The organism is Streptomyces sp. NPDC002851, from assembly GCF_053591935.1.
Genome location: NZ_JBSFUT010000033.1, coordinates 1 through 97,504, shown reverse-complemented (window position 1 = coordinate 97,504; position 97,504 = coordinate 1). Strand labels below are relative to the sequence as shown.

Below are 97,504 nucleotides of genomic sequence, written 5' to 3'. Positions count from 1 at the left end.
ACCTCGGCCATGGCCCGCAGTGTGACCGGAATGAGATAGGGCGCGTTAGGCCGTCCGCGGTACGGCACCGCTGATCTTTCAGCCCGTCCGGCGTTTGAGGACGAGCGCGTTCAGCGCGATACCGGGTCCGGGGCGGAGCCCCGAAGCGCCGTCAGGCTTACGGGAAGGGGCGGGGCTGGGGAACAATCTCCCCCATGGGGACACCACGCGCGCAAGCCGTCCGGGACGCAGCCACCGTAGAGATCGCGTACGCGCTCCTGTCCGCGGCCGTCACCGCCGCCCTCGTCCTCGGCACCGTGGCCGGACCCACCGTGCTCTTCACACTGCCCGGCCCCGCCGCGACCGGGCTGCGCGTCACCGGCCTGGCCCTGGCCGCGGTCGTGTTCTTCGCCCGGGTGTGGTTCGTCCTGCGGCGGTTCCACAGGACCGTGGACTCTGAGGCGTACGACCGTCACAGCCGTCTCGACGGCGTTCGGGACCGGGCCCCGTACCACCGCCACGGTCAGCCCAGCCAGCCCGGGCGTACCAACCCCGACTCGTAGGCGAGAACGACCAGTTGGGCGCGGTCGCGGGCGCCCAGCTTGACCATGGTGCGGCTCACGTGGGTCTTCGCGGTGAGCGGGCTGACGACCAGGCGGCGGGCGATCTCCTCGTTGGAGAGGCCGATGCCGACCAGGGCCATCACCTCCCGCTCCCGCTCCGTCAGTTCGCTCAGAGTCTCGGCGACCGCGGGCTCCTTGGAGCGGGCGGCGAACTCGCCGATGAGCCGCCGGGTCACGCCCGGCGAGAGCAGCGCGTCCCCCTCCACCACCGCCCGTACGGCGCGCAGCAGTTCGTCCGGTTCCGTGTCCTTGACCAGGAAGCCGGAGGCGCCCGCGCGGATCGCCTCGAAGACGTACTCGTCGAGCTCGAAGGTGGTGAGCATGACCACCTTCACCTGCCCGAGGTCCGGGTCCCCGGTGACCTCGCGGGTCGCGGCGAGGCCGTCGAGCAGGGGCATGCGGATGTCCATCAGGACGACGTCGGGCCGCAGTTCGCGCACCATGCGCACCGCCTCTTCGCCGTCGGCCGCCTCCCCCCCGACCTCGATGTCCTTCTGGGCGTCGAGCAAGGCCCGGAACCCGGCCCGCACCAGGGACTGGTCGTCGGCGAGCAGTACGCGGATCACGTGTTCTTCTCCTTCGGCCGTTGCGGCAGTACGGCCCGTACCCGGAAGCCACCGTCCGGGCGCGGGCCCGCCTCGATCGTGCCACCCAGGGCGGCCGCGCGCTCACGCATTCCGGCAAGCCCGTTGCCGCTGCCACCCGCGTCGACCTGCGCCGCGGGCCCGTCGTCCTCGATGCTCAGCTCTACCGTTCCGGAGCCTGAACCACGCGCTCCGGACGCCGACTTGGGCTCTGGAGCCCCGTACCGCACCCGCACGCGCGCCTGCCGCGAGCCCGAGTGCCGTACGACATTGGTGAGCGCCTCCTGCACGATCCGGAACGCGGCGAGGTCCGCGCCCGGGGCGAGCGGCACCTCGCGTCCTTCCGTGGTCACGTCCACGGTGAGCCCGGCGCTCGCCGCCTGCTCCACCAGTTCGGGCAGCCGGCCGAGCCCGGGCGCCGGGGCGCGCGGCGCGTCGCCGGGGGTGCGGAGCGTGTCGAGCACCTGACGGACCTCGCCGAGCGCCTCCTTGCTGGCGGACTTGATGGTCGTGAGGGCGGTACGGGCCTGCTCCGGGTCGGAGTCGAGGAGCGCGAGGCCCACGCCCGCCTGGACGTTGATCACCGAGATGGAGTGGGCGAGTACGTCGTGGAGTTCGCGGGCGATACGAAGCCGCTCCTCGTCGGCGCGCCGCTTGGCGGCCTGGGCACGTTCGGCCCGTTCCTTGGCCCATTGCTCGCGGCGGTTGCGGGCGAGCTCGGCGACCGCGGCGATCGCCAGGACCCAGGCGGCGACGAGGAGTTCCTGCCCCCAGGACGCCGCGCTGTCGCCCGACGGCGGCAGATACGCGTACAGCCAGTGACCGATCAGGAGGTGACCGGCCCAGAGTATGAGGACGGCGCCCCAGGCCGCGTACCGCTGCCCGGCGACGAGCGCGGCGAAGACGGCCACCGCGACGGTGAAGAAGACCGGGCCGTACGGGTATCCGGCACCGAGGTAGACCAGGGTGGTCGCGGCCGCGCCGAACACCACGGGTGTGGGGTAGCGGTGCCGCAGGAGCAGCAGCAGCGAGCCCGCGAGCAGCAGCAGCCGGGCGAAGACGTCGAGCGGCGCCCGCTCCCCCACCTGTCCGTGCTCGGCCCAGGTGGACCCGAACTGCACGAAGGCGGCGAGGAACAGCGTCGAGAACCAGGGCAGTCTGCGGCGCCCCGCACCGTCCTCGAACCAGCGCAGGAACCCCGGCGGGCCCTGCCGCTCCATCGCCTCCCCGAACCGCTGCCAGGGCGGCCCGTCTCTGCGGGGGCCGTCGGGCGTGCGGGTGCGCTGCTCGTCCATGACCGTCACGCTAGACGGCGGCGAGGGTCCGGGCATCAGCCGTACGCGGTGATCACCTGTACTCCCCGGAGAGTACGGATCCCAGGTGAGAGGGGCGCGCGGCCCGGCTCACGCTCCGCCCCGTCCCGGCTCAGGGCTCCACCAGGCCCACGGAGTGGGCGAGGCGGCCCGCAGCGTGCGTGAAGAACGCCTCGCGGTCCTCGACGACGCGGTTGAACTGCCCGAAGACCTCGAAGGAGACCAGGCCGAACAGCTGCGCCCACGCCGCCGTGAGCGCGGCGACCGTCGCCGGTGGCAGGTCGGGGGCCACATCGGCGGCGAGCCGCGCCGCCTCGGGGCGTACCGGGTCCGGCAGTTCGGGCACGCGCAGGTGTCCGGCCTCGTGCGCTTCGCGGGCGAGGGAGATCAGGAGCAGACCGACGCGGGACGCCGGTCCGACGGTGTCGCGGGGCGCGGTGTAGCCGGGCACGGGCGAGCCGTAGATCAGGGCGTACTCGTGCGGATGGTCCAGGGCCCAGGCGCGTACGGCCCGGCAGACCGCGAGCCAGCGGGCGCCGGGCGCGCCCCGCTCCGTGGCCTGCGCTGCCGCCGCTGCCTCGGCGGCTTCTCCGAGTGAGTCGTACGCGTCGACGATCAGTGCCGTGAGGAGCTCGTCGCGGCTCGGGAAGTAGCGGTACAAGGCCGAGGAGACCATGCCGAGTTCGCGGGCGACGGCGCGCAGTGAGAGCTTGGCGGCGCCCTCCGCGGCGAGCCGACGGCGCGCCTCGTCCTTGATGGCCGCGGTGAGTTCGGCCCGGGCGCGGGCCCGGACGCCCTGCGCCCTGCCTCCCTGGGGTGTGCCTCCCTGGGGTGTGCCTCCCTGCGGCTGCTGTTCGGCGGAGTTCGTACGCGTCGTCATGAGGCCAGTGTGCCAGAGCACCGCTCCACCACAAGAGCGCTGCACTACTTCGAGAGCACTGCTCTTGCCTTACACACGGAGGCATGCCACGCTCGACTCATAACGACCGAGAGCACCGCTCACGTTTTGCCGCGACGCTCGATGCCGGGCAACTCGGCTCTCCGCGCGCGGCGCGCGGCGCTCGGCCCCACAGAACCGGAAACCGGAAGGTGACCTCAATGGCCTCCCAGTCCTCCACCCCCGCCCCCGCACACCCGTACTACCGACGGGCCGGTGCCCTCACCACCCGCTTCAATCGCTTCGTCGGCCTGCTCGCGCGGCACGGCATCAGCCTCCAGGGCTCGGCCGAACTCACCGTGCCGGGCCGCAAGAGCGGCAAGCCGCAGCGCGTCCCGGTCAACCCGCTCACGCACGAGGGCGCGCTCTACCTCGTCTCGGCGCGCGGCCACTCCCAGTGGGTGCGGAACATGCGCGCGGCGGGCGGCGGCGAGCTGCGCGTGGGCAGCAAGGTGCGCCGTTTCACCGCGGCCGAGATCCCCGACGACGCCACCAAGATGGCGGTCCTGCGCCGCTATCTGGAGCGCTGGGGCTGGGAGGTGAACGGCTACTTCAGGGGCGTCACGGCCACGTCCACGGACCCCGAGCTGCTCTCCGCGGCACCCGACCACCCGGTGTTCCGACTGACCATGCGGTCCTAGAAGACCCGCGAAGACCGGGGAGACGGGCCCTAGGGCGTATCCGGCGGATCTTCGCGCCTGCGGCGGGCCTTCCCCCTACCCGCCCCTCCCCACAACTGGGGCTCCGCCCCAGGCCCCTGGCGGCCCAGGGGGCAAGCCTCCGGCGGGGATTAGGGGCGAAGCCCGCGGTGGGGGTCAGGGGGCGTAGCCCCCAGTGGGGGTGGAGGCGCAGCCTCGGCGGGGGTCAGGGGGGCGAAGCCCCCAGTGGGGGGTGAAGGCGCAGCCTCGGCGGGGGACCTGGGAGCGAAGCCCCAGGCGGGGTCTGGGGGCGAAGCCCCCAGTGGGGGTCAGGGGGGCGAAGCCCCCAGTGGGGGTCAGGGGGGCGAAGCCCCCAGTGGGGGTCAGGGGGGCGAAGCCCCCAGTGGGGGGTGAAGGCGCAGCCCCGGCGGGGGACCTGGGAGCGAAGCCCCAGGCGGGGTCAGGGGGCGAAGCCCCGGCGGGGGCCTGGGGGCCGCAGGTCCCCAGTTTCGGGAAGGGGCGGGTATGGGGAGAGATCCGCCGGACCGGGCCTCGGCCTCAGGGCTTGTTCGGCTCGCTCTCCGTCTCCGGCCTCTCCGACTCCGGCCTTCCCGGCTCCTGCTCGGCCGCCGCCTCGGCCGGTGCCGTGTGGCCGAGGGCCGCGAGCGCGCGCTTCGCCATGGGGCGCGTCCGTACGATCTCGGCGAGCGTGGTGTAGCCCTGGGTGATCCGTGCGAACGCGAGCCACGCCGGGCGGAGCCCCGTGATCGCCGCGTGCAGCAGGCCCGGCTTGCGCTCGAAGACGCCGAGCATCTGCCGCCCGACGGCCATCTCCACGCCCAGGCCCGCGCGGATCGCGAAGGCGTAGTTCAGGGCCTGGCGGCGGGCGTCCACCGCGTCGTGCGCCTCGGCGATCCGGACCGCCCACTCCCCCGCGAGCCGCCCCGAGCGCAGGGCGTACGAGATGCCCTCGCGGGTCCACGGCTCGAGCAGGCCCGCCGCGTCGCCGCAGACCAGGACCCGGCCGCGGGAGAGCGGTGAGTCCTCGCTGCGGCAGCGGGTCAGGTGGCCGGAGGAGATGCTCGGCTCGAACCCGGCGAGGCCGAGGCGGCCGATGAAGTCCTCCAAGTACCGCTTGGTGGCGGCGCCTTCGCCGCGCGCGGAGATCACGCCGACGGTCAGCGTGTCCCCCTTCGGGAAGACCCAGCCGTAACTCCCGGGCATCGGGCCCCAGTCGATGAGCACCCGGCCCGCCCAGTCCTCGGCCACCGACGGCGGCACCGGGATCTCCGCCTCCAGGCCGAGGTCCACCTGGTCGAGCTTGACGCCGACATGCGCTCCTATCCGGCTCGCGCTGCCGTCCGCGCCGACCACCGCATGGGCCAGGACCGTCTCGCCGTCCGCGAGGAGCACGGCGACGGTACGCCGGTCGGGCACCGCCGGGCCGTGCTGCTCGACCCGCGAGACCGTGGCGCCGGTGCGCAGCTCAGCGCCCGCCTTCTGGGCCGCCTCGACCAGTTGCTGATCGAACTCGGGGCGGTTGATCAGGCCGAACAGCATGTGCCGGGCGCGTCGGGTGCGGGCGAACCGGCCGTTCCGGGTGAACGTGGCCGCGTACACCTTGTCGCGCAGCGGCAGTTCGAAGCCGGGCGGCAGCGCGTCCCGAGACGGGCCGATGATGCCGCCGCCGCACGTCTTGTACCGGGGCAGCTCGGCCTTCTCCAGGAGCAGCACGCGGCGGCCCGCGACCGCGGCCGCGTACGCCGCGGACGCCCCGGCCGGGCCCGCGCCGACGACGACCACGTCCCACACCGGCGGCACCGGGCCCGCGGGCGAACCGGCGGCGCCGGGTTCCGCGGCGGTGCCCGGGTGCTCGTCGGCGGTCGCGTGCTCCTCCGCGCTCCCGCCCGTGTGCTCGTTCGCGTTGTCGCTCGAGTTGTCGCTGCTCACGATGGGCTGCTGCTCCGATCCAGCTGTCTTCGGCCGCTGTCCACGGCATCCTACGGCGGGCCCTCCGGCGCTGCTCCTGTGGGAAGATCGGCACCGTGTACGCGGGCGCACCCCGCGCGCGTATGCCCCGGAGACACCACACATATGTCTCCACTACGTAACTACGTATGTCTCCACTACACCGAGACTCCCTATCCACAACGTCGCACCCACCAGGAGCGTGCCCATGCCGTCGCAGCAGATCGCCGAAACCGTCTCCTCGCTGATGCCCCGGGCCAAGGCCGAGCTGGCGGAACTCGTGGCGTTCAAGTCGGTGGCGGACTTCGCGCAGTTCCCGCGCAGCGAGAGCGAGGCGGCCGCGAACTGGGTGGCGGACGCGCTGCGCGCCGAGGGCTTCGAGGACGTGGCGCTGCTCGAAACGCCGGACGGCACGCAGTCGGTGTACGGCCGCCTGCAGGGCCCCGAGGGCGCCCCGACCGTGCTGCTCTACGCCCACTACGACGTACAGCCGCCGCTGGACGAATCGGCCTGGATCACGCCTCCGTTCGAGCTGACCGAGCGCGACGGCCGCTGGTACGGGCGCGGCGCCGCCGACTGCAAGGGCGGCGTGCTCATGCACCTGCTCGCGGTGCGTGCGCTCAAGGCGAACGGCGGCGTGCCGGTGACCGTGAAGTTCATCGCCGAGGGCTCCGAGGAGATGGGCACCGGCGGCCTGGAGCGGTACGCCGAGGCGCACCCGGAGCTTCTGAAGGCGGACACGGTCGTCATCGGGGACACCGGGAACGTCCGGGTCGGCGTGCCGACCGTGACGGCGACGCTGCGCGGCATGACCCTGGTCCGCGTCGAGGTGGACACCCTGGCGGGCAATCTGCACTCCGGGCAGTTCGGCGGCGCGGCCCCGGACGCCCTCAGTGCGCTGATCCGGACCCTGGACTCGCTGCGCGCCGAGGACGGTTCGACCACGGTCGACGGGCTCGACAACGGACAGACCTCGGACGCATTGACGTACGCCGAGGACGACTTCCGGCAGGACGCCAAGGTCCTGGACGGCGTGGAGCTGATCGGCTCCGGCTCGGTCGCCGACCGGCTCTGGGCGCGGCCCGCGGTCACCGTGCTCGGCATCGACTGCCCGCCGGTGGTCGGCGCGACGCCGTCGGTGCACGCGAGCGCCCGCGCGCTGGTGAGCCTGCGGGTGCCGCCGGGCGTCGACGCCGCCGACGCCACGAAGCTGCTCCGCGCGCACCTGGAGGCGCACACTCCGTGGGGCGCCCGGGTGCGGACCGAACAGGTCGGCCAGGGCCAGCCGTTCCGTGCGGACATCGACAGCCCGGCGTACGCGGCGATGGCCGAGGCGATGCGGGCCGCGTACCCCGGGCAGGAGATGCAGACGGTGGGGCAGGGCGGCTCGATCCCGCTGTGCAACACGCTGAACACGCTCTACCCCGAGGCGGAGATCCTGCTCATCGGCCTGAGCGAGCCCGCGGCGCAGATCCACGCGCCCAACGAGTCCGTGGCGCCCGAGGAGTTGGAGCGCCTGTCGGTCACGGAGGCGCTGTTCCTGCGGAATTACGCGGGCAGCTGAGCCGAGGACGCCAACGGTCCCTGACGGACGCCGCCCGCCCGGCCCGGGTGCCGGTGTCAGCCCACCGGTACCCCCGCCTCCAGATAGAGCACCCGGGCCTGCTCCCGGGCCCGCAGCGCCCAGCGCAGCCGCTCGAAGCGGACCGAGGGCAGCAGCACGGACGCCTCCTGTTCGGTGACGAAACGGCAGCCGCGCAGCTCGGGCCCGGGCAGGAGCAGGTGTTCGGCGGCGCCGCTGTCGAGTCGGCCGCCGTCGAAGAGGAGCCGCATCCCTCCGTGTCCGGGAGGCCGGGGCGGCTCCCAGTCGATGACCAACAGGTGGGGCACCCGGTCGAGTTGGAGCCCGGTCTCCTCGGCGACCTCGCGCACCCCGGCGTACGCGGGCGCCTCACCGGTCTCGACGACCCCGCCGGGAAACTCCCAGCCCGGCTTGTAGGTCGGGTCGACGAGCAGCACCCGGTCCCGCTCGTCGAAGAGCAGCACCCCGGCGGCGAGGGTCTGTGCGGTGGGCTCGGGGGTCTGCACGATGTCGCACACCCCGGCCGCGCCGCTGCGCACCGCCTCGGCGATCCGCTCGGCCGTCCCGTACGGAGTGAGGTGGCCGTTGTCGACGACGTGGGCGTCCGCGGTGAGCCAGTCGGCGAGGGCCGCCCGGTACGGCTCGATATGGTCGTACGCCCATTGCCGGACGCGCAGTTCGCCGTCCTCACCCGGCGCCTCACGACCGGCTATTCGCTCCCGAAGGATCGTTTCGGCAGGGGCGAGCAGCACATGCCGGACAGGTATCCGGCGGGAGGCGAGGCCCCCGAAGATCTCGTCCCGGTACTCCTGCCGCAGCAGGGTCATGGGGACCACGAGCACCCCACCGACCTCACTGAGGAGGGCGGCCACCGTGTCGACCACGAGCCGCCGCCAGATGGGCAGGTCCTGGAAGTCGCTCACCTCGTCGAGGCGCTTCTGCGGCAGCACGTACCGCAGTCCGGCGCCGATCAGCTCGGGGTCGAAGAGCGTGCTGTTCGGGATCAGTTCGATCAGTTCCCGTGCGGCGGACGTCTTCCCCGCACCGAACGCACCGTTGATCCAGACGATCACGATTCCCCCTCTTCTGTTGGCCCCCTGTGCCTTGCCCGCTTCCCCCCGCCGGGGAAACCAGCCCGGGCGCGGATCCGCCACGCCTACGGTGCAACACCCTGGCATCAGGCACCTCACCCGTCACGGCTTTCGCTTTTCCGGTGGCGGCGCGGGAGTTCGCCGGACGATCATGGAACGGTGAGACGCTGGCCACGAGTTGGGGAGTCGGGATGAGCGGTGCCGAGTCGGGGCGCGAGCGGGTGGTCGGGGCCCTGGACGGCGTGAGCGTACGCCGTGTCACGAACGGACAGGTCATCCTCGACGGCATCGACTGGACGGTCCGCGCGCGCGAGCACTGGGCGCTGCTCGGGGCCAACGGCGCGGGCAAGAGCACGATGCTGCGCCTGCTCGGCGCCCAGATGTTCCCGACCACCGGCACGGTCGAGGTGCTCGGGCACCGCCTCGGGCGCGTGGACGTACGGGAGTTGCGCGCCCGCATCGGCCTGGTGTCCGCGGCCCAGCGCGTGCCGCAGGACCTCAGCGCACACGGCGTCGTGCTCACCGGGCACAGCGGCACCGTGCAACCACTGTGGCGTACGTACGGTGCCGAGGTACGGGAGCGGGCGCACGCGCTCCTCGCCGAACTCCAGATCAAGGAGCTCGCCCACCGGCCGTACGGAGTGTGTTCGGGCGGGCAGCGGGCCCGCATCCTGATCGCCCGCGCCCTGATGTCCGACCCGGCGCTGCTGCTGCTCGACGAGCCGTTCAACGCCCTCGACCTGCCCTCGCGCGAGGACCTGATCGACACGATGCGGCGCCTGGCGGAGGACCGCTCCGAGCTGGCCACGGTGACGGTCACGCATCACCTGGAGGAGCTGTCACCCGCGATCGGGCATGCGCTGTTGCTGCGCGAGGGCCGGGTGCAGGCGGCGGGCCCGGTGGCCGAGGTGCTCACCGGGGAACGGATGACGGCGTGCTTCGGGCGGCCGATCGCGGTGTCCCGTCATGAGGGACGGTGGCTGGCTCGGTCGGGGAACTTGGGCAGCTGATGCGGTGATCACTCATCCGCGCCGTCAGTTCCGCTCGCGCAGCAGCAGGGCCGCCAGGGCCAGGGCCGCGCCGCGCGGGTCCGTGACGTCGAGGCCGGTCTGTTCGGCGGTACGGGACAGGCGGTTGTCGACCGTGTTGGGGTGCAGGCCGAGGGCGGCCGCGGTGGCGCGGCGCTCCTGGCGCAGGGCGAGGTGGGTGCGCAGGGTCTCGATGAGCTCCGGCCGGTCGGCCACCGGGTCGAGCAGCGCGGCGATCCGGCGGCCGCTCTCGCCGGGCCGTGTCAGGTGGTATTCGAGGAGTACGTCGTCGAGGACGTGCACCCCGGGCGGGCGCCCGCAGGCCCGCGCGACCCGCAGGATCTCCCCCGCGGTACGGGCCGCGCCGGGCAGGTCGCCGGGGCCGGTGGCGGGCACGGCGGCGATCCGGACGGAGCGCCCGCAGGCGCGGGCCAGTGCGCGGCCCAGGCCCTCTGGGGGCTCCCCTGCGCCGGGCACGACGGCGCGCCCGCGGTCCGCGTCGAGCAACAGCAACGCCCCCTCGGTGCCGAAGGCGCGGTCGAGGGCGGTCTGGACGCGGCGGAGGCGGCGGCGCAGCGCCACGGGGCCCGCGCCGTTGGCGGGTTCCTTTTCGCTCTTGTCGTCCTTGTCGCCGCTGTTGCCCTTGTCACCCCTGTTGCCCTTGTCGCCGCCGTAACCCTTCTCGCCGCTGTCGCCCTTGGCGTCGCTGAGGGCCGGGGCGTCGCCGTCGGCGCGTGTCAGTCCGAGGGCGAGCACCAACGCCGGTCCGTCCCGGTCCGTCCAGACCGAGTTGGGCGGTCACCGCGGCGTCGGGCGGACACGTGCCGTCGAGCAGCCCGCGGACAAGGGTGCGCCGCTCTTCCTGCTGTTCCGCCTCCAGGGCGGTGCGTTCATCGACGTACGTCTGCGCCACGGTCCCGACGACGTCGGGGCAGAAGCGGAGCATCAGGTCGGCGAGTTCGACGAGGGCGGCCTCCTCGCCGGGACCGGCGCTCTCCCGCAGCGCCCGCCACAGCACGTGCATGCCCAACGTGTGGACGCGGAGGAGCAGGTGCAGCGGCATGCCCTCATCGGCACGCTGGGCGGCGCGCTCCAGGAACAGCGCGTTGACCCCACCGGCAGGACCCCGCCCCCGACGGACCGCGCGCAGGAAGCCGCGGATGCCGTGGCGCGCGGTCGCCGCGATCTCCACGTCCTTCATGTCGATGGGGAGTTCGGCGTACCCCGGAAGGTGGGCGAAGGACTCTCGGCTCATCCGTCGGGCGAGCTCGTTGACCCGTGGCTCGCAGCGCGCGGCCAGCGCCCGCGCCGCCTCGGACACCGCGGCCTGGGCCTCGGGCCCGGTCTCCTTCGCCTCGGGCAACCTCATCGCCACCTCTCCCACCCGGCCTCGCCGATTGTGACCGGTCACAGTACCGGCGCTCCACGGATGTGACGCCACCGGCTGTCGCATATCACGTCAAGTGCCCAGACTCGGGTGGCGAAACGACCAGGCGTACGCGGCGTCAGGCGTACGCAGCGAAGGAGCCGCCACTATGAGCGAGCACAAGCCGCAGGACTACCTCGATTACGCCGACCGCGTCTGGCGGGGCGCGGAGACGTTGCTGCCGCATCTGTCCGGCGCGTACACGGGCGAGGAGCTGATCACCGTGCGGGACCGGGTGGGGTTCTTCCCGGCGTTCGCGAACGTCGCGGTCTTCGACAGCGGCGACGGGCTCGTCCTGGTGGACTCCGGTGACTTCCGTACGGCCGGTCAACTGCACGCGGCGGTACGGAGGTTCGCGGCAGCGCCGGTGCGGCACGTGGTCTACACGCACGGGCATGTCGACCACGTCTTCGGGGTCGCGCCGTTCGACGCGGAGGCCGCGCGGGCCGGGGAGGCACGGCCCGAGGTGGTGGCGCACGAAGCGGTCGCCGCGCGCTTCGACCGGTACCGGGACACGGCGGGCTACAACGCGTGGATCAATCGCCGCCAGTTCGGGGTGCCGTCCCTGGAGTGGCCCAACGAGTACCGCTACCCCGACACCACGTACCGCGACCGGCACACGCTGAGCCGCAGCGAGCTGACCTTCGAGCTGGTGCACGCGCGGGGCGAGACCGACGACCACACGTACGTGTGGGTGCCGGAGCTGAAGGTGCTGTGCACGGGCGACCTGTTCATCTGGAACTCGCCGAACGCCGGCAACCCGCAGAAGGCGCAGCGCTATCCGCAGGAGTGGGCGCGGGCGCTGCGCGCCATGCAGGAGCTCGGCGCGGAGGTGCTGCTGCCCGGGCACGGCGTCCCGATCGTCGGCGCGGACCGGGTGGCGCAGGCGCTGGGCGACGCGGCCCGGCTCCTGGAGACGCTGTGCGAGCAGACCCGTGCCCTGATGAACGCCGGGCACCGCCTGGACGGAGTGCTGCACGGCGTGCGCGTCCCGGAGGACCTGCTTGCCAAGCCGTACCTCCACCCGGCGTACGACGAGCCGGAGTTCGTCGTGCGGAATCTGTGGCGGCTGTGGGGCGGGTGGTACGACCAGAACCCGGCGCACCTCAAGCCTGCGCCCGAGGCGGAGGTGGCGGCCGAGTTCGCGGACGCGGCGGGCGGCGCGCTCGTGCTTGCCCGGCGGGCCGAACGGCTCGCGGACGAGGGCGAGTTCCGGCTGGCGGGGCACCTCGCGGAGACGGCGGCGCTCGCGGCCCCGGCGGACAGCGACGTGGCCCGGGTTCGGGCGACGGTGTACGCGCGGCGGGCCGAGCGCGAGACCTCCACGATGGCGCGGGGCATCTTCGCGTGGGCGGCGGCGGATTCGGCGGCCGTGGCCGCGGACACGGACGTCGCGACCGAGCTGACACGGAGCGCCGAGGGACGGCAGCGGGCGGCGGGCCGGATCAGCGTCGGCGCGGTCGACGAGGGCACAGCCGGGCGTGGCGTGGTCGGGGATTGCCCGACCGCCGACGACGGCTGCTGTTGAGGGGGCGGCGCAATGTCGCTGCGCGACCGGCTGCGCACGCCCTGGGGCACGACGTGGCTGCTGCTCGCCTTCATGCTGGTCAACTTCGCGGACAAGGCGGTGCTCGGGCTCGCGGGCCCGGAGACCATGCGGGAGTTCGGGCTCTCGCGCCAGGAGTTCGGCACCGCGCAGACGGCGTTCTTCTCGCTGTTCTCGCTCTCCGCGCTCGCGGTGTCGTATCTGACCCGCACGGTCCGCACCGCGGTACTGCTCGGCGCCATGGCGCTGCTGTGGTCGGCGGCGCAGCTGCCCATGCTGATCGGCGCCGCCGGGTTCACCACCCTGGTGGCCACCCGGGTGCTGCTCGGCGCTGCCGAGGGCCCGGCCGCACCGGTCGCCGTCCACCATGTGCACGGCTGGTTCGGGCAGCGCGAGCGGACCCTGCCGACGGCGGTCCTGATGGTGGGCGCGGCGGCGAGGGTGGCGGTGGCGGCGCCCGCCCTGACGCTGGTCATCGACGTCTTGGGGTGGCGCTGGGCGTTCGGCGCGGTCGGGCTCGTCGGTCTGGTGTGGGCGGCGCTGTGGGGCATGGGCGGGGCGGAGGGGCCGCTGGCGCCGCCGGTCGGAACCCGTGCGGAAGTACCGGACGACGGCCCCGATGTGCCGCTCGCGCGTATCTTCCGGTCCGGCACCTTCCTGACCGCGTGCCTCGGCGCGTTCGCCGCGTACTGGCTGATGAGTGCCAAACTCACCTGGACGCCGGACTACTTGGAGACGGTACGCGGATGGAGCGGCCGCACCACCGGGCTCGCCGTGGGCGCCATGGCCGTCGTCAACGGCGTCGTGCTCCTGGCGCACGGCCTGCTCGCCCGGCGCGCGGCCCGCCGCCCCGCGCCGCCCCGGCTGCCGGACGGTGCGGGCGCGGGGCTGCTTGTGCTGGGGTCGGCGGCCGCGGTGGCGGTGTTCGCCACCACCGGGGCCGCGTGGCTGAGTACGGCGCTGATGTTCGGGCCGATGGCGCTCGCGCTCGTCATGCTGACGGTCGCGCAGACGGCCTGCGCCCGCATCACGCCGCCGTCCCGGCGCGGGGTCGTACTCGGCGCTCTCGTGGCCGTGTTCGCGCTCGCCGGGGCCCTGGCGCCGCTGCTGCTCGGCCGGATCGTCGACGCCGCGGCCTCCCCCGCCGCCGGGTACGAACGCGCCTGGCTCGTCACGGCCGCGTTGCTCGCCGTCGCCGGTGCCCTGGCCACGGCGTTCCTGCGCCCCCAGCGCGACGCCGCGCGGCTCGGCCTACCGGAAGAGGCGGAGGGGACGGAAGGGGCGGAGGGGGCGGTGACGGTGGCGCACTGAGGTGACGAGTGCGCCGGGAGGCCGTAACTTCGGGCCATGGTCACCGCCGATGACGTACGAGCTTGCGCCCTGCGCCTGCCGGAGACGGAGGAAAAGGCCGCCTGGGGGCAGCCGACCTTCCGGGTGCGCGGGAAGATCTTCGCCGCCCTGTCGGACGACGACGCGTCGATGGGCGTCAAGTGTCCCCGGGACGAGCGGGCCGAACTCATCGCCGCGGAGCCCGAGAAGTTCTTCGTGCGGGCCGGGCACGACGACCGCTACGACTGGCTGCGGGTACGCCTTGCCGCCGTACCGGACGAGGCCGAGCTGAAGGACATCCTCGCGGACGCCTGGCACCAGGTAGCACCGCGCCGCCTGGCCGCGGACCACCCCGACCCGTGGCAGGTCACCGAGGGCTGAGGTCAGATCCGGCCGGGCAGGGTCTGGTTCACCCGCCAGCGGCGGCGCGGGAGTTCGCCCTCCTCGAAGGCGGGCACCTCGTCGAGGCGCCAGGCTCACGGTCGTCGCTCCGGTTCCGTCTCGCCGTCGTCCTCGCCGCGTCCCTCCGGTTGTCCCGCCGGTCGGGCGGCCCGGTCGGCGTACGTCTCCGCCGTTGACGGTGAGGCGGGCGGTGCCGCCGCGGTGCGCGGCAGCAGGAACGGGGTCGCCAGGAGCAGGGCGCCGGCGAGGCCGATCGCGGTACGGGGGCCGGTGAGCCCGGCGAGCAGTCCCCACAGCCCGGTCAGGGCGGCGATGGTGACCTTGCCGCTGACCGACCACGCGGACAGGGCGCGGGTGACGCGGTCCGTCGGGATCCGGTCGAGGCGGCGGGTGGCGAGCACCGGGTTGAACACGCCCACGCTGGTGATGAGCCCGAACTCGACCACCATCACCAGGACGAGCCCACCGGTTCCGGGCCCGATGAAGACGAGCCCGAGCGGCCAGCAGGCCCGCAGCGTCCCGGCGATGCGCAGCACCCGGTGCTCCCCGAACCGTGCGACGAGCGGGCGGGAGATTCGTGCGCCGATGAGGCCGCCGACGCACGGCACCGCGAACGCGAGCCCGTACTGCCAGGGCGCGAACCCCAGGTCGCCGAGCATCAGGACGGCGAGCGGCGGCGAGGTCGCCATGATCAGGCCGTTGACGAGGACCGCGTTACCGAACAGCGGGCGCAGGGCCGGGTCCCGCAGGATGAACCGCCAGCCGTCGAGCAGTTCACCGGCCGTCCGGAGCCGCGCCCTCGGCGGTGGCACCGCTGCCGCTGCCGCTGCCCGGGTGCGCGCGGGGCGTGGCTCCGTACCGCCGATCGCGCGCAGTCCCAGGGCCGACAGGAGATAGCTCACCGCGTCGGCGAGAACCGTCACCATCGGCCCGACGAGCCCGACGGCCGCCCCGCCGAGCGGCGGGCCGAGCACGGTCGCCGTCCACATCGTGGCCTCGAACCGGCCGTTCGCGACGAGCAGGTCCTCGCGGCGTACGAGCGACTTCACATACGCGCCACTCGCGGCGGTGAAGGTGATACCGGCCGCGGCGACGACCACCGAGACGACCAGGAGTTGGGCGAAGGTGAGCAGGCCGAGCGCGTACGCGGCGGGGATGCTCAGGAGCGCCGCGCACCGGATCAGATCGGCGCCGACGAGCACGGGCCGCTTACGGCGGAACTCCACCCAGGATCCGAGCGGCACCGCCACCAGCGCGCCCACGAACGTCCCCGCGGCGGCGAGCGTCGCCACCTCGGTCGGGCCCGCGTCGAGGACGAGGATCGCGATCAGCGGAAACGCGTCGAACGCCAGCCACGTCCCGAAGGCGCTGACCCCGTACGCCGCCCAGAGCCACCCGAACCGCCGCCCCAGGCGCGCCCCCGTGCCCCGCATCTCCAGCCCCCCGCCCTCCGGTCCCCGAACCAATCGCCCACCCTAAGTCCCAGGCGGGTCACGATATTTCGGTTGTCGAACGGCTCCTCGCGTCCCTAGGGTTCGATCGGGCGTACGACTCCCCGTCGCCCCTGTAGGGCCTCGAGGCCCTGTAGGACCTGCCGAAGGAGACACCGCCCCCGTGCCCGAGCGCGACGCACCCGCCAGCACAGCGGCGGAGCCCACCTGGCGGCTCCTGTTGGGCTACGTACGTCCGCATCGCTGGACCCTGCTCGCCGGGGCGCTGCTCGGCCTGATCACGGGGGCCACCGGGCTCGCTCTGCCCCTCGTGGCCCGGGCCCTCATCGACGACCTCGCGCACGACCGTGCCATAGCGGGGCCGCTGGTCGTGATGACCGTGCTCGTGGTCGCCAACGCGGGGCTCGGCGCGGTGAGTTCGTATGTGCTGCGGCGTACCGCCGAGTCCGTGGTGCTCGGCGCGCGGCGCGCCCTGTCGTCGTATCTGCTGCGGCTGCGCATCGCGTCCGTCGACCGCACCGAGCCCGGCGACCTGATGGCCCGGATCACCTCCGACACCACGCTGCTTCGCGAGGTGACCACCGACTCCCTGGTGGGCCTGGGCACGGGCGGTCTGACGCTGATCGCGACGCTGGTCCTGATGAGCCTGGTCGACCCGGTGCTGCTCGGCGTCACGCTCGCCGTGGTCCTGGGCGCGGGCACGGTGATCGGCGTGATCGTGCCCCGTATCAACAAGGCCGCCCGGCACGCGCAGGAAGCCGTCGGTGCGATGGGTGCGTCCCTCGAGCGGGTGCTCGGCGCGCTGCGCACCGTCAAGGCGTCCGGTGCCGAGCACCGCGAGGAGCAGGTGGTGCACGAGGCCGCCGAGCAGTCCTGGCGGCAGAGCGTGCGGGCCGCCAAGTGGTCGGCGCTCGCCGGGAACACGGCCGGGCTTTCGATCCAGATCGCGTTCATCACGGTGCTCGCGGTCGGGGGCGCGCGGGTGGCGACCGGGGCGATCGACATCGGCACGCTGGTGGCGTTCCTGCTTTACGTCTTCTATCTGATGTCGCCGATCCAGGAGCTCGTCGGGGCGATCACGCAGTACCAGACCGGCGCGGCCGCGCTCGTACGGATCCAGGAGGCGCTGAGCCTGCCCGCCGAACCGGCCGACGGGCCCGCGCCGCTGCCCGAGCCGGGCGCCGCACCCGCCGAACTCGCCTTCCAGGACGTGCACTTCCGGTACGCCGACGACCTGCCCGCCGTGCACCACGGCGTGAGCTTCACGGTCCCGGCGCGCGGCATGACCGCCTTCGTCGGCCCGTCCGGCGCGGGCAAGACGACGGTGTTCTCACTGATCGAGCGCTTCTACGACCCCACGGCGGGCCGTATCACGTTGGACGGCCGCGACCTCGCGGCCTGGGAGATACCGGTGCTCCGCTCCGCCATCGGCTACGTCGAGCAGGACGCGCCGGTGCTCTCCGGCTCGCTCCGCGACAACCTGCTGCTCGGCAACCCGGACGCCGACGGCTCCGAGCTCGACCGGGTCGTACGGACGACGCGCCTGGCCGACCTGGTCGCCCGGCTGCCGCAGGGCCTGGACACGCTCGTCGGGCACCGTGGCACCAAGCTCTCCGGCGGCGAGCGCCAACGCGTCGCCATCGCACGGGCGCTGCTCCGCCGCCCCCGGCTGCTGCTGCTCGACGAGGCCACCAGCCAGCTGGACGCCGTCAACGAGGCGGCGCTGCGCGACACCGTCGCCGATGTCGCCCGCACCACGACGGTCCTGGTCGTCGCGCACCGCCTCTCCACGGTCACGATGGCCGACCGCATCGTGGTGATGGACGCCGGAACGGTACGCGCGGTCGGCACTCACGCCGAGCTCGTCACCGGTGACCCGCTCTACGCGGAACTGGCGGCCACACAGTTCCTGGCGACGGCGACGGCGACTGCCACTGCGGCTGCTGCGACGGCGGCCGCGGGGAATGGGAAGGCCCCGGACGACGGCGCATGAGGGAGAATGGCACAGCGTGATCGGGAGCGCGGCGGCGAGCGGTGCTCGGCCCCGTACGAACCCCGGCACCGGCCCCCAGTACCAGGAGATCCCCACCGTGCCCACCGCCCCGCCCAGCGGGCCCGCAGAGTCCGCGGAGACCGCGGCATCCGCACCGTCCGCAGAGTCCCCAGCGGCCGCAGAGCCCGCAGAGGCGGCAGAGCTCGCCATCCCCCAGGCCTCCGGACGCCCCGAGCTCCGTGCCGACTGCGGCAGTTGCTTCGGGCTGTGCTGTGTCGCGCTGCCCTTCGCCGCCTCGGCGGACTTCGCGGTCGACAAGGCCGCGGGCACGCCCTGCGGCAACCTCCAGGACGACTTCCGGTGCGGCATTCACGCGCGGCTGCGCGAGCGCGGCTATCCCGGATGCACCGTCTTCGACTGTTTCGGGGCCGGGCAGAAGGTCTCCCAGGTGACCTTCGGCGGCCGCGACTGGCGGCGTGAACCCGGCACCGCACGGCAGATGTTCGCGGTGTTCCCGGTGATGCGGCAGCTGCACGAGCTGCTCTGGTACGTCAGCGAGGCCCTGGAGCTGCCCGGCTCCGGTCCGGTGCGCGGGGCGCTGCGCGAGGCCCTGGACCGCACGGACCGGCTCACCCGCGCCGCCGCCGACGAACTGGCCGCCGCAGACGTCCCGGCGCTGCGGGACGAGATCAACGCCCTGCTGCTGCGCTCCAGCGAGCTGGCCCGCGCCGACGTCCCGGGACGCAAGCGGAACCATCGCGGCGCCGACCTGATCGGCGCCCGCCTCAAGGGCGCGAACCTGCGCGGCGCCTCGCTGCGCGGGGCGCTCCTGATCGCCGCCGATCTCCGCGGCGCCGACCTCCGCCGTGCCGACGTCATCGGCGCCGACCTGCGGGACGCGCAGCTCGCCGGGGCCGATCTCACCGGCGCCCTGTTCCTCACCCAGGCCCAGCTGAACGCCGCACGGGGCGACGCGGCGACCCGGCTCCCGGAGTCCCTGTCCCGGCCGGGGCACTGGGGCTGACACCGGAGCAGGGGGACTGACACCGGGCCACGGGGGCTGACCCCAGGACACGGGACTGACTGCCGCCCCACCGCCCCGGGCTCACCCCGTGACCGTCACATCACCGCACCCGATCCGCTTGGCCTCCGCCCGCACATAGCCGGGCAGCAGCTCGCGGAACCAGTCGGAGTCGTACGAGCCCCGCAGGCGGCGGGCCACGAAGGCGACCGCGCCGGTCTGGCACTGGAGGCGGTACACGGCGAGGTCCGGGCCGATCGTGCCGTAGCCGTCGCCGCGCAGCTTCGCTCCGTCGAGCAGGGTGTACGGCACGAAGACCTCGGCCAGGTCGGGGTCCTCGATGGTCGAAAGGCGCAGCTCCGGGGTGCCCGCGCGATCGACCTCGCAGCTGCGCACGCCGCCGCTCTTGCCGGGCGTACGTTGCTCGCCGTAGCGGTCCGAGTAGTCCCCGTCGTCGTCCGTCGTGCCGTCCCCCTTGCCGTTCTCCCCGTTCTCCCTCTCACGCTCCACGCCGGGCAGCCGCAAGCCCTTGATGCCGCACAGGCCGTCGGGCCTGACGTCGTGGCGCTCGGCGAGCGGGGCGAGGTCGCCGTGGTCGGGGTAGCTGCCGTCGCAGCCGTACTTCCGTATCAGGCCGTTGACGATGTGGACGACGGTGCGGGCCTGCCCGGCGCGGATCTCCTCGTCCTCGTCCCGCTCGGAGTACGGCACGTCCGCGCCCGAGGTCAGCTCGACGACCGTCGGGGCGTGCGGCCGTCCCGACGTGCTGGTGCAGCCCTTGGGCAGCGCGGCCCAGGCCCGGCTCGGCGAGGCCATGCCCAGGATCTCGCCACCGAGCGGGGCCATCCGGGAGTTGAGGAACTCGTCGGGCCACTCGCGCACATCGCGGCCCTTGAGGTCGTCGAGGTCCCGCACCTTCACGACGATCTGCCACTTCTTCTCGCCGTCCTCGACGCGGGTGATCCGGCACTCGCCGCGCACCCGGTCCTCGTTGCCGTCGGCGCGCTCCAGGGGCAGTTCGTCCGCCTCCAGGTGGCCCTTGCGCGTGAACATGCCGAAGGCCGTGTCCTCGGACAGGGTGCCCCAGCACAGGTCCTTCGGGAGCAGCGGCAGCGTGTCCGTGCGCCAGGCCACGGTGCCCGCGCCGAGCAGCGCCCCGGCCACGGCGCCGACCAGGAGCAGTCCGGGCCTGCCGCGCAGGAAGCGGCGCGTTCGGCCACCGGGTGCGGGGGCAGGTTCGGGTTCGAGTGCGGGTGCGTGTGCGGGTGCAGGTGTGGCGGCGTCACGCGGGGTGTCGTTGTCGTTCTGGGGCATGTCAGACATGGCGCTGCTCCCGTGGTGTCGTCGGTGCCACGGCGGGGCAACCGATGCGTTCCGCAACGGAGTTGACGGTGCGGCCGAAGATCTGCCGGGTGTCCCCCGCCGCCCCGGCGAGGCCGCCGTCCGTCAGGCGCAGGAAGAACGCGGCCCGGCGGCCGGAACCGCACTCCGCCTCGACGAACTGGTAGTCCTCGCCGAGTCTTCCCACGCCGCGCCACCCGGCGCCGGGCGCCCGCTCCACCGGGAACCCGTCGAAGAGGGCCCGCAGCCGCGGCTCGGTCACCATCACGAACTGCCCCGCGAACCGGGGATTCCTGACGTCGTCGGTGTTGGTCAGGAAGCAGAGCTGTACGTTGTCGTCGACGGCGCCGGAGGCCGCGTCGTAGTGGTCGTCCTTGCCCGTACGGAAGGCGAAGCCGCGGATGCCGCAGGTGGTGTCGTCGACGCTGTCGCTCTCCAGTTCGCGGGCCGGGCCGACCGGCGAGGTGATCCGCAGCGGTTCGTCAGGGGCGCAACCCGCCTGCCGCATGCCGGTGTTGGCGGCGGCGAGGAGCAGCTGGGCCACCTCGTACTCGGTGCCGATCCGGCCGCCGACGTCGACCCGCCCCAGGTGCCCGTCGCCGTGCTCCTTCGCCTCGATCGTGACGGTGCCCGGGCGCCCGTCGACATCGCACCGCTCGGGCAGGACGAGCATGCCCTTGCGCTGGCTGACCAGGCCCGGGACGCCGTCGGGCAGGGGCGACACGGAGCCATCGAGGTAGTCGCCGTACCACTCGAGGCGGGCGGACCGGTTCTCGGGCGGGGAGTCGTAGGTCACGGTGACCGTCTTGGTGAAGTCGATGGTGTCGGAGCCGCTCCCCTCGTCGCCCCCGTGGTCGTCCGGAATGCTGGACGTCACCGTCAACGTGCAGGTGGCCCGGGGCTTTTGCCGGGTCGGGGCGGCCGACTCCCTAGCGGTACGGGTGCTGTTGGAGGCCTCAAGTTCGGAGTCGCCGAGCACCTTTGGACCGCTGTCCTGCTCCCAAGCACCCCAGCAGTAACGCTCCTTGGCGAACGGCCAGGTGTCGGTCGCCCAGGTGCCGGCGGCGGCCCCGGCGAGGGCGAGGAACGCCGCCGCGGCGACGGCGCCCCGGTGACGGCGCGGCCAGGACCGGCGCGGCCCGGATCCGCGTATGCCGTCCTCTCCCCCGGACGATGGTGCGGTGGTCTCCTCTGACATCAACGGCCCCCCGTTTCCCCGTGATCTCTGGCCAGGGATGCTACCCGTGGGGTAGGCGAGGCCGAGCGGGGGCCCGAGGGGCCGTGGTGCCTAAGGAGGCGGAAGGGTCGGACGGGGTGATCAGACGATCCCCCACAGACCGAAGGCGACGAGGAAGGCCGAGACGCCGAGGGTCGTCTCAAGCACCGTCCAGGTCTTCAGGGTGGTCTTCTCGTCCATCCCGAAGAACCGGCTGACCAGCCAGAAGCCGGAGTCGTTGACGTGCGAGAGCACCGTGGCACCGGCCGCGACGGCCACGACGAGCAGCGCGATCTGGACGTCCCCGAGCCCCGCGTCGGTGACGGCGGAGGCGATCAGGCCGGAGGCGGTGGTGAGCGCCACGGTCGCCGAGCCCTGCGCGACGCGAAGGAGCGTGGCGATCACGAAGGCCTGGACGATCAGCGGCATACCGAGGCCGGAGAGCGAGTCGCTCAGGGCCGCGCCGATGCCGCTGAGCTCCAGGACGCCGCCGAACATCCCGCCCGCGCCGGTGATCAGGATGATCGAGCAGATCGGGCCGAGGGAGCCGTCGAGGACCTTGCTGAGCTCGCCCATCGAGGAGACCCGGGGGCGGCCGAGCACGAAGATCGCGAGGACGACGGTGATCAGCAGGGCGACGGGGGTGATGCCGAGCAGGCTGAGGGACTCCGCCCACGCCTGGCCCTCGGCGATGACCTTCGCGGTCGTGAGGGTGCTGATGACGGTGTTGCACGCGATCAGGAACAGCGGCACGAGCAGCAGGAGCAGGACAAGCCCGAAGGACGGCGGGCGCCCGCCCAGACCGGACTTGCTCACCTCGCGCTCCGCCTCGGTCCGGCCGTCGCTGTCCCGCACCTCGCCGAACAGCACGTCCGGGATGGGCACATGGAAGCGGGCGCCCAGGAAGCGGGAGACCAGGAGGACACCGACGTACCAGGCGACGACCGCGATCGGCACGCCGACGAGCATGGTGACGCCGATGCTGCCGCCGAGCACCTCGGCCGCGGCCACCGGGCCCGGGTGCGGCGGGGTCATGGCGTGCATGGCCGCGAAGGCACCGGCCGCCGGAAGGGCGTACAGGAGCAGGGAGCCGCCGAAGCGCCGCGCCACGGTGAGGATGATCGGCAGGAAGACGACCAGACCGGCGTCGAAGAAGATCGGCAAACCGAAGAGGAGCGCGGCCACGCCGAGTGCGAGCGGTGCCCGCTTCTCACCGAACCGGCCGATCAGCGTGTCCGCGAGGACCTGGGCGCCGCCGGTCACCTCCAGGAGGCGGCCGAGCATCACGCCGAAGGCGACCAAGAGCGCCACCGAGCCGATGGTGTCCGAGAACCCGAACATGAGGACGTCGGGGATCTTCGCGAGCGGGAACCCGACGGCGATCGCCGTGACCACGCTGACCGCGACGAGCGACACGAAGGCGTGCAGCTTCACCTTCATGATCAGGAACAGCAGGAGGGCTACGGCACCCGCCGCGATCAGCAGCAGCGTGGCGGTGCCGTACGCCGGCTCAATTGCTTCCATGAGAACACTCCATTGAATTCTCCAGACCTTCGCTGGTCTCGGTGCGGGCGGTGCCCGCTGGGCGTACGGCGTCGGCCGCCTGTGCGGCGACGGACTCCGGGGCGGTCGTGACCGGTATCGCCGCGCCGTGCTCGTCCGCGGCGAGCGGTTCGAGCGTCGCGAACTGCGAGTCGAGCAGGGCCCCCGGCATGAAGTGGCCCTGACGCTCCGCGAGCCGCCCGGCGATCAGGGCGCGGTCGCCCATCAGATGGACGAAGAAGAGGCCGGGCGCGGCGGCCCGGAGCCGGTCGCGGTAGGCCCGCTTGAGCGCGGAGCAGCTGACGACGCCCCCGTGCCCGGCACGGCCCGCGGCCCAGGCGCCGATGGCGTCGAGCCAGGGCTCCCGGTCCTTGTCGTCCAGGGGGGTGCCGGAGCTCATCTTCGCGATGTTGGCCGGTGGGTGGAACGCGTCCGCCTCGGCGTACGGAACACCGAGTTCCGCGGCGAGCAGGGCGCCGACCGTGGACTTGCCCGTACCGGACACGCCCATCACGACCACGACGTGGGGGGTGGACATCTCACTCCTCGCTGTCTTCTTCGACCTCGATGCCGCGCCACACTCAAGCCGATATGTATGACGTATTCAAGAGCTCGCAATAAAAACGTCATACTTAATCTGTCGAGGCGCGGCCGCGTAGGCTGCTGACTGTCACGTGGGGGACAGACCAATCGCAGGCCGGAGCCGGACACAGGAGACCGATGACCACCGAGGGGCGGGGGCCGCAGACCAAGGGGCAGCACGCGGGGCTGCACGCGAAGGTGCTCGCGACCCTGGGGCCGGAGATCACGTCCGGCGCGTATCCGCCCGGCACGGTGCTGCGCACCGACGAGCTGGAGCAGCGCTTCGACGTGTCCCGGACGGTGGTGCGCGAGGCGATCCGGGTCCTTGAGTCCATGCACCTGGTGGAGTCCCGGCGCCGCGTCGGCGTGACGGTGCGGCCCACCGAGGAGTGGAACGTATACGACCCGCAGGTCATCCGCTGGCGCCTGGCAGGTGCCGACCGGCCGCGGCAGCTGCGCTCGCTGACCGTGCTGCGCTCGGCGGTCGAGCCGGTCGCGGCGCGGCTCGCGGCCCGGAACGCCACGGCGGAGCAGTGCGAGGAGCTGACCCGGCACGCCCTCGGCATGGTCGCCACCTCGCGGGGGCAGCAGCTGTCCGCGTATCTGGTGCACGACGTGGCGTTCCACCACGTGGTGCTTCGGGCCTCGGGGAACGAGATGTTCGCGAAACTGGGCGAGGTGGTCGCCGAGGTGCTCACCGGGCGCACCGAGCACCAGGTGATGTTCACCGACCCGGACCCGGCCGCGGTGACCCTGCACGTGCAGGTCGCGGAGGCGGTAAGGGCCCGGGACGAGGACCGCGCCGAGGAGCTGACCCGGGAGATCACGGTGGGTGCGATGGCGGAGCTGGACGTCCTGGCGCCGTAGCGGCTCTCGGGCGGTCGTCGATCGCAGCGACCCTCGGGTGATCTTCGGCCGCAGCGGCTCCGGCGGCGGCATGGGTCGATGCTGCTCCGAGGGTCAGTGTCAGTGCCGGGTGCCATGCTTGCGGCATGACTGGAACGGATCGCACGGGACCGGACCCGAAGGCGGACCTGCATCGCTATCTGCGGGCGGGCCGCGAGGCGTTGCTGTGGAAGCTCGAGGGGCTCGGGGAGTACGACATCCGTCGGCCGCTGACCCTGACGGGCACCAACCTCCTGGGCCTGGCCAAGCATCTGACGGGGTGTGAACTCGGCTACTTCGGCGACACGTTCGGCCGCCCGTTCACGCCGATACCGCCGTGGCTGGTGCCGGGGACCGGGGCCAGTGTGGACGAGGATCCCACGGTGGACATGTGGGCGACGCCGGACGAGTCGCGGGAGTACCTCGTCGGTCTGTACCGGCAGGCGTGCGCGCACGCGGACGAGACGATCGGGTCCCTGGCCCTGGACGCCACGGGCACGGTGCCGCACTGGCCCGCGGAGCGGAGCACGATCACGCTGCACCGTGCCCTGGTCCACATGATCGCCGAGACGCACCGGCACGCCGGACACGCCGATATCGTCCGTGAACTCGTCGACGGCGCCGTCGGGACGCAGCAGGGCAACGACAACCTGCCGCAGACGGACCCGACTTGGTGGCGGGAGTACCGCGACCGGGTGGAGCGTGCGGCCCGTCAGGCCTCCGGGTCCGAGTCCGAGCCCGAGCCCGGGTCCGCATAGGCGACGGCCCGCGGCGTGCGCCCCGCGGGGGTGCGGGGCGCACGCCGCGGGCCGAGGCCGTCGTCCGTGCGGCGGGTTACCAGGAGGTCAGGAGGTGGGGGTCCTCTCCGGAGTGTCCCCGCCCCCTCCCTCCAGGGCCTGCACTGTCTCCTCGACGAGCTTCTCCTCGCGGCGCCGCTCCATGGCCTGCTTGTAGGCCCGCTGGTCCCGGGCGAACGCCCGGAACGTGGCGAAGCACATCCCGATCATCACGATGCTGAACGGCAGCGCGATCAGGATGGCCGTCGTCTTCAGCGTATTGAGCGCCGACGCGGTCGCCAGGTCCGAGGCGAGCAGCAGCGCGGCGGCCACCGCGCCCTCCATCACGCCCCAGAAGACCCGGCTCCACTTCGGCGGTGTGAGCTCACCGCCGGAGGCCAGCATGTCCACGACGAACGACCCGGAGTCCGAGGAGGTCACGAAGAAGAGCACGATGAGCACGATCGCCCCGGCGCCGATCAGAGCACCGGCCGGCAGCACGTCGAGGAGCTGGAAGAGCGAGCTGTTGGTATCGATGGCCTTGGTGCCGTCGCCCTGGTCGACCAGGAAGTCGGTGTGCCCGCCCGCCTGGTTCCAGATGGCGGAGCCGCCCATCACGGCGAACCAGAAGAAGGTGAGGATCACCGGCACGACGAGCACGCCGCAGACGAACTCGCGCACCGTGCGGCCACGCGAGATCCGGGCGATGAAGACGCCGACGAACGGCGCCCAGGAGATCCACCAGCCCCAGTAGAACACCGTCCAGGCGGTCACGAAGCCGGTGCCCTCGGCACCCTGGGACGCGCCGGTGTCAAAGCTGAGCCGCAGCAGGTTCTGGAAGTAGCCGCCGATGTTCGTCGCGAAGCCGTTGAGGACGAACAAGGTCGGGCCCGTGATGAGGACGAAGAGCAGCAGCCCTCCGGCGAGCCACATATTGATGGTGGAGAGCCACTTGATGCCCTTGGAGATGCCGGTCACGACCGAGATCACGGCCAGAGCGGTGATCGACGCGATGATCAGCACCATGAACCCCTTGCTGCCCGAGCCGTCCTCCGTCCAGTTGAGGAAGTCCATGCCCCCGGCGATCTGCATCACGCCGAGACCGAGGGACGTGGCCACGCCGAAGAGGGTGCCGACGATGGCGATGATGTCGATGACATCGCCCCAGATGCCCTTCACCCGGTCGCCGAGCAGCGGTTCGAGGGCGTACCGGATGGACATGGGACGACCCCGGCGGAAGGTCGCGTACGCGACGGCGAGGCCCACGACGACGTAGATGGCCCACGGGTGGATGCCCCAGTGGAGATATGTCTGCACCATCGCCGCGTCCTGCGCCTGCGAGGTGTAGTCGGAGGCGTCGGCGCCCTCGGGCAGCACGCCCGGCCGCGGCGCGGTGAGGAAGGACAGCGGCTCGGCGGTGCCGAAGTACACCAGGCCGATGCCCATACCGGCCGCGAACAGCATCGAGAGCCAGGCGGCCGTGCTGTACTCGGGCTTTTCGCCGTCCTTGCCGAGCCGCAGTCGGCCGAAGCGGCCGAGGCCCACCCAGAGCACGAAGATGGCGAACAGCGAGACAAGGATGAGGTAGTACCAGGAGAGGTTCGCGCCGAGCTTCTCCTGGATGGTGGACATATCGCTGGCCGCGTCCTCCTGGCCGACGATCGCATAGAGCACGAAGGCCACGATGATCACCGCTGCCGTGATGAAGACACGCGGTGCCATGGAGCCCCGGGCGAGACCCTCAGGCTTGGGTACCTCTGGTTCCGGCTCGGACAGTGCCTCTGGCCTTCTCTCAGCGGACATGGTCCGTACCCCTCTTCGACTGTGAACTCTGCGCGTGAGTAGAGCACTGGTGGGCCACGGGCGCGGGGAACCCGCAGCACGTCGGCCCCTTGCCCCGCTGTGGACGTGTCATACATCACAATGCAGTCTCGAACGCATCCCTGCCTCACCGAACCGACCAACGGTTCCGGCGCGAGCTTTGACGAACTCCTAGCGATCACCCTCTGACCTGCGAAAACGCCCACCAGAAGAGGGTTTGGAGCGGCCATACGGACGCGAGGGGCGCTACGTGCCTGGCCCGTCAACGACGGGCTCATTAAGGTTGCGTAGGTTTTCCCTCCGGAAAGCATCAGGCACCCATCAGGAACAACGCACAGGCGAGGCAGGACAACGCAGTGACAGCACGGTGGGCGGCGATGCGCCTCGCCCTGTTCCGATCCCATCCGGCCAGACTGGTCGTCCTGGGGTTCGCCACGGTGATCGTGATCGGCACGACACTGCTCGCACTGCCCATCTCCGCGGACAGCGGCGATCCGACGCCGCTCATCTCGGCGCTGTTCACGGCGACCTCGGCGGTGTGCGTGACCGGCCTGGTCGTGGTGGACACGGGCGAGTACTGGAGCGCCTTCGGCGAGGGTGTCGTGCTCGCCCTCATCCAGATCGGCGGCTTCGGCATCATGACGATGGCCTCGCTGCTCGCCCTGCTCATCTCCGGCAAGCTACGCCTGCGGATGCAGCTGACGGCGCAGACCGAGACCAAGAGCCTGGACATCGGAGACGTACGCAGAGTGCTCCTCGGCGTCGCGCTGACCACCGTCGCCGTCGAGCTGACCGTCACCGCGGCGCTCGCCCTGCGGTTCCGCTACGGATACGACATGCCGATCCTGGACGCGCTGCACCAGGGCCTGTTCCACGCCGTCTCGGCCTTCAACAACGCCGGATTCGGACTGTTCCCGGACAGCCTGATGCAGTTCCAGGCCGACCCGTGGATCCTGCTGCCCATCGCGATCGCGGTCATCCTGGGCGGCCTCGGCTTCCCCGTACTCCTCGAAGTCCTGCGCCATCGGCGACGGCAGCGCATCACCGGGCGGCGCAACTGGTCGCTGCACACCAAGCTGACCCTGATCACCTCGGCGACACTGCTGCTGCTCGGCACCCTGGTGTACTGCGCCTTCGAGTGGCGCGACCCGAACACCCTCGGCGACATGAGCATCGCGGAGAAGCTGCTCAACGGCTTCTTCCAGTCGATGACCACCCGTACCGCGGGCTTCAACGCCATCGACACCGCGGAACTCGAGGACTCCTCGCTGATGGTGACCGCGATCCTGATGTTCATCGGCGGCGGCAGCGCGGGCACCGCGGGCGGCATCAAGGTCACCACCTTCGCGGTGCTCGCGGTCGCGATCCTCGCCGAGGTCCGCGGCGAGGCGCACTCCGGGGTGCTGCGCCGCAAGCTGGCCCCGCACGTACTGCGGCAGGCGCTGACCGTGGCGCTGCTCGGCGTGGGGCTCGTGGTCCTTGCCACGGTCGTGCTGCTCTCCCTCGTCGACCTACCCTTTGAAGTGGTGCTCTTCGAGGCGGTGTCCGCCTTCGGCACGGTCGGTCTGTCCGCGGGCGCCACATCCGAACTGGGCACCGCCGGCGAAGTCGTCGTCATTCTGCTGATGTTCGTCGGCCGGCTCGGGCCGGTCACGCTCGTCTCCGCTCTCGCGCTGCGCGAGCGCAAACGTCGTTACGATCTGCCTGAGGAGCGACCTGTCATTGGGTAACAACTATCTGCACTCGCTGCGCCAGCGCCGCCGCAAGCGCCCGGCGTCACCGGGCCGCGCCCCGGTCACCGACCAGCGGGTGGCCGTGATCGGCCTCGGCCGGTTCGGCAGCTCGCTCGCCGGGGAGCTGATGAAGCGCGGCTGGGACGTCCTCGGCATCGATACGGACCCCCGCCTGGTCCAGCAGTACAGCGACCACCTCACGCACTCCGCGGTCGCCGACTGCACCGACCCCGAGGTCCTTCGGCAGCTCGGGGTGCACGAATTCACCAGCGCGGTGGTCGGCATCGGCACCGATATCGAGGCATCCATCCTCGTCAGCTCGAACCTGCTGGACGCGGAGGTGCCCAATATCTGGGCCAAGGCCATCAGCCGCCAGCACGGCCAGATCCTGGAGCGCCTCGGCGTGCACCACGTGGTGCTTCCGGAGCACGAGATGGGCGAGCGCGTCGCCCACCTCGTGACCGGCCGGATGCTCGACTTCATCGAGTTCGACGACGACTACGCCCTGATCAAGACGGTCGCCCCGGAGCTGGCCACGGGCATCCCGCTGGGCGAGAGCGGGGTACGCACCCGGCACGGCGTGACGGTCGTCGGAATCAAGCGGCCCGGTGAGGACTTCACGTACGCCACGGCCGAGACCGTGGTGCACAAGGGGGACGTCATCGTCATCACCGGCAAGACGCAGGCCGTAGAGGCCTTCGCCGAGCTCAGCTGAGCGGACGTCGGGCCGGGTGAGCGGGGGCGTTAGGGAAGCGTCAATGCCGCGCAAGGGGGCGTATGGAAGCCGTCAACGGCGGACGGATTCGATCGGGACCGCGGTTTCCTCGATGTGTCCGTTCCCTCTCCTTCTTCGGGAGCTGCGATGACCGACGTGGCCTTCGTTGTCACCTCGCTCGTGGTGCTTGCTCTGGCGGCCCTTCTCGTCGTGAAGGTGGCGCGTCTCTGACCCCCGCCTCGGCCTCCGTCTCCGTGTCCGCTACGGTGACCGCCGCCGCCGGGCAGAAGCCCGCGGCCGCGCGTACGGCCCCGTGCAGCTCCGCCGGGGGCTCGGACGTCAGGATCACCACCTGCCCCGCGTCGTCGTCCTGATCGAATACGGCGGGCGCGGTGAGGGCGCACATTCCGGCGCCTATACAGCGTCCGCGGTCGGCCCGTACCCGCATCGTCACTCCCCGTCCCAGGTGACCGGCAGCTCGAGCACGCCGTAGACCGACATCGGGCCCCGCAGCGGCACCTGGTCGGCCGGGATGTCCAGGCGCAACGTCGGGAAGCGGGTGAACAGGGCGGGCAGCGCGACCTCCAGCTCGACCCGGGCGAGCTGCTGGCCCAGGCACTGGTGGGGCCCGTGCCCGAACGCGAGCTGGCCGCGGGCGTTCCGCCGCAGGTCCAGGGCGTCGGGATCCGGGAAGCGCTGCGGGTCCCGGTTGGCGGACCCGAGGGAGAAGGTGACGGACTCGCCCGCCCTGACCAACTGCCCGGCCACCTCCACGTCTTCGAGCGCCACCCGGATCCCGGTGTGCGCAATGGTCAGATAACGCAGCAGTTCCTCGACCGCCTGTGGCGCGAGCTCGGGGTTCTCGCGCAGCGCGGCGGCCTGCTCGGGGTGGGTGAGCAGGGCGTAGGTGCCGAGGCCGATCATGTTCGTGGTGGTGTCGAGCCCGGCCGCGAGCAGGAAGGCGGCGACTCCGGCCAGTTCCTCGTCGGTGAGGTCGCTGGTGGTCAGCTCGCTCAGGACGTCGTCGGTCGGGGCGGCCCGCTTCTGCGGGACCAGCTCCTGCGCGATGAAGGCGCCGAGCGCCTCGAACGCCTCAACGCGGACCTTCAGGTCGCTGGTCGGGTCGAACACCCGGGCCGCGCGCTGCGTGAAGACGTCCCGGCTCCCCTCGGGCACGCCGAGCAGCTCGCAGATCATCAGCGCCGGTACGGGATACGCGTACGCCGCGAGCAGCTCGGCCCCCGGACCGCTCCGCTCCATGGCGTCGAGGTGTGCGCGGGTGATCTCCTCGACGCGTTCGGTGAGGACCCGCATCCGCCGGACGGTGAACTTCCCGGCGAGCAGCCTGCGGTAGCGGGTGTGCTCGGGGGCGTCCAGGCCGCTGAGGTCGCCGACCGGGGCCGGCTGGGGCTCGAAGGGCTCGCCGTCCGGCCCGTCCACGAACGGGAGGTGCATGAGCTCGATCCGCGAGCTGAACCGGCGGTCCGCCACGATGGCGCGGATCGCCTCGTACCCGGTGGCGAGCCAGCCCAGGTGCCCGTCGGGATAGCGCATCCGCGCCAACGGCGCCTGCTCGCGCAGCTCCCCGAGGGCGGCGGGTGGGTCGAAGGGGCAGCCAGTGGGGCGCTCGAGGGCCAGCTCGGTGACGACGGGGGTTGTCCCGTGCTCTGTCTGATGCATGAAGGAACGTCCTTCTTCGAGATGTGGGCAGACGCGGAGATGTGGACAGACGCGCTCGGCGGGGCCGACCCCGCCTCTCGAGCACTGACACCACTATGGCGCCACTCATGGCACCACCACAAGCCACATCGACACACACATGTCACTTCAAGCCATGCCATCCATGCCGCTATAGCGCCAGCAAGGCGGCTCCCTGGCCCTCGACGGAGCGGCTCCCAGCGGGTCTGATGGAGAGGGCGGACGTCGAGGAGGTGGCCGGAATGAACCCCGGACAACCCGGCACTCCCGGCACTCCCGGAAAACTCGGCACTCCCGGAAAACCACGGCCGGACTCGACCCCGGGCATCCCCGCAACGATGCGGGCCTGGGTGACCGACGCGGACCGCCCCGGCACCCTCGAACTCACCGAGCTGCCCGTGCCGGTGCCCGCGCCGGACGAGTTCCTGGTGCGGGTGCACGCCTGCGGGGTGTGCCGTACGGATCTGCACGTACGGGACGGAGACCTGCCGCCGCACCAGGAGCACACGGTGCCGGGGCACGAGGCCGTGGGCGAGGTGGTCGCGGCGGGCGACGGCGTGACCGCGCCCCCGGACGGCACCCGGGTCGGCATTCCGTGGCTGCGCCGCACCTGCGGTACCTGCCGGTACTGCGCGCGGGGCCGCGAGAACCTGTGCCCCGCGTCCGCGTACACCGGCTGGGACGCGCACGGCGGTTACGCCCCGTACGCCACGGTTCCGGCGGCGTACGCGTACGAGCTGCCGCCCGGGTACGCCGACGAGGACCTGGCGCCCCTGCTGTGTGCCGGGATCATCGGCTACCGGGCGCTACGCCTGGCCGAACTGCCGGAGGGCGGCCGCCTCGGCATCTACGGCTTCGGCGCCTCGGCCCATCTGACCGCGCAGGTGGCGCTCGCCCAGGGGGCGACCGTGCACGTCCTGACCCGGTCCCCCGCCGCGCGGGAGCTGGCCCTGCGGCTCGGGGCCGCCTCGGCGCGGGACTCCGGGACCGGGCCGCCCGAACCGCTCGACGCGGCCGTCCTGTTCGCCCCGGTCGGCGACCTGGTGCCGACGGCTCTGGAGGCGCTGGACGCGGGCGGCACCCTGAGCATCGCCGGAATCCACCTGTCCGACGTGCCACGCCTCGACTACCGCAGACACCTCTTCCGCGAGCGCACGGTGCGCAGCGTCACCGCCAACACCCGTGCGGACGGGCGGGAGTTCCTCGCCGTGGCGGCCCGGCAGCGCCTCCGCGCGACCGTGATGCCGTACGCGTTCGAGGCGGCGGACCGGGCGTTGACGGACCTGGCGGAGGGTGGGGTCACGGGGGTGGCGGTGCTGCGGATGGGGGCGGGCTGACCGGGTCGGCCGCTCGTACGCACGTCGCCACTCGTACGCACGTCTCCGCCCGGCGTACGTCACCGCCCGGCGTACGTCACCTCCCGGCTACGACCGGCGCCGCGGCCTTCCCCGCTTGGCTCCCTTGGCCCGACCGGCGACACCGGCGCCACCGCCGCTACCGGTGCCTCGACGCTGAGAGGTCCCCGTCCCGGACTTGCCGCCCGCCCCGGGCCTTCCGGAACCGGCGGCCTTGCCGGCACCCCCGGCCTTCCCGGACCCTGTGGCCTTGCGTCGCGGTGCGCCCTTGGCCGACGGCTCCGCGGCGGGCTCCGTACGGCGTCCGCGCGTGCTGTTCACCGTCCGCCCGCGCACGATCCCGATGAAGTCCTCGACCTGATCGGTGGTCCGCTCCTCGACCCAGGACAGGGCGACGCGCGACGTGGGCGCGTCCACCACCGGCCGGTAGGTGAGATCCCTGCGGTGGTACAGGCGGGCGAGCGACTGCGGGACCACGAGGATCCCCACGCCCGCCGCCACCAGCTCGATGGCGTCCGCGGTCGTGGCGGGCCGCTCGAACGCGGGCTGCCCCGGCGGCCGCTCCCGCTCGCCCCAATCGAGGGTGTCGTCGAGCGGGTGCAGCACGATGTCATCGGCCAGGTCGTCCAGGGACACCTCGTCGGCGGCCGTCACGAGGTGGTCCTTGGGTACTACGACGACGGTCGTCTCGGTGTAGAGGGGGATGGCGCACAAGTCGTCGCCGACCCTTCCCTCGGCGGGCAGCCGTACGAGTCCCGCGTCCGCGCCCTCGTCCCGCAGCACACCGAAGGCCGCCGCGGCGGGCACCTGGTCGAGAATCAGCGGGGTTCCGGGCAGCCGCTGCTCCCAGATCCGCACCCACTTGGCGGGCGTCACACCGGGGACGTACGCGAGCCGGAACGAGACGCCGCTACCTACGGGAGAGCCGTCGTCACCGGCGAGCGAGCCGTCGTCACCTACGGGAGAACCCTCGTCTTCAGCGAGCGAGCGGTCGTCATCGGTGAGGTTGTCATCGGCGCCTGTCACTTCGCCAGGCTACCCCGGCCGTGGCAAGGGGCAGCCCGCGCGCTCGTTACCCTTGATCCCATGACGTCGCACCAGAGCACCCAGACCATGAAGCCCGCCACGGCGGCGAAGAAGCTGGGTGTGTACCTCGAGGCCACCCCCGCCGAGTTCCAGGAGGGCGTGGTCTCGCGCGCCGAGCTCAACGCGCTGCAGGCCGACCCGCCTCAGTGGCTGCAGGAGCTGCGGCGCAACGGCCCGCACCCCCGTCCCGTGGTCGCGGCGAAGCTCGGCATCTCCATCTCGGGCCTCGCCCGCGGCGGCGTCACCGAGCCGCTCACCACGGAGCAGATCGAGGACCTGAAGCGCGAAGAGCCGGAGTGGCTCCAGAAGGAGCGCGCCACCCAGGCCGAGGTCCGCGAGGAGGCCCGCCGCGTCAAGGAGCAGCGGGAGCAGAAGGCGAAGAAAGCGCAGCAGTGAAGTCCCAGCCGTAGAGGCTGTAGAAGAAGCACAGCCGCAGCGGCACGAAGCGGGGCTCCGCCCTCCCCCGGCCCGACCCGTCCGCGTACGGCGATGCGGTGCGGCGGCTACGAGACGAAGCCCCGGGTGATGTGGGTCCCCGAACCGACGTTCTCCGCCTGGTAGTTGGACTCGCCGACGCAGTCGCTGTACTCGTAGTTGGCCCGGGACGTGCCGCTCAGGCCGCCGCCGTCGGTGGACGTGGGCCCGCCGAAGACGACGTCGGACCTGGGCATTTCGGCGCAGCTGGGGATCCCCGCGTAGTACTCGACGAACCCGCCCTGGGTGCCACGCAGATTGCCGCTGCCCGTCGGCAGTGTCCAGGTTCCCAGGTGGGTCTCCTTGCCGCTGACCGTGTCTCGCGCGGTACCGGTCCAGGTGTCGTTGCCGGTTCGCTCGACCCGGATGTCGTACTGGTGGCCGTAGACCGCGTCGAAGTCGACCGCACAGGTCACACCGGGCCCGCCGTCGGCGCCCTCACGACAGAGCGGGTCGGACGTCGTCGTCCCCGCGACGAAGCTGGAGAAACGGGCGGAAAGGCGCTCGGTGCTGCCGTTGTTCTCCCGAGGCTGGAGGCCCGTATAGGCGACGTCTTCGGCGTTGGTGAAGCCGAACTGCTGGGCGAAGTAGATCCCGCTCTTATGGGCCGTCGCGGGGTTCACCGTGATGGGGAAGGTGATGTTGGAAAGGCCGGCGGACGGCGTCCCGGACATCTCCCAACTCACCGAGACGTTGCCGCCCCCGACGTCCGCGGACGCCACCTCCGGAGCGACCATCAACAGTCCCGCGGCCGCGCTGACGGCGACGCAGCGGCGTAAGTTCAGGATGGACATGTGCCGTTCCTCTCTTGTGGGGGATGGGCCGGTTGTACGCCCCCGTCAGAGGTGCCGCCATGGACGAATGCGCGACCGGGCTTGGACTCTTCACGCCCGCCGTCGGCACAGCTCCCGAACGCCCGGTGTCAGACCCTGCGCGCGGCCGCTCCTTTGGCCGGATCAAGTAACCCAACACAACCGCACGTTGGCGTGCCGTCACCCCCCGTTCTTACCGCACCCCTTCCAACAGACTCCAACACGCTCTACCGTGAGCGCGCGTCACCGAGTTCCCCCCGATCTTCGTGCGTACGGAGGAACGTCATGCTGCGTCACCACCCCCCACGCACCACCACCGGCCCGGGCGCCCGGCGAAGAGTCCTCACCGCGTTCGCCGCGGGTGTCCTGGCCACCGCCGGACTCACACTCACGGGCGCCACCCAGGCCAAGGGCCAGCCCCAAGGCCCGCCCCAGGCCCAGGCCCAGGCAGCCGCAACCGCAACCGCAACCGCAACCGAACTCCGCATACCTGACGATCAGGCGCTCACCCCGCCCATGGGGTTCAACAACTGGAACTCCACCCACTGCCGGGCCGAGTTCAACGAGGAGATGGTCAAGGGAATCGCCGACATCTTCGTCGAGAAGGGGCTCAAGGACGCCGGGTACGAGTACGTCAACCTGGACGACTGCTGGGCGCTGCCCGCGCGCGACGCCGACGGCAAGCTGGTGCCCGATCCCGTGCGGTTCCCCAACGGCATCAAGGCCGTCGCCGACTATGTGCACTCCAAGGGCCTGAAGTTCGGCATCTACACCAGCGCGGGCACCAAGACCTGCAACGAACTCGGCTTCCCCGGCGCGCTGGGCCACGAGGAGAGCGACGCCCGGCAGTTCGCCGCGTGGGGCGTCGACTACCTCAAGTACGACAACTGCAACAACCAGGGCGTGGACGCCAAGGAGCGCTATACGAAGATGCGCGACGCGCTCAAGGCAGCCTCCGCCGAGACCGGCCGCCCCATCGTCTACAGCATCTGCGAATGGGGCGAGAACAAGCCCTGGGAGTGGGCCGCCGACGTGGGCCACCTGTGGCGTACCACCGGCGACATCAGCGACAGCTGGGGCTCGATGCTCTCGATCATGAAGCAGAACCTGCCGCTCGCGCCGTACGCCGGTCCGGGCCACTGGAACGACCCGGACATGCTGGAGGTCGGCAACGGCGGCATGACGGACACCGAGTACCGCACCCACTTCTCCATGTGGTCGATCATGGCGGCGCCGCTGCTCATAGGCTCCGATCTACGGTCCGCCTCGCCCGAGACCTTCGAGATCCTCGGCAACGAGGAGGTCATCGCGGTCGACCAGGACCCGCTGGGCAAGCAGGGTGAGGTGCTCACGTCCGAGGGCGGACGCTGGGTCGTCACCAAGGAGATGGCGGACGGCAGCCGCGCCGTCGCCCTGTTCAACGAGACGGACACCGCCCAGCGCATCACGACCACCGCCACGGACGCCGGGCTTCCGGAGGCCGACGGCTACACGGTGCGCGACCTGTGGGAGCACAAGAGCTACAACACGGCGGGCGAGCTCGCGGCCACGGTGCCCGCGCACGGCACGGTCCTGCTCCGCGTCGCGGCCGACGACCAGTGGGCGGCGCACCCGCCCGCCGTCGAACTCGCCCTGGACGGGGCGCCGTTGGTGGAGCCGGGCAGCTCCGCGAAGGTCACGACGACCGTCACCAACCTGGGCGCGACCCCGGCCCACCGGGTCTCCGCGGCCCTCACCGGCCCGAACGGCTGGCGCGTCGAGCCCGCGTCGCCCGCCGCCTCCGAGAGCCTGGCCAGCGGCAAGGCGCTGCGCACCGACTGGACGGTGACGGCTCCGGGCGGCGCGAAGCCGGGCGCGTACGACTTCACGCTCACGGTGGCGTACGCCTCCCCGGACGGCACGCGCGCCAAGCGCACCCTGCCGGTGACCGGCCACGCGGCGGTGGCGCCACCGCGTGGCACCTCCCAACTCGGCGACCTGGACTGGCTGTCGGCCACCAACGGCTGGGGCCCGGTGGAGCGGAACACCAGCAACGGCGAGGACGCCGCGGGCGACGGCAACCCGCTCACCATCAACGGCCAGGCGTACGAAAAGGGCCTGGGCGCGCACGCGGAGAGCACCATCACGTACTACACCGCCGGGAACTGCTCGGCGGTGACGGCACAGGTGGGCGTGGACGACGAGAAGGACTCCAACGGCAGCGTCACGTTCGAGATCTGGGCGGACGAGGAGAGGGTGGCCAACACGGGGGTCCTGACGACGGCCGACCCGGCGCAGGAACTGTCTGCGGACCTAGCGGGAGCCCGGTCGGTGCGTCTGGTCGTCACGGACGGGGGCAATGGCGTCGACTCCGACCACGCGGACTGGGCGGAGGCGGAGCTGGAGTGCCACTGAAGCCCGTCCGGTACCTACTAGCCCGTCCAGTACCTACTAGCCCGTCCGGCGTTTGAGGACGAGCGCGTTCAGCGCGATATCTGCGGCGGGGGTCCGGGGGCGGCAGCCCCGAAGCCGCTGCAACCACGCGGCGTTAGCCGCATATCGACACAGTCGGGAAGGGGCGGGGCGGGGAGAACAACCCGGCAGGCAGCCTCACCCCGCCACCACCTCCCCCCGCCCCCGCGGAGCGCCCAGCGCGGCGGCCGCCGCCCCGATCAGCCCCGCCTCCGTGCCGAGCCGCGCCGGAGCCACCGTAAGACCCCGTACGAAAGAGAGCGTCGCGTACGACCGCAGCGCGCTCCGCAGCGGTGCGAAGAGAACCTCGCCCGCGCTCGCCACTCCCCCACCGACCACCGCGATCTCGATCTCCACGAGCGTCGCCGTCGCCGCGATCCCCGCCGCGAGCGCCTGCGCCGCCCGCTCGAAGGAGGCCCGCGCCACCGGGTCACCGGCCCGCGCCGCGGCGGCCACCGCGGCGGCCGAGGTGTCGCCGTCGGGCCCGGGCCGCCACCCGTCGGCCAGGGCGCGGCGCGCGATATTGGGGCCGCTCGCGATCCGTTCGACACAGCCGCGGGCACCGCAGGGGCAGGGGTCGCCGTCGAGGTCCACGCTGATGTGCCCGATGTGCCCGGCGTTGCCGGTCGGCCCCGGGTGTAGCCGTCCGCCGAGGACCAGGCCGCCGCCGACGCCGGTCGAGACGACCATGCACAGCGCGTTGTCGAAGCCCTGGGCCGCGCCCTGCCAGTGCTCGGCCGCGGTGATCGCGACGCCGTCGCCGATCAGCTCCACGGGCAGCCCGCCGCTCGCCGCGACGACCCGCTCGACCAGCGGAAAGTCCCGCCAGCCAGGGATGTTGACGGGGCTGACCACACCCCGGGACGCGTCGACCGGCCCGGCGCTGCCGATGCCGAGTGCGCGCGTCCCGGCCCACAGCGGCGAGCTCCGCAGCTCGGCCACGACCTCCGCGACGGCCCGCATCACCGTCGCACCGTCCTCCTGCGCGGGCGTCGGGCGCTGGGCGCGCAGCCGGATCCGGCCCCGCCCGTCCACCAGGGCTCCCGCGATCTTGGTGCCGCCGATGTCGAGGGCGGCGACGAGGTCGTTCTGCATCAGTCTCGGATCTCCCGGTGAGAGGGTCGCCCTCAGGTCCTTTCGGCACGACAGGACCTGGGCCGATGACAGTCTCTCCCGATACTGACAACGTTGTCTAGGCCCTCTATGCTCGACAGCAGAGGACCGAGCCAGGGGGACCCTACCGTGCCGGGTACGGGCCTTGACTAGGCTGCCCGTCACCGCAACTGCCGTATGCCACTTCGCCCTTCCACCCGACCGCTCCAGGAACAGGACAGGACCGCACACCGTGGCCGATATCGCCCGCCGTACCGTCGGCCGCCCCGAGCCCCGCTACGGCAACCGTCCCACGATGAAGGACGTCGCCGCGCGTGCGGGCGTCGGCCTGAAGACGGTGTCCCGGGTGGTGAACGGCGAGCCGGGCGTCACGCCCGACACCGAGCGCCGCGTCCAGGAGGCGATCGCCGCGCTCGGCTTCCGCCGCAACGACTCGGCCCGGGTCCTGCGCAAGGGCCGTACCGCCAGCATCGGCCTGGTCCTGGAGGATCTGGCCGACCCGTTCTACGGTCCGCTGAGCCGCGCCGTGGAGGAGGTCGCGCGGGCCCACGGGGCGCTGCTCATCAACGGGTCCAGTGCCGAGGACCCGGAGCGCGAGCAGGAGTTGGCGCTCGCGCTGTGCGCCCGCCGGGTGGACGGCCTGGTCATCATCCCGGCCGGTGACGACCACCGCTATCTGGAGCCGGAGATCAGGGCCGGGATCGCCACGGTCTTCGTGGACCGTCCGGCCGGGCGCATCGACGCCGACGTGGTGCTCTCGGACAACTTCGGCGGCGCCCGCGACGGCGTCGCCCACCTCATCGCGCAGGGCCACCGCCGGATCGGCTTCATCGGCGACCGGCCGCAGATCCACACCGCCGTGGAGCGGCTGCGCGGCTACCGTGCGGCGATGGAGGACGCGGGCCTGCCCGTGCACGACTCCTGGGTGTCCCTCGGCTCCACGGCACCGGAGCGGGTCCGCGCCGCGACGGAGGCGCTGCTCACCGGGCCCGCCCCGGTCACGGCGGTGTTCGCGGGGAACAACCGCGTGACGGTCACGGCGGTACGCGTCCTGGCCGAGCGGAGCCGCCCGGTCGCCCTCGTCGGCTTCGACGACTTCGAGCTCGCGGACCTGCTGCGGCCGGGCGTGACGGTGGTCGCCCAGGACGCGGCCCAACTCGGCCGCACGGCGGCGGAACGGCTCTTCCACCGACTGGACGGGGCACCGAGCGCCGGGGAACGTATCGAGCTGCCGACCCGCCTGATCACCCGGGGCTCGGGCGAGATCCCACCGACGGAGATCCCAGCGCCGGAGATCCCACCGGCTGACGCCTAGGCCACGTTCACTCAACTCACCACTCCATCCATCTCAACGCCGGGGTGGTTTCAGCCCGTTGAGCAGGGCGCGCAGGACCGCGAGCGGGCCGCAGGCGTCGCACGCGCCGGAGGAGTGAGTGGCGTCCCTCGTGCTGAGGGCCTTGCGGGTCGCATGGGCCGCGAGGACGCCGAGGATCAGCCGTACGAGAGCGCTGCTGACGGCGGCGGAGGCCAGGATCCACACGGCCACGCCCATGCTTGCGGAGAGCATCGTCGGTCACCCTTCTGACGTCGTGTCGGGAGCTCTCCGGTATAGCCCGGCCGGACGCGGGCCATCATCTGCGCAGCCGCGCGGATCCAGGGCCCGTCGCCCCGGGCTCCGCCGGGCCCGAACTACCGCGCAGCTGCGCGCTTCCAGCGGCCCGGGGCGAGACGGTATGCCTGGGCCATGATGAAGAAGAACCGGTCGCAGGACCGCGGCGACGGCTCCTGGAAGGCCCGCCTCCCCTACCCGTACGACCAGGACCTCTCCAAGGTGCTGCGGCACCTCAACCGCCGCACGCGCCGCGGCCGCACCCGCCTCGCGAACGACCCCGTCACGGCCTCGTACCTGAAGGCCGGGATGCGGATGCTCGAATTACGCCTCGGTCCCGGCGCTCAGCGGCGCGTCCTCGGTGAGCCGTTGCTCGGCTTTCTGTCGCAGCGCGCGGTCTCCGCCGCGGTCGGCGGGAACCCGGCACCGTTCAGCCAGCAGGGCACCGTGGCCTCGCTGCGGGACCGCTGGAAGGCACAGTCGGACTTCGTCGCCGACCTGATCAACTTCGCGGTGTGGCTGGAGAATTACCGCCCCGGCTACCGGGAGCAGCGCGCCGCCAACACCGAGAAGCTGGTGAGCGGCCCCGACTTCGTACGCGCCGTGCACGAGACCGCGTACCAGCACACCGCGGAGGGCGCCGCCATCCCCTCCGTGCGGCTCTCCCTCGCCCTCATGACGGAAGCCGAGGGCGACGAGGTGGTGGCGCGGGCGATCTCGGCCATGTACCGGGAGTATCTGGGCTCGTGGAAGGGCCTGTACGAGGCCGTGATGCGGGAGCGGCAGTTGCGGCTGCGCCCGGGGCTCACCCTCGACGACCTGACCAACGCGCTGTCCGCCGCCAACGACGGCATGATTCTGCGGGCCATCGGCGACCCTGGCTCCGGTGTCATCGACGAGTCGCGGCGCCGGTCCCTGATGGGGTCGGTGGCCCTGGCCGTGATCTACGCGTTCCTGGAACCGGCCGAGAAGGCGAGCGGGCTGACCCTCGAGGAGGCCGTCGCGGTGGAGTTCGACGGCCGCGCGCCCTGAACTGCCGTATGCCGCAAGGGGCTTCCCGCCCGCCCGGCTGCCCCTCAGCTCCCGGTCAGCGCGCCGTCTCAGCGCTCGCTCTCAGCACTCCGTCTCTGCATTCCGTTTCAGCACTCCGGGAGCCCGGGCAGCGGCTTGTCGTTGTCGCCGCCCTTGATGTAGACGTCGCTGATGAACACGTTCGTGTTCCCGCTGTCGTCGTCCGTCTTGGCCCACCACACGTTGGTCCACTCGCCGTACGTCTCGCGGCGGCCCAGGTTCTGCTGGCAGTAGAAATAGTTCGTGCCGGCGTTGAGCGTCCCGGCCCGCTCGCCGGACGCGGTGTATGTCGACGAGGTGCGCCAGACCTCGCAGTTGTACTTGCCGCCACCGACGGAGTGGCACACGGGCGCGGGCGCCCCGCCGCCGCCCGTCGCCCCCGAGCCACCCCCGGAGTCCCCGGAGCCGCCCGAATCCCCGCCCGTCGTACTGCCGTTGGCGGAGCCGCCCGACGTGGTGCCGCCGTCGGTGCCGCCCCCCGTGGTCGTACCGCCGTCGCTGCCGGAGCCTTCGGACGGGGTGCCGCTGGGCTTGTCGTCATCCTCGGACGGGGTGGCCGAGGCGTCCTCGGAGGGGGACGCGGACTCCGAGTCCTGCTCGGTCGGTTCGGGCTTCCCGGAGGGCTTCTCGCCGGAGCCGTCGGACGCGGACTCGCTCGCGCTGGGTGAGGCGTTGCTCCGGGCCTCGTTCTTCTTGCCGCCGTCCCCGCTCAGCAGGACGTACCCGCCGCCGCCCGCGGCGAGCACGGCGAGCACGGCCGCCACCGCGATCAGCACACGCCGCCCACGGCGCGGCTCCCGGCCCTCCGGGGACATCGGCGTGACCACCGGGGTGTCTCCGCGGTCCGGCCCCCCGTCTCCGGGGTTCAACGGGCCGACGCCGCCCACGCGGTGGGCCGAACCCGGCCCGGCCGTCGGCGCCGAGTGCCCCTGCTGGCCGAAAGCCCCGGTACCGGCTCCTCCGGGCCCGGCGGGCCCTCCCGCACCCGGACCTGCCGCACCCCGTCCCTCGGACCCTGGGCCGACGGGCAGCTGGCCAGGCACCCAGACACCAGCCGCGGCACCCGCAGCCCCCGCCGCGCCGACAGGCCCTGCCGCCCCACCCCCAGGCCGCAACGCCGTGGTCTCAGCATCCCCACCCGCCCCATCGGCCACGGCCCGCAGCAGCCCCGCGGCGGTCTCCGCATCCGGGCGGGCCTGCGGATCCTTGGCCATCAGCTGGGCCAGTACGGGCGTGAGCGGCCCGGCGTGCTGCGGCTCGGGCAGCGGCTCCGAGACGATCGCGCTGAGCGTCGACCACGTCCCCGAACGGCGGAACGGGGCGCAGCCCTCGACCGTGTAGTACAGCGTCGCGCCCAGGGCCCAGACGTCGGAGGCGGGGCCCGGGTCCTGGCCCTGGCAGCGCTCGGGTGCCAAGTAGTCGAGGGAGCCGACGAGTTCGCCGCTGCGGGTGAGGTTGGTGGCGGCGCCGTCGCCGGGGTCGTCGACCATGGCGATGCCGAAGTCGGTGAGGACGACCCGGCCGCCGCGCTCCAGGAGGATGTTCCCGGGCTTGACGTCGCGGTGCAGGACACCGGCGCGGTGGGCGGCGCCGAGGGCCTCCATGACCTTGGCGCCGATGGCGGCGGCCTCGCGCGGGGGCAGGGTGCCGCGCTCGCGCAGTACGTCGTCGAGGGAGGGGCCGTCGACCAGTTCCATCACGATCAGGGGGCGGCCGTCGACCTCCGCCACGTCGTGCACGGCGATGACGCCGGGGTGGCGCACCCGGGCCGCGGCGCGGGCCTCGCGCTGCATCCGGACGCGAAGCGCGGCGAGTTCGGCCGCGGCGGCGTCCGTGTACGTGCGCAGTTCTTTGACGGCCACTTCTCGGCCGAGCACCTCGTCGACGGCGCGCCACACCACGCCCATGCCGCCGCGGCCGAGCTGCTCCTGGACGCGATAACGCCCGGCGAGCAGGCGACCGACGCCGCCGCCGTCCTGTCCGTTCTCCCCCGATGCCACCGCTGCCCGCCTTGTCCTTCTTGTCCCTACGCGTGCTTGCCCTACGCGTCCTGCGCGTGGCCCCTGCGTCCTGCGCGTGGTCCCTGCGCCTCCCGGTCGCGTACAGACTAAGGGGCGGCGGTGACACTCGGAGAAGGTGTTTCGGAGAAGGTGTTACCGCACCGATGCCGTACGGGTATGGCCGTACGGCATCGGCCTTACGGAGTTGCTGCGGGCCTTACGGAGTTACTGCGCGGACGCGGTGAGGGCCGCGCGGCGGAGCGAGGAGAAGCCCTCCAGGTCGGCGCGGGTCATGCCGGTGAGCCGGGCGACCTCGGCGATGTCGAGGGCGCCGCAGTCCAGGCCGCGCAGCAGGTACCCGGAGAGCGCCTTGGCGGTGGCGGGCTCGTCCATGACGTCGCCGTCGACGTGGTTGGCGTAGGCGGCGAGGCGCTTGGCGGCGGCCTCGAAGCCCTCGCGGTAGTAGGCGAAGACGGCCGCGAAGCGGGTCGGGATGTGCGCGGGGTGCATGTCCCAGCCCTGGTAGTAGGCGCGGGCCAGGGCGCGCCGGGTGAGGTCGTAGTGCAGCTTCCAGGCGTCGTGGACGTGGGCGGTGGGGCCGACCGGCAGCACGTTCGTCGAGCCGTCGGAGACGCGTACGCCGGTGCCCGCGGCGGCGACCTGCATGACCGCCTTGGCGTGGTCGGCGGCGGGGTGGTCGCTGGCCTGGTAGGCGGCGGAGACGCCGAGGCAGGCGCTGTAGTCGAAGGTGCCGTAGTGCAGGCCGGTGGCGCGGCCCTGGGCGGCGTCGATCATGCGGGCGACGGTGGCGGTGCCGTCGGGGCCGAGGATGGACTGGCTGGTCTCGATCTGGATCTCGAAGCCGATCCGTCCGGCGGCGAGGCCGCGGGCCTTCTCGAACTCCTCGACGAGCTTGACCATGGCGGTGACCTGCTCGGTGTACGTCACCTTGGGCAGGGTCAGGACGAGGCCGTCGGGGAGGCCGCCGGCCTCCATGAGGCCGGTGAGGAAGATGTCGAGGGTGCGGATGCCGCGGTCGCGGACCGGTGCCTCCATGCACTTCATGCGGATGCCCATGTACGGCGCGGCCGTGCCGTTCTCGTAGGCCTCGGCGATCAGACGGGCGGCGCCGGCGGCGTCCGCGTCTTCGGCGGCCCCGCCGCTGCCCTTGTAGCCGTCCTCGAAGTCGACGCGGAGGTCTTCGATCGGCTCGTGCTGGAGCTTGGCGCGGACGCGGTCGTAGACGGCCTCGGCTAGGTCGTCGCTCAGGCCTACGGCCTTGGCGAAGGTGGCGGCGTCCGGGGCGTGCTCGTCGAGCGCGGCAAGGGCCTGATCGCCCCAGGTGCGGATGGTGTCGGCGGTGAAGACGTTGCCCGGTACGTAGACGGTGTGGACGGGCTGGCGGGTGCCCGGGTCGCCGGGGTAGCGGCGTTCGAGCTCCGCGTCCACCGGGGCGAGGGAGGCGCTGATGCCCTCGCTGACCGCGCCTGCGAGGCTCATCGCCACCTGCTCTTGCTGACCCATTACGGCACCCTCCGCGTCTCTCAAGCAGCTTGCGAAGCGGTTCTTGAAGCAGCCCTTAAAAGCCTTCAAGCTTTCCGCTTCACGGAATCAATAATCCGTATGGTGAAGCTATCCCTGCCCCTTCGTGCTGGTCAACACCCACCTCGGCGCAGGGCGGCCACCGTTCACGGCCCGGGTCCACCGCCGTATGTCGCCGGTCACTTCTGTCTCACACCGCACTCACACCCTGGGGAGCGCGCGCCTCATCCTGACCCCCGACGGAAGGAGCCCGCGTGCCCAGAGACCTCCGCCTGAGCCGCCGCACGGGCCTCAGAGCCGCCGTGACGGCGGCCGTGGCCACGCCCCTGCTGACCGGCCGCCTGGGCGGCACGGCCGATGCCGCCGAGCGCGGCGACGCCCGCCTGCGGACCATGTCGTTCAATTTACGCTTCGCCAGTGACACCCCGCCCAACAGCTGGCCCGAGCGCCGCCCGGTCACGCGCGAACTCCTGCGCCTCGAGCGCCCGCACGTCCTGGGCACCCAGGAAGGGCTCTACCAGCAGCTCCAGGACATCCACGCGGACCTCGGCCCGGCGTACGCCTGGATCGGCACCGGGCGTGCGGGCGGCAGCCGCGACGAGTTCATGACGATCTTCTACGACACCCGGCGCCTGGCCCCGCGCGAGTACGACCACTTCTGGCTCTCCGACACCCCGGACGTGATCGGCTCCAACACCTGGGGCGGCAGCTCGATCCGGATGGTCACCTGGGTGCGCTTCCACGACCGGGAGACCGGCGGCGAGTTCTTCTTCCTCAACACCCACCTGGACAACGCCAGTCAGTACGCACGCGCGCGTGCCGCCGATCTCATCGCGGACCGCATCGGCGACCTGGACCGCTCCCTGCCCCTCATCGTGACCGGTGACTTCAACGTCCCCGCCCACGGCAACCCGGTCTACGACACGATGCTCGGCGCGGGCCTCGTGGACTCCTGGGACACCGCGGCCGAGCGCAGCAAGCTCTACGCCACCTTCCACGGCTACAAGCCCCTGGTCCCGGACGGCGAACGCATCGACTGGATCCTCACCGCACCCGGCGTCACCACCCACTCCGCAGCGATCAACACCTTCAGCAAGGACGGCCAGTTCCCCAGCGACCACCTCCCGGTCCAGGCGACGGCCACACTGACCTGACCCACTCAAGGGCCCCCCGGGCCCCCGGGGGTGACCGGGGTGACCGGGGTGCCCGGGGGTGCCCGGGGTGCCCGGGAACGCCCGAAGGCCCCCGAATCGTTGTCGGCTCGGGGGCCCTTCGTTTTCCGTCGCTACAGAAGGGGCGACGAACCCGCTCAGCCCTTGCGGGTCTTGACCTCTTCGGTCAGCTGCGGGACGACCTCGAAGAGGTCGCCGACCACGCCGTAGTCGACCAGGTCGAAGATCGGGGCCTCGGCGTCCTTGTTGATGGCCACGATGGTCTTCGAGGTCTGCATACCGGCGCGGTGCTGGATCGCACCGGAGATGCCGGAGGCGATGTACAGCTGCGGCGAGACCGACTTACCGGTCTGGCCGACCTGGCTGGAGTGCGGGTACCAGCCCGCGTCGACCGCGGCGCGCGAGGCACCCACGGCGGCACCGAGCGAGTCGGCGAGCGCCTCGATGATCGCGAAGTTCTCGGCGCCGTTGACGCCACGGCCACCGGAGACGACGATCGCGGCCTCGGTCAGGTCGGGGCGGCCGGTCGACTCGCGCGGCGTGCGCGAGGTGACCTTGGTGCCGGTGGCCTGCTGGGAGAAGGACACCGACAGGGCCTCGACGGCACCCGCGGCCGGGGCGGCCTCGACCGGAGCCGAGTTGGGCTTGACGGTGATCACCGGGGTGCCGGTGGTGACCCGGGACTTGGTGGTGAACGCGGCGGCGAACACGGACTGCGTGGCCACCGGGCCCTCGTCGCCGGCCTCCAGGTCGACGGCGTCGGTGATGATGCCGGACTTGATACGGACCGCGAGGCGGGCCGCGATCTCCTTGCCCTCCGCGGAGGACGGGACCAGGACCGCGCTCGGCTGGACAGCGTCGTAGGCGGCCTGGAGCGCGTCCACCTTCGGGACGACCAGGTAGTCGGCGAACTCCGGGGCGTCGGCGGTCAGGACCTTGACGGCGCCGTGCTCGGCGAGCGTGGCGGCGGTGTCGGCCGCACCGTTGCCGACGGCGACGGCGACCGGCTCGCCGACACGGCGGGCGAGCGTCAGAAGCTCAAGGGTGGGCTTGCGGACGGCGCCGTCCACGTGGTCGACGTAGACGAGAACTTCAGCCATGGGACTCAATCTCCTGCTGCGAGTGCGAAGAATCTGGGGGCAGTTGGGGCTCTGCGCGAGCCTTAGATGCTGTGCTGGCCCGGGGGACAACCCCCGGACCCCCGGCACCTAGATGAACTTTTGGCTCGCGAGGAACTCGGCCAGCTGCTTGCCGCCCTCGCCCTCATCCTTGACGATCGTGCCGGCCGTACGGGCCGGACGCTCGGCGGCGGAGTCGACCTTGGTCCAGGCACCCTCGAGACCGACCTCCTCGGCCTCGATGTCCAGGTCGTCCAGGTCGAGGGACTCCACCGGCTTCTTCTTGGCGGCCATGATGCCCTTGAAGGACGGGTAACGGGCCTCGCCGGACTGGTCCGTGACGGACACGACGGCCGGAAGCGACGCCTCCAGCTGCTCGGTCGCGGTGTCACCGTCGCGGCGGCCCTTCACGGTGCCGTCCTCGACGCTGACCTCGGAGAGCAGCGTGACCTGCGGGACGCCCAGGCGCTCGGCCAGGATCGCCGGCAGCACACCCATGGTGCCGTCGGTCGACGCCATGCCGCAGACGACCAGGTCGTACCCGGTCTTCTCGATCGCCTTGGCCAGGACCAGGGACGTGCCCATGACGTCCGTGCCGTGCAGGTCGTCGTCCTCGACGTGCACGGCCTTGTCGGCGCCCATCGAGAGCGCCTTGCGCAGCGCGTCCTTGGCGTCCTCGGGGCCGACGGTCAGCACCGTGATCTCGGCGTCGTCCGCTTCATCGGCAATCTGCAGGGCCTGCTCGACCGCGTACTCGTCGAGCTCCGACAGCAGACCGTCCACGTCCTCACGGTCGACGGTCAGGTCATCAGTGAAGTGCCGGTCACCAGTGGCGTCGGGCACGTACTTCACACAGACAACGATCCTCAAGCTCACGCCGGCTCTCCTACTGCATCGTCATTTCTGGGCTGCTGCCTCTACGGGCAGCATAGGCGCCTGAAGAGGCGGATCCCGGTCGGGGCGACCCGCGCTCCGATCGAAATGTTACTAGCCAGTACAACCAGGTTATGCCCATTAAGCAAGCGCTCGTAACTGTGACCTTGCCAACGGTGCGTAACCGCGGCCGGTCAGTCCCGCAGCGCGGTGAAACGGCCCTGGTGGTAGAGGAGCGGCCGACCGCCCGTGGACGGGTCGCCGAGCGCCACCTCGGCGAGCAGCAGCCGGTGATCTCCGGCCGGTACCCGGGCCACGATCCGGCAGACCAGCCAGGCCACGACGCCGCCGAGGACGGGGACGCCGTGCGGGCCTCGGGACCAGCGGGTGGGCGGTGCGAAGCGGTCGGCGCCACTGCGGGCGAAGGTGGCGGCGAGGTCGTCCTGGTGCTCGCCGAGTATGTGGACGCCGACGTACTCGGCCTCGGCGAGCACCGGCCAGCTGGAGGAGCCGGTGCCGATACCGAAGGAGACGAGCGGCGGCTCGGCGGAGACGGAGGCGAGCGAGGTCGCGGTGAAGCCGACGGGTCCGGTGGCGCCGTGCGCGGTGATCACGGCGACGCCCGCGGCGTGCTGGCGGAAGACGGAGCGCAGCAGCTCGGGTCCGGCGACGCGGGCGGCGCCGAGGTCGGGCGTGGCCGTCATGGAGTGTTCCTTCTCCTGTAGTGCGAGGGCCGTTGCCGCTCGGCGCCCGTTGCGCAGAGGTCCTGAGGTGCGCAGAGGTCCTGAAGAGGGCATTCCGGTTCGGTGTCAGGCTGACGACAGCCGTGGGGTGGCGTCAAGTGCGCCCCGGGATCTGCGAGATGGCTCATACTGCCTCGCCGAGGGCGGCGATGACGTCGGCCTTGCGGGGCATTCCGCCCGCCCGGCGCACCTCGCGACCGCCCGCGTCGAGCACGAGGACGGTGGGGGTGCGCTGGACGCCGAGGTCACGGACGAGCTGGAGGCTCTGTTCGGCGTCGATCTCGATGTGCGCGACGCCGGGGACGAGCGCCGTCACCTCGGTGAGGATCCGGCGGGTGGCCCGGCAAGGCTGACAGAAGGCGCTGGAGAACTGCACCAGAGTCGCGCGGGCGCCGAGCGGTGCGCCCAACTCGCGCTCCCCGAGCATCGTGCCGCGGTGGGCCACTCTTCGCCTCCTACGTCTCGTAGACATCCCGTACGTCTCGTGCGTCTGCTACGTCCGCGTGGTCGTCCGTACTTCAGTAGCGCGGCACCGACTGCCGTCTGTTACTTCAATAGCGCACAAAGCGACGCCGACAGGCTGGATGCCGTACTTCAGTAGCGCGGGAAAAGCCCTCGTCATTCCCTCACGTGACGAGGATCTCCCAGTTCACAGCCCCCAGGACTGGCCACTCGGCCGCTCATGCGGCACGATCGGGCCAACACCCGTACCTACGGGCCCGTAACTTTCCGCCCTCGGGAGCCCCCTTCCCAGGCGTACAGAAGGGTCGACTTCCCCCATGGCAGAGCTCGTCTACCGTCCGGTCATCGGTGCCGCCGTGACGTTGTTCAAGGCGCTCGACCTGAAGCTGGACGTCAAGGGCGCGGAGCATGTGCCGAGTTCGGGCGGGGCGGTCCTGGTCAGCAACCACATCGGCTATCTGGACTTCGTCTTCGCCGGGCTCGCGGCCCGGCCGCAGAAGCGCCTGGTGCGCTTCATGGCGAAGGACTCGGTCTTCCGGAACAAGGTCTCCGGACCGCTGATGCGCGGCATGAAGCACATTCCGGTGGACCGCGCGAACGGCGAGGTGGCCTATGCGCACGCCCTGGACTCGCTGCGCTCGGGGGAGATCGTGGGGGTCTTCCCGGAGGCGACGATCTCGACGTCCTTCACGCTGAAGAGCTTCAAGTCGGGCGCGGTACGGATGGCCCAGGAGGCCGGGGTTCCGCTGATTCCGGTGGCGCTGTGGGGCACCCAGCGGCTGTGGACCAAGGGCCGCCCGCGCAACCTCAAGCGCCAGCACATCCCGGTGACGATCCGGGTGGGCGAGGCGATCCAGGCCTCCCGGGAGCAGTACGCGGGGGCTCTGACGCGGAAGGTGCGCGAGCGGGTCGGCGAGCTCCTCGAGGCGGCGCAGCGCGCGTATCCGGCCCGCCCGAAGGGCCCGGAGGACTCCTGGTGGCTCCCGGCCCACCTGGGCGGTACGGCCCCGGTGCCCGCGCAGGGACGCTAAGGCCCGTCTCCCCGCTCTTCGCAGGCCCTGGGAGGCCGGAGGGTTGGGGGCGGGGCACAGCCCCCAGGACCTCTCAGTCGCCCGACGGGCTGTGCATGACCACCCGCGCCCCCGGGCTGAACTTCTCCAGAAGTTCCACCAGTTCGGCGCCCGCCTGCTCCAGCTCGGCGACCGTCATCGGCGCGAAGGACTCGAGCAGGAAGATGCCGCTCGTGGTGGCCTCGGTGAGGCGCGTGCGCGGGCCCTGGCGCCAGTTCCAGCGGCGGCAGGTGACGCCCTCGTCGTCGCACCACACGACCTCACCCGGCTCCGGGTGCTCGGTCACCTGCTCCCCCGCGGCGACCGTCACGAAGTCCTCCGTACCGGTCGCGCGGATCAGGCGCATGCCGCCCTTGATCAGGTCCAGGTCCTCGCCGCCCACGGGGATCAGATGGGCCACGCTGATCGCGTTGTAGACGTCGACGAGGACGTTGATCCGGGGCAGCCCGGCGTCGCTGAGTGCCCGCTTGGCGAGCGCCTCCGCGGAGTTGCGGGTGCGGTTGGGCTTGGCGCCGAACGCGGTGTACGCGGCGCGCCAGGCGGCCATGTGCGGGTCCTCGTGCGGGGCGCGTCCGTCCAGGCGCTCGGCGAGCCGGCGGGCGTCGTCGTCGAGCAGGGCCGAACTCTCCTCCGTACTGGGCCCGTTGACGAGTCCGTGGGCCTCGATGGCGAGGTGGGTGAAGCCCGGCACGAGGGTGCGCACTTCGTCGGACACGGTCAGCGAGAGCGTCATGGTCTGCCTCGGGTCGTCGTCAGGGAACGTCCCACCATAGTGCAGTAGAGTGCACCGTGCAGTCCAATCAGGCTGACTCGCCTCTCGAGCCGTCCTGACTCGGTTATCGAGCCATCTCCTCCTTGAGGGCGAGGACGAAGCCGTCGACGTCCTCCTCCGTGGTGTCGAAGGAGCACATCCAGCGCACGTCCCCGGCGGCCTCGTTCCAGAAGTAGAAGCGGTAGCGCTGCTGCAGCCGCTCGCTGACGTCGTGCGGGAGGCGTGCGAAGACCGCGTTGGCCTGCACCGGGTGCAGGATCTCGACGCCGTGGACGCCGCGCACGCCCTCGGCGAGGCGCTGGGCCATCTCGTTGGCGTGCCGGGCGTTGCGCAGCCACAGGTCCTTGGCGAGCAGCGCCTCCAACTGCACCGATACGAAGCGCATCTTGGAGGCCAGCTGCATGGACAGCTTGCGCAGGTGCTTCATGTGCTTGACGGCGTCGGGGTTGAGCACGACCACGGCCTCGCCGAACAGCGCGCCGTTCTTCGTACCGCCGAAGGAAAGGATGTCCACGCCCGCGCGGTACGTGAACGTCCGCATCGGGGTGTTCAGGGACGCGGCGGCGTTGGCTATCCGGGCGCCGTCGAGGTGCACGAGCATGCCCCGCTCATGGGCGTGCTCGCAGATCGCCCGGACCTCCTCGGGCGTGTAGACGGTGCCCAGTTCGGTGTTCTGGGTGATCGAGACGACCTGCGGCATCGCGCGGTGCTCGTCGTCCCAGCCGTACGCCTCCCGGTCGATCAGCTCGGGCGTGAGCTTGCCGTCCGGCGTGGGTACCCCGAGCAGCTTCAGGCCGCCGACGCGCTCGGGCGCCCCGCACTCGTCCACGTTGATGTGGGCGGTGTCGGCGCAGATGACGGCGCCCCAGCGATCGGTGACGGCCTGAAGCGCGGTGACGTTGGCGCCGGTGCCGTTGAAGACCGGGAACGCCTCGGCGCTCGCGCCGAAGTGGCCGCGGATCACCTGTTGCAGATGCTCGGTGTACGCGTCCTCGCCGTAGGCGACCTGGTGGCCGCCGTTGGCGAGGGCGAGGGCCGCGAGGATCTCGGGGTGCGCCCCCGCGTAGTTGTCGCTCGCGAATCCGCGTACAGCGGGATCATGATGGCGTCGCGCGTCGGTCTTGGGCGGGTTCACGGCTTCTCGGTCAGCCACAGACGGGTTCCGTTCACTTCCGAGGCGGGCCTCTCCCAGAGTCCGGCGATGGCCTCGGCCAGCTCCTTCACATCCGTGAAGCCCGCGAACTTCGCATTGGGGCGCTCCGCGCGCATCGCGTCGTGCACCAGTGCCTTGACGACCAGGATCGCAGCCGCCGAGGTCGACGCCTCGTCGCCCCGGGCCTTGGCGGCCTTGCGGAAGGCGTCGCCGACGGCGAGCGTCCAGGCCTCCGCGGCCGCCTTCGCCGCGGCGTACGCGGCGTTCCCCGCGGTCGGCTTACTGGCACCGGCGGCGGTGGTCAGGATGTAGCGGCCGCGGTCGCTGCGGTCCAGGGCGTCGTAGAAGGCGAGCGAGGTGTGCTGCACGGTGCGGACGAGCAGCTTCTCCAGGAGGTCCCAGTCGGCCACGTCGGTCTCGGCGAAGGTGGCGCTGCCGCGCCAGCCGCCGACGAGATGCACCAGGCCGTCGACCCTGCCGAACTCCTTCTCGGTCCTGGCCGCCCACTCGCGGGTCGCGTCCAGGTCGAGCAGGTCGACGGTGTCACCGGTGACGGTGGCCCCGCCGTGCGCGTACCGCGCGGCGTCCACGGCCTCCGCGAGCCGGGCGGCGTCCGAGTCGCAGGAGACGACGACGGCCCCCGCCTCGGCAAGCCTGAGCAAGGTCGCGCGGCCCGCGGGGCCGCCGCCGCCCGCCACCGCGACCACCGCGCCGCTCAGGGCGCCATTGCCGTTTCCATTGCCGTTCGTCATGGTCCTCACCTCCGCGCCGGGGGCGCTCACGCGGCCGCCTGTCCAGTACTCGTGGCCGTGATGCCCTTGGTGGAGGCGATCACACCTTTGAGCTTCTTGGAGAGCGCCTCATAGAACATGCTCAGGGGAAATTCGTCGGGCAGCACCTCGTCCACGAGTTTCCGCGGCGGCAGCGAGGTGTCCAGGGCGTCCGGGCCCTTGGCCCAGCGGGACCCGGGGTGCGGCGCGAGATAGCGCGAGACCAGTTCGTACCCGGCGAACCAGTGCACCAGCTTCGGCCGGTCGATGCCGTCCCGGTAGAGCTTCTCGATCTCGGCGCAGAGCTGGTTGGTGACCTGCGGCGCCCGCTCCCAGTCGATCTTGAGGGTGTTGTCGGTCCAGCGGACCACGTCGTGCTTGTGCAGATACGCGAAGAGCAGCTGACCGCCGAGCCCGTCGTAGTTGCGGACCCGCTCGCCGGTGACCGGGAAGCGGAACATCCGGTCGAAGAGCACCGCGTACTGCACGTCCCGGCCCTGCGGGACGCCGTCGTCCGCCAGCTTCACGGCCTCCTTGAAGGCGGTGAGGTCGCAGCGGAGCTCCTCGAGGCCGTACATCCAGAACGGCTGCCGCTGCTTGATCATGAAGGGGTCGAAGGGCAGATCGCCGTGGCTGTGGGTGCGGTCGTGGACCATGTCCCACAGGACGAAGGCCTCCTGGCAGCGCTCCTGGTCGGCGATCATCGCGCGGATGTCGTCGGGCAGTTCGAGGCCGAGGATGTCGACGGCGGCCTCGGTGACCCGGCGGAAGCGGGCCGCCTCGCGGTCACAGAAGATGCCGCCCCAGCTGAACCGCTCGGGGGCCTCGCGCACGGCGATGGTCTCGGGGAACAGCACCGCGGAGTTGGTGTCGTACCCGGCGGTGAAGTCCTCGAAGGTGATGCCGCAGAACAACGGGTTGTCGTAGCGGGTGCGCTCCAAATCGGCCAGCCAGTCGGGCCAGACCATCTTCAAAACGACCGCCTCGAGGTTGCGGTCCGGGTTGCCGTTCTGCGTGTACATCGGGAAGACGACCAGGTGCTCAAGGCCGTCGGCGCGGTGCGCGGCGGGCTGGAAGGCGAGCAACGAGTCCAGGAAGTCCGGTACTTCGAAGCCTTCCTCGGCCCAGCGGCGCAGATCGGCGATGAGCGCACGGTGGTACTCGGCGTCGTGCGGCACCAGCGGCGAGAGCTGCTCGATGGCGGATACGACGCGCTCCACGGCGAGTTGGGCGTGGTCGCGGGCGGGCGCGCCCTCCGCCTCGAAGTCGATCGAGCCGTCCTTCGACTGCCAGGGCCGGATCTCTTCCACGGCCTTCTTGAGCAGGGGCCATGCCGGGTGCTCCACGACCCGCTCGGCAGAAGGAATTCGCCCTTCCGCAGTGGCCTGCACCAGCATTTCCGTCATGACACTTCCTCCACAGGAGAACCTCGCGTACGGACACGTTAGGCATGCGAGGTTCTCCGCCACAAGAGGGATCTTGGGAAATTATCCTGCGGCATCCCCACCTGCACCGGAGTTCTTCCCGTCAGACACCGACCTCGCGGCCGTATCGGGCGCGGTGGCCGCAATCGCCGCGGCAGCTTCCTGTACGGCGGTCCGGGCCTCGGGGATCAGCTCGGCGAACCCGAAGAAGCCGTGGAACATGGCCGGAAAGTGACCCTCGGTCACCGGCACCCCCGCGTGGCGTAGCCGCTCGGCGTAGGCCAGCCCCTCGTCGCAGAGCGGGTCGCAGCCCGCGGTCACCACATGGGCCGGCGGCAGTCCGCGCAAATCGCCGCGCAGGGGCGAGACCTGCGGATGGGTCCGCTCCGTGCCCGGCGCCAGGTACTGCTGCTCGAACCAGCGCATGTGGGCAATTGAGAGGAAATATCCGGTTCCGTTGCGGGTGTACGAGGGCCACTCCCGCCCCATGTCGGTCGCCGGATAGACCAGGACCTGGAGTGCGAGCGCGGGCCCGCCGCGATCCCGGGCGGTCTGCGCGAGGACGGCCGCGAGGTTGCCGCCCGCGCTGTCCCCCGCGACGACCAGGGCCCCCGGGTCCCCGCCGAGCTCGCCGACGTGTGCCGCCGTCCACTCCAGGGCCGCCCAGGCGTCCCGCAGCCCGGCCGGGAAGGGGTGCTCCGGGGCGAGCCGGTAGTCCACCGCGACGACGGCCGCGCCGGACTCGCGGCACAGGTGCCGGGCCGTGCCGTCGTGGCTGTCGAGCGAGCCGATGGCGAAGCCGCCGCCGTGCAGGAACACCACGGTGGGCCGGGGGCCCGGCGCCGCGGCGGGGTCCGGCAGATAGATACGTACGGGTATGTCCGGATCACCCTCGAGCCCGGGGATCGTCCGGTCCTCGACGGAGCCCACCTCGGGCGGGCCCCACGGCGGCTTCGGCAGCGTGGCGAGGATGCGGCGGGCCTCGGCCGCGTCCGTGACGGTGCCGCCGAGGTCGGGGAAGACGTCGGTGATCATGTCGACCAGGGCCCGTGTCTCGGGGGCGAGCCGGTCCTCGGCGGGACGGCCCTCCGCCGGACGTTCTTCAGTAGTGCCCATCGAGCAGCCTCCTGCTGTCGGTTGTCGTGTCGCGTACGCCGCACGCGTCCAGGTCTACGTACGGCCGTCGGGCAGGCCCCCGCCGCTACCCGCGGAAGTGCGGAATGACCTTCTCCCCCCACTGCCGGAGCGTCTCCAGGCAGGCCCCCTGCGGGACCGTACCCATCTGTATGAGGCACATGATTTCGTCGGCGCCCGCGTCCCTGAGCCGCTCTACGTAGGAGATGGCGTCGTCGGCCGTGCCATAGGCGTGGTCCGCGTTGAAGGTCGCCGTGGAGCTGGGGCGTACCGGAATTCGGTGCTCGTGCAGCCGGGCCACGACCTGTTCGGCGGCCCTGCGCATCTCCGCGGCCTCGTCCGCGCCCTCGACCACCGCCTCGTCGGGGATACCGGCGCCGCCGTACCAGTGCCCGATGGACTGGGCGAAGAACCGCTGCCCGCGGATGCCGATGCTCCGGGCCGTCTCGCGGTCGTCGAGCACGATGGTCGGGCAGAGCACCGAGAAGTGGTCGTTGACGACGGTAGAGACGAGACGGTCCGTTCCGCGCTTGCTGATGGCGGCGTCGTACGCCGTCCGCATCCCGGCGATCGACTCGGGCCCGGCGAACCCCATCACCAGGGCGCCGATGCCGAGTTCGGCGGCCTGCGTGAGCGTCTCCGTACGGCTACAGGCGAGGAAGAGCGGCGGGTGCGGGGTCTGCCGGGGGCGCGGCAGGATCGGGTGCGGGTCGATGTCGAGCAGCTCGCCGTGGTGTTCGAGCTCGTCGCGCTGCCACGCCTTGCCGATGATCCGCAGCGCCTCCTCGACCTCCTGCGTGGTGCGCTCCTTGTCGACGCCGCACAGCGAGGTCTCCTGTACGGTGCCGCCGCGCCCGGCGCCGAGGTCCAGGCGCCCGCCGGAGAGCAGGTCGAGCATCGCGGCCCGCTCGGCGACGCGCACCGGGTGGTTGAAGTTGAACGGCATGCACACCACGCCGTGGCCGATCCGGATCCGGCTCGTCCGCGCCGCGACCCAGGTGAGGAAGATCTCCGGGGCGCTCATATGCGCGTACCACTTGAGCGAGTGGTGCTCCACCGCCCAGATCCGGTCAAAACCCATCTCCTCTGCGAGTACGGCCTGTTCCACGCAGTCGCGGATCACCTGGTGCTCGCGCTCGACGGTCGGGTCGGCCAGCTGGGCCTCGAAGATCACGGAGAACTTCACGGTGCCTCCTGGGAGTTGAATGCCGTGCCCGTTCTTTCAATTAGCTATATGACTAGTCGTCAGATGCGGCGGTGGCAAGAGGTACGACGGCGGGAAGCCCGGACCCCAACACCCGGACCGGGCAAGGGGATTGCGCGGACCGCGGCGCTCCGCCTTCAATGCGGCCATGGGTGATCACCAGGAGACGCGGCACGGCACGGACTCGGCGGACCCCGGCGACGGACTGCCGCCGACCGCGTGGGCCGTGCTCGGCCTGCTCTCCTTCCCCGGCGAGCGGACCGGTTACGAGCTGAAGAAGTGGGCGGACGCCTCGCTGCGGTTCTTCTACTGGTCGCCCGCGATCAGCCAGATCTACGCCGAGCTGCGCCGCCTCGAGGCCCGCGGCTACGTCACGTCGCGCCGCTCGGGACCGGAGGCGCCGCGCACCAAGCGGACGTACGCCATCACGGACGCGGGCCGCGCGGCGCTCGCCGCCTGGGCGGGCGCGGCCGACGACGTCGGCGCCCCGGTGCTCAAGCACCCGCTGCTGCTGCGCGTCTGGCTCGGCCACCTGACCGCGCCGGAGCGGCTGCGGGCGCAGGTGCACGAGCACCTCGCCCGCACCCGGGGCGAGTTGGCGGAGGTCCGCGACGCCCTGGCGCGCGCCGGGGGCGTGGAGGCGTGGGCGCACCCGCAGATAGCGCTGCGCTGGAGCGAGCGGCGGCTGCTTTCGGAACTGGAGCTCGCCGAGTCGATGTTGAAGGATCTGGCCGAGCTGCCCGGCCTCGCCGATGTGGCCGATCAGGCTGATCCTTCGTAGGGCCGCGTCAAGTGTCCTCCGGCCGCGCCCACATACGAGTGAGCCGGGTCGCGGTGCTCCGCGGGCGGGCGGTAGGACGGCCGGGTCCGTACTCGTCCGTCAGCCGGAGCAGCGTTCCCGTGAGCACCCGTGCCGTTCTTGTCCTCGCCGTCCTCACCGGCCTCGTCCTGGGCATCGCCGGGGCCAGGCCGGACCACTCCACTCCTCCTGTTCGACCCGGTTCCATCGCGGTGCAGGAACGTTAGGCTGCGAGCTTGCCGCGCGGCGCAGGGACCGCCCCGCGCGGGGAGCCGCCGTCGACGGAAGCGAGTGAACCTTGAACTTCCTCACCATCGGTCATCGCGGAGTCATGGGCATCGAACCCGAGAACACCCTCCGCTCGTTCATCGCCGCGGAACGTGCCGGCCTTGACGTCATCGAGCTCGATCTGCACCTGAGCAAGGACGGCGCGCTCGTCGTCATGCACGACGCCCATGTGGACCGTACGACCGACGGTTCGGGCCCGATCGCCGAGCAGACCCTCGACGAACTGCGCGCGCTCGACGCCGGGAAGGGCGAGCGCATCCCCGTCTTCGACGAGGTCCTCGACGCGGTACGGGCCCCGCTACAGGCCGAGATCAAGAGCGTCGCGGCGGCCCGCGCGCTCGCCGAGGTGATGCACCGGCGCGACCTCGTCGCACGCGTGGAGGTGCTCTCCTTCCACGACGAGGCGCTCGCCGAGATCTCCCGGCTCGTCCCGGGCGTACGCACCGCGCTCGTCGCCAGCCGCTACGACACCGATGTCGTCGAGCGCGCCATCGAGGTCGGCGCCGGAACGCTGGTCCTGAACATCCGGCGGCTCACCCTGGAGACCGTCGAGCTGGCCCGCAAAGCGGACCTGCGGATCATCGGCTGGGTCGTGAACACGCAGGAGCACCTGCGCCTGGTGCGGGCCCTGGAGCTGGACGGCGCGACCACCGACTACCCGGACATCAAGCGGACCGGACGCTTCACCGCGTAGCGGCGTGACTCGATCGAGCGGCTTGACTCAATCGAGCGGCTTGACCAGGAGCTCGAACTGGAGATCGTCCCGGCGCGGGATGCCGAAGCGCTCATCGCCGTACGGGAAGGGCTGCATCTGTCCCGTACGGCGGTAGCCGCGCCGCTCGTACCAGGCGATGAGGTCCTCGCGCAGCGAGATCACGGACATCCGCATCTCGCGCACGCCCCAGGCCGCGAGGGCCGTACGCTCCGCCTCCGCGATGACCACCTTGCCGAGTCCGGCGCCCTGAAGCCCGGGCCGCACCGCGAACATCCCGAAGTACGCGGCGGTCCCCCGGTGCTCCAGCTGGCAGCAGGCGACCGACTCGCCGTCCCGCTCCACGACGAGCATCCGGCTGCGCGGAGGCCTGATCACCGCTCGTACGCTCTCGGGGTCGGTCCGCTGACCCTCGAGGATGTCCGCCTCGGTGGTCCACCCCGTGCGGCTCGTGTCACCCCGGTACGCCGACTCGATGAGCGCGACCAGAGCGTCCACGTCGCTGTCCGTGGCGTCCCGGAACGTGAGGCCTGCGGGGCGCTGATCGGTGTCCATGGCCAACCGTCTTTCTCTACCTGATAGGGACCGGCGTCTCCTGGGGCGAGACAGGTTGTCGAGGTTAACGCGAGGACTAAAGTCCCGTTCCATGGTCCACGTACTGAGCAGCCGTACGCTGCTGCGCCCCACCGACCCCGAGCGTGCCCGCGCCTTCTACGGCGAGACGCTGGGGCTCGCCGTCTACCGCGAGTTCGGCACCGGGCCCGATCGCGGCACCGTCTACTTCCTCGGCGGCGGCTTCCTGGAGGTCTCGGGCCGCGCCGAGCGTCCGCCGTCGCCCGGCATCCGGCTCTGGCTACAGGTGGCGGACCTGGCGGCGGCGCACGAGGAGCTGCGCGGCCGGGGCGTCGAGGTGGTGCGGGAGCCGCTGCGAGAGCCCTGGGGGCTCATCGAAATGTGGATCAAGGACCCGGACGGCAACGACCTCGTTCTGGTAGAGGTTCCCGCGGACCACCCGCTGCGCTACCGCCCCTGACACCCTGGCCCCGGCCTGAACCCCACCCCGAACCCTGCCCCCACTTATGCCGGTTGACCCCTTTCGTCCCCTGACTTGTGCCCCCATACCACCCTGACGAAAAATCCCCGCGCCCCTGATTCGCCCCTGATTCACGGCCGATGACCGCCCCTCGGGCGGCAGGCGGATACCCCGGCCACTTATGCTGACCCCTCGCAAAGGCAGCACCGACGGGGGGCTGTACGTCGACCATGGAGTTCACATTGAGGGCGAATCTCCGCTCCCGCATCGCCGCGCGGATCGGGCGCAAGTTCATCGCCAGGATCCAGAAATACGGAATCGGGTCCTCGACGATCTCGATGCTGCCCGCCGCGTTGCTGATGCCGCTGAAGCGGGACGAACTCGACCCAGTGCCCCAGCTGGCCGCGACCAGGGCCAAGGCGCCGATCAGCAAGGTGCCGCTGCCGTTCGGCATGGACGCCTGGGTGGTGACCGGGCACGAAGAGGTGAAGGCGGTCCTCGGCCGGGGCAACGCATTCAGCACCGACTTCACCAACCTCGCCGGAAATGCCGGGCTCGTGGAGGAGCAGAACCCGGGCGGCCTCGGCTTCGCCGATCCTCCGGTGCACACCCGGCTGCGCAAGATCCTCACGCCGGAGTTCACCATGCGCCGGCTCCGCCGGCTCACGCCGCGGATCGACGCCATCGTGGAGGAGCGCCTGGACGCGATGGCCGCGGCGGACGGGCCGGTCGACCTGGTGCAGGCATTCGCCCTGCCCATACCCTCGCTGACCATCTGCGAACTGCTCGGCGTGCCCTATGAGGACCGGCACGACTTCCAGCAGCTGAGCATGGCCCGCTTCGACCTCTCCGACGGCGCCATAGCCCCCTTCGGCGCCACCTCCGCCTCGCTCGACTACTTCCGCGAGGTCGTGAAGAAGCAGCGCGCGGAGCCGGGCGACGGGCTGCTCGGCATGATCGTCAAGGACCACGGGGACAACGTCGACGACGAGGAACTGGCCGGTCTCGCCGACGGCGTCCTGACCGGCGGCTTCGAGACCACCGCGTCCATGCTGGCGCTCGGCGCCCTGGTGCTGCTTCAGCACCCCGAGGCCGCCGACCGGATACGCGAGGACGACGACGCGGCCGCGCCGTTCGTCGAGGAGGCCCTGCGCTATCTGACCGTGGTGCAGCTGGCCTTCCCGCGGTTCGCCCGCGACGACATCGAAATAGCCGGGGTGCACATCCCCAAGGGCGACATGGTGCTCTGCTCGCTCAGCGGCGCCAACCGCGACGGCAAGTTCACGCTGGACAACGGCGACTTCGACCCGGACCGCAAGGCATCGGGGCACCTCGCCTTCGGCTACGGCATCCACCGCTGCATCGGCGCGGAACTGGCCCGGATGGAGCTGCGGGCCGCCTTCCCGGCGCTCGTGCGCCGCTTCCCCGAGATGCGCCTCGCGGTGCCGCAGGAGGAACTCGACTTCCGCAAGCTGTCGATCGTGTACGGCGTGGAGACGCTGCCGGTGCATTTGCGTTAGGGCGGGTCTTCCGTCTTCCGTAACCGACCGTCGGCTCGGTGGCCGCTTCTGGGGGCTGCGCCCCCAGACCCCCTTTCGCGCTGAACGCGCTCGTCCTCAAACGCCGGACGGGCTGAGTTTGCGTGCGCCGCATACGCCCCCGCGCCACCGGGCATCGACCCCTCGACACGGTTGCACGGTGGGGGGAGGTCACGGTGCACGGTCCGCCACTGGCCGGATGGCTGCTCGTCACCCTGTGCGCGGCGACGGGGGCGTACTGCCTGCTGCGGATGCGCAGTTCGGTCGCCGCGCAGCGGCACTCCGCGGGTGGCGAGGCGGTGATGGGGTTCGGCATGGCCGTGATGGCCGTACCGGCCGCGGTGTTCGCGCCGCCGCCGGTCGTCTGGCTCGGGCTCGCCGCGGTCTTCGGCGCGGCGGCCCTGCACACGGTGTGGTCGGCGACCCGATCGGCCGCGGGCGGCGGCTCGGGGCGGCAGGCGGCTGCTCCGGATCGGCTGCACCAACTGCACCATCTGCTCGGGGCGCTGGCCATGGTCTACATGTCGGTGGCCATGGCGGCGGTGCCCGCGGAGCATGCGGCGCACCACCGCGCGCAGGACGTTCCGCTCCTGACCGGCGCCCTGTTCGCGTACTACGCGGTGCACGTCCTGTGGTCCGGCACGCGCCTGGTGCCGGTGGCGGCACCGGCCGCGGCGGGCGGACCGGCCGCGCCGCCGCCCCCGCGCTCCTGGGGCGACCGTCCGGAACTGGTCCTTGCCTGCCGGGTGTCGATGGGGATCGCCATGCTGGTGATGCTGCTCACGATGTGACGAAACCGTGTCGTGCGTCACTTGGCGACGCAGGCCATACCCCCGGGTAGTCCCCGCTCGTAGGGTGGAGCCATGTGGGTCCCCGTCGCCATGCTGCTGCTCGGTGGCCTGACCGCTGTGCTGGCGCCGAGACTGCTCGCCCGCGCCCAGTGGCCGGACCGCGAACCTGTCGTCGCCCTGTGGGTGTGGCAGTGCGTCGTGGCGGCCGTGCTCCTGTGCTGTGCGCTGTCGATGGCGCTGAGCGCCGCCGCTGCCTGGCAGGTGGTGCGCGGCCATCTCTTCGCGCCCGCGCCCAGCGGCGTCGTGGAGGCGTACGCGCTCGGGGCGGGCGGGCCCTGGGCGGCCGTGGTCGCGCTGTCCCTCGCCGGTGGCGCCGTCTGGTCCGCGGCGATGCTCACCCGCGAGGTGCTCCGGGCCCGCGCCCGGCGCCGCGCGCACCGCGCCGAACTCCTGGTCCGCGCCCCGCTGCTGCCCGGCGAAGAACCGGGCGCGACCAGGCTCGTGCTGCTCGAGGGCGAGCGCCCGGACGCGTGGTGGCTACCCGGCGGCCCTGCGCGGCATGTGGCGCCCCAACTGGCCGTCACCACGGGCGCGTTGGGCCGTCTGAAGGGCCGCCAGCTGGATGCCGTACTCGCTCATGAGCAGGGCCACGCACGGGCCCGGCACGACTGGCTCCTGCACTGTTCGGGGGCGCTGGCCAACGGGTTCCCGCAGGTGCCGGTGTTCGCGGCGTTCCGCGACGAGGTGCACCGCCTGGTGGAGCTGGCCGCCGACGACGTGGCCTCGCGCCGGTTCGGGCGGCTGACCATCGCCCTCGCCCTCGTCGAACTCAACGAACACCGGGGCGTATTCGGTCCCTGCCCCACGCCCCAGGCCCAACTCCCCGACCGGGTGCACCGTCTCCTCACCGCCGAGCCCCGTCTCTCCGCCGGACACCGCCTCCGGCTCACGGCGACCGCGGCGCTCGTGCCCGTACTGCCGCTCCTTGTGGCATTCGTGCCCGGGCTCAGTGCGCTGGGGTAGGGCGGGGCTCAGTGCGCTGAGGTAGGGCGCTCTTGGGGTAGGGCGTTCTGCTCGGAGCATCAGGTCGTACGTCGTTCCAGGTTGTTCCAGGTCGTTCCAGGCGCGGGTGGAGATCCCCATGCACGGTTCTGGGCCGCGCAGGGGTCCGTCGGTCAGGATCGCCTCATGCGTTCCGCCGCCCCCCGCACCGCCGCCCCGCCCGTCCTACTGACTCTCCTCACCGTCCTTGCCCTGTTCACCTTGGCGCTGCTCATCGCCGTGGTCGCCAAGTGGCGGCCGCTGATGGCGTTCGACGGTGCCGTGGTGCGTACGACGCACCAGTGGGCCGTTGCCGAGCCGGAACTCACCCGGGCGAACCGGATTCTCACGGACTGGGTGTGGGACCCCTGGACCATGCGCGCCCTCACCGCGGCGGTGGTGGTGTGGCTGTGGTGGCGCGGGGCGCGGCGGCTCGCCGTGTGGCTCGGCGCGGCCACGCTCCTGGGGTCCCTGGTGTCGCAGGCCGCGAAGGCCGCGGTGGGCCGGGACCGGCCGAGCTGGCCGGATCCGGTGGACAGCGCGCAGTACGCGGCGTTCCCGTCCGGCCACGCCATGGCTGCGGCGGTCGCGGGCGGCCTGCTGCTCTGGGTGCTGCGGCGCCGTGGCGCCTCAACCGCCGTGTGGCGGACGGCACTCGTGCTCACCGCGGTGTCCGTCGCCGGGGTCGGCCTGACCCGGGTGTGGCTGGGCGTGCACTGGCCGTCCGACGTGGTCGGTGGCTGGCTGCTCGGCGCCCTGACGGTGACGGTGACCGTCCTGTCGTACGGAAAGCCACCCCCGGCCCGAACCGGCTCCAGACCCGGCCCCTGACCCGTCCCCTGACCCGGCCGCGCCCGAACAGGCCGTACTTGACCGGAGGTTGGGGCCGGGCGGAGCATCGCGGCCATGAACCGGATCTTCAAGGGCGTGCTCTTCGATTTCTCCGGGACGCTGCTGCGCATCGAGTCCACCGAGTCCTGGCTCGGCGCCGTCCTCGACGCGGCCCGCATCCCGCTCCCCGCACCCGAGTTCCGCCACCTCGCCACCGACCTGGACCGGGCCGGTGCGCTGCCCGGCGGCTCCTGGCCCGAGGAAGTGCCGGAGGACCTGGCCGAGCTGTGGGCCACCCGCGACCGCAGCGCCGAGCGGCACCGCGCCGCGTACACCGGACTCTCCCGACGGGTCCCGCTGCCCGAGCCAGGGCTCACCGATCTCCACGATGCCCTGTACGAACGCCACAAGACCCCGGCCGCCTGGAGCCCCTACCCGGACGCGGCCGCCGTCCTCGGCGCGCTGCACGAGCGCGGCACCCGGGTCGCCGTGGTCAGCAACATCGGCTGGGACCTGCGGCCGGTGTTCCGCGAGCACGGCCTCGACCCGTACATCGACGCGTATGTCCTGTCGTACGAACACGGCATCCAGAAGCCGGATACGCGGCTCTTCGCCGTGGCCTGCGAGGCCTTGGGGGTGGCGCCCGAGGACGCGCTCATGGTCGGTGACGACCGGCGCGCGGACGGCGGAGCGGCGGAGCTCGGCTGCGGGGTGCACTTCGTGGAGCCGCTGCCGGTCGGGGAACGCCCGCAGGGGTTGCTTCCGGTCCTGGGCATGACCGGCTGACCAGCCGCCCGAGCACCGGCGGGCCGCCACCCCCGTGGGCGGCCCGCCGGCCGTTTCTCGCACAGCGCTCGGTACGGCGGCGGTGCGCCGCGGTCAGTACGGCGCGGTGCGCCTCGTGCCGTGCTTCCGAAACGGACGGTCGTGCGCGCTCCACACTCGCGGTGGGACGGTGCTCCGCACATCCCCCGGGAGGCGGGGATCGCCTCCCCCTCGCGGGGGATGGCAAGGGGCCGCGGGACGGACCTTCAAGATCTTCTGGGGCCCGCGCTCGGTCACGGCACGGACGTGCCGACCACTCGCCCGAGGCGGAGGCCGCCGACCTCGTGCGGGCGATCGGCAACGCCGTGCTCGCCGATCTTGCGACGACGGGCCGAGAGCGCCTGCCCGGTCTCCCCCGAGGCCGGGTCCCGCCTCCCCAAAGCCGGGTCGGCGCCCTCGTTCTCGGCCGTCCGCATTGGACGATCCCCCGCGTCGCCCAATGCGAACGGCAGCCCTGACCAGGGCCTTAACGGCCCTGGCTGATGCACGCTGAGTATAGTTGGCCGGGAGCCAGTCAACACAGGAGTTTTCGGATGTCCCCTCGGAGCCCGGCGGTCAACGAGGAGCTGCGGCGGCGTTCGCGGGAGCGGCTGCTCGACGCGACGGTGCGATTGGTGAGCGAGCGCGGTTACGAGGCGACGACGCTCGGTGACATCGCGAAGGCGGCCGGAGCCGCGCGCGGCCTGGTCTCGTACTACTTCCCGGGCAAGCGGCAGCTGCTTCAGTCCGCGGTGCACCGCCTGATGCACCGGACCCTGGAGGCGGCCCTCGAGCGGGAGCCGCGGCCCGCCGACGACGACGGCAGGGAGCGGCTCGCCCGTGCCATCGACGCGATCCTCGGGCTCGCGCAGGATCGTCCGGTTCTGATGCGTACGCACATGGCGGGGATCCTCCAGGCCGAGGGTTTTGTGCAGTGCCCCGAGCAGCAGCGGCTGGCGGAGCTGCTGCGGGACACGGTGCGTCGGTACGGCGCCGGGGTCGGCGCCGGGTCCGGGGCCAGGGCCGGAGCCAGGGCCGCCGAGAATGCCGGGGATGCCGACACCGCGTATCCGCTGCTGCGGGCGCTTCTGATGGGCGCCGTGTTCGCGGTGCTGCTTCCCGGGGCGCCGATGCCGGCGGCGACGCTCCGTGCCGAACTGTTCCAACGGTACGAACTGGACTGGGAGTTGGGCGTCCCGCCGGGCGAACGACCGGCCGGCGGGACGCGTTCGGCACTCGTCGGCTGAACGGCCCGATGCTCGTCATCGGGCCCGCGTCTCAGTCAGCTCAGTCGAAGTAGTTTGGCTGGGTCTGGACGTTGAGCTCGTTCATCCGGATCCGCTCGGCGGGGTCGGTGCGCTGGTCACTGATCTTCAGGACGTCGAGGCCCTTGGCGATGTCGTTCGAGTAGATGTGGCCGTTGTAGTAGTACGCGGACCACGATCCGCCCGTCCGGATGGCGTCCGTGGAGAGCGGGCCGCGCTCGAAGTACGCGATCTCCTTGGGGGACGCGGAGTCGGTGAAGTCCCAGACGGAGACGCCGCCCTGGTACCACGCCTGGACCATCAGGTCCTTGCCCTTGACCGGGATCAGGGAGCCGTTGTGGGCCACGCAGTTCTCGGTGTCGGCCTGGTGGCGCGGGATCTTGAAGTAGCTCTGGAAGACCAGCTTGCGCTGATCGCCCTTGCCGACGATGTCGTAGATGCCGTCGGCGCCGCGGTTGGGCCCGATCTCCTCGTTGCAGGTGGCCGCGCCACCGCCGCCGAGCTCGTCGGTGAAGATGACCTTGTTCGCCTGCTGGTTGAAGGTCGCCGAGTGCCAGAACGCGAAGTTCACGTTGTCCTGGACCTGGTCGATGACCTTCGGCTGCTCCGGGTCCTCGATGTCGAAGAGGATGCCGTCGCCCATGCAGGCTCCGGCCGCCAGGTCCTTGGACGGCAGCACGGTGATGTCGTGGCAGCCGGTGGTCTTGGAGACACCCGGGTTCGTGGGCCCTCCGGGGTTGCCGCCGCCGTCCGGGCCGTCACCGGGGAAGAGCACCGGGAAGCCGACCACGGCCGCCTTCTCGGGCGCCTTGCGCGGGACCTTGATCACGGAGATGCCGTCGTGCGGCGGCTGGCAGTCCGGGAACGTCTCGCTGGGCGAGTACGAGGAGACGTAGATGTAGACGTTCTTGCGCTGCGGCACCAGCGTATGGGTGTGTGAGCCGCAGGCGGTCTCGACGGCGGCGACGTACTTCGGGTTGGCCTTGTCGCTGATGTCGAAGACCTTCATGCCCTCCCACGACGACTTCTCGGTCGCCGGCTGGGTCGTGGAGGAACAAGAGTTGTCACTGCGCGAGGAGTCGGTGGACAGGAACAGCAGGTTCCCGGAGACCGAGACATCGTTCTGCGAGCCCGGGCAGAGGACCTGGGCGACGGTCCTGGGGCCCTTGGGGTTGCTGATGTCGAAGATCCGGAAGCCGTCGTAGTTGCCCGCGAAGGCGTACTTCCCCTGGAAGGCCAGGTCCGAATTGGTGCCGGGGAGCGCGTCCTTGGGGATGTGGGCGACGTGCTCGATGTTGTCGGAGTGGACGACCTCGTCCGGCGCGGGTATCTCGCCGCTACGGATGGCCGCCTCGGTGTCCTGCTCGGTACTGCGGGAGACCTCCCGGCGGTCCGGGGCGTCCCCGGGGTCGGGGGTCGCCCCGGCCTGACCTGCCGTCAGAAGTGTGGCGACAAGCCCGGCGGTGGCCACCAGGACGCCCAAGCGTCTGTGCCGTATCCGGGGTTGGTTCGTCAGGGTCACTGCGTCCTCCCTAGTCGCCGTTCATGGTTGAACGGTCTACGGACGACCCGCAGTATCGTGCCCGGCATGCACATAACAACAGAGGGCAAAGTGGTCTTAGTGAAGACCTCCGAACCTCGTTATGACAGGGGGATGTTGTGCTGAACCGTCCGGAGTCCGCACCCGCCCGACGCCGCCGCGCCGCCGTCGCCGCGGCGGCCCTGGTGACCGCCGCCCTGCTCGCCGCGGCGGGCTGCACGTCCACCGACGCCTCCGGATCGGCCGGGGACACCCCCGACGACCGGGCCGGAAAGCCCACCGGGCCCTCGGTCGTCGCCCCGGGCAAGCCGGGCGAGCAGGCCGCGACGCTCGCGCCCGAGGAGGCGGCGAAGAAGGCCGGGGACAACACCCCCAACTCCGCCGACGTCGCCTACGTACGGATGATGATCGAGCACCACCAGCAGGCCCTCACGATGACCGAACTCGCCCCGGACCGGGTCCGGTCGGCGCAGGTACGGCGGCTCGCCGAGCGCATCGAGGCCGCCCAGGGCCCCGAGATCGACGCGATGAAGGGCTGGCTGAAGCAGCACGGAAAGAAACTCGAGGACGACTCGGGCCACGAGCACGGCGACGGTCACGAAATGGGCCATGGCGGCGGGGACGCGGCGATGCCCGGGATGGCCACGAAGGCGCAGCTCGACACCTTGCGCAAGGCGAAGGGCGCGGCCTTCGACGAGCTCTTCCTCAAGCTGATGATCACGCACCACGGGGGCGCCGTCACCATGGCCACGGACGTGCTCTCGGACGGAAAGAACATCCAGATCTCGGAGATGGCGAATGACGTGATCGCCCAGCAGACCAGCGAGATCGAACGGATGCGAAAGCTGCCCTGACCCGCCCCGACCCGCCCCCCCCCCCGCTCGCCCGGTTGGCCTGACCTTCGCTCGCCGGAACACTCGCCCGGATCAAACGCCTCCCCCTTGCCGTACGGCGGTGCAATGCTGGAAGCAGCCGCGAGAGGAGCCGTGCCGTGCTGCATGTCGCCGTTGTCGGATCGGGGCCGAGCGGGGTCTACACCACGCAGTCCCTGGTCCAGCAGGTCCGGTTCCCGGAGGTGCGGGTCGATGTGCTCGACCGGCTGCCCTGCCCGTACGGCCTGGTCAGGTATGGCGTCGCGCCCGACCACGAGAAGATCAAGTCGCTCCAGAACAACCTGCGCAAGGTCCTCGACGACCCGCGGGTGCGCTTCGTCGGCGGCGTGGACGTCGGCGTGGGCGCGGTCACCGCGGAGCGGCTCCGGGAGCTGTACGACGCGGTCGTGTACTGCGTGGGCGCCGCCACCGACCGTCGGCTCGGGGTGCCCGGCGAGGATCTGCCGGGCAGCTGGTCGGCGACGGAGTTCGTGTCCTGGTACAGCGGACACCCTGACAACATCGCCGCCACGGAGGACGGATTCCTGCGCGGGGTCGAGTCCGCCGTGGTGATCGGCGTGGGCAACGTCGCCGTCGACGTGAGCCGGATCCTGGCGCGCGGCGCGGAGGAACTGCTCCCCACGGACATGCCGCAGGGCGCGCTGGACACGCTCGCGCGCAGCCGGGTGCGCGAGGTGCACATGGTGGGCCGCCGCGGCCCCTCGCAGGCCAAGTTCACCACCAAGGAGCTGCGCGAGCTCGGCACCCTGCCCGAGGCCCAAGTCTTCGTCGACGCGGACGAGTTGGCGCTCGACCCGGCGTACGCCGATCCCTCGGAGCTGCCCGCCGCCAACCGCCGCAATGTCGAGGTCCTTCGCACCTGGGCCGGAGCCTCGCCGCCGGAGCAGGAGCAGGCCCGGCGGCTGCGGCTCCGGTTCTTCCTGCGGCCGGTGGAGCTCCTGGAATCCGCGGGCCGCGTGGGCGCGGTGCGGTTCGAGCGGACGCTGCCGGACGGACGGGGCGGGGTGACGGGCACCGGGCAGTACGAGGACATCGCGGCCCAACTCGTCCTCCGTTCGGTCGGCTACCGCGGCGTACCGCTACCGGGCCTTCCCTTCGACGAGCGGACGGGCACCGTGCCGAACCAGGCGGGCCGGGTCCTGCGCGCGGGCGAGGTGGCGCCGGGCGAGTACGTCGCGGGCTGGATCAAGCGCGGCCCGACCGGCGTCATCGGCACCAACCGGCCCTGCGCCAAGGAGACGGTGAACTCACTCCTCGACGACGCGGCCCTGGACACCACGCCCGCCCCGGCCGACCGGCCCGACCCGCTGGACGCGCTGCGGGCCGCCGGTGTCCTGCCCATCGAGTGGTCCGGCTGGCAGGCCATCGAGCGCGCGGAGTCGGCGCTCGGTGCGTCCCTCGGGCGGGGCCCGGTGAAGATCCCGGACTGGCAGGGCCTGCTCGCGGCGGCCCGCGGTGGAACCACGACCCAGGCCGAGGCCGAGGCCGATGTCGCGGCAGCCGCAGCCGTGGCGGCGGTCGAGGGTGAGGCGGAGGCCGAGTAGCCGACGGTCCGAGTGCGGCGGCTGCGCCCCCGTCGGCCTGAAGGGCTCGTCCTCGAACGCCGGACGGGCTGAGTTGATCCCCCGCCCGACCCCCGGCATGTGCTCCGTACGGCGCACCCTGGGTGCGCCCCCGGCGGGTGGTCCGCAGCGTGGAGTCATGGCACCTGACACACCGGAGTCCGGCCCCGCATCCGTCGACCTCACGTCCGCCGTGGTGGAGCACCTGGCGAAGGCCCGCGCCGCGGCACACCAGCGCAGCGCGCACCTCGTGCTGCACGACGGAGCGCTGCGGCAGAGCGTGATCGCACTCCTCGCGGGCAGCGTCCTCGGCGAGCACGAGGCCCCGGCCGCGGCGAGCGTCCATGTGCTGCACGGCGGGGTCCGGGTGACCACGGTGTCCGGCGAGGAACTGGAGCTCAGCCACGGGATGTTGGGGTCGGTCCCACAGGAACGGCACGATCTGGTGGCGCTACAGGACTCGGTGATCCTGCTGACCACGGTCACCGGAATTGATTGAGCCGCGGCGGGTGCGGCGCACGGCGTATCCGCACGGCGTGCATACTGGCGCCGCCAGTTGAGCGTTCGCGCGCCGCACCGCGCGTCACGCAGAGCGCAGAGCTCGAGAAGAGCTCGGAGAAGGAGCCATCGTGCACGCGCACGCCGACCCGCAGCCCCGTTTCGAAACCGTCTTCGAGGTGGCACCGGAGTTCCTGGACCAAGTCCGGGCCGCCGAGGCCGAGTTCACCCAGGCCCTGGACGCCTCGTCCGGCGCCTCCGAGTTCGGCCGGGTGCAGGCGGCGGCCCGGGATCTGCCCGGCGCCTCGGTCGTACGGATCATCCCGGGCTTCGGGCTCCAGGACACCGTGCCCGGCCACATCATGGTGCTCACCCTCCAGGAGGCGGTACGCCAGGCCATGGCGCGGCCGTTCGGCAACGCCGCGTTCTGGGAGCGGGCGGAGGCTGCCCTCACCCGCGCGTTCTCCGGGCTGGCCGAGCAGGAGGGCGCACCGTACCTCCGCTTCCTGCCGCAGCCGGCCGACGGGGACGCGGCGGACCGGGACACGGACCCGGGCCCGGAAACGGAGACGGAGACGACCGCGGCCGGGGCCGGGACCGGGGCCGGGACCCGGTACGACTACCACCTGCTCTTCGCGCTCGCCGACGAGGAGACCGAGGGCTTCCTGTACGTGATCGCCTTCTGTGTGCACGTCACGGTCGGCCTGGAGAAGGAACAGGTCCTGAAGCTCTCCATCGAGGACCCGGCGCCGTACACCCTTCAGCTCGACGCCCTCTGCATCCGCCAGCCGCTCGCCTGACCACGCACCGGGGCCTGCCGCGTTCCCCCCGGGACGCGGCAGGCCCCGGTCACCCGGTGAGCAGCAGGTGCACGGCGAGCCCGGTGATCAGGGCGCTGGAGACGAGGGCGGTGGCGAGGCGGCCGCGGCGGCCGGTCAGGGCGCGGCCGAGCAGCGACCCTCCCCCGGCGAGCAGCAGCTGCCAGCTGGCGGACGCGGCGAAGGCGGCCACTACGTACACCAGCTGCGCCGGGAGGTCCGTGGCCCCGTCGGCGGCCCGGCTGCCGAGCACCAGCGCGGCGAAGTAGAGCACGGTGGCGGGGTTGAGCAGGGTGATCCCGAGCAGGCCCAGGTAGGCACGGCCGGGGCCGAGCGGCGTCCCGCGCGGCCCCGCGGTCCCGTCCGGCGCCCGGTACCGGGCCAGGGCCGTCACGGTGCCGCGGGCGGCGAGCACCACGAGTACGGCCACCGAGAGCCAGCGCAGCGGGTCCGCGACGGGCTCGATGACCCGGGCGAGCCCGGCGCCTCCGGCCACGGCGAGCAGCGCGTACAGTCCATCGGCGGTGGCGATCCCGAGGGCGGCGCAGGCTCCCGTGCGCCAGGACGTACGGGCCGTGAGCGACACCAGATACGCCCCGACCGCGCCGACCGGCACGGCGATGCCGTACCCGGCGACGAGCCCGGCGACCAGGGCGCCGGTCACGAGCGCGGCGGTAGCGAGATCGAGGCGTGAGGCATGCCCGGGATTCTGGGAGACCCCCGAATCCCCCGGCAAGCGCTTTTCCGTACCGCCTACGCTGGCCGCGGATGCCCCGAACCGTAGACCCGCAAATCCGTGAACCCGTGAACCCGTTGGAGGCACGATGAGCCTGTACGACATCCCGCTGCGCACCCTGGACGGCGAACCCACCGGCCTGAGCGAGCACAAGGGCAAGGCCGTTCTGGTGGTGAACGTGGCCTCCAAGTGCGGTCTCACCCCGCAGTACGCCGGTCTGGAGCGGCTGCAACAGCAGTACGGGGAGCGGGGGTTCACGGTCCTCGGCGTGCCGTGCAACCAGTTCGGCGGGCAGGAGCCGGGCAGCGCCGAGGAGATCGCGACGTTCTGTTCGGCGACGTACGGCGTGAGCTTCCCGATGCTGGAGAAGGCCGACGTCAACGGCGCCGGCCGGCACGCGCTGTACGTGGAGCTGACGGCGCACCCGGACGCGGACGGCGAGGCCGGGGACATCCAGTGGAACTTCGAGAAGTTCCTGCTCTCCCCGGCCGGTGAGGTCCTGGGCCGGTTCCGGCCGCGTACCGAGCCCGAGGCGGCGGAGCTCGTCACCGCGATCGAGACGGCCCTGCCTGCCTGAGGCCCATCCGGAGGCGCATCCGGACGCTGCGCCTGAGCCCGGACCCCCGTGCCGGGCTCAGGCGGCTCGGCCCCGTCAGGGGCGCGCGGCGAACGCGGTCAGGAGTTCCCGCTCGCGGGCCGGGTCGAGGCCCGCGCGCCGGGGCCGGGTGAGGCCCTGTTCGCGCTCCCACGCCAAGGTGTCGGCGATGAGTGCGGCGCGCGGCCGGTGGCGCAGGCCCGCGGCGACGGCGGCGGAGCCGTCCCGCTGCTGCCAGCCCTCCCAGCCGGGCTCGACCAGCCACAGCGGCAGCAAGTCCGGGCCCATGTACTGGGCCACGCCCTGGGCGATCAGCCGCTCCGAGGCGACCGGCACCACGGGCCCGGTATGGCCGCCCGCGGCCCGGCTGAGCTCGATCCATGCGCCGAGGGAGGTGATCGGGCCATAGGCGTTGTACGCACCGGTGGTTCCGGTGTCCGCGGCGGTCAGGAGCCAGGCGCTCAGGTCGCGGACGTCGATCACCTGGGTCGCGGCGTCCAGTTCGTCCGGTACCAGGAGCGGTGCTTCGGGGTCGCGGGCGGCGCGGGCCGCCCAGTAGCCGGAGCGGCCGGTGTGGTCGCCGGGGCCGCCGATGAGTCCGGCGCGGGCGATGAGGAGGCGGTCGCCGATGGCCGCCCGGGAGTCGCGTTCGCAGGTGGCCTTGGCCTCGCCGTAGAGGTCCCGGTCGACCTCGTCGCGGTCGGTGACGGGCATCAGGGCGGCGGACTCGTCGGCGCCCGGCTCGGCCTGGGAGGCGTACACATTGCCCGAGGAGACATAGGTCCAGTGCCGGGCGCGCGGCGCCAGGGCCTGAAGTGCCCCGCGTACGAAGCCCGGTTGCCAGGACACCTCGATGACGGCGTCCCAGTCGTGGTCCGCGACGGCCGTGTACGCGCCGGGGTCGCGGCGGTCCGCCGCGACCAGCTCGGCGCCCTCGGCCGTCGCACCGCTCTCGCCACGGGCCAGGCAGGTCACGCGGTGCCCGCGCGCCAGCGCCTCGCGCGTCACTTCACGGCCGAGCCAGGCCGTGCCACCCAGAACCAAGATCTCCATGTCCAGGAGCCAAGCACGCCCCGTCGTGCGCCGCCAAGGGTGCTCTGCCGACAGCAGAGCGGCCCCCGCCCGGTGAGGGAGGCGGGGGCCGAACGGCGTTGCGGGGGTGGGGAGTTCGGTCAGGCGTTGGGGCGCTTGCCGTGGTTGGCCCGCTTCTTCTTGCGGGCCCGGCGCTTGTTCCCTCGCGTCGACATAACAGGCATCTCCCTCATGTCAGTACTTATCAGCACTCATCAGGACTCATCCCCGCTTCCGCCAGTTTAGATCCGGTTCAGCGGATCGGCATGCCCGCGAGGGTGCGGGCGATGACCAGGCGTTGGATCTCGCTGGTGCCCTCGAAGATGGTGTAGATCGCGGCGTCCCGGTGCATCCGCTCCACCGGGTACTCGCGCGTGAAGCCGTTGCCGCCGAGGATCTGGATCGCCTGCGCGGTGACCTCCTTGGCGGTCTCGCTGGCGAACAGCTTGGACATGGAGCCCTCGGCGTTCTCGAACTTCTTGCCCGTGGTCGCCATCCAGGAGGCGCGCCACACCAGGAGCCGGGACGCGTCGATCCGGGTGCGCATGTCGGCGAGCTGGAAGGCGATGCCCTGGTTGTCGATGATCGGGCGGCCGAACTGTTCGCGCGTCCTGGCGTATTCGAGCGCTTCCTCGTACGCCGCTCGCGCGGTGCCCACCGCCATGGCGCCGACGGCGGGGCGGGAGGCCTCGAAGGTGGCCATCGCGGCGTTCTTCACGCGCTCGCCGCCCTGCTTGGCCTTCTCGCGGGCGCGGGCGAGGCGCTCGTCCAGCTTGTCCTTGCCGCCGAGCAGGCAGTGACCGGGTACGCGGACGTTGTCCAGGACGACCTCGGCGGTGTGCGAGGCGCGGATGCCGTGCTTCTTGAACTTCTGCCCCTGGGACAGGCCGGGGGTGTTCGGCGGCACGATGAAGGAGGCGTGGCCCTTGGAGCCGAGCTCCGGTTCCACAGAGGCGACGACCACGTGCACGTTGGCGATGCCGCCGTTGGTCGCCCAGGTCTTGGTGCCGTTGAGCACCCACTCGTCCTTGGCCTCGTCGTAGACGGCGCGGGTGCGCATGGAGGCGACGTCGGAGCCCGCGTCCGGCTCGGAGGAGCAGAAGGCGGCGACCTTCACGTCATTGGCGTCGCCGTACATCTGCGGGACCCAGGTGCCGATCTGCTCCTCGGTGCCGTTGGCGAGGACGCCGACCGCGGCGAGGCCGGTGCCGACGATGGACAGGGCGATCCCGGCGTCACCCCAGAACAGCTCCTCCATCGCCATGGGGATGCCGAGGCCGGAGGGGTCGAAGAACTGCTGGGCATAGAAGTCGAGCGAGTAGATGCCGAGCTTGGCGGCCTCCTGGATCACCGGCCAGGGGGTCTCCTCGCGCTCGTCCCACTCGGCGGCCGCGGGGCGGATCACATCGGCGGCGAAGCCGTGCAGCCAGTCCCGGACCTCCTTCTGCTCGTCGTTCAGGTCCATGGTGAACTCGGCCATTGCCCGTCCCCTCCAACACCTTGTTACTTGCGGTAACCAGAAGTCTGTTACCGGCCGGTAAGACGTGTCAACTCCTGGTGGAGGCGTTCCACACTTCAACACGCTGAAGGTCGGACCCCGCGAGGGTGTTACGTTGCGCGTGCGTCACGGAATCGCATGGGCGGGGAGACACGCAATGGACACGACACAGCGGACCGAACAGGCCCGGTCGGCGGAGCGCCGACGGCGCGAGCTGCTCGAGGCCGCGGACCGGGTCGTGCTGCGCGATGGGCCCGGCGCCTCGATGAACGCGATCGCGGCCGAGGCGGGCATCACCAAGCCCATCCTGTACCGGCACTTCGGCGACAAGGGCGGCCTGTACGCGGCCCTCGCCAAGCGGCACACCGACGCGCTGCTCGACTCGCTGCGGGCCGCGCTCGATGCCCCGGCGGAGCGGCGGCAGCGGGTCGAGGCCACGCTCGACACGTATCTCGCGGCGATCGAGGCCCGGCCTCAGGTGTACCGGTTCCTGATGCACCCGGCGGAGAACGCGTCGCAGGGTGAGCAGGGCTTCGATGTCGGGCTGCACTCCGCGCCGCTGCTGCGCCGTCTCGGCGAGGAGCTGGCGAAGGTGATCGCGGAGCGGGTCGATCTCTCCCCGGAGGGCGAGGAGCTCGCCCGGGTCTGGGGGCACGGGATAGTCGGCATGATGCATGCGGCCGGTGACTGGTGGCTCGGCGAACGGCCTTGCTCCCGTGCGCAGTTGGTGCGGAGTCTGGCCGATCTGCTGTGGGGGCGCCTCGCGGAGGCGGGCGATCGGGTGGGCGGGCCCGGGTTCTGACCCAGGGCCTGTCTCGGGGAGACCGGGCCTAACCGCGCTCCGCCACCCGTACGTCGATGTCCGCACCCCACGATGTCTTACGGGCCTGCCGCAGCACCCGCCCCCGCCGCCACCGGTCCAATCGCTCCGGATACACCCGCCCCTCCAAGTGGTCCGTCTCGTGCTGCAAGCAACGGGCGAAGAAGCCCGTGCCCTCTACGCGTACCGGCTTGCCGTCCAGGTCGACGCCCTCCACCACGGCGTGGTCGAAGCGCGGAGTGCCCGCTTCCAGGCCGGGCAGGGACAGGCAGCCCTCGGGGCCGCGCACCGTCTCGCCGTCGGCCTCGACGAGACGGGGGTTGATCACATGGCCGAGGCGACGGCGGTCCTCGTCGTCGGGGCAGTCGTAGACGAAGAGCCGTAGCGCCTCGCCGACCTGGTTCGCGGCGAGCCCGACGCCCCTGGCGGCGTACATCGTGGCGAACATGTCCTCGACGAGCCCGGCGAGACCGGCCCCGAAGTCGGTCACCTCGGCACACGGGGCGTGCAGCACGGGGTCGCCGAGCAGGGTCATCGGCCGTACGCGTCCGGAGCTGCCCGGGATCGAACCGTGTCGCATGGCGGCAAGGTTACGTTCCCGCACCACCAGCGTCCGCAATGGTGCCGCAGTTCGGGGCGCGGTCAGGATCTCGATAGGCTGGGGCCGACCAGTGCCGGTGGCAGGCGCGGCGCCGGATGCAAGGAGGAGCTAGGACGATGGCAGGACACCCTGGCAGCGGCGCAGGGCCGCTGACGCCGCGGGCCAAGCTGGCCGTGACGGCGGGCAAGGCGGTCGCGGCAGCCTCGCGCGCCGCGGGACGCGGCAGTGGGTCGGTGATCGGCGGCCGGGTGGCGCTCAAGCTCGACCCCGAACTCCTCGGGCGGCTCGCGCAGCATCTGGACGTGATCCTGGTCTCCGCGACCAACGGCAAGACCACCACCACCCGCCTGATTGCCGAGGCCCTCGGCGCCGCGGGCCCGGTGGTCTCCAACGCGCTCGGTGCGAACATGCCCGCGGGCATCACCTCCGCCCTGGCCGGTGGCTCGGACGCCAAGTTCGGGGTGATCGAGGTCGACGAGAAGTACCTGGCGGGCGTCGCCAAGGACGTGACCCCCAAGGCCATCGCCCTGCTCAACCTCTCCCGCGACCAGCTCGACCGGGCCGCCGAGACGCGGATGCTCGCCGAGCGCTGGCGCGAGGGCCTGTCCGGCGCCAAGGCCGTGATCATCGCCAACGCCGATGACCCGCTGGTCGTCTGGGCCGCCTCCTCCTCGCCGAACGTGGTGTGGGTCGCGGCCGGTCAGGAGTGGAAGGACGACGCCTGGTCGTGCCCCGCCTGCGGCGGCGTCATGCAGCGCCCCGGCGACGACTGGTTCTGCTCTGCCGACGAGTGCGGCTTCCGCCGCCCCGCGCCGACCTGGGCACTCAACGGCGACTACGTGCTCGACCCGCACGGCTCGGCCTGGCCGATCCACCTTCAACTGCCCGGCCGCGCCAACAAGGCCAACGCCGCGACCTCGGCCGCCGTCGCCGCCGTGTTCGGGGTGCCGCCGCAGGTGGCCCTCGAGCGGATGTACCAGGTGCAGGCGGTGGCCGGGCGGTACGACGTCGTGCAGTTCATGGAGCGCGACCTGCGGCTGCTGCTCGCGAAGAACCCGGCGGGCTGGCTCGAAACGTTTTCGCTGATCGATCCGCCGCCGACGCCGGTGATCCTGTCGGTGAACGCGCGCGGCGCGGACGGCACCGACACCTCCTGGCTCTGGGACGTCGACTACACCCGGCTCGCCGGGCACCCGATCTTCGTGATCGGCGACCGCAAGCTGGACCTCGCGGTCCGCCTCGAGGTCGCCGGGCTCGACTTCCGGGTCTGCGAGAGCGTCGACGAGGCGGTGCAGCTGGCGCCGCCCGGCCGTATCGAGGTGATCGCGAACTACACCGCGTTCCAGGACCTCCGCCGCCGCGTCGGTAACTGACCCGGCCCACCCGACTTTCGAAGACGCCCGTAAGGACTTCTCAGCATGAGCGACAACAGCCTGCGTCTGGTGTGGGTCTACCCGGACCTCCTTTCCACCTACGGCGACCAGGGCAACGCCCTCGTCGTGGAGCGCCGGGCCCGGCAGCGCGGCCTCGAGGTCGAGCGCTACGACGTACGCAGCGACCAGCCGGTGCCGACCTCCGGCGACATCTATCTGATCGGCGGCGGCGAGGACCGGCCGCAGCGCCTGGCGGCCGAACGGCTGCGCCGGGACGGCAACTTGAGCCGGGCGGTGGGCAACGGCGCCATCGTGTTCTCGGTGTGCGCCGGGTACCAAATCCTCGGCCACGAGTTCATCAACGACCTCGGCCAGCGGGAGCCGGGCCTCGGCCTGCTCGACGTGGTGTCCACGCGCGGCGAGGGCGAGCGGTGCGTCGGTGACGTACTGGCCGACATCGACGAGCCGTTGGGCCTGCCGCAGCTGACCGGGTTCGAGAACCACCAGGGCGTCACGCACCTCGGGCCGACCGCGCGGCCGCTCGCGCGGCTGCGGTTCGGCAAGGGCAACGGCACCGGGGACGGCACCGAAGGCGCGTACAACGACACGGTGTTCGGGACGTACATGCACGGCCCGGTGCTCGCCCGCAACCCGCAGATCGCCGATCTGCTGCTCAAGCTGGCGCTCGACGTGAACGCGCTGCCGCAGGTCGACGACCACTGGTACGAGGCGCTGCGCGCCGAGCGCATCGCCGCCGCTTCCGAGGCCGCCTGAGCGCCGCCGCGCTCATACGTTCCGCCAAAAAACCGTCCTGCGAGACCGATTGGGCCCCGTCACTTCGCACTAGTAGGGTGACGGGGCCTCCACCGGACAACGTGGTCCGGTCACCCGCCCACGTTGCAAGGATTCTTGGCTCATGCGTATTGGGGTCCTCACCTCCGGTGGCGATTGCCCCGGCCTGAACGCCGTCATCCGCTCGGTCGTGCACCGCGCGGTGGCCGACCACGGAGACGAGGTCATCGGCTTCCACGACGGGTGGAAGGGCCTCCTCGAATGCGACTACCGCAAGCTCGACCTGGACGCCGTCAGCGGCATCCTCGCCAGCGGCGGCACCATCCTCGGCTCGTCCCGGGTCCAGCCCGCCCATCTGCGCGACGGCGTCGAGCGCGCCAAGGGCCACCTGGCCGACCTCGGCCTGGACGCCGTCATCCCGATCGGCGGCGAGGGCACCCTGAAGGCCGCCCGGCTGCTCTCCGACGGCGGCCTGCCGATCGTCGGCGTGCCCAAGACCATCGACAACGACATCGCGGTCACCGACGTCACCTTCGGCTTCGACACCGCCGTGGGCGTCGCCACCGAGGCGCTTGACCGGCTCAAGACCACCGCCGAGTCGCACCAGCGCATCCTGATCGTCGAGGTCATGGGCCGCCACACCGGCTGGATCGCGCTCAACTCCGGCATGGCCGCCGGTGCGCACGCCATCGTCGTGCCGGAACGCCCCTTCGACATCGACGAGTTGGCGGCCAAGGTCGGCGCCCGCTTCGACGCCGGGAAGAAGTTCGCCATCGTCGTGGTCGCCGAGGGCGCCAAGCCGCGCCCGGGCACCATGCGGTACGAAGAGGGCGCCAAGGACATGTACGGCCACGAGCGGTTCCAGGGCATCGCCCGGGAGCTCTCCCTCGAGCTGGAGGAGCGGCTCGGCAAGGAGGCCCGCCCGGTGATCCTCGGGCACGTCCAGCGCGGCGGCACCCCGACCGCGTACGACCGCGTCCTGGCCACCCGCTTCGGCTGGCACGCCGTCGAGGCCGTACACCGCGGCGAGTTCGGCATGATGACCGCCCTCAAGGGCACCGACATCGTGATGACCCCGCTCGCCGAGGCCGTCGAGACCCTCAAGACCGTCCCGACCGACCGGTACGACGAGGCCGAGTGCGTCCTGTGACGCACTGACCACACCCCGAAGCGCCCCGAAGCCGCCCGAAGCTCCTCGAAGCGCCCCCGGCCACTCCCCCGGCCGGGGGCGGTTCTAGTCTGGTGCGGACAACACGCGCGAATCAGGAGTGAGTGAGCGGATGGATCACAGCGGACACGGCATGAACATGGATCTACCGCCGTTCACGCTGGGGCGAGGACTGGAACCATCACCGGATCTGTTCTTCCTGATCGGCTGCCTGATGGCGCTCGGCCTGTACGGGTGGGGCGTGCTGCGCCTGGTGCGGCGCGGGGACGCGTGGCCGGTGGGGCGCGTGGTGTCGTTCGTCCTTGGCGTGCTCACGATCGCGCTCGTGATGTGCACCAAGCTCAATGACTACGGCATGGTCATGTTCAGCGTGCACATGGTGCAGCACATGGTGATCAGCATGCTGTCGCCGATCCTGCTGCTGCTCGGCGCCCCGATCACGCTCGCGCTGCGCGCGCTGCCGGTGGTGGGCCGGGGCCACAAGGGGCCGCGCGAGCTGCTGCTCAAGCTCCTGCACAGCCGCTATCTGCGGGTGATCACGCACCCGGCGTTCACCATCCCGCTGTTCATCGCGAGCCTGTACGGCCTGTACTTCACGCCGCTCTTCGACTTCCTGATGGGCTCCAAGCCGGGGCACATCGCGATGATGGTGCACTTCCTCGCGGTGGGCCTGGTGTTCTTCTGGCCGATCATGGGCGTGGACCCGGGGCCGCACCGGCCCGGCTATGTGATGCGGATGCTGGAGCTGTTCGCGGGCATGCCGTTCCACGCGTTCTTCGGTATCGCCCTGATGATGGCGACCCAGCCGATGGTCGGCACCTACATGAACCCGCCCGCCTCGCTCGGCATCGACGCGCTCGCCGACCAGGAGGCCGGGGGCGGCATCGCCTGGGCGTTCAGCGAGATCCCGTCCGTGGTGGTGCTCGTGGCGCTGCTCTTCCAGTGGCGGAAGTCCGAGGAGCGGGAGGCCCGGCGCAAGGACCGGGCCGCGGATCGCGACGGGGACAAGGAGCTGGAGGCGTACAACGCCTATCTGGCCTCGCTGCACGCGCGCGGCAGATAGGCGTTCCGGCCCGCGGCTCCGCGGCGCGGGCGATCGTTCGGCTCCGCGGGCGATCGTTCGGCTCCACCGGCGATCGTTTTCGGCCCCGCTCGAACCGGGCGTACGGGCATTCGGTGGCGGAACCCGTGGTCCGCGAGGGACCATGAGTTCCGAGGCCGCACTTCGGGCACTGGTGCCCGGACGGCCGGGAGGAGGGTGTCGCGATGCCCGGTTCCACGACTGACAGTTCCACGAAGTACATGGGGGCGCTGACCATCGGCGGGCTCGTCGCCGTGACTGGCTACACGGTGGCGCTCGGCAGCAACGGCTGGCTCTGGTTCGGCTGGATCGTCCTAGGGGTGATCACGCTGGCGATGGCCCTGTCCAAGCCTGCCTGAGCCCTCTGTGGGGGTCGGGCTGTTTCCTTGCCCCGTGCACGCACGGCGGCAAGGCACCGCCCTGGGCACCCGCCGCCGTACGTCTGAAACCTTGCCCTACTCGACCGGCGCGATCGCCCGGCCCGCCCACTCCGGGGCCGGTTCCGTCAGCTCCGTGAAGCGGGCGCGGATCTCGTCCGGGAACGGGGTCGCGCGGCCCTCCTTCTGGTCCACGTGCAGGGCGAACAGCTCGGTCGTGGCCACGGGTTCCGCGTCCGGCGCCACCTCGGCCCCGTCGGCCCCCTCGTTCTCGGGCTGCTCCACCACGTACATCTCGTGGGTGAAGCGGGCCTTCTGCGCGGCGGCGCCCAGGACCCGGGTGCGCACCGCGAGGTGGGCGCCCTCGGGCACATCGCGCAGATAGCGCAGGTGCGACTCGACCGTGTAGAGCGAGCAGCCGGTGGACTCGCGGTAGCCGGAGTGCATTCCGGTCTCGATCATCATGGCGTCGGTGGCGTGCCCGAAGACGAGGACGTAGAACGCCTCGCTCATGTGCCCGTTGTAGTCGATCCACTCGGGGCGGACGGTCTGTCGGAGCAGGGGCAGGGTGTCCGTCACTTGCTTTCCTTCCGCTGCTGTGGGAGACGGCCGGTCGCCCGCAGTACGTCGATAACTCCTTGGTCTCGTGCGGCGACGAGGTCCGCGATGCTACGCCCCGCGGCCTCCTCGTCGCATCCCTGGACCACGGCGTCGTACAGCTGTCTGTCCAGCTCGGGGGCCTCAAGTCGGGTCCACGGGGACTTCAGGGAGGGTCCGAAGTGGTCGAGCATGTGAGCCATCCCACCTTCACCACCGGCGAGCGCGAAGGTGAGCATCGGGCCCATGAACGCCCAACGCAGGCCGGGGCCCTCGGTGATGGAGTCGTCGATCTCCTGCACGGTGGCCTCGCCGCTCGCGACCATGTGCAGGGCCTCGCGCCACAGGGCCTCCTGAAGGCGGTTGGCGATGAAGCCGGGGACCTCACGGCGCATGGTGATCACGGACTTGCCCGCGCTGTCGTAGAACTTGGCCGCCCAGGCCACCGCGTGCTCGGCGGTCCGCTCGCCGCCGACGACCTCGACCAGCGGGATCAGGTACGGCGGGTTGAAGGGGTGGCCGACGACCAGGCGACCCGGGTCGGCGGCCGTGGTCTGCATATCGGTCATCGGGTAGCCGGAGGTGGACGAGGCGATGACGACCCCGGCGGGGGCCGCGGCGTCCAGCTGGGTGAGCAGGTCGCGCTTGAGCTCCAGCTTTTCCGGGGCGCTCTCCTGCACGAACTGGGCGTCGGCGACGGCCTCTTCGGGGGTCGCGGCCACGGTGAGCCGGTCGCGCGACGCGCCCTCGGCGAGGCCGAGCTGGGTGAGCGCGGGCCAGGCGGCGTCGGTCAGGCGGCGCAGCTTGGCCTCGGCGTCGGGGGCGGGGTCCCAGGCGGTGACGTCGTAACCGCGGGCGAGGAAGTGGGCGACCCAGCCGCCACCGATCACACCGGCACCGATGCAGGCGACGCGGCGCACGTCCTCGGGGGCGCAGGGGGCGGGGGGTGCGGGGACTACGGTCATGGGGGGGATGTCCTTAGGGGTACGTCTGGGGGCAAGAAGCAGCCCGTCCGTCGTTTGAGGACGAGCGCGTTTGAGGACGAGCGCGTTCAGCGCGATAAGGGAGCGGGGTCTGGGGGCGCAGCCCCCAGGAGACGGCAACCCGGCCGACGGTGCGGATACGTGACCCGCAAGGCACGCCCTAAGCGCGGGGCTTGAGGCCGAGCTTGGCCCGGGCCTCGTCGGGGGTGGCGATGCGGGCACCGATGGACTCGGTGATCCGCACGGCGCGCTCGACGAGCTGGGCGTTGGTGGCCTTGTTGCCCTTGCCGAGGTAGAGGTTGTCCTCCAGGCCGACGCGGATGTGGCCGCCGACGAGGATCGACTGGGCGACCCATGGCATCTGCATCCGGCCGATCGCGAAGCTGGCCCATTGGGCGCCCTCGGGCAGCATGTTGACCATGGACTGGAGCACGCCCGGGTCGGCGGGGGCGCCCCACGGGATGCCCATGCAGAGCTGGAAGACGGTCGGGTTGTCGAGCAGGCCCTCGGCGAGCAGCTGCTTGGCGAACCACAGCTGGCCGGTGTCGAAGATCTCCAACTCGGGCCGTACGCCGAGCTCCTGGATGCGTCGGGCTCCGGCGCGCAGCATGTCGGGCGTGGAGACGTACAGGTTGGAGCCGTCGCCGAAGTTGAGCGAGCCGCAGTCCAGGGTGCAGATGTCGGGCAGCAGTTCGTCGACGTGCGGGAGGCGCTCCAGGCCGCCGACGAGGTCGGTGCCGGGCAGCTCCCCCAGGTCCTTCAGCGGCTGCTCGGGGTCGACGGGCAGGTCGCCGCCCATGCCCGCGGTGAGATTGATGATGACGTCGGTACCGGTCTCCTTGATCCGCTCTACGACCTCGCGGTAGAGCCGCGGGTCGCGCGAGGGCGCACCGGTCTCGGGGTCACGGACATGGATGTGCACGGCGGCCGCGCCCGCCTCGGCGGCCTCGACCGCGGAGCGGGCTATCTGCTCCGGCGTGACGGGCACGTGCGGGCTCTTGCGCACGGTGTCACCGGCGCCGGTGAGGGCGCAGGTGAGGATGACGTCGTGGTTCATGGACATGCGGAACTCCCTTGTCCTGTACGGGGATTGACCGTTTGCCTGGTACGGGGATCGGTCGTTGCTGTGCGAGATTCAGCGGGCGGCGAGCGTGGCCTCGACATGGGCGAGGAGCGCGTCCTGCATGTCCTGTGCGCTGGTGCCGGGCTCGCCGGGCGTGGTGGCGAGGACCTGGGAGGCGAGGCCGTCGATGAGGGCGGTCAGGGTGAGCGCGGCGGGCTCGGGAGCGACGGGGCGGAAGGCGCCCGCGGCGACGCCGCGCCGGATGACGTCGGCGACGGTGGCCCGCCACTGCCGGTAGTACTCGACGTGCAGGCGGCCCACGACGGTGGAGCGGGCGGCCTCCGCCCACAGGTCGAGCCAGACGCTCCACTGGCGGCGCTGCTGCTCGGTGCGCGGGGTCTGGAGCTCGATCAACTGCCGCAGTTCGTCGGCCACATCGGTGGCCTCGGCGATCCGGGCGGCGCGGCGCGCGGTGTCCTCGTCCATGCACCAGCGCACGGCGGCCTCCAGGAGGTCGTCGCGGCCCGGGAAGTGGTAGTGGATGGCGGCGGTGCTGGTGTCGCAGGCCTCGGCGATGTCGGCGACGCGGACGGCGTGGAAGCCGCGTTCGGCGATGAGGCGGACGGTCTCCCGCACTATCTGGAGGGGCCTGCCACCGTCGACCGCGGTGGGTGTCTTGGCGCTACGCCGTGAGCGGGCGGCCCGGGGTGCGGTGGGCTCCGGTCCGCCGGAGCCGAGCAGCCAGGCCGCGTCGATATCGGCGGTGTCCGCGATCCGGGCCAGCTCGGCGACGGTGAAGCGACGGGTGCCGCTGAGCGAGCGGGACAGCTTCGAGGGGTCCATGACGATCCGGCGCGCGAACTCGCGCTGGCTCACTCCGGCAGCAGCGATCACCTCGCGGACCCGCTCGGCGACCTCGCCGCGGGCGTCGCCGACTCGGCTTCCCGGTTCCTGGCTTCCCGGTTCCTGCTGCATGGTCGGTCACCGTAGCGACGCATTGAGATAACCGCAACACGGAGGACCGGACCGAGGCCGGGGCGAATGCCGGGTCGGAGCCGGGACGACTGTCAGGGCGATACCGAGTCTGCGCTGATCCCCGCTATTTACCGGGGTATTCGCGCGAGAGGACCATCAGGGACCCGTCGCTCGCGCTCGCGTGTTGAGATTTTGACTGATGCGTCAGTTGAGATTGTTGTGGCGTGACATCGGCGGCGTCGGGCGCGGGCGCGGCGGTGGCGGCGTATCCCCGCGAGCGCGAGCGTGAGCAGCGCCATCGCGCCGCCCGACAGCAGCGCGCCGTAGAGCGGGCGGTCTGCGAAGGCCCCGCCGCCCAGGCAGCCGATGGCGACGCTGAGTGCGGCCCAGATGCCGGTGCCCAGGGCGTCGAAGGCCACGAAGCGGTGCAGCGGGTACCGCACGCTGCCCGTGGTCAGGCCGGTGACCACGCGCCCGGCGGGCACATAGCGGCCCGCCACGATCAGGAGCGCGGCGTGCCGCTCGACCAGGCCGCAGGCCCAGGCATGCCGTCGGCGGCCCTTCTCGCCGCGCACCAGGCGGGCCGTGAGGCCGGGGCCCGCGCGACGCCCGATGGCGTACCCCCCGATGTCCCCGACGAGCGCACCGACGGCGGCGAGCAGCCAGAGCAGGGCGAGCCGCTCGGGGTCGGCTCCGATGAGGACGGCGGCCATGACGACGGTGCCCTCGCTCGGCATGAAGGGCAGCAGGGCGTCCAGGGCCGCCGTACAGAAGATCAGGAGCCAGAGCCACGGGGAGCCGAGCATGCCCTGGAGCAGGGCGGCGTAATGGTCGAGCCACTCAACCATGTCGGCTCGGCCGGGAGTTGAACACCGCCGCCTGTGCCGCGGCGGCGAGGGCCCGGCGGTCGGCACCGGGACCGGCACCAGCACCAGCACCAGCACCAGCAACCGAACCGGCGCCGGGGAACAGGGGCTGGTGTGTGCGGATCCGTATGGTGAGGGCCTCGGCCCGGGCCACCCGGTGCAGTGCGGGCAGGAAGGCGTCGTCGCCGAGGAAGCCGGGCACCGTGCTGGTCCTGCCGTGTTGCAGGAAGTCGATCGTCACCGGGCGCACCGGGGCGCCCGCGTCGATCGCGGCCTGGAACAGGGCGCGCCGGAAGGTGCCGCCCCCGGCGGTGCACCAGGTGGTGCCCTGCGGGAAGACCGCGACCGTACGCCCTTGCCGTAGCGCGTCCGCGACCCGGGCGATGGTGTCCGGCAGGGCCCGCAGGCTGCCCCGGTCGATGAAGCAGGTGTCGACCCGGCGGGCCAGGGGGCCGACCACGGGCCAGTGCGCCACTTCGCGCTTGGCCACCAGGGTCACCGGCTCGTAGGCGAGCAGCGCGAGGGGGTCGAGCCAGGAGATGTGGTCGGCGACGACCAGGGTGCCGACCTGACGCTCGCCCCGGGGCCCGCGAGGGTCCCCGGCTCCGGCTCCGGTTCCGACTCCGGTTCCGGCTCCGTCCCCGGCCCCGATTTCGGTTCCGGCTCGGGGTCCGACTCCGTCCCCGGCTCCGGCCCCGGCTCCGACTCCAGCCCCGGTGACGCGCAGGGGCTCGCCGTCGGTGTCCATGCGGAGTCCCAGCGCCGCGATCAGTTGGCGCGCCCGGTCCGTCACCGCCTCGGGGCCGTCCGGCATCCGCCGCCCGGCGAGCGTCCCCGTGACGACCCCGCCGAATCCGGCGTACCGCCGCGCGGTCCGCAGCACCGGAACACGCGGGGCGCCCCGCTCCACACACCCCGGCGTACAGGGCGAGTACGGCTCCCACGGGCTGCCGCCCTTCGGCGGACCGGGGAGGGCCGGAGCCGGGGCCGTGGGAACCGCACGGGGCGCCGGGCCCACGCGTGGTGCCGGGGCGTGCGTTCCGACCTGTCCGGCACCGGCGGCCGCGGTGGCGTGAGACGTGCCGTTCGCCGGGGCATGCGCCGGGACCGCGTGCGCCGGGACCGCGTGCGCCGCGGTCGCGCCCCGCGCCCGCGAAGGAGACGTGGCCGTCATGGTCAGTCCTCGCCCAGGAAGTAGCGGCGGTAGCGGTCGTTGACCCGGTCCATGGGGAGCAGGACGTAGAAGTCCGCGACGTTGAACTCCGGGTCGTGTGCGGGCGCGCCGCACATCCAGGCGCCGAGGCGCAGGTAGCCGCGGAGCAGCGGGGGCAGGTCCGAGGGGTGTGCGCCGCCCTCCAGCGGGCCCGCGGGCTGCCAGGGTCGGTGCGGGTGCACCCGCAGCTCCGGCGGGGCGGCGTGCTTCGCGTTGCCGAGGAGCCAGGCGCTGGTGGCGGCACGGCCGCCGTCGTCGAGCGGCACGGAGGCGCAACCGGCCAGGTACCGGTGGCCGGAGAGCAGGGCATAGCGGGCCAGGGCGGACCAGAGCAGGTTGATCACCGCGCCGTTCCGGTGGGCCGGGTGCACGCAGGAGCGGCCGGCCTCCACCAGGTGCGGCCGTATCGGCGCGAGGGCGGAGAGGTCGAACTCGCCGTCCGCGTAGAGGCGTTCGCTGCGCCCCGGCGGCAACAGCCGGTAGGTGCCTACGACGTCGCCGGAATCCGTGTCCAGGACGATCAGGTGGTCCGTCAACGCGTCGAAGTCGTCGATGTCGAGGCCCGGCACGGGTGAGTGCAGGGTGGCGCCCATTTCCTCGCCGAAGACCTGATGGCGCAGCCGCTGCGCCGCCCTGATCAGCTCTGGGGTGTCCGCGATGGCGACGGCGTAGCTCCGGGACCGGGCGACTACAGTGGATGGGGCAGGGCTGGGCATGCTGAACCCGCTTTCGTAGGCAGGGGAACGCAGGACAAATACGGTCCGCGCGGGGTCTTGGCGGATCTGCCACGCGGGCCTTGCTCACGTCGTGCACGGGCCGTCGAGTTGGCGCTCGGCGGCCCGCCTTGCTCCCACGGTGGCGCCGGTCGGTGAACGACGCAAAGATTTTCGGCACTCATCAGGGAAGGATGAGGGACATTCAGGGTTCCCTCAGGGACACCCTGATATGGCGAGGCCACCGGGCGCCGCCACCTCGAACCCCTTGTCCGGTACGGCCGGTTAGACCCGATCAAGTTCGGATGTTCCGGTCACATCCGCATGCCCCAGTATCACCTGCATACCCCAGTCACACCCGCATGCCCCAGTCACACCCGTAATCCCTCATTCACATCCGTATGCGGTGCGCGCAGGCGTACTGGTAGAGCAGTTCCGCGCCGATCCCGGTCGCCAGGACCGAGGTGATCCCCGCGTGGTCGTAGAGCGGTGAGACCTCCATGACGTCGAAGCCGACCGGTCTGAGGTCGCCGCAGCAGCTCAGGAGGGCGAGCACCTCGCGGGAGCTGAGGCCGCCGGGCACGGGTGAGGCCGTGCCGGGTGCGAAGGCGGGATCGGCCACGCCGATGCCGACCGAAACGTAGACGGGCCGGTGGCCGACGCGGTCCCGGATCAGGTCGGTGGTGCCGCGGACGCCCAGAGCCCCGAACTCGTCCGCTGTGATCACGCGTACGCCTTGGGCGCGGGCGTAGTCGAGCGCGTCCGGCCGCGGGCTGTTGCCGCGGATCCCGATCTGCACCATCGCGGTGGGGTCCACGAGCTTCTCGTCGATGCCGTGCCGGAAGGGGGTGCCGTAGGGATGGCGGTCGTCGCGGGAGATCGGGGCGGTGCCGGAGTGGGCGTCCAGGTGCACGACGGCGACCGGGCCGTACTCCTGTGCCACCGCGCGCAGCCCCGCCACGGTCATGGCGCGGTCGCCGCCCAGCATCAGGAAGGCGGCATTGCCCTTGAGGAGGTGGGAGAGGTGCTGCTGTGCGGTGTCGATCGCGGGGGCCGTGCCGAGTGCGGTCAGATCGATGTCGCCGCCGTCGGCGCAGGTGATGAGGTCGAACGTGCCGGGGTTGGAGTCGATGCCGACGCCGTGGACGAATCCGGACTCGCCGCGGACGGCCCGTGGGCCGAATCGGGCGCCGGGCCGGTAGTTGGTGCCGCCTTCGTAGGGTGCGCCGACCACCACGACGTCGTAGCCGCGGGGGTTCCGGTCGAGCGGCAGGCGCATGAAGGTGGGGAACCGTGCGTCGCGGGGTGACACGTGTGCTTCGTTGCGTCCCACGGACTCACTCCTTCCGGACTCGGTCGGCAGTGAACGGTTTTCGGCAACCCTGAACCGGCACCCTCTCCGCCCGCTCTCCGGGGCATATCCGGGAGCGGCCCGTGAGGGAGTGCGAGGCGGCGCTGGAAGGGGGAGGCGGGGACGGGAGCGACGGCTCGGGGACGGCGCCCGGCGCGGGGGCGGAAGGGCGGTCGGGGTCCGGCTCCCGGCCCACGAAGGCGACAACTTCAGGTCACTTTGATCCGTGGCGACCGCCGCCGGGAGACGCTTCCTTCGGAGGTCTACACCTCAGCCGGTGCGGCGAGTTGACCGAGGGCCGCCACTGCGACCTCACCTCTTTGACAAAGGTCTTTCGACTGTCGGCGGCGCATGGTTCCACATGCCTCTCTCCGCCCACTATCTCTTTCACCTTTGTTCTGTCTTGAAGGCGTCTTAAGCGCTCTTTCCGGGCGGCTACAGAACAGCGCCAGGACCTAATCTGACCTGCATGACACATTCCGGAAGCTACGGCGACGAGGCGGAGTACGCCAGGAACAGCTCTCCTCGTCGCACGATCGTCGGAGCCGTTGCCGTACTGGCGGCTACCGGGGGGATCGGATACTGGGGGTACTCCGCAGTGTTCGCCGACGAGCCGGAAGATCCCCAAGTAGTCGCTGCCACCGCGCAGTTGAACAAGTTTCTCGGTGCGTGGGAGAAGGGTGACGCCGCGCGGGCGGGCCGCCTGACGGACACCCCGGACAACGCCGAATCATTGATCAAATCCATCATGACGAACCTGAATCCCTCCCGGACCGAGATCACGGCCGGCGACGGGAAGAAGCAGGCCGACGGGGAAGTCGATATCCCCTACACCGTGAGGATGAAGATCCCCGGCGCCGGTGACTACACCTGGGATTCGAAAGCGACGGTCCTCGGCAACGGCGACAAATGGCAGGTTGAATTCAACACCCCGATGATCCACCCGAAGATGGCGCCGGGGCAGACACTCGCCCTCAAGTCACGGGAACGGGCCGCCGTCCTCGACAAGAACGGCGCCGAACTGCGGGCCTCTTCCCTGGTCGGCGCGGTGGACCCGAAGACCGGCAAGGGGGTCTCGGGCCTGGAGGCACGCTACGACAAGCAGCTCAGCGGCGGCGGGGACGTGACGAAGTCCGTCGTGATCGTGCAGCGACAGGACAACGTGATGGTGGAGCGGCTCACCAACGCCGAGGGCAGCGCGGGCAAGCCGGTGAAGACCACGGTCGACCCGAAGGTGCAGGAGGCCGCCGCCGACGCCATCGAAGACGTGAAGAAGAACGTCGCCATCGTCGCCATCGACCCCTCCACCGGCCACATCCTGGCGGCCGCCAACCGGCCCGGCGGCGCGAACCGCGCCCTCGAGGGCCGCTATGCGCCCGGCTCCACCTTCAAGGTCGTCACCTCCGCCGCGCTCATGAAAGAGGGGATGCAGCCGACGGACAAGGCCGACTGCCCCAAGTTCGCCTACGTCAACGGGCAACGCTTCGAGAACCAGGACCAGTTCGTCCTCGCCCCGGGCTCGACCTTCCGTGACGTGTTCGCCAAGTCCTGCAACACCTTCTTCGTCAACTCCCACCCCAAGCTGTCCCGGTCCGCGCTGCACGACACCGCGCAGGCCTTCGGCATCGGCGGTACGTGGGACGTGGGGATCACGACGTACGACGGCAGTGTCCCGGTCGCCACCAACGAGAACGACATGGCCGCGTCCACCATCGGACAGGCACGGCTCCAGGCCTCGCCCCTGGTGATGGCGTCGATCGCGGCCACGGTGAAGGAAGGCCGGTTCAACCAGCCCGTCCTGGTGCCCGACGCCGTGAAGAAGAAGCACCAGGCACCGGCCCGACTCGACGCGGGCGTCGTCGACAATCTGCGCGCGATGATGCGCGCGACCGTCACCTACGGCGCGGGCAAGGCCCTCAAGGGCCTGCCCGGCGAGCCGCACGCGAAGACGGGCACGGCGGAGTACGGCAACGACAAGCCGCCCCGCACACACGCCTGGATGATCGGCTACCAGGGCGACTCGAACCTCGCCTGGGCGGTGCTGCTCGAGGACGGCGGGTCGGGCGGTTCCGACGCCGGTCCCGTCGCGGCGAAGTTCCTCAAGAACCTTACGCAGTAACCACCTCACGCGGTACGCGGCACGAACCTCACTCGGTGACACCTCGGAAGGGCGCGGCGACGGCTCGACTCATCCATTGAGCCCAGAGGACAGAGGACAGAGGACTAAGGGGGACCCGTCACATGAGATCCACCGACCCGACGATCCGGCTCCTCGGCCCGGTGACGCTCCTGCGCGACACCACGCCCGTGCCCATCCGCGGCCAGCGGCAGCGGCGCCTGCTCGCTTCCCTCGCGCTGAAACCCGGACAGGTCGTCCCCAAGGAGACGATCATCGAGGACTCGTGGGACGGCGACCCCCCGCTGACCGTATCGGGCCAACTCCAGACCTCGGCCTGGATGATCCGTACCGCCCTGATGGACGCCGGGCTCGCGCGCGACGCCCTCGGCTCGCACACCCGCGGCTACGAGCTGCGGGTGCCGCCGGAGCGCATCGACCTGTTCGTGTTCCGGTCCGAGGTGCGCACCGTACGCGAGCTGTACGGCCGCGGAGAGTGCCGGTCCGCGTCCGAACGGCTCGACGCGGCACTGGACTTGTGGAAGGGCTCGGCGCTCGCCGACGTCACCTCCACACGTCTGCGCATGAAGAGCGAGACCCTGGAGCGGGAGCGGACGGCGGCGACGGAGCTGCGGGCCCTGATCGACGTCGGCCTCGGCCACTACAACACCGCGATCGCCAGCCTCTCGGAGCTCGTCGACCGCGATCCGCTGCGCGAGGACCTGTACGTCGGCCTGATGAAGGCCTATTACGGCGAGGGCCGTCAGGCCGATGCCATCCGGGTCTTCCACCGGGCCAAGGAGATCCTCCGGGAGCAGATCGGCATCAACCCCGGGGCGAAGCTACGGGAAGTGATGCAGGCCGTATTACGCCAGGACGAACAGCTGTTGAACGTCACCGGATCCCCCGGGATGTAGGCACGACCTACCGCCCCACGGCCACCGCTGGCCGAAATGCGGCTCATGCGTCGTCGCCTCTCGTAACGTTCCCCTCACTCACAGTGCGCACAACGGAGTGGACGGAACGATGACAGCGCGGCGTACGGTCTTCAAGACAGTTCTGGCGGCATCGGGTGCGGCGGCGGCCGGGGCCGGACTCGTCGGCGCGGCACCGGCGTTCCTGCGGCGCGGACCGTACTCCACCCCCGTGGAACTGCGCTGGCTGGGCGTCTCCGGCTGGGAGATCGTCATCGACGGCGACCGCAGCATCCTCTTCGATCCGTATATGAGCCGCATGGCCTGCACCGACAGCTCCGGCGCCATGGACCTCCAACTGCCGCTGCGGTTCGACCGGGAGGCCGTGGATCGGGTGGCCGGACGGCACCTCGCCGGGCCGCCCGAGCTGATTCTGGTCAGCCACGGCCACTTCGACCACCTGGCGGACGTGCCGCAGCTCCTTGCCCGCCCGGAGTGGAAGCGCGCCCGTCTGCGCACCCTCTGCGACGAGACGGTACGGAACCTGCTGACCGCCATGGGCACCCCGCGCCGCCGCCTGGAGGACGTCATCCAGGTCAAGGGCGGCGAGTACCTCCAGTTCGACGGCTACACCGTGGAGGTCTTCCGCAGCCTGCACAGCCAGCGGCCCGACCACGGCTGCCCCGCGCCGGGGCACCGGACCTCCCCGCCGCGACGGCCCACCGTGCTCTCCGACCTCGTCGAGGGCGACACCCTCGCCTACCAAGTGTCCGTGGACAAAGGCCCGTCCATCCTGCTCATGGGCGCGAGCAATTTCATCGAGCGCGAACTCCAGGGCATCCGGCCGGACGCCGTGGCGGTCCCCATGACCCCGTACACGGCGGTGCACCGCTATATCGAGCGGCTCATCTCGGTCACCGGGAACCCGCCCCTGCTGATCCCCTCCCACCACGACGACATGACCACGCCGCTCAGCAGCGAACCGCGCCTCCTCGCGGCCTCCGCCCGGCCCACGGCGGCCGGGGTCCTGTCGAAGGCGGCGCCCGACGCGCGGGTCCTCACTCCGCGGCACCTGAAGGCCCTGCCCCTCACGGAAGAACTGTCCTGACCTACGGATCACGATCCGTGCCGTCGGCCCGGCCCCCGGATCTGGCCTCAAACGCCGGACGGGCCGAGTTGTCGTCTCGTACGCTGACTACCGTGGCTCTCGACCAGAACCGCCCCGCAGGACCCGCCGTACCCCCGTGGCTGACCGGGCTCGGCCAGCAGGCCGCCCAGGACAGCGCACCCCCGGAACTGGAGCGCTACACCGACCCCGTACCCGACGACGCCCGGGCCTCGTCCGTGCTCGTGCTGTTCGGCACCGGGGACGCCGGTCCCGACCTGCTGTTCCTGGAGCGCTCCGGCAGGATGCGGAACCATCCGGGGCAGGTGGTCTTCCCCGGCGGCTCGGCCCGCCCCGACGACCGCGACCCGGTGCACACCGCGCTGCGCGAGACACGGGAGGAGACCGGGCTCGACCCGGCCGCGGTGACCGTCGTCGGCGCGCTGCGCCCGTTGAACCTCGCCTGGAGCGGGTTCGCGGTCACCCCGGTGCTCGGCTGGTGGGACGGGGACGCCGCGCTCGCGGTCGACGGCGGTGAGACGGTGTCCGTACACCGGGTTCCCGTACGCGAGTTGGCCGATCCGGCGGGACAGCTGCGGGTGCGCTTCCCGGCCGGGTACATCGCGCCGGGCTTTCTCGCCTCGAACGTGTTCGTGTGGGGCTTCACCGGCAGCCTCGTCTCCTGGCTGCTGCGCCTCGGGGGCTGGGAACTCCCCTGGGACACCGGCCGGGTGGAGGACCTTGAGGACGCCAAGCGCCGCTACGGGGGCGGCGTGCCCGGCGTGCTCGACTGAACCGGGCGTCAGCCCGACCCATCGCGCCGGGCCGCGCGGTCGCGCTGCGAGGCGCGGAAGCCGTCCACCGGGCCGGAGGAGCCGCGCATCAGGGCCAGGTATTCGCGGGTCTCCGCCGCGACCGCGTCCTCCACGCTCACGCCGAGACCGTTCATGATCGCGGCTTTCGCGTGGCGCAGGCAGTCGCCCGGCATATCGGCCAGCGTCCGGGCCAGGGCGGCGGTCTCCTCGCGCAGCCGGTCCCGGGGGATCGCGCGCAGCGCCAGGCCCTTCTCGACGGCCTCGGCCGCCGAGAGCCAACGGCCGGTCAGGATCACGTCCATCGCGTTCTGCAGCCCCATCTTGCGGACCGCGCGGTGACTGGCCCCGGCGCCCGGCATATGGCCGTAGGGCGTATGGACGTCGCCGATCCGGGCCTCCTCCGCGATCAGGATCAGGTCGCAGGCCACGGCCATCTCGAAGCCGCTGGCCCGGGCCTTGGCCTGCACCATGCAGATCGTCGGCATGGGCAGTCGCTCCAGGGCGAACACCACGCGGTTGATGCGCTCCAGGTATACGGCGAACAGGTCGCTGTCGGCCTCTTCGCCGTCCAGGACCTGGCCCAGGAACCCGAGGTCGCTGCCGATGCAGAAGGCCCGGTCCCCGGCGCCGGTGAACACGAGGACCTTGGTCTTCCCGTCGTCCGCGACCCGGGCGAAGGCGTCGAGGAGTTCGTAATGCATCCGCTCTGTCGTCGCGTTGAGCTTCTCGGGTCTGTTCAGGGTGACCCAGGCGACGCCGTCGGCGCGGTCGAGCAGGATCGTCTCGTACGCATCGGGCCCCATCGCGTCTGCCATCGGGCGCCTCAACGGATGAGGTCGGCGGCGAGCGGATAGTCGTCCATCGGTCGGCCGCGTACGGTCACGTTGTCCCGTACGTAGACCAGCGAGTAGGTGCGGCGGGGGCTGTCGGTGAGGTTGGGGCCCGAGCCGTGCAGCGTGTTGATGCTGTGGACCAGGGCGCTGCCCATGGGGATCGGGTACGGCACCGGCTCCTGGTCGTTCAGGGCCTCGACGAGGACCGCGCCCTCCTCGGGGCGGACGTGCTCCACGCGGCCGCGTTTGTGACTGCCGAGGACGTAGTGCAGGCAGCCGTTCTCCAAGGTGGCGTCGTCGAGCGGCATCCAGATGGTGACGGCGTCCGGCGGGTCGAGGTGCCAGTAGCGGTTGTCCTGGTGCAGGACCAGGCGGCTGCGGTCGCCCTTGCCCGCGGGCTTGTAGAAGGAGTGGTCGCGGAACAGCCGTACCGGACCGCCGAGCAGCGCCTCGACGCGGGGCACGATGTCGGGGCGGCGGACCTGGGCCTCGCAGACCGGGTCGGACTCCCAGATGCCGATCTTCTGAAGGAGCGCCTGGTCCTGCGGCCGGGCCTTCGTCTCGGACAGGTCGAGGACCCCGTCGCCCGGGACGCCGTCCCGGTAGAACACCCGCTCCATGGACGCGCGCAGGGCGCGGACCTCGTCGGGCGAGAGGACGTTGTCCCAGCGCAGCACCCCGTCGCGCTCGAAGATCTCGCGGTCCACCGCCGGGTCCCAGGTCATGGTGGTGCCGTCCGCAGCGCCGGCCGGTCGATGGAAATCGTTCATCGGTACCTTTCCCGAGCGTGTGCGTGGAAGTTGATCTGCAGAGCTCCTCAGCGATGCTGCCATAGCGCCGACATCCGGCACAGAAGCCGCCTGCGCATCGCCGTGATGCGTCAAGGGCATGGCTGGGAGCGGGAGTTGGGCGCCATGCCACGGCAGTGCGGGGGCGACCCGATAAAGGCATTGGACGGGGGCTCAGGCCCGTGTTGGGCTGGAATCCGCGTGCAGCCCCAATCCAGCAGGCGTACAGCCCCGATCGAGCAGAGCTGAGATACGACCGGAGTCATCTCCGGATACGAATTCCCTCCCTTTCCGATTCCCCGCTGACGACCGGACCAGGCCCACCGTGTGACACGCGGAAACCGGACGTACCACGAAATCCGTGTGCCCACGGGCTTGTTGGCGGTCGGCCGGACCGCGCCCGAGGACTGTCCACTCGCAGGAGGCAGACAAGCATGCAAGTTCTTCTCGTGAATGCTCGACGGTCGGCGTACTCCGGCGAGTCGATCTCAGCACCGCAGTTGGGGCTGCTTTCCCTGGCCGCCGTGCTGCGGGAGGGTACCTTCCACGACACCAAGGGCACCGACGTCCACTTCATCGACGACCAGCTCTTCGTCCTGCAACGGCCGCTGGCCACGCCGAACGAACCCTTGCGCGGCTACAACCCGGACATCGTCGGCATCCAGGTGCTCACCTCCAGCCTCAAGAACGGCATCAAGCTCGCCGCCGAGACCAAGTACCGCCACCCGCGTGCGCTGACCGTCCTCGGCGGCGTCGGCGCGACTCCCCTCGCCCGCCAGCTGGTCGAGGACGGCGCCGCGGATGTCGTCGTCAAGGGCGAGGGTGAGGTGACCTTCTCCCACCTGGTCCACGAGTACGGCACCAACGGCCGGAAGAACCTGCACAAGGTGCGCGGCATCGCCTTCCGCGACGAGGACGGCAAGGTCGTCGAGACGCCCGCCGCGCCGCAGGTGATGAAGTTGGACACGCTGCCCAAACCGGCCCGGGACCTGGCCGACATGGAGCTGTACCGGACGATCTCGCGTGGCCGGGCCGGGAACATCGTCACCGCCCGCGGCTGCTCGTACGCCTGCGCCTACTGCTACTCCAAGCACCAGTGGGGCGTCGGCCAGCGGCGGCACAGCGCGGCGCGGGTGCTCGAGGAGATCCGCGAGCTCGTCGAGGTGCACGGGTTCGACCGGATCCGGATCGAGGACGACGACTTCGTCGAGGACGTCCCGCGGATGCAGGAGCTCTGCCGGGCCATCGAGGAGTCCGGTCTCCAGGGCAGGTTCGAGTGGGAGGCCAAGGCCCGCCCCGACCTGATCGACGACGACATGGCGCGGATGCTGCGCAAGTCCGGCTGCTTCCGCCTGCTCGTGGGCGTGGAGACGCTGGACTGGTCGCTCCTCAAGCGCCTGGGACGGCCGGTCAAGGTGGCGGTCACCGAGCGGGCCCTCGACTCGCTGCGCAAGGCCGGGATCGGCGTGCAGGCCACGATGATCCTCGGCATTCCGGGGGAGACCGACGAGGCGATGCGTACGACCATCACGTGGCTGCAGTCCCGGCTCGACAACCGTCACGACATCGTCTCACCCTGCTTCTTCGTGCCGTTCCACGCCGATCTGGAAAAGGACATGGCGAAGCGCGTGGACTTCACCATCGAGACCAGCGACACCGACTGCTACACCGGTCATGTCCCGGTCACCTCCAGCCCCGGGGCGTCCATCGAGGAGCTGTGGAAGCTCTACGACGACATGACCCCGACCCGCAGCGACGGCAAGTACAAGCGCATCGCGTTCCTGGCCAACCTGAACACGGTGCAGACGCGCCTCGGCCTAATGGACGGTGACGGTCAGACACCGATGTCCAAGGAGCCCGCGGCGTTGGTCCCGGAGGTCCAGTGACGATGCTCACGACGGGAGCCGAGCCAGGGCCTGTGCCGGAAATCCCGTCGTCCGCCCGGAGGGCGGGCCCCGCGGCGTCCGGTGCGTGCGATCGCAAGGCGGAGGGTCGCCCCGATACTGGATGTATCGGGGC

95 protein-coding genes are annotated in these 97,504 nt (G+C 71.6%); 46 read left to right on the top strand and 49 right to left on the bottom strand.

Annotated elements, in window-relative coordinates:
• The first annotated feature begins 194 nt into the window (after nucleotides 1-194).
• Nucleotides 195-542 carry a DUF6332 family protein gene (locus tag ACWD10_RS29035; protein WP_451096169.1) on the top strand — a complete coding sequence of 116 codons (348 nt, stop codon included), beginning with the start codon at nucleotides 195-197 and terminating at the stop codon, nucleotides 540-542.
• On the opposite strand, the gene ACWD10_RS29030 is transcribed toward ACWD10_RS29035, so the two are convergent.
• The 3 genes from ACWD10_RS29030 to ACWD10_RS29020 form a co-directional block, all read right to left on the bottom strand.
• The gene (locus tag ACWD10_RS29030; RefSeq protein WP_451096167.1) at nucleotides 503-1,168 is read right to left on the bottom strand and encodes a response regulator; all 666 of its coding nucleotides are present in this window, start codon (nucleotides 1,166-1,168) and stop codon (nucleotides 503-505) included. The genes ACWD10_RS29035 and ACWD10_RS29030 overlap by 40 nt on opposite strands.
• Entirely contained in the window at nucleotides 1,165-2,481 is a 1,317-nt protein-coding gene (locus ACWD10_RS29025) for a sensor histidine kinase (RefSeq protein WP_451096165.1), read from the bottom strand. The genes ACWD10_RS29030 and ACWD10_RS29025 overlap by 4 nt, the downstream gene beginning before the upstream one ends.
• A 130-nt stretch (nucleotides 2,482-2,611) precedes the next feature.
• On the bottom strand, nucleotides 2,612-3,379 hold the full coding sequence (locus ACWD10_RS29020) for a TetR/AcrR family transcriptional regulator (RefSeq protein WP_451096163.1): 768 nt from the start codon (nucleotides 3,377-3,379) through the stop codon (nucleotides 2,612-2,614).
• 218 nt (nucleotides 3,380-3,597) lie between these two features.
• Here ACWD10_RS29020 and ACWD10_RS29015 point away from each other — a divergent pair, with 218 nt between their 5' ends.
• A complete protein-coding gene (locus ACWD10_RS29015; protein WP_451096161.1) occupies nucleotides 3,598-4,077 on the top strand; it encodes a nitroreductase family deazaflavin-dependent oxidoreductase in 480 nt (159 codons plus the stop codon).
• A gap of 555 nt (nucleotides 4,078-4,632) precedes the next feature.
• Here ACWD10_RS29015 and ACWD10_RS29010 read toward each other — a convergent pair.
• Nucleotides 4,633-5,895 carry a geranylgeranyl reductase family protein gene (locus tag ACWD10_RS29010; RefSeq protein ID WP_451096184.1) on the bottom strand — a complete coding sequence of 421 codons (1,263 nt, stop codon included), beginning with the start codon at nucleotides 5,893-5,895 and terminating at the stop codon, nucleotides 4,633-4,635.
• A gap of 355 nt (nucleotides 5,896-6,250) precedes the next feature.
• Between ACWD10_RS29010 and ACWD10_RS29005 the strand changes: the two genes are divergently transcribed.
• The gene (locus ACWD10_RS29005; protein WP_451096159.1) at nucleotides 6,251-7,606 is read left to right on the top strand and encodes a M20/M25/M40 family metallo-hydrolase; all 1,356 of its coding nucleotides are present in this window, start codon (nucleotides 6,251-6,253) and stop codon (nucleotides 7,604-7,606) included.
• A gap of 56 nt (nucleotides 7,607-7,662) precedes the next feature.
• Here ACWD10_RS29005 and ACWD10_RS29000 read toward each other — a convergent pair whose 3' ends face one another.
• Nucleotides 7,663-8,700, bottom strand: coding sequence for an NUDIX domain-containing protein (locus ACWD10_RS29000; protein ID WP_451096182.1), 1,038 nt, complete (start codon nucleotides 8,698-8,700; stop codon nucleotides 7,663-7,665).
• Nucleotides 8,701-8,906: 206 nt separating this feature from the next.
• Between ACWD10_RS29000 and ACWD10_RS28995 the strand changes: the two genes are divergently transcribed.
• On the top strand, nucleotides 8,907-9,725 hold the full coding sequence (locus tag ACWD10_RS28995) for an ABC transporter ATP-binding protein (protein ID WP_451096157.1): 819 nt from the start codon (nucleotides 8,907-8,909) through the stop codon (nucleotides 9,723-9,725).
• A 24-nt stretch (nucleotides 9,726-9,749) separates the two neighbouring features.
• On the opposite strand, the gene ACWD10_RS28990 is transcribed toward ACWD10_RS28995, so the two are convergent.
• Nucleotides 9,750-10,499, bottom strand: coding sequence for a PucR family transcriptional regulator (locus ACWD10_RS28990; RefSeq protein ID WP_451096155.1), 750 nt, complete (start codon nucleotides 10,497-10,499; stop codon nucleotides 9,750-9,752).
• The gene (locus ACWD10_RS28985; protein ID WP_451096153.1) at nucleotides 10,390-11,112 is read right to left on the bottom strand and encodes a hypothetical protein; all 723 of its coding nucleotides are present in this window, start codon (nucleotides 11,110-11,112) and stop codon (nucleotides 10,390-10,392) included. The genes ACWD10_RS28990 and ACWD10_RS28985 overlap by 110 nt, the downstream gene beginning before the upstream one ends.
• Nucleotides 11,113-11,278: 166 nt before the next feature.
• Between ACWD10_RS28985 and ACWD10_RS28980 the strand changes: the two genes are divergently transcribed.
• Genes ACWD10_RS28980 through ACWD10_RS28970 form a run of 3 tightly spaced genes read left to right on the top strand, consistent with a single transcriptional unit; the run spans nucleotide 11,279 to nucleotide 14,425 of the window.
• Nucleotides 11,279-12,697 carry an alkyl sulfatase dimerization domain-containing protein gene (locus ACWD10_RS28980; RefSeq protein WP_451096151.1) on the top strand — a complete coding sequence of 473 codons (1,419 nt, stop codon included), beginning with the start codon at nucleotides 11,279-11,281 and terminating at the stop codon, nucleotides 12,695-12,697.
• Nucleotides 12,698-12,709: 12 nt separating this feature from the next.
• On the top strand, nucleotides 12,710-14,026 hold the full coding sequence (locus ACWD10_RS28975; RefSeq protein WP_451096149.1) for an MFS transporter: 1,317 nt from the start codon (nucleotides 12,710-12,712) through the stop codon (nucleotides 14,024-14,026).
• 36 nt (nucleotides 14,027-14,062) lie between these two features.
• Nucleotides 14,063-14,425 carry an MmcQ/YjbR family DNA-binding protein gene (locus ACWD10_RS28970; RefSeq protein ID WP_451096147.1) on the top strand — a complete coding sequence of 121 codons (363 nt, stop codon included), beginning with the start codon at nucleotides 14,063-14,065 and terminating at the stop codon, nucleotides 14,423-14,425.
• Between the two features lie 95 nt (nucleotides 14,426-14,520).
• On the opposite strand, the gene ACWD10_RS28965 is transcribed toward ACWD10_RS28970, so the two are convergent.
• Nucleotides 14,521-15,879, bottom strand: a complete 1,359-nt coding sequence (locus tag ACWD10_RS28965; protein WP_451096145.1) for an MFS transporter — start codon at nucleotides 15,877-15,879, stop codon at nucleotides 14,521-14,523.
• 181 nt (nucleotides 15,880-16,060) lie between these two features.
• Here ACWD10_RS28965 and ACWD10_RS28960 point away from each other — a divergent pair, with 181 nt between their 5' ends.
• Together ACWD10_RS28960 and ACWD10_RS28955 are read left to right on the top strand one after the other, a co-directional pair.
• Nucleotides 16,061-17,890 (top strand): ABC transporter ATP-binding protein, encoded by a 1,830-nt coding sequence (locus tag ACWD10_RS28960; RefSeq protein WP_451096143.1) that lies wholly within the window; start codon nucleotides 16,061-16,063, stop codon nucleotides 17,888-17,890.
• Nucleotides 17,891-18,098: 208 nt separating this feature from the next.
• The gene (locus ACWD10_RS28955) at nucleotides 18,099-18,914 is read left to right on the top strand and encodes a pentapeptide repeat-containing protein (protein ID WP_451096180.1); all 816 of its coding nucleotides are present in this window, start codon (nucleotides 18,099-18,101) and stop codon (nucleotides 18,912-18,914) included.
• Nucleotides 18,915-18,995: 81 nt separating this feature from the next.
• On the opposite strand, the gene ACWD10_RS28950 is transcribed toward ACWD10_RS28955, so the two are convergent.
• The 4 genes from ACWD10_RS28950 to ACWD10_RS28935 form a co-directional block, all read right to left on the bottom strand.
• Nucleotides 18,996-20,234 (bottom strand): hypothetical protein, encoded by a 1,239-nt coding sequence (locus ACWD10_RS28950; RefSeq protein WP_451096141.1) that lies wholly within the window; start codon nucleotides 20,232-20,234, stop codon nucleotides 18,996-18,998.
• Complete coding sequence (locus ACWD10_RS28945; RefSeq protein ID WP_451096139.1) at nucleotides 20,227-21,450, bottom strand: hypothetical protein; 1,224 nt, start codon at nucleotides 21,448-21,450, stop codon at nucleotides 20,227-20,229. The genes ACWD10_RS28950 and ACWD10_RS28945 overlap by 8 nt, the downstream gene beginning before the upstream one ends.
• 120 nt (nucleotides 21,451-21,570) lie before the next feature.
• A complete protein-coding gene (locus ACWD10_RS28940; protein ID WP_451096137.1) occupies nucleotides 21,571-22,992 on the bottom strand; it encodes a GntP family permease in 1,422 nt (473 codons plus the stop codon).
• Complete coding sequence (locus tag ACWD10_RS28935; protein ID WP_451096135.1) at nucleotides 22,979-23,548, bottom strand: gluconokinase; 570 nt, start codon at nucleotides 23,546-23,548, stop codon at nucleotides 22,979-22,981. The genes ACWD10_RS28940 and ACWD10_RS28935 overlap by 14 nt, the downstream gene beginning before the upstream one ends.
• A gap of 182 nt (nucleotides 23,549-23,730) precedes the next feature.
• On the opposite strand from ACWD10_RS28935, the gene ACWD10_RS28930 reads away from it, so the two are divergent.
• Nucleotides 23,731-24,459, top strand: a complete 729-nt coding sequence (locus tag ACWD10_RS28930; RefSeq protein ID WP_451096133.1) for a FadR/GntR family transcriptional regulator — start codon at nucleotides 23,731-23,733, stop codon at nucleotides 24,457-24,459.
• A gap of 125 nt (nucleotides 24,460-24,584) precedes the next feature.
• Entirely contained in the window at nucleotides 24,585-25,235 is a 651-nt protein-coding gene (locus ACWD10_RS28925) for a DinB family protein (protein ID WP_451096131.1), read from the top strand.
• Nucleotides 25,236-25,322: 87 nt separating this feature from the next.
• On the opposite strand, the gene ACWD10_RS28920 is transcribed toward ACWD10_RS28925, so the two are convergent.
• Nucleotides 25,323-26,975 carry a BCCT family transporter gene (locus tag ACWD10_RS28920; RefSeq protein WP_451096129.1) on the bottom strand — a complete coding sequence of 551 codons (1,653 nt, stop codon included), beginning with the start codon at nucleotides 26,973-26,975 and terminating at the stop codon, nucleotides 25,323-25,325.
• 455 nt (nucleotides 26,976-27,430) lie between these two features.
• Here ACWD10_RS28920 and ACWD10_RS28915 point away from each other — a divergent pair, with 455 nt between their 5' ends.
• Nucleotides 27,431-28,804, top strand: a complete 1,374-nt coding sequence (locus ACWD10_RS28915) for a TrkH family potassium uptake protein (RefSeq protein WP_451096127.1) — start codon at nucleotides 27,431-27,433, stop codon at nucleotides 28,802-28,804.
• Nucleotides 28,797-29,522 (top strand): potassium channel family protein, encoded by a 726-nt coding sequence (locus tag ACWD10_RS28910; RefSeq protein WP_451096125.1) that lies wholly within the window; start codon nucleotides 28,797-28,799, stop codon nucleotides 29,520-29,522. The genes ACWD10_RS28915 and ACWD10_RS28910 overlap by 8 nt, the downstream gene beginning before the upstream one ends.
• A 169-nt stretch (nucleotides 29,523-29,691) precedes the next feature.
• Here the strand turns inward: ACWD10_RS28910 and ACWD10_RS28905 are convergent, their stop codons facing one another.
• Both ACWD10_RS28905 and ACWD10_RS28900 read right to left on the bottom strand, forming a co-directional pair.
• The gene (locus ACWD10_RS28905) at nucleotides 29,692-29,970 is read right to left on the bottom strand and encodes a ferredoxin (RefSeq protein ID WP_451096123.1); all 279 of its coding nucleotides are present in this window, start codon (nucleotides 29,968-29,970) and stop codon (nucleotides 29,692-29,694) included.
• 2 nt (nucleotides 29,971-29,972) lie between these two features.
• Complete coding sequence (locus ACWD10_RS28900; RefSeq protein ID WP_451096121.1) at nucleotides 29,973-31,202, bottom strand: cytochrome P450; 1,230 nt, start codon at nucleotides 31,200-31,202, stop codon at nucleotides 29,973-29,975.
• A 356-nt stretch (nucleotides 31,203-31,558) separates the two neighbouring features.
• Here ACWD10_RS28900 and ACWD10_RS28895 point away from each other — a divergent pair, with 356 nt between their 5' ends.
• Entirely contained in the window at nucleotides 31,559-32,557 is a 999-nt protein-coding gene (locus ACWD10_RS28895; protein WP_451096179.1) for a zinc-dependent alcohol dehydrogenase family protein, read from the top strand.
• Between the two features lie 87 nt (nucleotides 32,558-32,644).
• On the opposite strand, the gene ACWD10_RS28890 is transcribed toward ACWD10_RS28895, so the two are convergent.
• Nucleotides 32,645-33,451, bottom strand: coding sequence for a LysR family transcriptional regulator substrate-binding protein (locus ACWD10_RS28890; protein ID WP_451096177.1), 807 nt, complete (start codon nucleotides 33,449-33,451; stop codon nucleotides 32,645-32,647).
• 210 nt (nucleotides 33,452-33,661) lie between these two features.
• On the opposite strand from ACWD10_RS28890, the gene ACWD10_RS28885 reads away from it, so the two are divergent.
• On the top strand, nucleotides 33,662-34,057 hold the full coding sequence (locus ACWD10_RS28885; RefSeq protein ID WP_451096119.1) for a DUF5997 family protein: 396 nt from the start codon (nucleotides 33,662-33,664) through the stop codon (nucleotides 34,055-34,057).
• 107 nt (nucleotides 34,058-34,164) lie between these two features.
• Here the strand turns inward: ACWD10_RS28885 and ACWD10_RS28880 are convergent, their stop codons facing one another.
• Nucleotides 34,165-34,929: a hypothetical protein gene (locus ACWD10_RS28880; protein WP_451096117.1), complete on the bottom strand. Its 765-nt coding sequence runs from the start codon at nucleotides 34,927-34,929 to the stop codon at nucleotides 34,165-34,167.
• A gap of 303 nt (nucleotides 34,930-35,232) precedes the next feature.
• Between ACWD10_RS28880 and ACWD10_RS28875 the strand changes: the two genes are divergently transcribed.
• Nucleotides 35,233-37,341, top strand: coding sequence for an NPCBM/NEW2 domain-containing protein (locus ACWD10_RS28875; protein WP_451096115.1), 2,109 nt, complete (start codon nucleotides 35,233-35,235; stop codon nucleotides 37,339-37,341).
• Between the two features lie 195 nt (nucleotides 37,342-37,536).
• On the opposite strand, the gene ACWD10_RS28870 is transcribed toward ACWD10_RS28875, so the two are convergent.
• Nucleotides 37,537-38,493, bottom strand: a complete 957-nt coding sequence (locus ACWD10_RS28870) for an ROK family protein (RefSeq protein WP_451096113.1) — start codon at nucleotides 38,491-38,493, stop codon at nucleotides 37,537-37,539.
• A 250-nt stretch (nucleotides 38,494-38,743) separates the two neighbouring features.
• Between ACWD10_RS28870 and ACWD10_RS28865 the strand changes: the two genes are divergently transcribed.
• Entirely contained in the window at nucleotides 38,744-39,826 is a 1,083-nt protein-coding gene (locus ACWD10_RS28865; protein ID WP_451096111.1) for a LacI family DNA-binding transcriptional regulator, read from the top strand.
• A gap of 33 nt (nucleotides 39,827-39,859) precedes the next feature.
• On the opposite strand, the gene ACWD10_RS28860 is transcribed toward ACWD10_RS28865, so the two are convergent.
• Nucleotides 39,860-40,078, bottom strand: a complete 219-nt coding sequence (locus ACWD10_RS28860; protein ID WP_451096109.1) for a hypothetical protein — start codon at nucleotides 40,076-40,078, stop codon at nucleotides 39,860-39,862.
• 177 nt (nucleotides 40,079-40,255) lie between these two features.
• On the opposite strand from ACWD10_RS28860, the gene ACWD10_RS28855 reads away from it, so the two are divergent.
• Nucleotides 40,256-41,152, top strand: coding sequence for a hypothetical protein (locus tag ACWD10_RS28855; protein ID WP_451096107.1), 897 nt, complete (start codon nucleotides 40,256-40,258; stop codon nucleotides 41,150-41,152).
• A gap of 107 nt (nucleotides 41,153-41,259) precedes the next feature.
• Here ACWD10_RS28855 and ACWD10_RS28850 read toward each other — a convergent pair whose 3' ends face one another.
• Together ACWD10_RS28850 and ACWD10_RS28845 are read right to left on the bottom strand one after the other, a co-directional pair.
• Complete coding sequence (locus tag ACWD10_RS28850; protein WP_451096105.1) at nucleotides 41,260-43,191, bottom strand: serine/threonine-protein kinase; 1,932 nt, start codon at nucleotides 43,189-43,191, stop codon at nucleotides 41,260-41,262.
• A 225-nt stretch (nucleotides 43,192-43,416) separates the two neighbouring features.
• A complete protein-coding gene (locus tag ACWD10_RS28845) occupies nucleotides 43,417-44,715 on the bottom strand; it encodes a DUF6986 family protein (protein ID WP_451096103.1) in 1,299 nt (432 codons plus the stop codon).
• A 272-nt stretch (nucleotides 44,716-44,987) separates the two neighbouring features.
• Here ACWD10_RS28845 and ACWD10_RS28840 point away from each other — a divergent pair, with 272 nt between their 5' ends.
• Nucleotides 44,988-45,887 carry an endonuclease/exonuclease/phosphatase family protein gene (locus tag ACWD10_RS28840; protein ID WP_451096101.1) on the top strand — a complete coding sequence of 300 codons (900 nt, stop codon included), beginning with the start codon at nucleotides 44,988-44,990 and terminating at the stop codon, nucleotides 45,885-45,887.
• Between the two features lie 155 nt (nucleotides 45,888-46,042).
• On the opposite strand, the gene ACWD10_RS28835 is transcribed toward ACWD10_RS28840, so the two are convergent.
• The 4 genes from ACWD10_RS28835 to ACWD10_RS28820 all read right to left on the bottom strand — a co-directional run bounded on the left by ACWD10_RS28835 (nucleotide 46,043) and on the right by ACWD10_RS28820 (nucleotide 49,111).
• A complete protein-coding gene (locus ACWD10_RS28835) occupies nucleotides 46,043-47,005 on the bottom strand; it encodes an electron transfer flavoprotein subunit alpha/FixB family protein (RefSeq protein ID WP_451096099.1) in 963 nt (320 codons plus the stop codon).
• Nucleotides 47,006-47,113: 108 nt separating this feature from the next.
• A complete protein-coding gene (locus ACWD10_RS28830; protein WP_451096097.1) occupies nucleotides 47,114-47,899 on the bottom strand; it encodes an electron transfer flavoprotein subunit beta/FixA family protein in 786 nt (261 codons plus the stop codon).
• Between the two features lie 191 nt (nucleotides 47,900-48,090).
• Nucleotides 48,091-48,600, bottom strand: a complete 510-nt coding sequence (locus ACWD10_RS28825; protein ID WP_451096095.1) for a flavin reductase family protein — start codon at nucleotides 48,598-48,600, stop codon at nucleotides 48,091-48,093.
• Nucleotides 48,601-48,763: 163 nt separating this feature from the next.
• A complete protein-coding gene (locus ACWD10_RS28820) occupies nucleotides 48,764-49,111 on the bottom strand; it encodes a TlpA family protein disulfide reductase (protein ID WP_451096093.1) in 348 nt (115 codons plus the stop codon).
• Between the two features lie 307 nt (nucleotides 49,112-49,418).
• Here ACWD10_RS28820 and ACWD10_RS28815 point away from each other — a divergent pair, with 307 nt between their 5' ends.
• A complete protein-coding gene (locus ACWD10_RS28815; protein WP_451096091.1) occupies nucleotides 49,419-50,132 on the top strand; it encodes a lysophospholipid acyltransferase family protein in 714 nt (237 codons plus the stop codon).
• Between the two features lie 73 nt (nucleotides 50,133-50,205).
• Here ACWD10_RS28815 and ACWD10_RS28810 read toward each other — a convergent pair whose 3' ends face one another.
• The 6 genes from ACWD10_RS28810 to ACWD10_RS28785 form a co-directional block, all read right to left on the bottom strand.
• Entirely contained in the window at nucleotides 50,206-50,904 is a 699-nt protein-coding gene (locus tag ACWD10_RS28810) for a B3/B4 domain-containing protein (RefSeq protein ID WP_451096089.1), read from the bottom strand.
• 103 nt (nucleotides 50,905-51,007) lie between these two features.
• Nucleotides 51,008-52,078 (bottom strand): threonine aldolase family protein, encoded by a 1,071-nt coding sequence (locus tag ACWD10_RS28805; RefSeq protein ID WP_451096175.1) that lies wholly within the window; start codon nucleotides 52,076-52,078, stop codon nucleotides 51,008-51,010.
• Complete coding sequence (locus ACWD10_RS28800; protein WP_451096087.1) at nucleotides 52,075-52,848, bottom strand: SDR family NAD(P)-dependent oxidoreductase; 774 nt, start codon at nucleotides 52,846-52,848, stop codon at nucleotides 52,075-52,077. The genes ACWD10_RS28805 and ACWD10_RS28800 overlap by 4 nt, the downstream gene beginning before the upstream one ends.
• Nucleotides 52,849-52,874: 26 nt before the next feature.
• Complete coding sequence (locus ACWD10_RS28795; protein WP_451096085.1) at nucleotides 52,875-54,272, bottom strand: DUF6421 family protein; 1,398 nt, start codon at nucleotides 54,270-54,272, stop codon at nucleotides 52,875-52,877.
• An 81-nt stretch (nucleotides 54,273-54,353) separates the two neighbouring features.
• Nucleotides 54,354-55,406 carry an alpha/beta hydrolase gene (locus tag ACWD10_RS28790; protein WP_451096083.1) on the bottom strand — a complete coding sequence of 351 codons (1,053 nt, stop codon included), beginning with the start codon at nucleotides 55,404-55,406 and terminating at the stop codon, nucleotides 54,354-54,356.
• Nucleotides 55,407-55,491: 85 nt separating this feature from the next.
• Nucleotides 55,492-56,610 carry an LLM class flavin-dependent oxidoreductase gene (locus ACWD10_RS28785; RefSeq protein ID WP_451096081.1) on the bottom strand — a complete coding sequence of 373 codons (1,119 nt, stop codon included), beginning with the start codon at nucleotides 56,608-56,610 and terminating at the stop codon, nucleotides 55,492-55,494.
• 166 nt (nucleotides 56,611-56,776) lie between these two features.
• Here ACWD10_RS28785 and ACWD10_RS28780 point away from each other — a divergent pair, with 166 nt between their 5' ends.
• The 3 genes from ACWD10_RS28780 to ACWD10_RS28770 all read left to right on the top strand — a co-directional run bounded on the left by ACWD10_RS28780 (nucleotide 56,777) and on the right by ACWD10_RS28770 (nucleotide 58,409).
• Nucleotides 56,777-57,409, top strand: coding sequence for a helix-turn-helix transcriptional regulator (locus tag ACWD10_RS28780; protein WP_451096079.1), 633 nt, complete (start codon nucleotides 56,777-56,779; stop codon nucleotides 57,407-57,409).
• Nucleotides 57,410-57,528: 119 nt separating this feature from the next.
• Nucleotides 57,529-57,654 carry a hypothetical protein gene (locus ACWD10_RS28775; protein ID WP_451096077.1) on the top strand — a complete coding sequence of 42 codons (126 nt, stop codon included), beginning with the start codon at nucleotides 57,529-57,531 and terminating at the stop codon, nucleotides 57,652-57,654.
• A gap of 71 nt (nucleotides 57,655-57,725) precedes the next feature.
• Complete coding sequence (locus tag ACWD10_RS28770; RefSeq protein WP_451096075.1) at nucleotides 57,726-58,409, top strand: glycerophosphodiester phosphodiesterase; 684 nt, start codon at nucleotides 57,726-57,728, stop codon at nucleotides 58,407-58,409.
• Between the two features lie 27 nt (nucleotides 58,410-58,436).
• Here the strand turns inward: ACWD10_RS28770 and ACWD10_RS28765 are convergent, their stop codons facing one another.
• A complete protein-coding gene (locus ACWD10_RS28765; RefSeq protein WP_451096073.1) occupies nucleotides 58,437-58,982 on the bottom strand; it encodes a GNAT family N-acetyltransferase in 546 nt (181 codons plus the stop codon).
• A 91-nt stretch (nucleotides 58,983-59,073) separates the two neighbouring features.
• On the opposite strand from ACWD10_RS28765, the gene ACWD10_RS28760 reads away from it, so the two are divergent.
• The 6 genes from ACWD10_RS28760 (at nucleotide 59,074) to ACWD10_RS28735 (ending at nucleotide 64,447) form a co-directional block, all read left to right on the top strand.
• Nucleotides 59,074-59,460 (top strand): VOC family protein, encoded by a 387-nt coding sequence (locus ACWD10_RS28760; protein ID WP_451096071.1) that lies wholly within the window; start codon nucleotides 59,074-59,076, stop codon nucleotides 59,458-59,460.
• Between the two features lie 230 nt (nucleotides 59,461-59,690).
• Entirely contained in the window at nucleotides 59,691-60,980 is a 1,290-nt protein-coding gene (locus tag ACWD10_RS28755; protein WP_451096069.1) for a cytochrome P450, read from the top strand.
• 194 nt (nucleotides 60,981-61,174) lie between these two features.
• On the top strand, nucleotides 61,175-61,789 hold the full coding sequence (locus tag ACWD10_RS28750) for a DUF5134 domain-containing protein (protein ID WP_451096067.1): 615 nt from the start codon (nucleotides 61,175-61,177) through the stop codon (nucleotides 61,787-61,789).
• Between the two features lie 72 nt (nucleotides 61,790-61,861).
• Entirely contained in the window at nucleotides 61,862-62,812 is a 951-nt protein-coding gene (locus tag ACWD10_RS28745; protein WP_451096065.1) for a M56 family metallopeptidase, read from the top strand.
• 165 nt (nucleotides 62,813-62,977) lie between these two features.
• Nucleotides 62,978-63,661 carry a phosphatase PAP2 family protein gene (locus ACWD10_RS28740; protein WP_451096063.1) on the top strand — a complete coding sequence of 228 codons (684 nt, stop codon included), beginning with the start codon at nucleotides 62,978-62,980 and terminating at the stop codon, nucleotides 63,659-63,661.
• Nucleotides 63,662-63,736: 75 nt separating this feature from the next.
• Nucleotides 63,737-64,447 carry an HAD family hydrolase gene (locus ACWD10_RS28735; RefSeq protein ID WP_451096061.1) on the top strand — a complete coding sequence of 237 codons (711 nt, stop codon included), beginning with the start codon at nucleotides 63,737-63,739 and terminating at the stop codon, nucleotides 64,445-64,447.
• Between the two features lie 272 nt (nucleotides 64,448-64,719).
• Here ACWD10_RS28735 and ACWD10_RS28730 read toward each other — a convergent pair whose 3' ends face one another.
• A complete protein-coding gene (locus ACWD10_RS28730) occupies nucleotides 64,720-64,902 on the bottom strand; it encodes a hypothetical protein (protein WP_451096059.1) in 183 nt (60 codons plus the stop codon).
• A 117-nt stretch (nucleotides 64,903-65,019) separates the two neighbouring features.
• Between ACWD10_RS28730 and ACWD10_RS28725 the strand changes: the two genes are divergently transcribed.
• Nucleotides 65,020-65,712 carry a TetR/AcrR family transcriptional regulator gene (locus ACWD10_RS28725; protein WP_451096057.1) on the top strand — a complete coding sequence of 231 codons (693 nt, stop codon included), beginning with the start codon at nucleotides 65,020-65,022 and terminating at the stop codon, nucleotides 65,710-65,712.
• 40 nt (nucleotides 65,713-65,752) lie between these two features.
• Here the strand turns inward: ACWD10_RS28725 and ACWD10_RS28720 are convergent, their stop codons facing one another.
• On the bottom strand, nucleotides 65,753-67,252 hold the full coding sequence (locus ACWD10_RS28720) for an LVIVD repeat-containing protein (RefSeq protein ID WP_451096055.1): 1,500 nt from the start codon (nucleotides 67,250-67,252) through the stop codon (nucleotides 65,753-65,755).
• Nucleotides 67,253-67,389: 137 nt separating this feature from the next.
• On the opposite strand from ACWD10_RS28720, the gene ACWD10_RS28715 reads away from it, so the two are divergent.
• The 4 genes from ACWD10_RS28715 to ACWD10_RS28700 all read left to right on the top strand — a co-directional run bounded on the left by ACWD10_RS28715 (nucleotide 67,390) and on the right by ACWD10_RS28700 (nucleotide 71,023).
• Nucleotides 67,390-68,124 carry a DUF305 domain-containing protein gene (locus ACWD10_RS28715; protein WP_451096053.1) on the top strand — a complete coding sequence of 245 codons (735 nt, stop codon included), beginning with the start codon at nucleotides 67,390-67,392 and terminating at the stop codon, nucleotides 68,122-68,124.
• Between the two features lie 137 nt (nucleotides 68,125-68,261).
• Nucleotides 68,262-69,707: an FAD-dependent oxidoreductase gene (locus ACWD10_RS28710; protein WP_451096051.1), complete on the top strand. Its 1,446-nt coding sequence runs from the start codon at nucleotides 68,262-68,264 to the stop codon at nucleotides 69,705-69,707.
• Nucleotides 69,708-69,864: 157 nt separating this feature from the next.
• Entirely contained in the window at nucleotides 69,865-70,224 is a 360-nt protein-coding gene (locus ACWD10_RS28705) for a cupin (RefSeq protein ID WP_451096049.1), read from the top strand.
• A gap of 130 nt (nucleotides 70,225-70,354) precedes the next feature.
• A complete protein-coding gene (locus ACWD10_RS28700) occupies nucleotides 70,355-71,023 on the top strand; it encodes a Type-2Aa cytolytic delta-endotoxin (protein WP_451096047.1) in 669 nt (222 codons plus the stop codon).
• Nucleotides 71,024-71,072: 49 nt separating this feature from the next.
• Here the strand turns inward: ACWD10_RS28700 and ACWD10_RS28695 are convergent, their stop codons facing one another.
• Nucleotides 71,073-71,705: a LysE family transporter gene (locus tag ACWD10_RS28695; protein ID WP_451096045.1), complete on the bottom strand. Its 633-nt coding sequence runs from the start codon at nucleotides 71,703-71,705 to the stop codon at nucleotides 71,073-71,075.
• A 160-nt stretch (nucleotides 71,706-71,865) separates the two neighbouring features.
• Between ACWD10_RS28695 and ACWD10_RS28690 the strand changes: the two genes are divergently transcribed.
• Nucleotides 71,866-72,354 (top strand): glutathione peroxidase, encoded by a 489-nt coding sequence (locus tag ACWD10_RS28690; protein WP_451096043.1) that lies wholly within the window; start codon nucleotides 71,866-71,868, stop codon nucleotides 72,352-72,354.
• A gap of 75 nt (nucleotides 72,355-72,429) precedes the next feature.
• Here ACWD10_RS28690 and ACWD10_RS28685 read toward each other — a convergent pair whose 3' ends face one another.
• From ACWD10_RS28685 to ACWD10_RS28675, 3 genes are all read right to left on the bottom strand, one after another.
• The gene (locus tag ACWD10_RS28685; RefSeq protein WP_451096041.1) at nucleotides 72,430-73,425 is read right to left on the bottom strand and encodes an NAD-dependent epimerase/dehydratase family protein; all 996 of its coding nucleotides are present in this window, start codon (nucleotides 73,423-73,425) and stop codon (nucleotides 72,430-72,432) included.
• Between the two features lie 119 nt (nucleotides 73,426-73,544).
• A complete protein-coding gene (locus ACWD10_RS28680; RefSeq protein WP_451096173.1) occupies nucleotides 73,545-73,619 on the bottom strand; it encodes a 50S ribosomal protein bL37 in 75 nt (24 codons plus the stop codon).
• 77 nt (nucleotides 73,620-73,696) lie between these two features.
• A complete protein-coding gene (locus ACWD10_RS28675; RefSeq protein WP_451096039.1) occupies nucleotides 73,697-74,923 on the bottom strand; it encodes an acyl-CoA dehydrogenase family protein in 1,227 nt (408 codons plus the stop codon).
• 175 nt (nucleotides 74,924-75,098) lie between these two features.
• On the opposite strand from ACWD10_RS28675, the gene ACWD10_RS28670 reads away from it, so the two are divergent.
• Complete coding sequence (locus ACWD10_RS28670) at nucleotides 75,099-75,743, top strand: TetR family transcriptional regulator (RefSeq protein WP_451096037.1); 645 nt, start codon at nucleotides 75,099-75,101, stop codon at nucleotides 75,741-75,743.
• Between the two features lie 28 nt (nucleotides 75,744-75,771).
• On the opposite strand, the gene def is transcribed toward ACWD10_RS28670, so the two are convergent.
• Entirely contained in the window at nucleotides 75,772-76,341 is a 570-nt protein-coding gene (def, locus tag ACWD10_RS28665) for a peptide deformylase (protein ID WP_451096035.1), read from the bottom strand.
• Between the two features lie 137 nt (nucleotides 76,342-76,478).
• Here def and ACWD10_RS28660 point away from each other — a divergent pair, with 137 nt between their 5' ends.
• The 5 genes from ACWD10_RS28660 (at nucleotide 76,479) to ACWD10_RS28640 (ending at nucleotide 81,135) form a co-directional block, all read left to right on the top strand.
• Nucleotides 76,479-77,735 (top strand): MurT ligase domain-containing protein, encoded by a 1,257-nt coding sequence (locus ACWD10_RS28660; protein ID WP_451096033.1) that lies wholly within the window; start codon nucleotides 76,479-76,481, stop codon nucleotides 77,733-77,735.
• 45 nt (nucleotides 77,736-77,780) lie between these two features.
• Nucleotides 77,781-78,509, top strand: a complete 729-nt coding sequence (locus ACWD10_RS28655) for a type 1 glutamine amidotransferase (RefSeq protein WP_451096031.1) — start codon at nucleotides 77,781-77,783, stop codon at nucleotides 78,507-78,509.
• Between the two features lie 142 nt (nucleotides 78,510-78,651).
• Entirely contained in the window at nucleotides 78,652-79,677 is a 1,026-nt protein-coding gene (locus ACWD10_RS28650) for a 6-phosphofructokinase (RefSeq protein ID WP_451096029.1), read from the top strand.
• A 130-nt stretch (nucleotides 79,678-79,807) separates the two neighbouring features.
• Nucleotides 79,808-80,758, top strand: a complete 951-nt coding sequence (locus tag ACWD10_RS28645; protein ID WP_451096027.1) for a cytochrome c oxidase assembly protein — start codon at nucleotides 79,808-79,810, stop codon at nucleotides 80,756-80,758.
• A 203-nt stretch (nucleotides 80,759-80,961) separates the two neighbouring features.
• Entirely contained in the window at nucleotides 80,962-81,135 is a 174-nt protein-coding gene (locus ACWD10_RS28640) for a hypothetical protein (RefSeq protein WP_451096025.1), read from the top strand.
• Nucleotides 81,136-81,231: 96 nt separating this feature from the next.
• On the opposite strand, the gene ACWD10_RS28635 is transcribed toward ACWD10_RS28640, so the two are convergent.
• The 8 genes from ACWD10_RS28635 to ACWD10_RS28600 all read right to left on the bottom strand — a co-directional run bounded on the left by ACWD10_RS28635 (nucleotide 81,232) and on the right by ACWD10_RS28600 (nucleotide 88,842).
• On the bottom strand, nucleotides 81,232-81,732 hold the full coding sequence (locus ACWD10_RS28635) for a thioesterase family protein (protein WP_451096023.1): 501 nt from the start codon (nucleotides 81,730-81,732) through the stop codon (nucleotides 81,232-81,234).
• Nucleotides 81,729-82,715, bottom strand: coding sequence for a 3-hydroxyacyl-CoA dehydrogenase NAD-binding domain-containing protein (locus tag ACWD10_RS28630; RefSeq protein ID WP_451096021.1), 987 nt, complete (start codon nucleotides 82,713-82,715; stop codon nucleotides 81,729-81,731). Before ACWD10_RS28630 ends, ACWD10_RS28635 begins: the two co-directional genes overlap by 4 nt.
• A gap of 178 nt (nucleotides 82,716-82,893) precedes the next feature.
• Complete coding sequence (locus ACWD10_RS28625; protein WP_451096019.1) at nucleotides 82,894-83,796, bottom strand: 3-keto-5-aminohexanoate cleavage protein; 903 nt, start codon at nucleotides 83,794-83,796, stop codon at nucleotides 82,894-82,896.
• A 72-nt stretch (nucleotides 83,797-83,868) separates the two neighbouring features.
• Nucleotides 83,869-84,771 (bottom strand): TetR family transcriptional regulator C-terminal domain-containing protein, encoded by a 903-nt coding sequence (locus ACWD10_RS28620; protein ID WP_451096017.1) that lies wholly within the window; start codon nucleotides 84,769-84,771, stop codon nucleotides 83,869-83,871.
• Between the two features lie 128 nt (nucleotides 84,772-84,899).
• Complete coding sequence (locus tag ACWD10_RS28615; protein WP_451096015.1) at nucleotides 84,900-85,619, bottom strand: DedA family protein; 720 nt, start codon at nucleotides 85,617-85,619, stop codon at nucleotides 84,900-84,902.
• Nucleotides 85,612-86,811, bottom strand: coding sequence for a lysophospholipid acyltransferase family protein (locus ACWD10_RS28610; protein WP_451096013.1), 1,200 nt, complete (start codon nucleotides 86,809-86,811; stop codon nucleotides 85,612-85,614). Before ACWD10_RS28610 ends, ACWD10_RS28615 begins: the two co-directional genes overlap by 8 nt.
• Nucleotides 86,812-86,813: 2 nt before the next feature.
• Nucleotides 86,814-87,566 (bottom strand): GNAT family N-acetyltransferase, encoded by a 753-nt coding sequence (locus ACWD10_RS28605; protein ID WP_451096011.1) that lies wholly within the window; start codon nucleotides 87,564-87,566, stop codon nucleotides 86,814-86,816.
• Nucleotides 87,567-87,954: 388 nt separating this feature from the next.
• Entirely contained in the window at nucleotides 87,955-88,842 is an 888-nt protein-coding gene (locus ACWD10_RS28600) for an arginase family protein (protein ID WP_451096171.1), read from the bottom strand.
• Nucleotides 88,843-89,383: 541 nt separating this feature from the next.
• Here ACWD10_RS28600 and ACWD10_RS28595 point away from each other — a divergent pair.
• The 4 genes from ACWD10_RS28595 (at nucleotide 89,384) to ACWD10_RS28580 (ending at nucleotide 93,843) form a co-directional block, all read left to right on the top strand.
• Nucleotides 89,384-91,033 (top strand): penicillin-binding transpeptidase domain-containing protein, encoded by a 1,650-nt coding sequence (locus ACWD10_RS28595; protein WP_451096009.1) that lies wholly within the window; start codon nucleotides 89,384-89,386, stop codon nucleotides 91,031-91,033.
• Between the two features lie 122 nt (nucleotides 91,034-91,155).
• Nucleotides 91,156-91,947, top strand: coding sequence for an AfsR/SARP family transcriptional regulator (locus ACWD10_RS28590; RefSeq protein ID WP_451096007.1), 792 nt, complete (start codon nucleotides 91,156-91,158; stop codon nucleotides 91,945-91,947).
• A 109-nt stretch (nucleotides 91,948-92,056) separates the two neighbouring features.
• Nucleotides 92,057-93,052, top strand: coding sequence for an MBL fold metallo-hydrolase (locus ACWD10_RS28585; RefSeq protein WP_451096005.1), 996 nt, complete (start codon nucleotides 92,057-92,059; stop codon nucleotides 93,050-93,052).
• Between the two features lie 92 nt (nucleotides 93,053-93,144).
• On the top strand, nucleotides 93,145-93,843 hold the full coding sequence (locus ACWD10_RS28580) for an NUDIX hydrolase (protein WP_451096003.1): 699 nt from the start codon (nucleotides 93,145-93,147) through the stop codon (nucleotides 93,841-93,843).
• An 8-nt stretch (nucleotides 93,844-93,851) separates the two neighbouring features.
• Here ACWD10_RS28580 and ACWD10_RS28575 read toward each other — a convergent pair whose 3' ends face one another.
• The gene (locus ACWD10_RS28575) at nucleotides 93,852-94,679 is read right to left on the bottom strand and encodes an enoyl-CoA hydratase/isomerase family protein (protein WP_451096001.1); all 828 of its coding nucleotides are present in this window, start codon (nucleotides 94,677-94,679) and stop codon (nucleotides 93,852-93,854) included.
• Between the two features lie 8 nt (nucleotides 94,680-94,687).
• Entirely contained in the window at nucleotides 94,688-95,467 is a 780-nt protein-coding gene (locus ACWD10_RS28570) for a phytanoyl-CoA dioxygenase family protein (RefSeq protein WP_451095999.1), read from the bottom strand.
• A gap of 452 nt (nucleotides 95,468-95,919) precedes the next feature.
• Here ACWD10_RS28570 and ACWD10_RS28565 point away from each other — a divergent pair, with 452 nt between their 5' ends.
• On the top strand, nucleotides 95,920-97,371 hold the full coding sequence (locus tag ACWD10_RS28565) for a B12-binding domain-containing radical SAM protein (RefSeq protein ID WP_451095997.1): 1,452 nt from the start codon (nucleotides 95,920-95,922) through the stop codon (nucleotides 97,369-97,371).
• Nucleotides 97,372-97,504: the final 133 nt, after the last annotated feature.

Coding starts and splice junctions, on each gene's coding strand:
- def (WP_451096035.1), bottom strand. CDS start 76,341: ATGCGACACGGTTCGATCCCGGGCAGCTCCGGACGCGTACGGCCGATG.
- ACWD10_RS28800 (WP_451096087.1), bottom strand. CDS start 52,848: ATGACGAACGGCAATGGAAACGGCAATGGCGCCCTGAGCGGCGCGGTG.
- ACWD10_RS28585 (WP_451096005.1), top strand. CDS start 92,057: ATGACAGCGCGGCGTACGGTCTTCAAGACAGTTCTGGCGGCATCGGGT.
- ACWD10_RS29020 (WP_451096163.1), bottom strand. CDS start 3,379: ATGACGACGCGTACGAACTCCGCCGAACAGCAGCCGCAGGGAGGCACA.
- ACWD10_RS28660 (WP_451096033.1), top strand. CDS start 76,479: ATGGCAGGACACCCTGGCAGCGGCGCAGGGCCGCTGACGCCGCGGGCC.
- ACWD10_RS28975 (WP_451096149.1), top strand. CDS start 12,710: ATGTCGCTGCGCGACCGGCTGCGCACGCCCTGGGGCACGACGTGGCTG.
- ACWD10_RS28670 (WP_451096037.1), top strand. CDS start 75,099: ATGGACACGACACAGCGGACCGAACAGGCCCGGTCGGCGGAGCGCCGA.
- ACWD10_RS28880 (WP_451096117.1), bottom strand. CDS start 34,929: ATGTCCATCCTGAACTTACGCCGCTGCGTCGCCGTCAGCGCGGCCGCG.
- ACWD10_RS28895 (WP_451096179.1), top strand. CDS start 31,559: ATGCGGGCCTGGGTGACCGACGCGGACCGCCCCGGCACCCTCGAACTC.
- ACWD10_RS28630 (WP_451096021.1), bottom strand. CDS start 82,715: ATGACCGTAGTCCCCGCACCCCCCGCCCCCTGCGCCCCCGAGGACGTG.
- ACWD10_RS28950 (WP_451096141.1), bottom strand. CDS start 20,234: ATGTCTGACATGCCCCAGAACGACAACGACACCCCGCGTGACGCCGCC.
- ACWD10_RS28935 (WP_451096135.1), bottom strand. CDS start 23,548: ATGTCCACCCCCCACGTCGTGGTCGTGATGGGCGTGTCCGGTACGGGC.
- ACWD10_RS29005 (WP_451096159.1), top strand. CDS start 6,251: ATGCCGTCGCAGCAGATCGCCGAAACCGTCTCCTCGCTGATGCCCCGG.
- ACWD10_RS28820 (WP_451096093.1), bottom strand. CDS start 49,111: ATGTCTACGAGACGTAGGAGGCGAAGAGTGGCCCACCGCGGCACGATG.
- ACWD10_RS28745 (WP_451096065.1), top strand. CDS start 61,862: ATGTGGGTCCCCGTCGCCATGCTGCTGCTCGGTGGCCTGACCGCTGTG.
- ACWD10_RS28730 (WP_451096059.1), bottom strand. CDS start 64,902: ATGCGGACGGCCGAGAACGAGGGCGCCGACCCGGCTTTGGGGAGGCGG.
- ACWD10_RS28970 (WP_451096147.1), top strand. CDS start 14,063: ATGGTCACCGCCGATGACGTACGAGCTTGCGCCCTGCGCCTGCCGGAG.
- ACWD10_RS28940 (WP_451096137.1), bottom strand. CDS start 22,992: ATGGAAGCAATTGAGCCGGCGTACGGCACCGCCACGCTGCTGCTGATC.
- ACWD10_RS28590 (WP_451096007.1), top strand. CDS start 91,156: ATGAGATCCACCGACCCGACGATCCGGCTCCTCGGCCCGGTGACGCTC.
- ACWD10_RS28565 (WP_451095997.1), top strand. CDS start 95,920: ATGCAAGTTCTTCTCGTGAATGCTCGACGGTCGGCGTACTCCGGCGAG.
- ACWD10_RS28725 (WP_451096057.1), top strand. CDS start 65,020: ATGTCCCCTCGGAGCCCGGCGGTCAACGAGGAGCTGCGGCGGCGTTCG.
- ACWD10_RS28740 (WP_451096063.1), top strand. CDS start 62,978: ATGCGTTCCGCCGCCCCCCGCACCGCCGCCCCGCCCGTCCTACTGACT.
- ACWD10_RS28690 (WP_451096043.1), top strand. CDS start 71,866: ATGAGCCTGTACGACATCCCGCTGCGCACCCTGGACGGCGAACCCACC.
- ACWD10_RS28645 (WP_451096027.1), top strand. CDS start 79,808: ATGGATCACAGCGGACACGGCATGAACATGGATCTACCGCCGTTCACG.
- ACWD10_RS28985 (WP_451096153.1), bottom strand. CDS start 11,112: ATGAGGTTGCCCGAGGCGAAGGAGACCGGGCCCGAGGCCCAGGCCGCG.
- ACWD10_RS28610 (WP_451096013.1), bottom strand. CDS start 86,811: ATGACGGCCACGTCTCCTTCGCGGGCGCGGGGCGCGACCGCGGCGCAC.
- ACWD10_RS28980 (WP_451096151.1), top strand. CDS start 11,279: ATGAGCGAGCACAAGCCGCAGGACTACCTCGATTACGCCGACCGCGTC.
- ACWD10_RS28755 (WP_451096069.1), top strand. CDS start 59,691: ATGGAGTTCACATTGAGGGCGAATCTCCGCTCCCGCATCGCCGCGCGG.
- ACWD10_RS28780 (WP_451096079.1), top strand. CDS start 56,777: ATGGGTGATCACCAGGAGACGCGGCACGGCACGGACTCGGCGGACCCC.
- ACWD10_RS28600 (WP_451096171.1), bottom strand. CDS start 88,842: ATGCGCCTGCCGCTCGACCGGAACCCCCGCGGCTACGACGTCGTGGTG.
- ACWD10_RS28855 (WP_451096107.1), top strand. CDS start 40,256: ATGATGAAGAAGAACCGGTCGCAGGACCGCGGCGACGGCTCCTGGAAG.
- ACWD10_RS28835 (WP_451096099.1), bottom strand. CDS start 47,005: ATGGCTGAAGTTCTCGTCTACGTCGACCACGTGGACGGCGCCGTCCGC.
- ACWD10_RS28930 (WP_451096133.1), top strand. CDS start 23,731: ATGACCACCGAGGGGCGGGGGCCGCAGACCAAGGGGCAGCACGCGGGG.
- ACWD10_RS28905 (WP_451096123.1), bottom strand. CDS start 29,970: ATGCGGGTACGGGCCGACCGCGGACGCTGTATAGGCGCCGGAATGTGC.
- ACWD10_RS28735 (WP_451096061.1), top strand. CDS start 63,737: ATGAACCGGATCTTCAAGGGCGTGCTCTTCGATTTCTCCGGGACGCTG.
- ACWD10_RS28640 (WP_451096025.1), top strand. CDS start 80,962: ATGCCCGGTTCCACGACTGACAGTTCCACGAAGTACATGGGGGCGCTG.
- ACWD10_RS28875 (WP_451096115.1), top strand. CDS start 35,233: ATGCTGCGTCACCACCCCCCACGCACCACCACCGGCCCGGGCGCCCGG.
- ACWD10_RS29025 (WP_451096165.1), bottom strand. CDS start 2,481: ATGGACGAGCAGCGCACCCGCACGCCCGACGGCCCCCGCAGAGACGGG.
- ACWD10_RS28870 (WP_451096113.1), bottom strand. CDS start 38,493: ATGCAGAACGACCTCGTCGCCGCCCTCGACATCGGCGGCACCAAGATC.
- ACWD10_RS28795 (WP_451096085.1), bottom strand. CDS start 54,272: ATGACGGAAATGCTGGTGCAGGCCACTGCGGAAGGGCGAATTCCTTCT.
- ACWD10_RS28650 (WP_451096029.1), top strand. CDS start 78,652: ATGCGTATTGGGGTCCTCACCTCCGGTGGCGATTGCCCCGGCCTGAAC.
- ACWD10_RS28825 (WP_451096095.1), bottom strand. CDS start 48,600: ATGACGGCCACGCCCGACCTCGGCGCCGCCCGCGTCGCCGGACCCGAG.
- ACWD10_RS28845 (WP_451096103.1), bottom strand. CDS start 44,715: ATGGGTCAGCAAGAGCAGGTGGCGATGAGCCTCGCAGGCGCGGTCAGC.
- ACWD10_RS28965 (WP_451096145.1), bottom strand. CDS start 15,879: ATGCGGGGCACGGGGGCGCGCCTGGGGCGGCGGTTCGGGTGGCTCTGG.
- ACWD10_RS28595 (WP_451096009.1), top strand. CDS start 89,384: ATGACACATTCCGGAAGCTACGGCGACGAGGCGGAGTACGCCAGGAAC.
- ACWD10_RS28620 (WP_451096017.1), bottom strand. CDS start 84,771: ATGCAGCAGGAACCGGGAAGCCAGGAACCGGGAAGCCGAGTCGGCGAC.
- ACWD10_RS28860 (WP_451096109.1), bottom strand. CDS start 40,078: ATGCTCTCCGCAAGCATGGGCGTGGCCGTGTGGATCCTGGCCTCCGCC.
- ACWD10_RS28790 (WP_451096083.1), bottom strand. CDS start 55,406: ATGGGCACTACTGAAGAACGTCCGGCGGAGGGCCGTCCCGCCGAGGAC.
- ACWD10_RS28920 (WP_451096129.1), bottom strand. CDS start 26,975: ATGGCACCGCGTGTCTTCATCACGGCAGCGGTGATCATCGTGGCCTTC.
- ACWD10_RS28685 (WP_451096041.1), bottom strand. CDS start 73,425: ATGGAGATCTTGGTTCTGGGTGGCACGGCCTGGCTCGGCCGTGAAGTG.
- ACWD10_RS28575 (WP_451096001.1), bottom strand. CDS start 94,679: ATGGCAGACGCGATGGGGCCCGATGCGTACGAGACGATCCTGCTCGAC.
- ACWD10_RS28705 (WP_451096049.1), top strand. CDS start 69,865: ATGGCACCTGACACACCGGAGTCCGGCCCCGCATCCGTCGACCTCACG.
- ACWD10_RS28810 (WP_451096089.1), bottom strand. CDS start 50,904: ATGACGCTCTCGCTGACCGTGTCCGACGAAGTGCGCACCCTCGTGCCG.
- ACWD10_RS28945 (WP_451096139.1), bottom strand. CDS start 21,450: ATGTCAGAGGAGACCACCGCACCATCGTCCGGGGGAGAGGACGGCATA.
- ACWD10_RS28605 (WP_451096011.1), bottom strand. CDS start 87,566: ATGCCCAGCCCTGCCCCATCCACTGTAGTCGCCCGGTCCCGGAGCTAC.
- ACWD10_RS28885 (WP_451096119.1), top strand. CDS start 33,662: ATGACGTCGCACCAGAGCACCCAGACCATGAAGCCCGCCACGGCGGCG.
- ACWD10_RS28625 (WP_451096019.1), bottom strand. CDS start 83,796: ATGTCCATGAACCACGACGTCATCCTCACCTGCGCCCTCACCGGCGCC.
- ACWD10_RS28675 (WP_451096039.1), bottom strand. CDS start 74,923: ATGGCCGAGTTCACCATGGACCTGAACGACGAGCAGAAGGAGGTCCGG.
- ACWD10_RS28760 (WP_451096071.1), top strand. CDS start 59,074: ATGGTCCACGTACTGAGCAGCCGTACGCTGCTGCGCCCCACCGACCCC.
- ACWD10_RS28815 (WP_451096091.1), top strand. CDS start 49,419: ATGGCAGAGCTCGTCTACCGTCCGGTCATCGGTGCCGCCGTGACGTTG.
- ACWD10_RS28655 (WP_451096031.1), top strand. CDS start 77,781: ATGAGCGACAACAGCCTGCGTCTGGTGTGGGTCTACCCGGACCTCCTT.
- ACWD10_RS28570 (WP_451095999.1), bottom strand. CDS start 95,467: ATGAACGATTTCCATCGACCGGCCGGCGCTGCGGACGGCACCACCATG.
- ACWD10_RS29035 (WP_451096169.1), top strand. CDS start 195: ATGGGGACACCACGCGCGCAAGCCGTCCGGGACGCAGCCACCGTAGAG.
- ACWD10_RS28615 (WP_451096015.1), bottom strand. CDS start 85,619: ATGGTTGAGTGGCTCGACCATTACGCCGCCCTGCTCCAGGGCATGCTC.
- ACWD10_RS28995 (WP_451096157.1), top strand. CDS start 8,907: ATGAGCGGTGCCGAGTCGGGGCGCGAGCGGGTGGTCGGGGCCCTGGAC.
- ACWD10_RS28900 (WP_451096121.1), bottom strand. CDS start 31,202: ATGCATCAGACAGAGCACGGGACAACCCCCGTCGTCACCGAGCTGGCC.
- ACWD10_RS28765 (WP_451096073.1), bottom strand. CDS start 58,982: ATGGACACCGATCAGCGCCCCGCAGGCCTCACGTTCCGGGACGCCACG.
- ACWD10_RS29015 (WP_451096161.1), top strand. CDS start 3,598: ATGGCCTCCCAGTCCTCCACCCCCGCCCCCGCACACCCGTACTACCGA.
- ACWD10_RS28925 (WP_451096131.1), top strand. CDS start 24,585: ATGACTGGAACGGATCGCACGGGACCGGACCCGAAGGCGGACCTGCAT.